Here is a 114,692-nt window from a genome sequence, read left to right as displayed (position 1 = left end):
CGGCTGCCGGCCCGAGGTCTTCCTCGGGATACATCGGCTTCAGCACGGGGTCGTTCGCGACGCCGCGGTAGAACTCCGCGACGAGTCTCTCGAACGTCGGCCGTCCGCCGATGGTCTCGTAGAACGACGGCCCGAGGGCTGCGCCGTGCTCGGTGCCCCGCAACGGCACGTTCGCGGGGCGTGGGGGCCCGGATGCCTCGGTCGGCAGCTGCTCGCTCATGACGCTCCTCCGGTCGGCGGTGATGGTCGCTTCGGTGCCCGAGGTGCGCGTGGCTTCTTCACGGTGGCCCTGGCGACGGCGGCACCGGTGTCGCCGGCCACGACCGCACTGGGCGAGGTCTTCGGCGGCTTCGCGCCTTTGACGCGGGTGGCTCCGTCGAACCCGGTCAGCACGACGCTGTTCAGGCTCGGCAGTTTGACGTCCATCTCGTCGAGCGTGTGCTTCAAGCGCATGCGCAGTTCGCGGGCGATGTCGTCTTTCGCTGAGGAGCGCACCTTCATGACCACGCGGATGACGAGGGCTTCGGCGGTGACCGATTCGAGCCCCCACACCTCGGGCTTCTCGAGCACGCGCGAGCGCCACTTGGTCGACTGCGCCATCTCGGTGGCAGTGCGGAGCAGCGCCGTCTCGACGGCATCGACGTCGACGTCGTACGGCACGGCGAGGTCGATGATCACTCGGGCCCAGCCCTGCGACATGTTGCCGATGCGCAGGATCTCGCCATTGCGAACGAACCAGAGGGTGCCGTTCACGTCACGGATCTTGGTGACTCGGATGCGCACCTCTTCGACGATGCCGGTCGCCGGCCCGAGATCGACGACGTCGCCGACGCCGAGCTGGTCTTCGACGACCATGAACATGCCGTTCAGCGCGTCTTTGACGATGTTCTGCGCGCCGAAGCCGAGGCCCGCGCCGATCGCGGCGGAGAGCAGCGCGAAGGAACCGAGGATGCTCGGGTCGATCACGTTGACGACCATGAGCATGACGACGATGAAGAGCGTGACGTTCACGACGTTGGTGAGCACCGTGCCGAGGGTGCGCGTGCGCTGCACGAGGCGCACGGCCGCGAGCGGCGACGCCTGCAGCGCCTGGGTATCGGTGACGTCCTGCTTCTTCTTGACCCCGGTGACGATCTGCTTCACGACCCGCTCGATGACGAAGTGCAGCACCCAGCGAATGAGGAACGCGACGGCGACGATGATGACGACCGAGACGAGTTTGCCGAGGATGACGCCCCAGTTCGCGGCCCAGAACTGCGCGATCTGCGCCCAGAAGTCGGCCGTGACCGGGTTGCCCGGGGGCTCTGTACCGTCGAATCCGAACATGGTGTGAAAGTCTACTGAGCCGCGCCCGTGAGCTCGCTGGCATCGCGTGCCCGGGCGGCGAGTGCCCGTTCGAGCTCGTGCAGTTGCTCGGAGACCAGTCGGTGGAGCGGTGCAGGGGCGGGATTCGCGTCGAGCCAGGCGCGGGCCATCGTGGCGAGCTCGGGGGAGATGAGCGGGGCCGGGAACAAGCGGCGAACGATGAGCGAGGCCATCGTGAAGCCGCGACTGCTCCAGACCGATTGCAGCGAGGCGAAGTACTCGGCCGCCGTATCGGCGAGCAGTTCGGGTTGCGTCGTGCGCTGCCACCCGTCGGCGATCGCGCGCGCGAGGTCGTTGGACAGCGTGGCATCCGTCGCGACGCGTCGCCACGCGGCATCCTTCACCGACTGCTCGGGGAGAGCGGCGCGTGCGGTCTCTGCCAGCAGGCGCCCCTTCGCCGTGTCGTCGAGGGCGAGGGCATCGGCGACCTCATCGTCGGAACCGGCGCCGAGCGTCGACCGTGCGATCACGAGCTCCCAGCGCAGATCGAGATCGATGTCGAGTCCGTCGAGCTTGATCGATCCGTCGAGCAGGCTGCCGAGCACGTCGGCGTGCGCCGCGGTGGCGGCGATGCGGGTGAAGCCCTTGACGAACTGCAGCTGGGTGTCGGAACCCGGCTCCGCGAGCTCGGCGAGCGCCCAGACGGCGTCGCCGGCCTCGGCCGCGAGCTGCGGCCGGTGCTCGTCGGCGAGGTACCGCCCGATCGCGAGTTCGAGCCGCGCCAATGCGAGCGAACGCGCCGCCGATTGCGTCTCGTGTCCGATGCTGCCGATGACGAGCCGCACGAAGTCGATCGCCGGCACCTCCGCGTCGCGCACGGCATCCCAGGCGGAACCGAGAACGACCGCGCGCGCGACCGGGTCGATGAGCTCGGGGAGGTGTTCGATCGCCGTCCGGAACGAGTCGGGGTCGAGCCGCACCTTCGCGTAGCTGAGGTCGTCGTCGTTGACGAGCAGCAGATCGGGCCGATCCAGCCCGACGAGTTCGGGCACCTCGGTCACCGCGCCGTCGACGTCGAGCTCGATGCGGTGGGTGCGTTCGAGCCCGCGCTCACCGCGTGAATAGCAGCCGAGTGCGAGGCGGTGCGGTCGGAGCGTCGGATGCCCCGCCGCTGCGCTCTGCTCGACCCGGGCGGCGGTGATCGTGCCCGAGCCGGTTGCGGTCGCCTCGGTCGTCTCGAGCTCGACCCGAATGGTGTTGACGCCCGCCGTCTCGAGCCAGAGCGCCGACCACCGGGTGAGGTCGCGACCGCTGGCCCGCTCGAGCTCGTCGAGCAGGTCGCGAAGCGTGGCGTTGCCGCCCGCGTGCGTCGTGAGGTAGGCGCCGACACCTCGCTGGAACGCTTCGAGCCCGACCCATGCGACGAGCTGCTTCAGGACCGATGCGCCCTTGTCGTACGTGATCGCATCGAAGTTCACCTCGACGTCACCGAGATTCTCGATCGGCGCGACGATCGGATGCGTCGAGGGCAGCTGGTCCTGCTCGGCGGCGTGCGTCTTCTCGTCGCTCGCGAACGTCGCCCAGACGCCCGTGAACTCGGTGACGGCGGCGGTGGCGAGCGTCGACGCCCAGGTCGCGAAGGATTCGTTCAGCCAGAGGTCGTTCCACCACCGCATCGTCACGGAGTTGCCGAACCACATGTGCGACAACTCGTGCAGCACGACGATCGCGCGTTGCTCGCGGCGGGCATCGGAGACGCGCGCACGGAACAGGTAGGACTCGTTGAACGTGACCGCGCCGACGTTCTCCATGGCGCCCCAGTTGTACTCGGGCACGAAGATCTGGTCGTACTTGCCGAAGGGGTAGGGCACGCCGAACGCGCCCTCGTAGAAGCCGAGTCCGGCCTGCACGAGTTCGAACATGACGTCGGGCTCTGCGTGCTCTGCGAGCGACGCGCGAGTGAAGAGCCCGAGAGGGATGTCGCGACCGTCGATGCTGCGGGCGCTGCCGTGCCAGGCCGCGTACGGGCCGGCGATGATCGCGACGATGTAACTCGAGATGACCGGCCCGGGCTCGAAAGACCACGTCGAGATCGGTTCAGCGCGCGAGCTTGGTTCGGCGAGCAGCGTCGGCGCGGGCGTCGTCGCGTTGCTGAGCACCGTCCACTCGGCCGGCGCCGTGATCGTGAAGGTGAACGACGCCTTCAGGTCGGGCTGGTCGAAGACCGCGAACACCCGGTTGGCCTCGGCGACGGCGAACTCGGTATAGAGATAGCTTGCGCCGTCGACCGGGTCGGTGAAGCGGTGCAGTCCTTCGCCGGTGTTCGTGTAGGCGTACCTGGCGACGACGCGCAGCTCGTTCTGCGCCGCGAGCCCGTCGAGTCGGATCCGGGTGCCGTCGCTGACGACGGCGGAATCGAGGGACCTCCCGTTGAGCGAGATCTCCTGCACGTCGACCGTGCACGCCTCGATGAACGTCGACGCGCCCGGCGTCGAGTCGAACGTCACTCGCGTCTCACTGCGGAAGGTGTCGCCGCTCGCCGTCAGGTCGAGGCGAACGTCGTAGCGCGGGCTGCGCACCAGCCGGGCACGCGCCTCGGCTTCGGTTCGGGTGAGATCGGCAGCGGGCATGTGCAGGGGCCTCCGTGTGGTCGTTGACTGGCCAGCCTACTGACTTCCGGTCGGCCGATCCGTGGCGGTGAGCAGTCCCTGCTCGTAGGCGAAGATGACGAGCTGCACGCGATCGCGCGCGCCGAGCTTCTGCAGCACACGACCGACATGCGTCTTCACGGTCGACTCCGAGAGGAAGAACCGCCCGGCGATCTCGGGGTTGCTCTGCCCCTCGGCGATGGCGATGAGGATCTCGCGCTCGCGAGGGGTGAGCATCGCGAACTCGGGGGAGTCTCGCCTCGTACCGGGTCGCGGCAGATCATCGGCGAACATCTCGATCATGCGTCGGGTCACCCTCGGGGCGAGTGCAGCTTCGCCGGAGTGCACGGTGCGAATGGCGCCGACCAGGTCGGTGGGCCGCGAGTCCTTCAACAGGAATCCGCTCGCTCCCGCCCGGATCGCGGCGAAGGCGTACTCGTCGAGGTCGAAGGTGGTCAGCACGATCACCCGGGTCCTGCGTCCGCTGGCGACGATCGACCCGGTCGCGGCGATGCCGTCGACGCCGGGCATGCGGACGTCCATGAGCATCACGTCGATCTCGAGCGTGTCGACGAGCTCGACCGCTGCGCCGCCGTCGGCAGCCTCGCCGACGACGGTGAGGTCGGACTCTGCTTCGAGCACCATGCGCAGGCCGGCTCGGACGAGCGATTGGTCGTCGGCGATCGCGATTCGGATCGGGTCTTCTGCGACGGTCATGTCGGCTCCTCGGGGATCTGGTCCTGGTTCTGGGCGGGCCGACTGGTCGAAGTGGTGCCCGCGACATCCGTGAGCAGCTCCTGAGCATGCTCGCTCTGCTGCTCGGCGTGCAGTTCCGCGCGCAGACGCCAGCCGCGAACGGCGCCGGGGCCGGCCTCGAGGCTTCCGCCGTAGAGGGCGACGCGCTCGCGCATGCCGACGAGGCCGTGGCCGCCGCCGCCGACTCCCGATGCCGAAGCGACGTCTGCGTCGTCGACCACGGCGACGCGAACGACTCCATCGGCATGTTCGATCGAGACATCCACCCGATGCGCAGTCGCGGCGTACCGCAGCGCGTTCGTGAGCCCTTCCTGCACGATGCGGTACATCGTCAGTTGCAGGTTGGGATCGGCGACCACCGCCCCGCTGGTCGTGAGCTGCACCGGGAGTCCGGCGGCGCGGAAGCTCTCGACGAGCTCGGGGATCGCGTTGCTGCCGGGCTGCGGCGCGAGTGCCTCGGAGGCCGTCGCGGGACCGGCGAGCACCCCGAGCATGCGTCGCATGTCGACGAGGGCGGCGCGGCCCGTCTCCGCCACATGCTGCATCGCTTCCGTCGCCCGCTCGGGGTCGCGAGCAGCGGTCGCAGCCGATCCGTCGGCGAGCGTGACCATGACGGTGAGGCTGTGCGCGACGATGTCGTGCATCTCGCGCGCGATCCGCGACCGTTCGAGGGCGGTCGCGAGCTGCGCCTGCTGGTCGCGTTCGCGGGCGAGGTCGTGCGCACGATCGATGAGCGCGTGCAGGTAGCGCCTCCGATTGCCGACCGTCACGCCGATGAGGGTTGCGATGAGCATGAAGATCGTGAACTGTCCGGCGGAGGTCAGGGGATCCGCGCCGAACGGCACGACGTCGGCCCCGTCTTGAGCCCAGTCCGCGATGTACGACGAGGTGGTGGCGACGACGACCGACCCGGCGAAGCCCAACCAGGCGGCGCGGGTCGAGACGTAGACCGCGAGCGCGTACAGTGCCAGCAGCATCGGGCTGACATCGGTGGCCCCGAACGGGTACACCACGAGGCAGGCGAGCCAGGTGATCGCGATGAGCAGCCAGGGATGCCGCCGCCGGAACAACAGCAGTGCAGCGCCGGCCACGGCGACCGCGACGAGTTGCGACGCGGTGATCCAGGGCGGGGATGCCTCGGCGCCGAAGCCCATGGCGAGTGCGCTGAAGAACGTCGGGATGAAGTAGAGCCCGGCGATGAGCGAATCGGTGAGCCACGGATGCCGCGCCCAGAACTGGCGGATGACGCCGGGGGGTTTCGGCAGACGAAGTTCTCCCCCGACTACCGAAGCCGGGTAGCCGGGGGAGAGTGGTGCTTCCGTCATGGACTGGACTCTACGCGTCCCGCCGCTTGAGAAGCACCGCGGCACCGGCGATGGATGCCCCCACCCAGCCGAGCACGATGAGGAGGTTCAGCCAGAAGCCGAACCCGTCGGCGGTCGCTTCCGCCGTCGTCGAGGTGAACATGTTCATGCCGGCGATCGAGAGGAGGTACGGCAGCAGATCCTGCGCCCACTCCGCGGGAATCATCTGGAACACCGTCGGTACGAGCAGGATGAGGCCGAGCACCGCCGCGATGCCTCCGGCGCTCGAGCGCAGCATCGTGCCGACGCCGAGTGCGAACACGGCCACGAGTGCCAGGTAGAGCGACGCTCCGAGCAGCGGCAGGAACACGGCCGGTTCGGTCAGACTCGCCCCGACGTCGACACCGGCGAAGACGATCGACGAGACGAGGTACGCGCCGAGTGTCGCGACGAGTCCGACCACGTAGGTGGCGACGAAGAGCACGACGGCCTTGGCCGCGAGCGCGGGGAGGCGCTTCGGCACCGCGGCCAGCGTGGACCGGATCATGCCGGTGGTGTACTCGCCGCTGATCACGAGCACGCCGAGCACGCCGGCGACGAGTTGGCCGAAGTACACGCCGAACACCGACGACTGCACGATGAACGAGAGCTGTTGCTCGGCCGGTGCGGCCGCGGCATCAGTACCACCGCTCATTCCGCTCGCCATGCTGAGCGACATGAGGAGGGCCATGCCGAGGGCGATGGCGATCACGATGAGGTACGACCAGGTCGTCGAGCGCAGACTGCGGAGTTTGATCCACTCGGAGCGGAGCACGCCGGCGAAGCTCAGCGAGGTGGAGCGGGCGCGCTGCGAGGGATGCGTCGGCGTTGGGGTGAGCGTGGTCATCGGACGGCCTCCGTACGGTATTCGACGGCGTCGGTGGTGAGGGCCATGTACGCCTCTTCCAGCGACGCGCTGAGGGGGGTGAGCTCGTGGATCGAGAGACCGTGCTGTGCCGCGAGGTCGCCGATGCCGGATGCCGCGACGCCCGTGATCTCGAGCACGCCCGCTTCGGAGCGAACGACCGCGACCTCCGGGGCGGCGAGCAGGTCGGCGAGCTGCGACGAGTGCGGCGAGCGCACGAGCACGCGAGGTCGGGTGCCGCCCGCGATGATGTCTGCGACAGGTGCGTCGGCGATGATCTCGCCACGGCCCAGCACGATGAGGTGGTCGGCGGTGAGGGCCATCTCGCTCATGAGGTGCGAGGAGAGGAAGATCGTGCGACCTTCGGAGGCGAGGTGTCGCACGAACTGACGCACCCAGAGCACGCCCTCGGGGTCGAGTCCGTTGACGGGTTCGTCGAGGATGAGCGTGGCCGGATCTCCGAGCATCGCTGCGGCGATGCCGAGTCGTTGGCCCATGCCGAGCGAGAACCCGCCGACACGCTTGCGAGCGACGGACTCGAGTCCGGTGAGTTCGATGACCTCACGCACCCGGCTCGCGCCGATGCCGTGCGTCGCGGCCATCGCGAGCAGGTGGTTGTACGCGCTGCGCCCGGTGTGCACCGCCTTCGCGTCGAGCAGCGCTCCGACTTCGTGCAGCGGGGCACGGTGCGCCGAGTACGGCTTGCCGTTGACGGAGACGCCACCGGCGCTCGGCCGGTCGAGGCCGACGACCATGCGCATCGTGGTGGACTTGCCGGCGCCGTTCGGGCCGAGGAACCCGGTCACCTGGCCGGGCTTGACGGTGAAACTGATGTCGTTGACGGCGGTCTTCGCGCCGTAGCGCTTGACGAGCCCTTCTGCCGTGATCATGCTTCAACGCTAGAGATCGAGGCAGCCGGGTGCATCCGCCTGAGGAATGGTTCAGGGCGGGTCGTGGTGGTACCGGGGTACCACCACGACCCGTTCAGGCGGTCGAGCAAGCGCTTCAACTCGACCGCCCGTCTCCCGACTACTGCGCGTCGCGGGCCTGTGCGGCGAGGGCGCGGTCGATGCCGGCGAGGCGCTCGACGACGAGTCGACGGAGGGCCGGAACGTCGGGGTGCGAGTCGAGCCAGGCGCGACTCGCATCGGCGAGCGCCTGGTTCGCGAGCGGCGACGGGTAGAGCCCGTCGACGAGCTTCTCGGCGATCGCGTAGCTGCGCGCCTCCCAGATGTCTTCGAGCATCGCGAAGTAGCGATCGACGAAGGCGTCGAGGAGCGCAGGGTCGGAACTCCGGAGGAAGCCCTCCGCCGTCTCTCGAACCACCGTGTTGGTCGCCGTGTCGACGTCGATGAGCGATGCCCAGGCGCGCTCCTTGCCCTCGGGGGTCTGGATCGCAGCGCGGGCGTGTGCGGCGGACTGCTGGCCGGTCGCGGTGTTGTCGCCGGCCAGCCGCGTGTCGATCTCTTCGTCGCCGGCGCGACCTGCGGCGACGAGGGCGATGAGCAGCTCCCAGCCGAGGTCGGTGTCGATCTCGAGACCCTCGAGCGTCAGCGAACCATCGGCGAGCGCGGCGAGCTCGTCGACGTGCGAGCCGGCTTCCGCGATGGCGGCGAAGTTCACGACGAACTGGAACTGCGCGTCGCTGCCGGCCGCGGCCTGCTGCGCGAGGTTCCAGAAGCCGTCGGCGAGCGTGCGGCGCGCCTCGGTACGACGTCCGGGTGCCGTGTAGGCGCTCGCCGCGAGGACGGCGTTCGCGAGCACGATGCGCAGCGTCGTGGACTCCGTCTCGCTCGCGATGTTGCCGAGTACCAGGTCGAGGTAGGCGCTCGCGCTCGTCTCCGCGTCGCGCGTGGCGTCCCACACCGAGCTCCAGACGAGTGCCCGAGCGAGCGGGTCCTCGATCTCGGAGAGGTTCGCGAGGGCGACCTGCTGGGATGCCTCGTCGAGGCGGATCTTCGCGTAGGCGAGGTCGTCGTCGTTGAGCAGCACCAGGTCGGGACGGGCGAGGCCGACGAGCTCGGCGACATCCGTGCGTTCGCCATCGACGTCGAGCTCGACCCTGTGGTCGCGCACGAGCTTGCCGTCGGTGAGGTTGTAGAAGCCGATCGCGAGGCGGTGCGGGCGGATCGTCGGGTAATCGGCCGGCGCGGACTGCAGCACTGTGAACGCCGTGATCGTTCCCGAGTCGTCCGTCTCGATCTCAGGACGCAGGGTGTTGACGCCCGCAGTCTCGAGCCAGAGCTTGGACCAGCCGGAGAGATCACGGCCGCTCGCGGTCTCGAGCTCGGCGAGCAGGTCGGCGAGGGTCGTGTTGCCCCACTGGTGCTTCTTGAAGTACGCAGAGACGCCCTGGAAGAAGGCGTCGACGCCGACCCAGGCCACGAGCTGCTTCAGCACCGAGCCGCCCTTGGCGTACGTGATGCCGTCGAAGTTCACCTGCACGTCTTCGAGGTCGTTGATCGTGGCGACCACGGGGTGCGTCGATGGCAGCTGGTCTTGACGGTACGCCCAGCTCTTCTCCATCGAGTTGAACGTGGTCCAGGCCTCGTGCCACTCGGTGGCCTCGGCCGTCGCGATCGTCGAGGCCCACTCGGCGAACGACTCGTTCAGCCACAGGTCGTTCCACCACTTCATGGTGACGAGGTCGCCGAACCACATGTGCGCCAGTTCGTGCAGCACCGTCACGACGCGACGCTCTCGAACAGCGTCGGTCACCTTGGAACGGAACACGTAGAACTCGGTGAACGTCACCGCGCCGGCGTTCTCCATCGCACCCGCGTTGAACTCGGGTACGAACATCTGGTCGTACTTCTCGAAGGGGTAGGGCACGTCGAACTTCGCCTCGAAGTACTCGAAGCCCTGCTTCGTCTTCTCGAAGATGTAGTCGGCATCGAGGAACTGCTCGAGGCTCTTGCGGCTGAACACGCCGAGCGGGATCGTGCGGCCATCGGCGCTCGTGAGCTCGTCGCGCACCACGTGGTACGGGCCTGCGACGAGGGCGGTGATGTAGCTCGAGATGCGAGGGGTCGGTGAGAAGGCCCAGGTCTTCGCACCTTCGTGGGCGTCGAACGGCTCGGGTGTGGGGGAGTTCGACACGACCTCCCAGTGGGCAGGCGCGGTGAGCGTGAACGTGAAGGCGGCCTTCAGGTCGGGCTGCTCGAACACGGCGAACATGCGGCGCGAGTCGGGCACCTCGAACTGCGTGTAGAGGTAGACCTCTTCGTCGACGGGGTCGACGAAACGGTGCAGGCCCTCGCCGGTGTTCATGTAGCGACCGTCGGCGACGACGTGCAGTTCATTGTCGGCGGCGAGGTTCGGCAGCTGGATGCGGACGCCGTCGCTCACCTCGGCGGGGTCGAGTTCGACGCCGTTCAGGGTGACCGAGTGCACGGCCGCCGTGATGGCGTCGATGAAGGTCGAGGCGCCCGCAGTCGCGGAGAAGCGCACCGTCGTCTCGCTCCGGAACACCTCCGGCCCAGTGGTCACATCGAGCACGACGTCGTAGTCGTGGACCGAGACGAGCGCAGCGCGCTCCTCAGCTTCGATTCGGGTGAGGTTCTCTCCGGGCACGTGCGCTCCTTCGCCAGTCATCGACGCGGCTCGTGGCCGCAGGCAACGTCGACCAGCCTAGCCCTCGACGGTCGCGCGGTCACCGGGTGCGCATCACCAATCGGCGCGCGCGTAGTCCTTCAGGAACACCCCGGTGACGTCTTCGCCGGCCTCGCCGCGGACGATCGGGTCGTAGACCCGCGCGGCACCGTCGACGAGGTCGAGCGGGGCGTGGAAGCCCTCCTCGGCGAGCCGCACCTTCGTGGGGTGCGGGCGCTCGTCCGTGATCCAGCCCGTGTCGACGCTCGTCATGAGGATGCCGTCGGCGAGCATCTCCTTCGCGCTCGTGCGGGTGAGCATGTTCACGGCCGCCTTCGCCATGTTCGTGTGCGGATGTCCGGGACCCTTGTAGCCGCGGCTGAATACGCCCTCCATGGCGGAGACGTTCACGATGTAACTGCGGCGAGCGGACGTCGCGGCCAGCGACGCCCGCAGCCGGCTCACGAGGATGAACGGCGCCGTCGTGTTGCAGAGCTGCACCTCGAGCATCTCGAGCGGGTCGACATCCTGCACGACCGCGCTCCAGCTGTTCTCGTGGTGGAGGTCGGGCACGAGGCCTCCGGCGTCGATCGCCGTGCGGTCGGCGAGTTTCGCGAGCGAGCTCGAACCCGGCGCCAAGGCGAGCGCAGTGAGGTCGTCGGCGGTCATCGTGCCGGCGAAGAGTCCCGACGAGAGCACCGGATGGCTGGACACCGAATCCGCGAGGGCGAGCGGGTGCGCGTCGTTCGTGTGGCCGAAGCTCACGAGCTCGGGCATCGGGCCATCGGGCAGGGGCGACGACTCGGCCTCGACGAGCGGTGAGTACGAGCCGGGGGAGCGGCGCACGGTCTGCGCCGCGTTGTTGATGAGGATGTCGAGCGATCCCTGCGCCGCGACGTCGTCGGCGAGCGCGATGACCTGGGCGGGGTCGCGCAGGTCGATGCCGACGATCTTCAGGCGGTGCAGCCAGTCGCCGGCGTCGGGCATCGCGGCGAACCGCCGTGCGGCGTCGCGCGGGAACCGGGTCGTGATCGTCGTGTGCGCGCCGTCGCGCAGCAGCCGCAGCGCGATGTACATGCCGATCTTCGCGCGACCGCCGGTGAGCAGGGCGCGCTTGCCGGTGAGGTCGGTGCGCGCATCGCGCTTGGCGTGGCTCATCGCCGCGCAGCTCGGGCAGAGCTGGTGGTAGAACGCGTCAACGAGCGTGTAGCGCTGCTTGCAGATGTAGCAGGGGCGTGCCACGCGCAGCTCACCGGCGGTGCGTGCATCGGTACCGCTGACGAGGTCGGCGCCGCGCGTCTCGTCGTCGATGCGGGTGGGCGCGCCGGTCGCCGTGGCGGCGATCACGGCGCGGTCGGCGTCTTGCACGACCTTGCGCTTCTCGAGCCTGCGCGCGACCTTGACCGACTTGAACATCTTCGCCGTCGCCCGGCGCACGGTCTCGAAGTCGGGGTCGTCCTCATCGAGCTCGCTGAGCGTGGCCAGGACCCGCAGCGTGGTCTCGAGATCGCGCGCGTCGATCGTGGGCGCGCTGAACGAGGCGGAGGCGTCGGAGGGCATGCCCGAATTCTACGGGCCGCCGACCCGCGATCACCTGAGTGCGACGCGTGGGCGGGCCGAAGCGGTGCCGGGGTAACGTGACCGCATGAGTACGAGCACCGATTCGTCGGCTTCGACCGCCGACCGGTACCGCTCCTTCGCCGAGGTCGAAGCACGCGGAATGTCCGCCACGTACGAGGCTTGGGCTGCGGGTGCGGCGACGGATGCCGCGACGCTGGAGCTCATCGACGAACTGCCCGTGCAGAAGCGGCAACCGAACCTCGTCTTCTCGGCCGCACGCCTGCTCGGCGCCCCGATCGGCACCTACCAGGAGTTCGCCGAGTGGCTCGCCGCGCACTGGGGCGGGGTGCGCGAGGTCGCACTGACTCACGCGACGCAGACCAACGAGGCCGCTCGCTGCGCCCTGCACCTGCCCGTGCTCGGCAGCATCGAAGGTCCGATCGCGCTGCTCGAGGTCGGGGCCTCGGCCGGTCTTTGCCTGTACCCCGACCAGTACAGCTACCGCTACCCGGGTCATGGGCGACTCGATCCGCTCGCCGGTCCGAGCAGCGTCGTGCTCGAGTGCACCCTCCGCGGCGACACGCCGGCTCCGGTGCCGAACGCCCTTCCCGAGATCGTGTGGCGCGCGGGAATCGACCTGGCTCCGCTCGACGTCCGCTCTCCCGCCGACGTCGACTGGCTCGACGCCCTCGTCTGGCCCGAGCACGACGATCGCCGCGCCCGGCTCCGCGCCGCTGCCGAGATCGCCGCGCGTACGCCGCCCCACCTCGTCAGCGGCGACCTCAACGAGGAACTCGCCGCGCTCGCCGCATCCGCACCGTCCGATGCCACCCTCGTCGTCTTCCACACGGCTGTGCTCATGTACCTCGACGAGGCCGGCCGTGACGCCTTCGTCCGGCAGGTCGGCGCACTGCCGGGCCACTGGCTCTCCGTCGAAGGACGACGCGTGGTCCGCGGCATCCGCGTGCGCGATGACGTGCCGAACGACAGCAGCGACCTCGTGCTCGCCCTCGACGGCGTGCAGCGGGCCTGGGCGCAGCCCCACGGGCGTGCGCTCACATGGGCGCCGAATCCCTAGACTTGGCGCATGCGCATCCATATCGCGACCGACCACGCCGGCCTCGAGTTCAGCCGCACGCTCGTCGATCACCTGACCAACGGCGGTCATGAGGTCATCGATCACGGTCCGACCGACTACGACGCCCTCGACGACTACCCGGCGTTCTGCATCAATGCGGCGCTCGGCGTCGCGCGCGACCAGGCGTCTGGCGCACGCGCCCTCGGCGTGGTCTTCGGAGGCTCGGGCAACGGCGAGCAGATCGCCGCCAACAAAGTGCGCGGCGTCCGCGCCGCCCTCGTCTGGAGCATGGACACGGCGATCCTCGCGCGGGAGCACAACGACGCGAACGTCATCTCCATCGGTGCTCGCCAGCACACCGTCGAAGAGGCGATCCGCTACATCGACGCGTTCATCGCCGAACCGTTCTCGGGCGACGAACGGCACGTACGCCGCATCGCCCAGCTCGCCGAGTACGAGACGACCGGCGACATCGCCGGCAAGGGCGTCGACACTTCGACGGGCTCAGCGGCCCCTGCGGAGTAAGGGTTCCGATGCCCGAGGGACACTCCGTTCACCGCATCACCCGGCAGTTCGAACGCAACTTCGTCGGCCACGTCGTGCACGCCTCGAGCCCGCAAGGGCGGTTCGCGGTGGGAGCGGCGGAGATCGACGGGCGCCGGATGACGGATGCCCGCGCCGTGGGCAAGCAGATGTTCCTCGGGTTCGAGGGCGACGTGTGGCTGCGCGTGCACCTCGGCATGTACGGCGCGTGGGACTTCGCAGGCGACATCCGCCTCGATGCCACGATCGCGTCGGCGAACGGTCGCATGGGCCAGACGAACCAACGGGGCACCTTCCTCGAGGGCCCGAACCCCGATGCGGTCGTCTTCGACACGGCGGGTGAGAACTCCCTGCAGTCCATCGGCGCCCCGCGCAGGACACGGCTGCGCATGTCGGAGTCCGAGAAGGAGGGGAACGAGCTCACCACGTTCCCGCCCGAGCCGGTCGGCCAGGTGCGGGTGCGCCTCCTCACCGATACGATCTGCGCCGACCTGCGTGGCCCGACGGCGTGCGAGGTGCTCGATCCCGCGCAGGTCGAAGCGGTCGTCGGCCGGCTCGGGCCCGATCCGTTGCTCGATTCCGGACCCGAGGCCGAGGAGCGCTTCACGACGACCATCCTGAAGAAGACGACGCCGATCGGCTTGCTGCTCATGGACCAGAACGTCGTCGCCGGCATCGGAAACGTGTATCGCGCCGAGTTGCTCTTCCGCGCGCAGCAGAACCCGCACACCCCGGGCAAGCTCCTGCACGAGGAGCAGGTGCGTCAGCTCTGGCGTGATTGGGCGCAGCTGCTGCGCATCGGCGTCGAGACCGGGCAGATGATGACGATGGACGACCTCGGTCCCGAGGCGTACCGCGCCGCCATGGCAAATCGCGCCGACCGGCACTGGGTCTACAAGCGCGAGGGGCTGCCCTGCCGGGTCTGCGGAACGAACATCGTGCTCGAAGAGATGGGCGCGCGCAAGCTGTACTGGTGCCCCTCCTGCCAGGCCTGACCTCGGCAGGACCGCGGCCGTCGAAACACACCCCGAGGAGACCCGATGCGACAGAACCCCAGCTTCACCCTCGCGAGCGACGCTGCCGTGAAACGCCTGGTTCGCGAACACCCGTGGGCGACGATCGTGAGCACTACGGATGCCTCGGGCCTCGTGGCATCCCACTACCCGGTGCTCCTCGACGAGACGGCGGACGGCATCGCCCTGCTCACGCACGTCGGGCGGCCCGATGAAATCGTCCACGAACTCGGGCAGCACGAGGTGATGGTCATCGTGCAGGGCCCGCACGGGTACATCTCGCCCGGGTGGTATGACGAGAGCCCCGCGGTGCCCACCTGGAACTTCGTCAGCGCGCACCTGCACGGCACACCCGAACTCCTGAGTCCCGAAGAGAATCTGCACGTGCTCGAATCGCTCGTCCAGCACTTCGAGCGTCCGATGCCCGAGCCGCGGCTCATGCGCGGCACCGCCGAGGACTCCGCGTACGCCGACCGCATCGCCGCCGGCACCGTCGGCCTCCGCATCCCCATCACCCGGTTCGTCGCGAAGAACAAGATGAGCCAGAACAAGCCGGCTGCGACCGTCGACCGCATCATCGGCGAACTCGACGGCGACGGTCCGTACGCGAGCGCCGCGCTCGCCGCGGAGATGCGGCGCACCCATGAGGCGTTGCGGGCGGCGCGGGCGTGAACGAACTCGTCCTCCAGAACGCCCGTGTCCCCGGCGACGATCGGGTCATCGACCTGCGCATCGAGGGCGGGGAGATCCGGTCGATCTCGCCGGCCGGTGCTACGGCCCCCGACGCCGGAACGCGAGCCCTCGACCTCGACGGCAGGTGGGTGATCCCCGGGCTGCACGATCGCCATGTGCACTTCTCGCAGTGGGCGATGGTGTCGCGCCGCCTCGAGCTCGCCGGAGCGGACTCGGCTGCGGCCGTCGCACGCGCGGTCGCGGCATCCGTCGCTCGCGGCGATCGCGAGGTGATCGGCTTCGGCTACCGCGACGGCCTCTGGGCCGACGCACCGAGCCTCGAATCGCTCGACGCCGTCTCGGGCGAGGTTCCGGTGGTACTCGTCTCCGCCGACCTGCACGCCTGCTGGGCGAACTCGGCGGCGCTGCGACGGCACGGCCTCGACGTCGGCGCCTTCCCGAACGGCGTGCTGCGCGAAGACGACTGCTTCCGGCTCGTGCGCGAGATCGATGATGTCGCCGACGGGGTGCTCGACGGATGGGTGGGCGATGCCGCACGTGCGGCAGCCGCCCGCGGCGTGGTCGGCATCACCGAGTACGAGATGCGGTGGAATCGCGACGACTGGGCACGACGCGTCGCGTCGGGGCTCGACACGCTGCGCGTGACGTTCGGCGTCTACACCCAGCACCTCGACCGGGCGATCGGCGAAGGACTGCGCACGGGCGATGCCGTGCCCGGCACCGGGGAACTCGTCACGGTCGGCGGCTACAAGGTCATCACCGACGGTTCGCTGAACACACGTACTGCGTGGTGCTTCGATCCGTACCGAGGACTCGCGGCCGACGAGCACCCCCACGGGCTCGCCACGGTGCCGTACGACGAACTCGTTCCGCTCATGCGACGCGCGTCGGAGGCCGGCATCGCACCCGCAGTGCACGCCATCGGCGACCGGGCGAATGCGCGGGTCCTCGACGCATTCGAGGCGGTCGGATGCTCCGGCTCGATCGAGCACGCCCAGTTGCTGCGGCGCGACGACATCGCCCGCTTCGCGCGTCTCGGCGTCGTCGCGAGCGTGCAACCCGAGCACGCGATGGATGACCGAGATGTCGCCGACCGCTACTGGGCCGGCCGCACCGACCGGGCGTTCATGCTCGCAGAGCTCGCCGCCGCAGGAGTCGAGCTCGCCCTCGGCTCAGATGCGCCGGTCGCGCCGCTCGACCCGTGGGTCGCGATCGCCGCCGCGGTCGGACGAGCACGCGATGGCCGCGAACCGTGGCATCCCGAGCAGGCGATCGAGACGCGGGTGGCCCTCGCAGCATCGACCGGCGGACGCGGCGATGAAGTTCGGGCGGGAGGCATCGCTGACCTCACCATCGTCGAACTCGACCCGCTGGCGGCGTCCGTCGACGAGCTCCGTGCCATGCCGATCGCCGCCACATTCGTCGGCGGTCGAGTCACCCACTCGTCGATCGGCGAATGAGGCGGGAACCGGTCGGGGGAAAACCCCCGCCCGGTTCGGGGCGTGCACCGGCTGTGGCCGTCCTCACGCAGCCGGAAGGCTGGAGTCATGCTTCAGACACGACTCCGCAGGCCCCGTGCCGCCATGGGTTCCGCTCTCGCCGCGGTCGCAGCCGGAGGGCTCGTCGCCGTCGCCTTCGCCGGTTGCGGCGTCGCCGGGCCAGGCTCCGTCTCGACCGTGGGCAAGGTCGAGTTCGACACGCCGCTCGCGATCCCGCCGCTCGCTGAGGCGACCGTCGATGCCGGCGGCACTCGCGTCTTCACGCTCGACGCGCGTGCGGGCGAAACCGAATTCGAACCGGGCGAGCCGAGCAGCACCTGGGGATTCAACGGCAGCTACCTCGGGCCCACGCTCGTCGCCAAGCGCGGCGAGCATGTGCGCGTCGACGTCACGAACTCACTCCAGGAACCGACGACCGTGCACTGGCACGGCATGCATCTGCCGGCTGAGATGGATGGAGGACCGCATCAGATGGTCGACCCGGGTCGCGCGTGGTCACCCGAGTGGGACATCGATCAGCAGGCATCAACGCTCTGGTACCACCCGCATCCCCATGGCGAGACGGAGGATCACGTCTCACGCGGCCTCGCAGGCATGTTCATCGTGCAGGACGACGCGGAGGCTGCGCTCGACCTGCCTCGCGAGTACGGCGTCGACGACGTGCCGGTCATCGTGCAGGACACCGGCTTCTCGAGCGAGGGACGGCGGGAACCGAACCCGTATGGATACGCAGGCGGTCTCGGCGACGAGCTCATCGTCAACGGCACCCGCGGGCCGTATCTCGAGGTGAACGACGAGCTCGTGAGGCTCCGACTCCTGAACGCCTCGACCGCTCGCAGCTACGCGTTCACCTGGAGCGACGGGCGGCCGGTCGAACTCATCGCCACCGACGGAGGGCTGCTGGAGGCATCCGTCGAACTCGACCACGTTCGGCTGTCGCCGGGGGAGCGCGCCGAGGTGCTCGTGCGCATGACGCCCGGCGAACGGCTCGTCCTGCAATCGCGCATGACACCCGAGATCGCAGCGCTGCACCCGGGCGTCGCGGCCGTCAACGGCGGAACGGACTCGTACGACGTGCTCGAGCTGCGCGCCGCCGATTCCCTCGACCCGGCGCCGGCGGTTCCCGAGCGGTTGATCGCCATCCCCGGTCTCGATGAGACGGAGGTCGCGATGACCCGCACCTTCGAACTCAACGACAGCTTCGAGATCAACGGCGACTCGATGGAGATGGGTCGCATCGATGAGACGGTCACGGTCGACACGCTCGAACGGTGGATCGTCGAGAACGCGACCCAGGTGCCGCACAGCTTCCACGTGCACGACGTGCAGTTCCGAATCGCCTCGATCGGCGGCGCAGCGCCGCCGCCCGAGCTCGCGGGGTGGAAGGACACGATCTACACCGAACCCGAGACCGAGTACGAGCTGCTCATGCGGTTCGAGGACTACACCGACGCCGACACGCCGTACATGTACCACTGCCACCTGCTGTGGCACGAAGACCAGGGGATGATGGGCCAGTTCGCCGTCGTCGAGCCGGGCCAGCGTGCGACGATGACTGAGGGAACCCACCATGAGCACTGACACCGAGACCAGCATCGACCGCCAGGGCACGCCCGGCGAGGGTGCAGCGGATGGCGCGTCGAAGCGCCGCGGCTACTGGTCGCTGTGGGCGGCGGTACCGAGGGAGTTCGCGTTCCTCATCGTGACGATGCCGATCGCGATCACCGGACTCGTGCTGTTGACGTCGATCTTCTTCACCGGTCTCGGCCTGATCTTCATCGTCTTCGGCATCTTCATCCTCGTCGCCTCGCTCTTCATCGCCCGGGGCTTCGGCACGCTCGAACTCGTACGGCTGCGATGGGCCGGCGGCGGCGCCATCCGTCGCCCGGCCTGGGAACACACCGACCGAGACCAGGGCTTCTGGCGCACGATGTTCGCACCGTTCGTCGACGGGCACTACTGGCTCTACCTGCTCCACGGCATGGTGATCAACCCCATCGTCAGCGTCGTCTCATGGACGCTCACCGTCGTCTGGACCTCGGTCGCGCTCGGCGGCACGACCGGATGGATCTGGCAGCGCTACCTTCCCGACGAAGGGCGCGACTTCTGGCTCAGTGAGGTCGTCGTCGACTTCTTGCTGCCCGGACAGGGCGTCGAACTCGATCCGCGCGTCGCGGAGCCGATCTTCGAGTTCGTCGTCGGGCTCATCTTCCTCGCGACCATGCCGTTCGTGTTCCGCCTGCTCACGCTGCTGCACGATGTCATCGCACGCGGCGTGCTCGGCTCGTGGCGCTCCGAGGCGCTCGAGCGCGAAGTCGCCCAACTCTCCGCCTCGCGCGGGGCGGCAGTGCAGGCCGAGGACGCATCGCTGCGCCGACTCGAACGCGACATCCACGACGGTCCGCAGCAGCGGCTCGTGCGGCTGCAGATGGACCTCGCCGCGATCGAGCGCAAGCTCGAGCGCGATCCCGATTCGGCGCGCGAACTGCTCGGAGAGGCCCGCGCACAGGCCCGTGACACGCTCGACGAGCTGCGCGCCCTCTCCCGCGGCTTCGCGCCGCCCATCCTGCAGGACCGCGGGCTGGCCGTCGCCCTGCAGTCGCTCGCCGCGCGCAGCCCAGTCCCGGTCACCATGGAGATCGCACTGCCGACGGATGCCGCATTGCCGGCGCCGATCGAGCGCAATGCCTACTTCGTGGCCGCCGAATTGCTCACGAACACCGTGAAGCACGCGGAGGCCAGCGGCATCCGGCTCGCCGTCTCGACCAGGGACACCGGCGCGACGGGGCACTGGATCGACCTCTGGGTGACCGACAACGGGCGCGGCGGCGCGACGCTGACGAGCGGACACGGACTCGCCGGCCTCAACGAGCGCGTGCAGGGGCTGCGCGGCGTGCTCATCATCGACAGCCCCGTCGGCGGCCCGACCACGATCGGTGCGCACATCCCGTACACCCCGCTCGCCCGTTCGCCGATCGGGTAGGCACACCAGGGCCGCACCGTCGATCGAGGAGGCCCGCCAGGGCCGTATCGAGATCCCGAACACGCGGCCCGGGCAGTCGGTCGCCCGCCGCTACCCTGAGGTCATGACCGACCTCGCCCGCGGGCCGCTTCGCATCGTCCTCGCCGAAGACTCCGTGCTGTTGCGTGAGGGGCTGGTGCGTCTCTTCGATGAGGCGGGGTTCGTGACCGTCGCGTCGTACGGCGAGGCCGATTCGCTCGTGGCCGCGATCGACGAGACCGACCCCGACCTCGCCGTGCTCGACGTGCGGATGCCGCCGACGTTTCGTGATGAAGGCGTGCGTGCCGCAATCGAACTGCGTCGCCGCAAGCCCAAACTCGGCGTGCTGCTGCTCAGCCAGTACGTCGAGGGCACGTACGCGCACGAGTTGCTCTCGTCGGGCGAGGGCGGCATGGGGTACCTGCTGAAAGACCGTGTCGCCTCACTCGACGAACTCGAGGACGCGGTCGAACGGGTGAGCCAGGGCGGCACGGTACTCGACCCGCAGGTCGTTCGCGAGCTGCTCGCCCGACGCAGCGACCCGCTCGAGACGTTGACGCCCCGCGAGCGCGAGGTGATGACGCTCATGGCCGAGGGGCGAACCAACGCCGGCATCGCCACGCAGCTGTTCATCGGCGTGGGCGCCGTGGAGAAAAACGTCACCTCGATCTTCCAGAAGCTCGGCCTCGAAGACTCGGGCACCGATCATCGCCGGGTGCTCGCGGTGCTCACCTGGCTGCAGCGCTGACGTCTCGTCAGCCGTCACCGCCGCTGCTGCGACGGAGCGGCTCATGCGCCTGCATCACGAAGCGGTAGCTGCGGTAGCCGAACCGCATCCAGAGCGTGAAGGACGCCAGCGCGACGACGGCGCCGAGCGAGATCGACCAGCCGATCGATCCGATGATCGCGAAGCCGACCGCTCCCACCAGCAGCCCGATCAGCGCGGTGTTCACCACCAGCATCACCATCATCGAGCTGCCGAAGACCTGCGACCGGCCTCGCGCGGCGAACGGGAAGTAGGTTCGCACTGCACCTGCCTCGTCGTCGGTGGTGCCGGTGACGAAGTAGCGCTCGAGCCCGGGGTCGAGATCGACATACGCGCCGCGCAGGCGATTCATCGCGAGCACGTAGGCGAGGTCCTCGGTGGCGGTGTTGAAGACGCGCAACTGGGTGATGACGCCGAGGAGCGCGAGCATCGTCAGCACCCCGAGCGCCGCGATGCCGAACCAACCGCGGAACCCGGTCGCATTGCCGAGCACGCCGAGGGTGACGAGGCCGGCCGAGACGAGGGTGAGGAAGATCGCGATGCGGGTGAGTACCTCGCTCTGCGTGGTGCTCCGCGATGCGAGCAGGCTCCAGTGCTCGGTCGCGAGCATTTGCGCGCGCAGCGACTTCTGCGCGTCGGTGAGTCGCGCGACGTCGTCGTCAGACGACACGGGCCCGGATGCATCCGCCGTCATAACGGCATTCTGCACCCGGGCCCGTCAGGCCGCTATCGCGACTACTTCACGGCGACGTGCGAGAAGAGGAACCAGCGGTCCTTGTCGAGGCCGCGGCGGATCTCGATCGCGACGTCTTGGCTGACCGGGTCGAGCGCGTCGAGGCCCTCGATCGCCTCGGCGACCTTCTCGGCGGCGAGGTCGATCTGCGCGACGACGTCGGCGATCGCCTCGTCGTAGGGCTGGAAGCCGAGCTTCGGGTTCGCGGCACCGCTCTTGTCGGCGACCGACTTCAGGCGGCCGTCGACCGGCAGGCCGAGCGCGACGACACGCTCCGCGGCGAGATCGGCCCACTCCTGCGCGTGTGCCACGACGACGTCGAGCAGCTCGTGCACGGCGATGAAGTTCACACCGCGCACGTGCCAGTGCGCCTGCTTGCCGTTGACGGCGAGGGCGACGAGCTCCTGCACGACGGGCGTGAGGAACTGGGCGACGCCCGAGGCGACGTCGGCGTTCGCGCCGGTCTTCGGCGTCTTCGGAGCGGTCTTGGTGTCGGTCATGTGGTCCACCTTCCCTGATACGTATGTCTCCTTCAACGCTACGCGGATGCCGGTGTATTTCAAGGAAGGGAAGGCTCGGCTCATGCAGGTCGAGATCCGGCCGCGCGCCGTGAACGACGGGGGCCCGGTGAAGGGCGTGGCTCGGAGTCGATACGAACCGCAAGAGCCGGTGATGGAGGGGATGACGGGAATCGAACCCGCGTAATCAGTTTGGAAGACTGAGGCTCTACCATTGAGCTACATCCCCGTGCGCCCTCGCGGGCACTGCATCATCGTAGTACACGAAGCAGTGCCGATCGTGACGCTCGGCCCGCAGTCGCGGGCTACCGCAGCTCGGCGATCAACCGGATCGTGCCTCGTGCCAGTCGCAACTGACGTTCATACGTCGCCGCGAGGACCACGAGCAGCACTCCCGCGATGCCGAGCCAGAGCCACCACCACACCGCCTCGTAGAGCGCGGTGATCCACGGCCAGAGTTGCACGATCGCGTGCACGAGCAGCACGGCCCCGCCGAGCAGCAAGGGTGCCTGCAGGCGACGCACCGCGCCACCGACGACGGCGGCGAGCGCGACGACGCCGAGCGCGACGATGCGCCAGAGCTGCGGGTCGGTGAAATCGGCGAGGAGCGCAGGGAGCAACAGCACGGCCAGGCCCGGCCCGAGGGCGGGCCAACTGCCCGACTCGGGGGCTCGGCGCATGCGGATCCATCCCGCGCCGATGAGTGCGAGACCGATCGGTGCGGTGATGAGGTCGAACGGATCGACCGTGCCCGACGCGAGGCCGAAGACGCCGCCGACGACGAGTACGCCGAGCGTCGCCCAGCGGAACTCGGGTCCGGCGAACGGGCGGCTGTGCGTCATCGACGCGCCGATATGCGCCACTGCGAGCACCGTGAAGAGCACCGCGGCTCGCAGCGCGGAAGCCTCGCCCGCCACGATGGCGAGCAGGGTCGGAATCACGGCGATCACGACGGATGCCGCGAGCATCGCCTCGCCGACCCAACCCGGGTGCGACTCGGTCCTGACCCACATCACCGCGAGCGCCAGGCCGGCCGCGAGGGCCACGAGGGGCCAGAACTCGACGAGCAGCACGCTGTCGCCGAGGTCACGAGCGATGGCTGACCCGCGGACCAGGCCTGCGCCGGTGACGGCGGCCCACCCGGAGATCACCCCGAGGAGTCGCACTGGCACGGCGCGTGCCGTCTCGGGGAGGAATACCGCGGCGATCGCCACCACGATGCCGATCGCGGCGAGGAGCAGTGTGCGGAGTTCGGACTCGGCGGCCGATCCGACACTCGGCAGTACGGCGATCGCCGCCGCGGCACCGAACAGCGCCGTGCGGCCGCCGCCGAGGGCGCCACTGTTGAGCCGCCGCCAGGTGATGAGCCCGCCAGTGATCGCGAGTGCAGCGGCGAGGGGGAGCGTGTACGCCTCGACATTGTCGACCCCGTCGCCGGCCAGCCAGCTCCACACCGTCGCGACAGCGAGCCCGAGGCTCAGCCAGGCGAGATGCCTGCCCGGCTGCTGACCGGCGATCGGGTCGCCAGTGAGTGCGGCGAGAACGATGGGTACCGGGGTCAGCACCAGCAGTGCGAGCCAGGTCGTATCCGCCGCCGGCCAACTCGTCATCGTCGTCGTGAGTGCGGCAAGACCCGCGAGGCCGACCGCGCCGGCCCAGACCGGCCGCGCAGCACCGCGTCGAGTCGGTACCAGATGTGCAAGGGCAGCCCCGAGCAGCGTGGCGCCGGCGAGGCCGATCGCCACGAACTCCGACCCGAAGATCAGCTCGACGGCGATCGCCGACGTGGCGGCGAGCGCGAGCGGCGTCGCCGCGGCGAACGGGACGCGAAGCGCTGTGGGGGAGCCGACGCGGACCCACAGGATGCCCGCGACGACGAACACGAGCGCAGGCAACCAGCGGAGCGCTGCACCGGTGTCGAAGGAGAGTGCGAACCCCGAGATGACGGATGCCGCGAACAGCGGCACGATCGAAGCGAGCCGATCGCTCGTGGAACCTCGTCGCATCACGGCGGCTGCGGCCAGCACGGCTGCCGTGGTGGTGGCGAGCCACATCCACGGGGAGGTCCACGATGCCGCGAGACGTACTTCGGAGGCCGTGATCCAGAAGGGAACCGATGCCACGGCGCCGACGACGAGCGTGGAAGCGATCGCGAGATGCGCCGAGCCGATCGCCGCGCCGGCGTCATCGGGCCAGACACGACGCGAGAACACCCTGCCGATCACCGCGAGTACGACGACGAGTGCCGTGACCCACGGCCAGAGCGCCGAGCTCGAGTAGCCCACGCACCAGGCGAGCGCTGCGCCGGCGACGCCGATGACGACGAGCGGCACGAGCAGTGCGGGCAGCGCGAAGCGTCGGAGGACGATCGCCAGCGCCAGAGCGCCGCCCGCGACGGCGAGCAGTCCGAACGAGGTGACGGTGACGTTCGGAGCCACGGACGCCGCGACGAGGGCGCCGGCGAGCGACGCCCCGATGGGAATCGCGGCCAGCGTGCGGGCGCGACGGATCAGCATTGCGACAACCAGTGCGCCGATGGCGACGACGAACGGCACCAGCACGATTGCGAGATCGCTGTCGGGTGCCAGGGTGTCGAGCGGCTCGTCGAGGCCGAGGTTCCAGGGCGGCAGGGTCGTCGTGACTCTGGCGGCGATGGCGCTCAGGCCGAGCACGGCGGCCGGAACTGACGACGCGACGGCGACGACCACGGCGGCGACGCAGGCCCACGTCGAGTCGTGAGACGGCTGTCCGCGCAGGCGAACGCCGGCCGCGATCAGGCAGCTGACGAATCCGGCGGCGGCCGGTGCGAGCCAGAGGGCGACTTCGGAGTCGAGTTCGGTCGCGATCGAGACGGTCGGCGCCAACGCGAGTCCGAGGCCGAACGCCAGTGCTGCGATGCGCCCCCATGCCGGCGAGAAGCCGCCGCGCACGCGCACAGCAACGAGCGCCGCGAGCCACGCCGCAGCGACGGCGAGGTACGTCCACATCTGATGCCACGGTGCGTCGTCGAACGCCCAGAACGCCGTGACCAGGGCGATCGTCCCGCCGGTGAACCCCGCCGACAGCAGGATGATGCGTTCAACGATGCGGGGCAGCATCACGGCTGCCGAGCCGAGCACGGCGACGGCGAGCGACCCGAGCCACCAGCGGGTGCTGAGCTGCCCCTCCGGTGCGGCCTCGCCGGCGAGCAGGAACACTCCGATCGGCGCCAGGGCGGCCGCTGCGAATCCGGCGACGCGGATGCCGCTGACCGTCCGTACTCCCAGCAGCACGGCGGCAACGACGAGCAATGCGCCGCCGGTGTACCCGACCGTGCTCAATGCCTCGGTGCCGAACAGGTCGTTGGCCCGCACGATCCAGACGTCGAGCAGCAGCAGCACGATCGCGACCGACGCCACCCCCTCGGCGGTGCCCGGCAGGCGTCGCGCCCGCAGCAGCCAGGCGACGCCGAGCACGAGCACGCTGGCGGCGGCGATGATGACCGAACGCACCTCGAGGCTCGCCACGAGGTAGGCGACGAAGAGGAAGACGATCGCCGTGATCGAGATCAGCACGACGCCGAGCGTGAGCAGCAGCACCTGCACGCCGGATCGTCCGGAGCGGCCGGATGCAGCAGGCGCGGAAGGCGCCGGCGTCGGCGCGCCGACCGGCGCGGCGGCCTGGGTCGAGGCTTGCTGCGCCGGCTCGACCACCGTGGTCGGGGCCGGTTGCTGCGGAGCCGGGATCGCCGGTGCCGCCGCGCCGGCCGATGCTGCCGCCTGGGCGGTGATCGACGCGGAGAGGGCGGCCGCGGCATCCGACGCACTCGATACCTGCGCCGCGCGCATGCCCGTGATCACCGATTGCCGACTCGCCTCGGCCTGGTGGACGCGCTGCCCTGCCGCGAGCAGCTCGGCGCCGGCCGGAACCGCGAGATCGAGGCCGCACGTCGAACACATCGCCGAGCTCAGCGCGCTGAAGCAGGCGGGGCACAGGGTCGTGTCGATCAGTTGCGCCGCACTGGCGGGCCAGCGCCGGAGATCGTTCCGGGTACCGGGGGAGAGGTCGGTCATGCGCACACTCTGCCATGCGCGCCGCACCCGTCAACGGTTCATCCACAGCGCGAGTCGGCAGGCGGCTCGAGGCGCGCATCACGACGAGCTCACCCTGTGCAGTAGACTTTCCCGGGTTCATCCGTCTGACGCATGCATTCGCATGCCCGCGTGGATGGGCCGACGAGTTGAGTTGCGACTCGGGGCGTAGCTCAGCTTGGTAGAGCGCCCGCTTTGGGAGCGGGAGGTCGCAGGTTCGAATCCTGTCGCCCCGACGAGTTCCACGACTCGACACGAACTTCCACACAACAGGAGATCTTCCACATGCCGACCACTTCGGTTGAGAAGCTGAGCCCGACTCGCGCCAAGCTCACCATCTCGGTGACGCCCGAGGAGCTGAAGCCCAGCATCACCCACGCTTACAGCCACATCGCCGAGCAGATCAACGTGCCCGGTTTCCGCAAGGGCAAGGTGCCGCCGCCCATCGTCGACCAGCGCGTCGGCAAGGGCGCCGTGCTCGAGCACGCCGTCAACGAGGGCCTCGACGGGTTCTACCGCGCCGCCGTGGCCGAGCACGAGCTGCGCCCCCTGGGCCGGCCCGAGGCCGACATCGTCGAGTGGCCCAGCGACAAGGACTTCTCCGGCGACCTGCTGCTCGCCATCGAGGTCGACGTGCGCCCCGAGATCGAGCTGCCCGCCTACGACGGCATCGAACTCACGGTCGACTCGGTCGAGGTCGCCGACGACGAGGTCTCCGAAGAGCTCGAACGCCTGCGGAGCCGCTTCGGCACGCTCATCACGGTCGACCGCCCCGCCAAGACCGGTGACTTCGTCACACTCGACCTCGTCGCGATGATCGAAGAGACCGAGGTCGACACGGCGAGCGGCATCTCCTACGAGCTCGGCTCGGGCGAGCTGCTCGAAGGCATCGACGAGGCGCTCGACACGCTGTCGGCCGGCGAGACCACGACCTTCGCGTCGAAGCTCCTGGGCGGCGACCACGAGGGCGAGACCGCCGAGATCACCGTCACCGTCACCGCCGTGAAGGAGCGCGAGCTTCCCGAGGCCGACGACGACTTCGCGCAGATCGCGAGCGAGTTCGACACCCTCGCAGAGCTGACCGACAGCCTCAAGGAGCAGGTCGCACGCAACAAGTCCTTCGGCCAGGGCAGCCAGGCCCGCGACCTCCTCGTCGACAAGCTCCTTGAGCTCGTCGAGGTGCCGGTCGCCCAGGCCGTCATCGACGACGAGGTGCACCGTCACCTCGAGAACGAGAACCGCCTCGAAGACGACGAGCACCGCGCAGAGGTCGCCGAGTCGAGCGAGAAGGCGTTCAAGACGCAGATCCTGCTCGACTCGATCGCCGAAGCCGAAGGCGTGCAGGTCAGCCAGGACGAGCTCACCCAGTACCTCGTGCAGGGTGCAGCCCAGTACGGCATGGACCCGAACGAGTTCGTGCAGGCGCTGAGCCAGAACGGCCAGATCCCCGCCATGGTCGGCGAGGTCGCGCGCAACAAGGCGCTCGCGATCGCGCTCGGCAAGGCGAAGGTCACGGATGCCGCCGGCAAGTCGGTCGACCTCTCCGAGTTCACGGCCGTCGGTGACGCCGCCGAGGGCGAGGCGGATGACGCTGCCGAGACTCCGGCCGATGAGGCCGCTGAGAAGCCCGCGCCGAAGAAGCGCGCGACGAAGAAGGCCGACGCCGCCGATGAGGCCGCTGAGAAGCCCGCGCCGAAGAAGCGCGCAACGAAGAAGGCCGACGCCGAATAGTCGGAGATCGAACCCTCGAACGGGGCCGGGCACATCGCCCGGCCCCGTTCGTCGTCTGAGGAGATGCACATGTCGGATTGGCAGCACCGAGTCGACGCCGTGTGGGCGAACGCGGGGGAGCTCGACGACGACGAGGTGATCCGTCGCATCGATGCGCTCGCCTCCGAACGGCCCGACGGCGACTCCCTCGCGATGTTCGAACGAGCGGGCGCACGCGATTCGGCGGGTCGCGAAGCCGAAGCCGAACCGCTCTACCGTGCAGCGCTTGCGAACGGCCTCGCCGGCTCCGCGCGAGTGCAGGCGCACATCCAACTGGCCTCGACGCTGCGCAACCTCGGTCGGCCGCTCGAGTCGATCGAGCTGCTCGACGCGATCGAGCCCGACGCGGGCGAACTGCTCGATGCCGTCGTCGCCTTCCGCGCCCTCGCGCTGGTCGATGCCGGCGACGCCCGCCGCGCGGCATCCGACGCCCTCGCGGCCCTCGCGCCGCACCTCCAGCGCTACCGCGTGTCGCTTGCCGCATACGCCGCAGAGCTCGCCGCATCCGCCTAGGGCGAACAGTCCCGTTCGCGTGCGTTGCACCGGATAGATTCGAGTGAACGCGACAACGGAAACGGAGCGACACATGGCCGAACCGACACCAGGCACCGGTGTATTCGATCGACTGCTGAAAGACCGCATCATCTGGCTTGGTTCCGAGGTGCGCGACGAGAACGCCAACGAGATCGCTGCGAAGCTCCTGCTCCTCGCCGCAGAAGATGCCAAGAGAGACATCTTTCTCTACGTCAACTCGCCCGGCGGCTCGATCACCGCGGGCATGGCGATCTACGACACGATGCAGTTCGTGCCGAACGACATCGTGACGGTCGGCATCGGCATGGCCGCCTCGATGGGGCAGCTGCTGCTCACGGCCGGCACCAAGGGCAAGCGGTACATCACCCCCAACGCCCGAGTGCTGCTGCACCAGCCGCACGGCGGCTTCGGCGGTACCGCGAGCGACATCCAGACGCAGGCGCAGCTCATCCTCGACATGAAGAAGCGCCTCGCTGAGATCACGGCGGCGCAGACGGGCAAGACCGTCGAGCAGATCAACGCCGATGGCGACCGCGACCGGTGGTTCAACGCACAGCAGGCCCTCGAGTACGGCTTCGTCGACCACATCCGCGAATCGGCGCTCGACGTCGCCGGCGGCGGCGGAACCCAGGCGTAGGCACTCGAGAGAAGAGAGAACGAGCGAATGAACATCCCTGCTTTCGGTGGCACCGCCTTCAACGGCGTCCAGGCACCGGGCTCGCGCTACATCCTGCCGAGCTTCGAGGAGCGCACGGCCTACGGCTACAAGCGCCAAGACCCCTACGCGAAGCTCTTCGAGGACCGCATCATCTTCCTCGGCGTGCAGGTCGACGATGCATCCGCCGACGACATCATGGCGCAGTTGCTCGTGCTCGAGTCGATGGACCCCGACCGCGACATCATCCTCTACATCAACTCTCCCGGTGGCTCGTTCACCGCGATGACGGCGATCTACGACACGATGCAGTACATCCGCCCGCACATCCAGACGGTGGTGCTCGGCCAGGCCGCGTCGGCGGCGGCGGTCATCGCCGCTGCAGGCACGCCCGGCAAGCGCCTCGCGCTGCCCAACGCACGCATCCTGATCCACCAGCCCGCGATGGGTGAGGCCGGTCATGGCCAGGCCTCAGACATCGAGATCCAGGCGGCCGAGATCCTGCGCATGCGCGGCTGGCTCGAAGAGACGCTCTCGCGTCACTCGAACCGCACGCAGGAGCAGGTCAACACCGACATCGACCGCGACAAGATCCTGTCCGCGGCCGAAGCGCTGGAGTACGGACTCATCGACCAGGTGCTCACCTCGCGCAAGAGCCTTCCGGCGATCACGCGGTAACGCGAACCGTGAACGCGGCGGATGACTGGCTGAACGACAGCCGCGCCATCCGCCGCGTTTCGCTGGATCCGGATGCCGCGATCGACCGTGTCGCCTGGCCGGCGAGCATTCCCGCGATCGATCAGTTGATCGGCGACGGCGGCATCGACTTCCCGCCGGGCTTGACGTTCCTCGTGGGCGAGAACGGCAGCGGCAAATCGACGCTGCTCGAGGGCATCGCGACGGCCTACGGGTTGCCGCCCGAGGGCGGCAGCAACAACGGCGGCATGTCGACTCGCCCGAGCGAGTCGCCGCTCTCTGAATGGTTGCGCATCGAACGCAGCCCGTCGGCGCCCAAGTGGGGGTTCTTCCTCCGCGCCGAGACCATGCACGGCTATTACAGCTACCTCGAGGGGCTGCCCGGCAGTCCCGACCAGCACCTGCATTCGATGAGTCATGGCGAGTCATTCAACGACCTGCTCGACAACAAGCTCAACCATCCGCAGTACCTCGCCGGTCTCGTCTGCCTCGACGAGCCAGAGGCGGCGTTGTCGTTCTCCTCGATCCTGGGATGGATCGCCGGGCTCGATCGCATGGTCGCGCGCGGCACGCAGGTGATCTGCGCGACGCATTCGCCGGTGCTCGCATCGGTTCCCGGTGCGACGATCCTCGAATTGGGGGAGTGGGGCATCCGCGAAACCACGTGGGAGGAGCTCGAGCTCGTATCGCACTGGCGCCTGTACCTCGATGACCCGCGGCGCTATCTGCGCCACCTGCTCGACTGACGGCACGGTTCGCGGCCGGCGAACCGCAGGGCGTGTCGAATCCGGCAGGCTACGCTCGATCGGCCCGATCTCGGGCTAGGCTCGGAACAGACTCGTCGACAGGGAGGGTTTCGATGGCACGCATCGGAGAGAGCGCCGACCTGCTCAAGTGTTCCTTCTGCGGAAAGAGCCAGAAGCAGGTGCAGCAGCTCATCGCCGGACCCGGCGTCTACATCTGCGACGAGTGCGTGGAGCTCTGCAACGAGATCATCGAAGAGCGCCTTGCCGAGGCCGGCGAGACCGAGGCGGGCGAGTTCGAGCTGCCCAAGCCGAAAGAGATCTTCGGATTCCTCGAAGAGTACGTGATCGGCCAAGAGGCTGCGAAGAAGGCCCTCGCCGTTGCGGTGTACAACCACTACAAGCGTGTTCGCGCGCGCACGACGCTGACCTCGGCCGACGCCCGCGACGACGTCGAGCTCGCCAAGTCCAACATCCTGCTGATCGGCCCGACCGGGTGCGGCAAGACCTACCTCGCTCAGACGCTCGCGAAGCAGCTGAACGTGCCGTTCGCCGTCGCCGACGCCACGGCGCTCACCGAGGCGGGCTATGTCGGTGAAGACGTCGAGAACATCCTGCTGAAGCTCATCCAGGCCGCTGACTTCGACGTCAAGCGCGCCGAGACCGGCATCATCTACATCGACGAGGTCGACAAGATCGCGCGCAAGGCCGAGAACCCGTCGATCACGCGGGATGTCTCGGGCGAGGGCGTGCAGCAGGCGCTCCTGAAGATCCTCGAGGGCACGGTCGCATCGGTGCCGCCGCAGGGCGGGCGCAAGCACCCGCATCAGGAGTTCATCCAGATCGACACGACGAACGTGCTCTTCATCGTCGCCGGCGCATTCGCGGGCCTCGAAGACATCATCTCCTCCCGTGCGGGCAAGCGCGGCATCGGATTCGGCGCACCGCTGCACAACAAGGAAGACGAGGCCGACATCTTCAGCGAGGTGCTGCCCGAAGACCTCCACAAGTTCGGGCTCATCCCTGAGTTCATCGGCCGTCTGCCCGTCGTCGCGACCGTGACGCCGCTCGATCGCGAGGCGCTCATGGAGATCCTCACGGTGCCGAAGAACGCGCTCGTGCGGCAGTACCAGCGCATGTTCGAGCTCGATGGCGTCGAGCTCGACTTCGAGGAAGAGGCGCTGCAGGCCATCGCCGACCTCGCGGTGCTTCGCCAGACCGGGGCTCGCGGACTCCGCGCCATCATGGAAGAGGTGCTCGGACCGATCATGTTCGAGGTGCCCTCTTCGGCGGGTGTTGCGCGGGTCGTCGTGACGAAGGCCGCGGTGCTCGACAACGCCGCTCCCACGATCGTGCAGCACAAGCCGCGTCGCGCCGAGAAGTCGGCGTAGTCGCCGGCGAGAGCGAGCACGGCTCATTTTCCACACCGTCGTCGCGGGAGTCATCGCGGCCATCACCGGCTTCGCGAGCTCGTTCGCACTGGTGATCGCCGGCCTGCTCGCGGTCGGTGCGAACGAGACGCAGGCGGCATCCGGCCTGTTCGCGCTCTGTATCGCGACCGGGCTCACGTGCATCGCGCTGCCGCTCGTCACCCGTATGCCGGTCTCCTTCGCATGGTCGACACCGGGCGCGGCGCTCCTCGTCGCAGCTGCCGCCACGACGCAGCAGTTCGCAGCCGCGATCGGCGCCTTCATCGTCTGCGGAGTGCTGATCGTACTCGCGGGCCTGTGGCCGGCACTCGGCCGCGCGATCACGAGCATTCCGAAGCCGATCGCGAGTGCAATGCTCGCCGGCATCCTCTTCCCGATCTGCGTCGCGCCCGTGTTCGCGGCCGTCGAACAGCCCGCGATCGCGATACCGATGGTGCTCGTGTGGCTTCTATTCGCGCGCCTCGCCCCGCGATGGGCGGTGCCGGCTGCGATGCTCGTCGCCGTGGTGGGTATCGGGCTGATCGCCGGACCAGCCGTGCTCGAGAGCGAGGCAGTGCGGCCGCAACTCGAGTTCGTCGCCCCGATCTTCGACCCGTTCGTGATCGTGAGCCTCGGTCTGCCGCTCTTCATCGTGACGATGGCCGGCCAGAACGTGCCCGGGTTCGCGGTGATGTCGACCTTCGGCTACCGCCTTCCTCCTCGTCCGGTACTCGTCACCTCAGGCGCGGCGTCGGTTGCTGCGGCATTCGCCGGTGGGCACGCCATCAACCTCGCCGCCATCACCGCCGCGATCATGGCGAGCCCCGATTCGAACCCCGATCCCAAGCGGCGCTGGGTGGCGACCCTCACTTCCGGCATCGTCTACCTGCTGCTCGGTGCGGGTGCCGGTCTCGCTGCGGCGGTCGTGCAGGCCTCACCGCCGATCATCATCACGGCTGTCGCCGGGCTCGCGCTCCTCGGCGCCCTGGTCGCCTCCGTGACGAGCGCGCTCGAAGACTCAGCCCAACGCATCACTGCGATCGGCACGTTCCTCGTGACGGCATCTGGAGTGGTCGTCGCCGGCATCGGGTCGGCGTTCTGGGGGTTGATCGTCGGCGGGGTGCTCATGCTGTGGCTTCGACGGCCGAAGACTCGCTCGACGACGGCCGGTCTCGCCGGCCATGCGCCCGAACCCGAACCCGAACGCGTCGACGACACCCGGCGCGCCGATTCCGACCAGGAATAGTCAGTCGAACACCCGCACCAGTTGCCAGCGGTCGTCGTGGCGCTGCACATCGAAGACATGGCTCTCGCCGTCGTCGGCAGTGGCCTGGAATCGCCAACCCGCGATCTGCAGCGGCGCACGGCCAGGCGAGACATCGTGGTGTGCGATCGGCGCCCACCAGTCGCACTGGCCGACGAGCGTCGTCGGCGTATCGGTCACACGGTAGCGGCGGTCGCGCCAGACGAGTCGCTGCGGAAGCCCGACGTCGTTCGTCCACAACTCCACGAACTCACGGACGAGCGACATGGGCACCTCATCGATTCGAAGATACGTTCGATAATAGCATCGTGCTGCGGCACGCGAAACGCCGCCGTGCGATGAGCACGACGGCGTTCGCCCACGGCCACCGAGTGGCTGCGGACCCGTGTCTGCGTGGCGGTGTCAGGCCAGGTCGTCGTCGGTGCGCGCGCCGAAGACGATTTCGTCCCAGCTGGGCATCGAAGCGCGACCCTTCTTGGCGCCGTTGCGCGCCCCTGGAGGACTCGCGGAGGCCTTGCCGCCCCAGATGCTCCGGGCGGCCGTACCCGGCTTCTCCTCGACCGGCTGTTCCGGTGCCGGGGACTCCTGCACGGGAGCGGGCGCAAGCGGAGCGGGCGGCTGCTCCGCTTCGCTGCTCGCAGCCTCACGCTCGCCGCGACGACGGCGAAGGGCTTCGAGGAGGTCGGCCGTTTCGCCGAGCGTCTGTCTGGGCTCATCCGCTCGCTTGATCGCGGCGCGTGCTGCTGCCGGGCTCGATGCCTGGCTTCGTGCGTACGGGAGTGGTTCGAGATGCGGCGCCGTGTCGAAGTCGCCGTGTTCGGGCTCTTCGAAGGTGAAGGCTCCACTGTCGAAGCGCGACTCTTCGGACTCTGGGCTGACCGCGCGCAGGCGGGGGATGAGGCCGCCCTTCATCTCACCCTGCTGCGAGAGGGTGATCGCCTCGGAGTTCAGCGGCTGCAGCGACTGCTTTCGCGGCTCGAAGCTCCAGCGCGCGTCGTGGTCGATGGTTTCGGCCGTGAACTCGAGCTTGATGATCCAGCCGCGCTCCTCGTCTTTCCAGCTCGCCCAGCGCTCGCCATGTGCGCCCAGTTGCGAGAGGCGCTCACGGATGACGCCGCCGAACGTCGGCTGCTCGTCGGCCGGGTCGACCTCGGCGGTGACGTGGACCGGAACCGCGAGGGCCGAGGTGACCATGTGTTCGCGCTCGGCGAGCACCGGGCCCTCGAAACGGCGGATGTAATCGATGGCCGCACCGGTGACCTGGGCCACCTCATCGGCGGACATGCCGGCCCTGATGTGCGCCTGCACCTCTCGCGGCGAGGGTTTCGGCCCGGCGTGCTGCTCGGGCTGTGCCTGCCGGATGCGAGATTGCAGTACTTCATCGATCTCGATCCGGAAGCGCGCGCCATCGTCGGATGCGGCGAGCAACGCGCCGTTCTCGACTCCGATTACCTTGAGTTCCTGCATCGCGACAAGCCCTTCCGTGCCTTCGTCTCCGCCCAAGGATGCCATGTTCCGATGCGTGGTCGCGGGAATAGGGCGGGCGCGGCGGAAGTTGAGCACGAAGCAGCTGAGAGAACGCCGCAGAAGTGGTTTGCTTACGCAACCGTTTTGATGCAGACTATGGCCGCCGAATCTTCGGCGATGAGGAAATGGATGGGAATGGCAACGGATTACGACGCACCGAGGAAGACCGAAGACGACTCTGAGTCGATCGAGGCCCTCAAGGAGCGCGTCCCCGACAAGATGTCGGGCGTAGTGGATGTCGATGACGCCGACAACCCCGGTGGCTTCGACCTCGCTGGTGCCGATCTCTCCGACGTCGAACTCGACGTCGTGGTGCTTCCGCCGCAGGCTGACGAGTTCACCTGCGTGAACTGCTTCCTCGTGAAGCACCGTTCGCAGATCGACCACGAGACGAAGCTCGGACCGATCTGCTTGGAGTGCGCGTCCTAGACGCCCGGCTCATTAAGCTCAGGCCGTCGTGATCCATTGATCGCGGCGGCCAGTTCTTTCGGATGACGCGTCGAGACCAGCCAGTACGGCGTCGGATCCGCGGCGTCGGTGATGGGCACCCGCACGACGGGCTGCACCCAGCCGCGGATCACGAGGAACGCGCGCGCATCGAGGCCGGTACCGCGTTCGACGCGCGCCGCGTCATCCGTCGCCCCCACGGCGGTGCCGGTGTCATCGAGCGAGATCGACGCGCGCCCCGCGCGCAACCGCCGCTCCGACACCTCCACCACGGGGGCCGTGACGCTGAGCGAAGCGACCAGCGCGCCGTACAGCACGACACCGGTGATGATCCCGGCAGGCAGGGAGACCGGTGCCAGCACGAGGATGCTGGCGGGGATCAGGAGCAGGCTCGCGACGTAGATCCAGGGCGTCGGCCAGAGTTTCTCGCGGTAGTCGGGCATGGCTCTATTCGACCAGACTTCTGCACTACCCTCGAACAGTGACCGATTCCGTCGATGTGCTGATCACGGCCGACCGCCTGCCGGACTACGCCCATCCGGGCGACGCCGGCGCCGACCTCCATGCCGCCGAGTCCCTCGTGCTCGCACCCGGTGAGCGCGCCACGGTGGGAACCGGTGTCGCCATCGCCCTGCCCGACGGCTACGTCGCGTTCGTCGTACCGCGCTCGGGTCTCGCCTTCAAGCACGGCATCACGATCGTCAACGCACCGGGCACCGTCGATGCCGGCTACCGCGGGGAGATCAAGGTCTCGCTGTTGAACACCGATGCGAGAGAGTCGTACACGATCGAGGCCGGCGACCGCATCGCCCAGATCGTCGTGATGCCCGTCAGTCGAGCGCGGTTCGTCGAGGTCGACCGGCTGCCCGGCAGTCTGCGCGGCGATGGCGGGTTCGGTTCCACCGGTCTCGGCGAGCACAAGTCAGGAGTGAACGCGTGAGCGACATCGAGAACAACGGCGAGATTCCCGCCGAACAGCCCAAGTCCGCACCCGATGACCGGGCGATCGCCGGTCCCTTCGATGAGTCCGAGGCGAACCCCGTGCGTCCGTACGTCGATCTCGGTGGGGTCAAGGTGCTCCCGCGTGAGGGCCTGCACCTCCGACTCGAGGTCGAAGAGGGTACCAAGCGGGTCGTGGCCATCGGCCTCGACTACGCGAACTCGACCCTGCAGGTGCAGCCGTTCGCGGCACCGCGATCGAGCGGCCTCTGGCACGAGATCCGCGCGCAGATCGCAGATCAGATCGCACGCCAGGGTGGAACCACGACCGTCCGCGAAGGCACCTTCGGTCCCGAGCTGCTCGCCCAGATCCCCGTCGCAGCGGGCGAGGGCGGCCAGCAGGGTCAGATGCGGCTCGCTCGCTTCGTCGGCGTCGACGGCCCGCGCTGGTTCCTGCGCGGCGTGATCGCCGGTGAGGCGGCGGTCGACCCCGAAGCCGCGGCCAAGATCGAAGACCTCTTCCGCTCCGTCGTCGTCGTCCGCGGCAGCACGCCGATGCCGCCGCGAGACCTCATCCCGCTTCGCATGCCCGCGTCCTCCGCGGGCGCTCCGACCGTGTGACCGCGATGACGGATGCCCCTGGGCCCTCGCGACCCGACGATGGCGAGCGAGTGGATCCCGCCGCGGAACGCCAGCGGCCCGTCGCAGACGCCGGCGAATTCGGCCGGCAGTTCGCCGCGGCCGCCGAGAAGAGCGGGCTCGGTGCCCTCGCGCGCGACGAGAAGCTGAGCGCACGAGACCTGCTCACCGCGGTCGGCGGGGTGCGCGGCATCCTTGAAGCACTCTTGCCCGGGCTCGTGTTCCTCGTGGTCTACAGCGGGTTGACGAGCTTCGCCGGCCAAGAGGCCCAGGCGGCGCTCGTGCCCGCCCTCGCGGCATCCGTCGGTCTCGCCGTCGTCTTCACGGTGGCGCGGCTCATCACGAAGGGGCAGCCGACGCAGGCCATCGCCGGCCTCATCGGCGTGCTCGCCTCCGCCGCACTCGCGCTCTGGTCGGGCAACGCGCGCGACAACTACGTGCTCGGATTCTTCACGAACGCCGCGTACGCCGTCGCGCTCGTCGTGTCCCTCCTCGTGCGTTGGCCTGCCATCGGCCTCATCGTCGGTTTCCTGATGGGTGACGGCGTCGCGTGGAAGCAGGACAAGCGCAAGTACCGCGCCGCCCAGTTCCTCACGCTCGTCTGGGTGGGTCTGTTCGTCGCGCGCCTCGCGGTGCAACTGCCGTTCTACCTCGTCGACAACATCGAGGCGCTCGGCGCGACCAGGCTGCTCATGGGCGTCCCTCTGTATGCGCTCGTGCTGGTGTTCTCCTGGCTCGTCGTGCGGGCCGTCTACCCGTCATCGGCGCGCGCTGCCGAGTGATAGAGTTATCTCGACGTCGAGATAAATTCGCACACCGTGCGAGGTCTGTCCGCCGGTGAGGCGCTTAGGTTACCCTTGCTGGAACAGCCCCATGTCCGACGGAGAAGATGGAGTGCCGCCCGCCTGTCCGGCGGCATCCGCGAAGGAGAGGACATCGTGTCTGCAGTGAACAGTTTCGGGGCGAAGGACACGCTCCACGTCGGTGACAAGTCCTATGAGATCTTCCGGCTCGACACCGTGCCGGGTCATGAGAAGCTGCCGTTCAGCCTCAAGGTGCTGCTCGAGAACCTCTTGCGCACCGAAGACGGCAAGAACGTCACCAAGGAGCAGATCGAAGCTCTCGGGTCGTGGGTGCCGACGGCCGAGCCCGACACCGAGATCCAGTTCACGCCCGCACGTGTCGTCATGCAGGACTTCACCGGCGTTCCCTGCATCGTCGACCTCGCCACCATGCGCGAGGCGGTCGTCGCCCTTGGCGGAGACCCCAACAAGATCAACCCGCTCGCGCCCGCCGAGATGGTCATCGACCACTCCGTGATCGCCGACCTCTTCGGCACCGAGAACGCACTCGAGCGGAACGTCGAGATCGAGTACGAGCGCAACGGTGAGCGCTACCAGTTCCTTCGCTGGGGCCAGACCGCGTTCGACGACTTCAAGGTCGTGCCGCCGGGCACCGGCATCGTGCACCAGGTCAATATCGAGCACCTCGCGAAGGTCACCTTCACCCGCACCGTCGACGGGGCGCTGCGTGCGTACCCCGACACCTGCGTCGGCACCGACTCGCACACCACGATGGTCAACGGCCTCGGCGTGCTCGGCTGGGGCGTCGGCGGCATCGAGGCCGAGGCGGCAATGCTCGGCCAGCCCGTCTCCATGCTCATCCCGAAGGTCGTCGGCTTCAAGCTCTCCGGTGCGATCCCCACTGGCGTCACGGCGACCGACGTCGTGCTCACGATCACCGACATGCTCCGCAAGCAGGGCGTCGTCGGCAAGTTCGTCGAGTTCTACGGTTCGGGCGTGGCATCCGTGCCGCTCGCCAACCGCGCCACCATCGGCAACATGAGCCCCGAGTTCGGTTCGACCGCCGCGATGTTCCCGATCGACGACGTCACCCTCGACTACCTTCGGCTCACCGGCCGCAGCGACGAGCAGATCGCGCTCGTCGAGGCGTACTCCAAGGTGCAGAAGCTCTGGCACGATGCCGACACCGAGCCCGTGTTCAGCGAGTACATGGAGCTCGACCTCGGCACCGTGGTGCCCTCGATCGCCGGCCCGAAGCGGCCCCAGGACCGCATCGAGCTCTCGGCTTCGAAGAGCGCGTTCGAGAAGGACCTGCTGAACTACGCGACCGTCGACCACGACCTCGTCGACCTCGAGGGCGCTGAGTCGTTCCCGGCATCCGACCCGCCCGGCAACACGCCCGAAGACGAGCACAGCCAGCACGAGCACCACCACCGCAGCCACGCGCCGGCGACCGCGTCGAACCCGACATCGGTCCGCCTCGAAGACGGTCGGCAGTTCACGCTCGACCACGGTGCCGTCGCGATCGCGGCGATCACCTCGTGCACGAACACCTCCAACCCCTCGGTCATGCTCGCGGCGGGGCTTCTCGCCCGCAACGCGGCGAAGAAGGGCCTGAAGGCCAAGCCATGGGTGAAGACGACCCTCGCGCCGGGCTCCAAGGTCGTCACCGACTACTACGAGAAGGCCGGTCTGACCAGCTACCTCGAAGAGCTCGGCTTCTACACCGTCGGCTATGGCTGCACCACCTGCATCGGCAACTCGGGGCCGTTGATCGATGAGATCTCGACCGCGGTCAACGAGAGCGACCTGGCCGTCACCGCCGTGCTCTCGGGCAACCGCAACTTCGAGGGCCGTATCAACCCCGACGTGAAGATGAACTACCTCGCGAGTCCTCCGCTCGTCATCGCCTACGCCCTCGCCGGTTCGATGAACTTCGACTTCGAGATCGACGCGCTCGGCACCGACACCGATGGCAACGACGTCTTTCTGAAGGACATCTGGCCCGACGCCGCAGAGGTGCAGCACACGATCGACACCTCGATCAACACCGACATGTTCACGCACCAGTACGCGAGCGTGTTCGAGGGCGACGAGCGCTGGCGCAGCCTCGAGACACCCACGGGCGCGACCTTCGAATGGGACGCCGAGTCGACATACGTGCGCAAGCCCCCGTACTTCGACGGCATGACGATGGAGACGACGCCGGTCACCGACATCGTCGGAGCGCGCGTGCTCGCGAAGCTCGGCGACTCGGTCACGACCGACCACATCAGCCCCGCCGGTTCGATCAAGGCCGACAGCCCCGCTGGTCACTACCTGACCGAGCACGGCGTCGACCGGAAGGACTTCAACTCCTACGGCTCGCGTCGCGGCAACCACGAGATCATGATCCGTGGCACCTTCGCGAACATCCGCCTGAAGAACCAGCTCCTCGACGGCGTCGAGGGCGGCTACACGCGCGACTTCACGCAAGCCGAGGCACCCCAGTCGTTCATCTACGACGCGAGCCAGAACTACCAGGCGCAGGGCACCCCGCTCGTCATCTTCGGCGGCAAGGAATACGGATCGGGCTCCTCGCGCGACTGGGCGGCCAAGGGCACGAGCCTCCTCGGTGTCAAGGCGGTCATCACCGAGAGCTTCGAGCGCATCCACCGGTCGAACCTGATCGGCATGGGCGTCGTGCCGCTGCAGTTCCCGGCGGGCGAGAGCTGGTCATCGCTCGGGCTCGACGGGACCGAGGTCGTCTCGATCAGCGGCCTCGAACAGCTGAACGAGGGCGTCACACCGAAGACCGTGCACGTCGTCGCGACGCCGAGTGAGCACTCGGCGCCGGGCAAGGCGACGGTCGAGTTCGACGCGGTCGTCCGCATCGACACGCCTGGTGAGGCCGACTACTACCGCAATGGCGGCATCCTGCAGTACGTACTGCGTTCGCTCGTCTGAGCGATCACGCGGGAATCGGGGCGGTCGGCGTTTTCGCCGATCGCCCCGATCTCTGCCCGGGTTCCCAGAGAGCCCGGCGTAGACTCGTTCCGTTCGGCGGCAGCGCCCGCGATTCTCCGGAGGCAAGACGAATGACCCTGCTCGAGACGATTTCGGGACCACGTGATCTCGATGCGCTGAGTCCCGAACAGCTCGACCAGCTCGCGCTCGAGATCCGGGAGTATCTCGTCGAGTCGGTCTCCAAGACCGGCGGGCACCTCGGGCCCAATCTCGGCGTCGTCGAGATGACCATCGCCATCCATCGGGTCTTCGAGTCGCCGCGCGACTCGATCGTGTTCGACACCGGGCACCAGTCGTACGTGCACAAGCTCCTGACCGGCAGACGCGATCTCTCGAGTATCCGCCAGACGGGTGGTCTGGCGGGCTACCCGCAGCGCGCCGAGTCCGAGCACGACATCGTCGAGAGCTCCCATGCCTCGAGTTCGCTGTCGTGGGCCGACGGCATCTCCAAGGCATTCGAGATGACCGGACAGCACGACCGTCACGTCGTCGCGGTCGTCGGCGACGGCGCGCTCACGGGCGGCATGACCTGGGAGGCGCTCAACAACATCTCCGACGACAACACGAGAAAGCTCATCGTCGTCGTCAATGACAATGGCCGCTCCTATGCCCCCACGATCGGAGGCATGGCACGCTTCCTCAACACGGTGCGGACCAAGCAGACGTACCGTTCGCTGCACCTCTCGAGTCGTCAGGCCTTCGACCGGCTCGGCGCGCCCGCTCGTGCGTTCTACCGCGGTGTGCGTGGTGGTCTGCACGGGTTCCTCAGCAGGTTCACGGGCAACGAGGCGTTGTACTCGAACCTCGACATCAAGTACATCGGCCCGATCGACGGGCACGACGAGCATGCCATGGAAGAAGCGCTCCGGCAGGCGAAGGACTACGGCGCGCCCGTCATCGTGCACGCCATCACCGACAAGGGTCGAGGCTACGAACCTGCTCGTCGCGATGCCGCTGACCAGTTCCACGCCGTCGGCCAGATCGACCCAGAGACGGGGGAGTCGCTCGAGACCGCATCGGCGCCATCGTGGACGAGCGTCTTCGCCGATGAGCTGATGCACCTCGCCGAGCGCAACGACCTACTCGTCGGCATCACCGCGGCGATGCTGCGCCCGACCGGGCTGCATCGCATGGCCGAGCGCTTCCCGAGTCGAGTGTTCGACGTCGGCATCGCCGAACAGCACGCGGCGACCTCCGCGGCCGGGCTCGCATTCGGCGGGTTGCACCCGGTCGTGGCCGTCTACGCCACCTTCATCAATCGGGCCTTCGATCAGGTGCTGATGGATGTCGCCCTGCACAAGGCCGGCGTCACCTTCGTGCTCGACCGAGCCGGTGTCACCGGACCCGACGGGCCCAGCCATCACGGGGTGTGGGACCTCTCCATTCTGCAGGTGGTGCCCGGCATCCGCATCGCGGCACCGCGCGACTCGGTGCGCTTGGTCGAGGAACTCGGCGAGGCCGTACTCGTCGACGACGGTCCCACGGTCATCCGATTCCCGAAGGGCACCGTCGGCACCGACTTCGATGCGCTGCGGCGCACCGACGACGGGGTCGATGTGCTCGCCGAGTCCGATCGCAAGGACGTGCTCATCATCACGGTCGGGCCGATGGCCGATACCGGGTTGCAGGTCGCCGAGCGGCTCGAGGCGCAGGGGATCGGTGCCACGGTCGTCGACCCGCGCTGGGTCGTGCCGGTTCCGCGCAGCCTCGTCGATCTCGCCGCAGAGCACCGCATCGTCGTCAGCATCGAAGACGGTATCCGCGTCGGCGGCATCGGTACGCGCATCCGGCAGGACTTGCGCGAAGCGGGTGTCGACACGGCAGTGACCGAGCTCGGTCTGCCCGACGAATTCCTCGAGCACGGATCTCGCGCCGACATTCTCGAACGGGTCGGCTTGACCCCCCAGCACATCGCCCGCGACGTCACGGCGATGGTGCTCGGTTCGAAGCTGCCGCATGCACGCGCGGTCTCCGCGGATACCGGTTCGAACTCGATCGTCTCGTCGGATCGCTGAGTGACCTCTCTCCGCGTCGCCCCGCTCGCGTCGCGATCCGCTTCCGCGGTCAGTGGGCGTGCGTGCGGTCGAGCAGGAGGTCTGCTGCCCGGATGAGAACCTCGGCGCGCGATCGCCCGTCGTGATCGGCGGCGAGGAACTGCTCGCCGATGGCCAGGCAGAACGCGAGCAGGCTCCGTGCCTCGATTTCGTCGGGGTCGGTGCAGAATGTGCCGATCATCTCCCGGAGCAGGTCCATGCGTCGGTTGTCCACCCGTCGTAGACGCTTCGCTACATCCGCATCGCGGCGGCCCCAGTCGCGGATCGCGAGGTCGATGGGCAGCAGGCGGTCGTTCGAGAACGTGAGTTCGCCTGCCCGCTGAATCCTGCTCTTCGGGTCGCCGCCCTCGCGCTCGACCCGGTCGATCACCTCATCGGTGCTCTCCCGCTCCCAGGAGTCGAGCATCGCCTCGAGCAACGCATCACGGTCGGCGAAGTATCCGTAGAAACCACCTTTGGTGACCCCGAGGTTCTTGGCCAGCGCCTCCACGCGCACGGCATCCGCGCCGCCGGCCGCCAACACGCGCAACCCTTCCTCGACCCAGTCCTCACGCGGTGTGCGAAGTGCGCCCACGATCGTCCACCTCGCTTCCCACTCTCGGATATACGCCATCGTACAATGGTGTTACCCTCTCGTTGTACGCATGCGTATAACGAGAGAGAAGGTGACACGGTCATGAGGCTGCCTGCTTCCGCCCACACCCTGCGGCCATGGCGGATCCACGAGTTCGCCGGCGACTTCCGAGTGGCGGACGTGTGGGCCTTCCGCACGCCCGGTGCCGGTTCAGGTGACTTCGACAGGATGCTCGCAGCGATCGAGGCATCCGACGGACCCGCAGGGTCTTCCGTGCCGGTCCGATTCCTCTTCGCGTTGCGATGGAAGCTCGGCGCGATCTTCGGACTGGACACGCCGGCGGCCGGCCTCGGCTCCCGCGTGCAGTCTCTGCGAGATCGCTTGCCCGACGAACTCCGCGCGGCGGCAGGGGTGCCGACGATCGACCTCAGGCCGTTCGCCACGGTGTACGAACTCGAGCACGAGTGCGCACAGGAGATGGCGAACACGACGGCGCATACGATCATGCACCTCGGCTGGGTGCCGGGCCCGGGCGGCGAATACGAGCTGCGCATGGCAGCGCTCGTGAAGCCGAACGGACTCCTCGGGCGGCTCTACCTGGCGGCGATCGCACCGTTCCGTCACCTCATCGTCTACCCGGCGCTCACCCGGCAGTGGGAACGTGCGTGGCAGCGTTCCCGATCGACCGAGCGGAGAAGCGGTCCGGCCGTAGTTCGGGGTCGTGTCGGCATGCCCGAGGTTCCCGAGCCCGATCGCGCTGCGAGCTCACTGCCCGACGCCGACTACGCGGACGCGTTCACCATGGCCACCGACGTGGTCGCGACTCCCGAACAGTGGGCCAGGGCGATGTTCGGCGATATCCCGACGCTCACTGAGCGCCTGATCTGGCGCGGCCTGCTCGGCATTCGACTGAGCCGGGGACGATCGCCGCACACCGTCGCCGGATGGCGGATCGCCGAGCACGGTGAGGACTGGGTGCGGCTGGAGGGCGGCTCGTGGTTCTTGCGTGCCGATCTCGTCGTACGGGCAACCGAGGGCCGGATCTCGCTCGCCACGTTCGTGCAGTATGAGCGGGCGCTCGGGCGGGTCATCTGGCCGCCGCTCTCCGCCGTTCATCGCCGACTGGCACCCGGGCTCCTCGGTGAGGCCGCCGAGATCCGGGAGCCACGCCGGGTGTACTCACCGTAGGGGCGAGTCGCCGAGGGGCGAGTCGCCGAGGGGGCGCCGTCCGCGCTGCGGACGGCGCCCCCTCGGGTTGCGTTGCTTCGAGAGGCTGCGCCTACGCGCCCACGCCCTTCACGGTCGGGTGGTGGAACGTGTCGCCGAAAACCCGCTCCGATGCGCCGACTCGGTCGAGGTACGGAGTCAAGCCGCCCATCTGGAATGGGAAGCCGGCGCCGAGCAACATGCACAGGTCGATGTCTTCAGCGGCCGCGACGACGCCGTCCTCGAGCATGAGATGCACCTCCTGGGCGAGGCCGTCCTGCAACGCCGTGAGGATCTCGTCGGTCGACCGGGCGGTCTTGCCGCCGGCGACGATCTTCAGTGCGCCCTTGTCGAAGCCCTTGACCCTGCCCTTGTCGTCTTTCTCGAGCAGGGTGCCGTACTCGGCGAGCTTGTGCAGGTTCTCGCTGCGGTAGAACCGCTCGGGGAACGCGGCGTGGTGCGTGTCGAGCACATGCGCCCCGACCTTGAGACCCACGAGATCGAGCAGCGCCGAGGGTGCCATCGGTAGACCGAGCGGCGCGATCGCCTCGTCGACGGTCTGGAAGGAGGTTCCCTCGTCGACAGCGCGCATCGCCTCGCCGAGCAGCACCGCGAGCAGGCGGTTGACCACGAACCCCGGGGTATCGGCGGTGATGACCGCGTTCTTGCGGAGGTTCTTGGCGGCGACCATCGCCGTCGAGAGCGTCGCCTCGTCGGTGTGCGGCGTCTTCACGACCTCGATCAGCGGCATGACCGCGACAGGGGTGAAGAAGTGGAACCCGACGAGCCGTTCGGGGTGTGCGAGTTTCGCGCCGATCTGCTCGACTGAGAGCGATGACGTGTTCGTGGCGAGCACCGCTTCGGGGGAGATGAACTGCTCCACTTCGACGAAGACGTTCTGCTTGATCTCGAGCTCTTCGAAGACGGCCTCGATGACCCAGTCGCAGTCGGCGAAGTCCGACTTGTCGGTGGTGCCGGTCACGAGTGCCTTCAGGCGGTTCGATTCGTCGCGGGAGATGCGGCCCTTCTCGAGCAGCTTGTCGATCTCCTCGGCGATGTAGGCCACGCCCTTGTCGACACGAGCCTGATCGATGTCGGTGATCACGACGGGCACGCGCAGACGACGCACGAAGAGCAGGGCGAGCTGGCTCGCCATGTATCCGGCGCCGAGCACGCCGACCTTCGTGACCTTCTTCGCGAGGGCCTTGTCAGGTGAGCCCGCGGGGCGCTTCGCACGCTTCTGCACGAGATTGAAGGCGTAGATGGATGCCTGGAGCTGGTCGCCGACGATGAGCTCGGAGAGCACCTCGTCTTCGCGTTCGAACCCCTCGGCCTTCGTGCCGCTCTTCGCTGCCTTGAGCAGGTCGAGCGCGGCGTACGGCGACCGCGGTACGGAGCCGATGCGACTCTTCAGCATCTTGGTGGCGATGGCGATCGCGGCGTCCCATTTGACGAGGCGTTCGACCTTGCCGGGTTCGTGGGGGCGCTTCACCTTGATGCGACCGGAGACGACCCCGTCGGCCCATGCGATGGAGTCCTCGAGGAAGCTGACCGAGGCGAACTTGGCATCGGCGATGCCGAGCTCCATCACGTCGTCGGCCTTCATCGTGCGGTTCTGCTTCAGCGGGTTCTCGATGACGACCTTGAGGGCGTTCTCGATGCCGATGAGGTTCGGCAGCAGGTAGGCACCGCCCCATCCCGGGATGAGGCCGAGGAAGACCTCGGGCAGCGCGACGGCCGGCACGGAGGCATCCACTGTGCGGTAGTCGGCGTTCAATGCGATCTCGAGACCGCCACCGAGCGCGAGCCCGTTGATGAACACGAACGACGGCACGCCCAGTTCGGATGCCTTGCCGAGCGCGTAGTGGCCGAGCTGGCCCATCTTGCGGGCGGTCTCACGGTCAGGGATCTCGGCGACCTTCGACAGGTCGGCGCCGGCCGCGAGGATGAACGGCTTGCCGGTGATGCCCACGGCGTGGATCTCGCCGGCGGCGGCGCGGGCCTTCAGGGCATCGAGCGTCGTCGCGTACTCGAGCAGCGACACCGGGCCGAGGGTGCTGGGGCGAGTATGGTCGCGACCGTTGTCGAGGGTGAGGAGTGCGAGCGTCTTGCCGCCGGACAGCGGCACGTCGCGCACGAAGGAGTGCGTGACGACCTCATCGTCCGACAGCGCTGCGAGGGATTCGAAATCGATCTTCGTGTAGTCGGTCATCAGGCCTTCTTCGCCTTCTTGTTGAAGTTCGGGTTCTCCCAGATCATCGTCCCGCCCTGGCCGAGGCCGACGCACATGCTCGTGATGCCGTAGCGCACGTCGGGCCGCTCGGTGAACTGGCTCGCGAGCTGGTTCATGAGGCGTACGCCCGAGGAGGCGAGCGGGTGACCGACGGCGATGGCGCCGCCCCAGGGGTTGACGCGGGGGTCATCGTCGGCGATGCCGTAGTGGTCCATGAACGAGAGCACCTGCACCGCGAATGCCTCGTTCATCTCGAACAGGTCGATGTCGGCGATCGTGAGGCCCGCCTTGCGCAGCGCCTTCTCGGTCGCGGGGATCGGGCCGATGCCCATGATCTCGGGGTCGACACCGGCGAAGGCGAAGCTCACGAGCTTCATCTTCGGAGCGAGGCCGAGTTCCTTCGCTGCGGCGCCGGAGGCGAGGATCGCCGCGGTCGCACCGTCATTCAGGCCCGAGGCATTGCCCGCGGTGATGCGGCCGTGCGGCCGGAACGGCGTCTTCAGGCCCGCGAGTCCCTCGAGCGTCGTCTCGGGACGCATGACCTCGTCGCGCGTCGCGAGGCCCCAGCCCTGCTCGGTGCGGATCGCGACGGGCACGAGATCTTGCTGGATCTTGCCCGCGGCGTAGGCGGCCGCCGTCTTCTGCTGGCTCGCCAGGGCGTAGCGGTCGCTGCGCTCCTTGGTGAGCTGCGGGAACCGGTCGTGGATGCGCTCGGCGGTGGCGCCCATGACGAGTGCATCTTCGCCCACGAGCTTCTCGCTGAGGAATCGCGGGTTCGGGTCGACGCCGGAGCCCATCGGGTGGTGGCCCATGTGCTCGACGCCACCGGCGATTGCGAGGTCGTACATGCCGAAGCCGATCGAGCCCGACATCATGGCGGCCGCCGTCATCGCTCCCGCGCACATGCGGTCGATCGAGAAGCCCGGGACGGTCTTGGGAAGACCCGCGAGAATGGCCGCTGTGCGGCCGAGCGTCAGCCCCTGGTCGCCGGTCTGGGTCGTCGCTGCGATCGCGACATCGTCGATGCGGTCTTTCGGAATGTTCGGGTTGCGTTCGAGGAGTCCGACGATCGCCTTCACGACGAGGTCGTCGGCTCGGGTGTTCCAGTACATGCCCTTGTCGCCGGCCTTGCCGAACGGGGTGCGGACCCCGTCGACGAACACGACTTCAGCTTGATCAGCCACGCTGCAGCTCACTTTCGATCAGGATGCTTCGATCCTACGAATGCCGCTGCGGAGGTGCTGTATCGCTTGACGGAACCTACGAAGCGTCGGAGGTGGCGTCCTCGAGGGATTGTGCCGCCTCCACAAATGCTTCCGCGATTAACTGTGAGGTTGCCGCAACCTGCCAGTGACGAGCGCCGAGGGCGAGCAGTGCCTCACCGATCGATGCCGGCGTCGTCTCTTTGGGTGGCGTCCAGGCCACCCGACGAAGGTGGTCGGGAGTCAGCAGGTTCTCGACGGGCATGTCGAGCGCTTCGGCGGCCTCTGCGACCGCGACTTTCGCGAGGCGCAGACGGGCATCCGCATCGGGATGTCTCGCCGCCCATGCGCGCGGCGGCGGCGGCGCGTCGCTCGGCACCCGAACGGCCGGCAGCTCGGTCGTCGTCAGCCCGCGCTCGACGGCGCTCCACCAGCGATCGAGCTCGGTGCGACTCGCGCGGCCGTTGAACTCGCGCAGGTCGGCGAGGGCTCGACGGGTCGACGGCAACGATCGGGCGACGGCGAGCAGCGAGGCATCCGGTACCAGGCGCCCGGGCGCCACGTCGAGCTCCGTCGCGAGCGCGTCGCGTGAGAGCCAGAGCTCGCGGGCGACGGCGAGGTTGCGCGGGCTCCGCATGGCGTGAATGCCGGAGAGGCGACGCCACGGCTCTGCAGCCGGCGGCTTGGCGGCTCGATGCAGTACGGCGTCGAACTCCTCCTCGGCGAGCTCGGCCTTGCCGGTCTCGACGAGCTTGACGCCGAGCTTCTCTCGCACGTCGACGAGGAGCTCGACGTCGAGCGCAGCGTACTTCAGCCACGACTGCGGCAATGGCCGCGTCGACCAATCGGATGCGGAGTGCTCTTTGGCGAGCTTGATGTCGAGCAGCTCCTCGACGACGGACGCCAGGCCGACACGTGGCAGGCCGAGCAGTCGAGCCGCGAGCTCGGTGTCGAAGATGCGGTCGGGATCCAGCCCGACCTCGCGGAGGCAGGCGAGGTCTTGGCTGGCGGCGTGGAGCACCCACTCCTCGGCGTGGATGCCGGCCTGGAGTTCGGAGAAGTCGGGAATCTGCGGCGGGTCGAAGAGAAAGGTCCCGGAGCCACGCCGGTACATCTGGATCAGGTATGCCCGCTGCGAGTAGCGGAATCCGCTCGCTCGTTCCGCGTCGACGGCGATCGGGCCCGTTCCATCGAGTAGCCGCCGCACCGCCTCGTCGAAGGCGGCGGGGGTTTCGATCACCTGGAATTCATCCACGGTTCGACCTCCGACGTGGCAGGGCGGTCACCCTTTCCGACCGAGGCGGAAGCCCTGCGAGCATGCACAACAATTCTCCCCAGCCTTCCACATGCGGGCCGATCGCCGCGTCGAGCGGGGTCCAGGAGGCGCGCAGCTCGATCTGGGCGCCGTCGCCCTGACGGGCGAGCTCCCCGAATCCGGTGGAGAGGATCTTCGTCGCGGTGCCGGACGCGGCGATGTAACGCGCGCCTCGGGCGTCGAGCGCGTCGACGAGCCACGACCATGCGACGTCTGCGAGGAACGGGTCGAGGCCGATGTCGGTCTCGAGCGGTGCCTGGGCGAAGCAGACGACCCGGAAGCTGCCGCCCCATGCCTCGGGTTCGCTGGCATCGTGCAGCAGCACGAATCGACCGGTGCCGAGCTCGGAATCGTCGTGGCGGCTCGGAGTGACATCCGCCGAGAGGGCGACGGCGTTCGGTGCGAGCGATCCCGGTGCCGGAATCTCGGAGATGCGCAGTTCCGCTCTGGGAACGGCTGCACGCAACGAGTCGAGGGCAGCCGCGAACTCTGCGGGGAGCGGAGGCGCTGAGTCGGGCACGAGTGCAGACTAGAGTCTCGACTACGGGGGACGTCGGCGGCACGCCGCAGCACTCCGAACGGTGACTCTTCGGGAGGAACGAATGGGGCGAACGCGCGCGGCCGGTGCGGCCATCGGGATCGCGGCTGCTGCCGTGGGACTCGTGGCGCTGACGATCGGCGCGGTGACGGGCGCCGCAGCGGTGTACTTCGCGCGGAAGGTGGTCACGCCACCCGAGAAGCGCGAGGAGGACGTGCGCATCATCCGCGTCGACCTGGCCGGCGGCGAGATCACGCTCGCGGGCTCCGACGAGACCCGTATGCAGGGCAGGTACGGGATCTGGTTCGACCACGACGCCGGCCATGCACGACTCGGCGGCGTCATCGAAGACACCGGGCGCGAGGTTCGTCGATCGATCGATTCCGTCGACTTCGGGCGGCTCGATCGAGCAACCCGTGGTCGCATGGACGGCTACTACCATCTCGGCCCGTGGGAACTCGATGCACCCTACGAGAACGTGGTGGTCGAGACCGAGCTCGGTCCGGCTCCTGCTTGGCTCATCAGATCGGCGGATGCCTCGGCGCGATGGCTGATCCAGGTGCACGGTCGGGGCGCCAAGCGCCCTGAAGCGCTTCGCGCGGTGCAGCCGGCTCGCGCCGCCGGCTGGAACTCGCTGCTGATCTCCTATCGCAACGACGGCGAAGCGCCGGAGAGCGAGGACCGAAGGTACGGGCTCGGCGGCACCGAGTGGGCCGATGTGGTCGCGGCGACGCGGTTCGCCGTCGAGCACGGCGCCGAGCAGGTCGTGCTCATGGGCTGGTCGATGGGCGGGGCGATCGCGCTGCAGGCCGTGCTGCGCTCCGCTGAGGTGCGAGAGCGTCTCGTCGGGGTCATGCTCGACTCCCCGGCGATCGACTGGGCCGACATCCTCCGCTTCCAAGGGCGACTGAACCGGATGCCGTCGGAGCTCGGCGACCTCGTCGTGCAGGTGCTCGGCGGGCCGTTCGGCGCCGGTCTCACCGGGATCGCCGCTCCGATCGACGTCGAGCAGCTCGACCCCGTCGCCCGCGCTGATGAGTTCGACGTGCCGATGCTGCTGATGCACAGCGTCGACGACGGCTTCGTGCCGATCGACGGATCGCGCCGGTTCGCGGCGGCACGGCCCGACCTGATCGAGTTCGAGGAGTTCGAAGGGGCTCGGCACACGAAGCTCTGGAATCACGATCCCGAACGATGGGTCGGGCTCGTGCGCGACTGGCTGGCGCGCCACGCCGACGGGGTCGCCCGCCGCGACGATGAGGCGCAGATCGCCGGTTGAGTCGGGCCGGACCGGGCGCCGATCGACGGCTCAGGCGGCGAGTCGCTCGCGCAGCTGTCGTTTGATGCGGGCGAGCATGCCGGTCATGCCGCGGACGCGGAGCGGTGAGACCGCCTCGGCGAGTCCGAGCGACTGAGGATAGTCGGCCGGCACGTCGAGCACCTCCTGCGGGCTGAGCCCGTCGAGCCCCTGCGCGAGGATCGAGGCGAAGCCGCGCGTCGTCGGTGATTCGGCTGGAGCGGTGGCGTAGAGGTGCACGCGACCGTCGTCGACCTCGACGAAGATGAACACGGGCGACTGGCATTCCTCGACCCGCTCGAAGAGATCGGGATGGTCTGCATACCGCTCGGGCAACTCGGGCAGTTCGTTCGAGAACTCGAGCAGCAACTGCAGGCGGTCGCGCACACCGAGCGCCAGGAAGTCATCGCGGGTCTCGGTGAGTCGTGCGGGCAGGGTCGTCGCGTCCATCGGCTTCATTCTCCCATGACCAGCGCGGCCCACCCGTCGTTCCGCTCAGTGGCGGGGGAGTTCTCCGCGTTCGACGCCGGTCACGATCGGCACTCGCACGGCGCTGCCCCATTCGGTCCACGATCCGTCGTAGTTGCGAACCTTCTCGAAACCGAGCAGATGGTTCAGCACGAACCAGGTGTGGCTCGACCGCTCTCCGATGCGGCAGTAGGCGACGATGTCGTCGCCGTCTTGGAGTCCGACTTCCCCGCGGTAGATGGCGTCGAGCTCTTCGCGGGTCTTGAACGTGCCGTCGGCAGCCGCGGCGCGCGCCCACGGCACGGACGCAGCAGTGGGGATGTGACCGGCGCGCAGGGCACCCTCTTCGGGGTAGGCCGGCGCCGTCGTGCGTTCGCCGCTGTACTCCTCGGGCGATCGCACGTCGATGAGCGGATTGCCGAGATGCGCGAGCACGTCGTCCTTGTACGCGCGCACCGCTCGGTCGTCGCGCTCGATGACGGGATAGTCGACCGGCGTCACCTCGGGGGCATCCGTCGTGAACTCACGACCTTCGGCGATCCAGAGGTCGCGGCCGCCGTCGAGGAGACGCACGTCGCGGTGACCGAACAGGGTGAACACCCAGAGGGCGTATGCGGCCCACCAGTTGTTCTTGTCGCCGTAGATCACGACGGTGGTGTCTCGGGCGATACCCTTCGAACCGAGCAGCGCGGCGAACTGCTCGCCGCCGATGTAGTCGCGCACCACTGGATCGTTGAGGTCGGTGTGCCAGTCGATCTTCACGGCGCCGGGAATGTGCCCGGTCTCGTACAGCAGCACATCTTCATCGGACTCGACGACGACGAGCCCGGGTTCACCCAGGTGTTCGGCGAGCCATCCGGTCGTGACGAGACGCTCGGGATGCGCGTACTCGGCGAGCTTCGTTGCTGAGTCGAACTCGGCGGACATGAGTACCTCCAGGGATCGCCCGGTCGGGCGGGGTGATTCGAGGGATCGGACTAGGCTGATCACCTGTCCACCCACGAATCTACGCGGCGCGACGGGCGAAGTCTGTACGCCGGTCATCCGATGCAATACGGGAGCTCCTCCAGCATGACCACGGCATCGAGCCACGCCCTCGTTCGTCTCGTCGAACGGAACCCGTCGATCTCGGGTGCCGAGATCGCATCGGAGCTCTCGCCGCCGCCGCAGTTCGAGCACGCGTCGTTCGAGTCGTATCGGCCCGATCCCGACTTCCCGTCGCAGCAGGCGGCGCTCGAACGGCTGAAGGAGTTCGCAGGTGCCTGGCGTGCCGCGCAACGCCCCGGCGGGTTCTTCTCCCGCAAGCGCCCTGCGCGCATCGAGCTGCCGGGTGTCTACCTCGACGGCGGCTTCGGCGTGGGCAAGACGCACCTGTTGGCCGCTCTCTGGCACGTGGCGCACGGTCCGAAGTACTTCGGCACCTTCATCGAGTACACGGCGCTCGTCGGCGCGCTCGGCTACCAGCCGGCCGTCGAGCTGCTGCGGGGCGCGAAGCTCGTCTGCATCGATGAGTTCGAACTCGACGATCCGGGTGACACGATGCTCATGACGCGCTTCCTCGGCGAGCTCATGGCGGGGGGCACCCGCGTCGCCGCGACCTCGAACACGCCGCCGAACGCGCTCGGCGAGGGCCGGTTCGCGGCGAGCGACTTCCTCCGTGAGATCCACGCCCTCTCGTCGAACTTCGAGACGCTGCGCATCGATGGGCTCGACTACCGCCGCCGCGACACCGAGGGTCACGCCGAGTCGCTCGCGGGCGACGCCGACGTCTCCCGCACCGCAGCCGCACTTGCCGCTCGCGGCCATCGGGTCTCGCTCGACGGCTTCGACGAGCTCATCGATCATCTCGCGACGGTGCATCCCTCGAAGTACGTGAAGCTCGTCGCCGGCCTCGAGTTCATCGCCCTCGAGCGGGTGCACGAGCTCACCGATCAGAACGCGGCGCTGCGTCTCGTCGCCTTCATCGACCGTGTCTACGACGCCGAGGTGCCGATCATCGCGAGCGGCCTGCCGCTCGACGAGGTCTTCGCCGACGACATGATGTCGGGCGGTTACCGCAAGAAGTACCTGCGTGCGATGTCGCGCATGATCGCACTGACCACGGGCGAGCTGCCGCCGCACGATTGAGGCGGCGATGCGTGGCGATTCCCACGCGTTGCCCCGTTGTACGAAACGTGCTGTTTACCTGGCGGCCGACGACGTAACCAACTCGAAACAACAGACGATCCCTTCGGAAACGTCGCCTCGTGAAACTGGGGCGCACAGGCTTCCCCCTGAAATCCGAGAGAGGTTCGAGATGGATCAAGGCAACACGGCGTTCCTGCTGATCATGGCTGCACTGGTGCTGCTCATGACGCCGGGACTCGCATTCTTCTACGGTGGTCTCGTCAAGGCCAAGAGCGTCATCAGCATGATGATGATGAGTTTCGGCGCCATCGGCCTCATCGGAGTGCTCTGGGTGCTCTACGGCTACGCGATCGCCTTCCCGTCGGCTGATGGCCTCTCGGCACCGTTCGCCATCGATTGGTCGGCGCTCGGACTCACGAGCCTCCTCGAGACTCCCGAAGGCGCCGCGTACCCGCCGCTCGCCTTCGTGGCGTTCCAGGCGACGTTCGCGATCATCACGGTCGCTCTGATCTCGGGTGCGATCGCCGACCGGGCGAAGTTCGGCGCCTGGATGGTGTTCGCCGCCATCTGGGCGACGATCGTCTACTTCCCGGTCGCCAGCTGGGTGTTCAACTTCGGCCTCGCAGATGACGGCAGCTTCGCGTACGGCGGCTGGATCACGTACGGCATGCAGGAGTTCTTCGGGGTCGGCGCACTCGACTTCGCCGGCGGTACGGCGGTGCACATCAACGCCGGTGCGGCTGCACTCGCCCTGGCGCTCGTGCTCGGCAAGCGCGTCGGGTTCTCGAAGGGCGCCCACGTGCCCCACAACCCGCCCTTCGTGCTCCTCGGCGCGGGCCTGCTGTGGTTCGGCTGGTTCGGGTTCAACGCCGGCTCGGAGCTCGCGGCGGACGGCACCGCAGCGCTCGCCTGGATCAACACGCTCGCTGCACCGGCGGCTGCCCTGCTCGCCTGGCTCCTCGTCGAGAAGATCAAGGACGGCAAGCCCACCTCGGTCGGCGCAGCCTCGGGTGCGGTCGCTGGTCTGGTCGCAATCACGCCGGCCTGCGCCTTCCTCACTCCGGGTTGGGCGATCGTGCTCGGCCTCGTCGCCGGTGCCGTCTGCGCGCTGGCGATCGACCTCAAGTTCAAGTTCGGATTCGACGACTCTCTCGACGTGGTGGGCATCCACCTCGTCGGCGGACTCATCGGAACGCTCTTCCTCGGCATCTTCGCGAACGGGACCGGTCTCATCTACAGCGGCGACCCGACGCAGCTCCTCGTTCAGGCGATCGCAGCATTCTCCGTGCTCGTGTTCTCGTTCGTGGTGACGTACGTCATCGGCACCATCATCCAGAAGACGATGGGCTTCCGCGTGACCAACGAAGACGAGATCGCCGGCATCGACACCGTCGTGCACGGTGAGGACGCGTACAAGCTCGAGACCGTCTGATCGATCTGTTCGATCGGGCCTGACGGACCGATCGGGCCGCGAGGGCGGTGGGGTAGTGTGCCGGTGTGTCAGACACCAGCCGCTTCCTCACCGCCCTCAGCCGTGTCGTCGGCGCACTCTTCGGCAGCGGGTCGACCAAGCGGGCGGATGCGCCGGTGCGTCCGCTCGTCTCGACCGAGACGCTCTCACCGGGGCAGGCCGGGCCGTCGGCGACGATCGAGGTGGATCCACGGAAGCTGCGCGGCGTTCGGCTCGGCTATGCGCCCTCGCGCGATGGGGAACCCGACCCCGGCGAGGTCGTGTGGACGTGGGTGCCGTACGAGGAGAACGACGGCCGCGGCAAGGACCGCCCGGTCGTGATCGTCGCAGCATCGGGCGCGGGCGACTACCTCGCCGTTCAGCTGACGAGCAAGGCGCACGACGTCGACCGCGACTTCGTCGCGCTGGGCGATGGAGCGTGGGACGCGGAGGGGCGCGCGAGCTGGGCGCGCATCGACCGGGTCTTCCGGGTGCGTGCGGGCGGCATGCGGCGCGAGGCCGCATCGCTCGACGCGCAACGGTACCGTCTCGTCGCCGCGGCGCTCGACGCGCGCTACGGCTGGCGCTGACCTCGAGACTCGCTGCAGCAGGTCAGGCCCGCGGCGGCCGGTGGAGACCGAATGGCGAGCCCTGATCATCACGGCACAGCCTGAACTCGCCGAAGATCGCGACAGCCGCCGCATCGTCGGCTCCATCGACGGACTCGACGGTGCCGCCGAGCCGCTCGACGGTCGCCACGGCGGCGTCGAGGTCGTCGACCCTGAAGAAGACGTACGGGGCCGCCCCGGGGTCGCCGCCGTGCACGCCGGCCGGCACGCCGGCACCGTCGACGGCGTAGCCGTCGCCGCCCGGCCCCGACTCGAACGACCAGCCGAAGAGCTTTCCGTAGAAGCTGCGTGCGGTCATGGCATCCGCTGCACCGAACTCGATGAACGAAACCTCGCCAGACATGGTTCCCCCTCGCATCGTCGCGTGTTCACAGCACACGGTAGTCGGGGCTCGGAGGCGCCACAACGGGCGAACCGCCGGCGCTCGGAAGGTGCATCCGGAAATGAAGAAAGCCCCCTGTGGAGAGGGGGCTTTCGTGGGCGATGCCGGGCTCGAACCGACGACCTCTTCCGTGTGAAGGAAGCGCGCTACCAGCTGCGCCAATCGCCCATGTGGGTTGGCGGTCGCAATCGGTGACCGCGGACTCGATACTAGCCGACCCGGTGGGGCGAATGCACATCGAGCCGAGGGGTGCCGGTTCGCGTGCCCGAACGAGGGCTCCGCGGCACGTCGACACGCCCGGGAAGTACCCCCCGATTCCGGCCGTGACCGGCGCGAATCCACCCCGCGACCCCGTCAGTTTGTGAATCGTTCAGAGAATCGGTTAGAGTCTCTCTGCACGCAAAAACGCGGGCAATGCGGATGTGGCGCAGTGGTAGCGCATCACCTTGCCAAGGTGAGGGTCGCGAGTTCGAATCTCGTCATCCGCTCTGATCAGGATCGGGCGAAAGCCCGATTCCTGTTCTTTTGGTGGTGAACCCAGACACGGTGGATTGGCCGAGAGGCGAGGCAGCGGCCTGCAAAGCCGTATACACGGGTTCGAATCCCGTATCCACCTCCAAGCTGAGAACTTCCATTCTCGACTTGGGCGATTGGCGCAGCGGTAGCGCGCTTCCCTGACACGGAAGAGGTCACTGGTTCGATCCCAGTATCGCCCACCACATGAAAGCCCCGGCCCCGCCGGGGCTTTCATCGTTTCTCGGCGACCTCGTCGCGGTGGAGCTGCGGCGTGCGCGCGTCATCCCACCTGCTCGAACACGAGCGGGGGATAGGAGATGCGCGTCGAGTACCAGGACCACGCCTCGCCCGCTGTCTGCTCGATGGCGACCCAGCCGCCGTAAGCCGGCAGGTTCTTCAGCGTGATGCTCACGGTCTGCTTGCCGTTCACGCTCCGGGGCCCGCCGCCCACCACGGTTCCGGATGCCGCGTAACCGCTCGCGTTCAGGGTCGCGCGGCCGAATGCCTCGATGGAGAAGGTGCACACGTAGGTGCCGATCCCGGTGACGCCGTACGCGGCCGGCTCGAAGTGGATCGACACCGCGGGGTTGCGCGTGGGCGACTCGCGTCGGTCGAAGCCCGCATAGGGTGTGGCGGCATCGGTCTGCAGGATGGTGGGCCGGATCAGCGTGAGGTTCGTTCGGCCCGTGCCGATGGTGCGCGTGGGGGACAGGAGCTCGATCGGGGCCCAGAAGATCGGACCGACGGCGAGTTCCCCGAGCCGGTACTTCTCGGCCCAGTCCTCGAGGCGGACGTCGGGCTCGAAGTCGGCGAGTTCGATGATGCGCTCATCGAACTCGCTCCGCGAGCCCAGGTCATTCGATGTCTCGTTCATGAGGAAAACTCTAGAACGGTGGTGCGATGAACGCCTCCGGGGCAGCACCGAACTGCCCGGCGGGCTCTCGTGCGGCGACTACAGTTGAAGAGTTCTTCCGACCGAATGCAAGGAGTGGATCAGGTGGCCGACGGCTTCGAGCTCTTCACCGACCGATCCGTTGTCGCGATGCGCGTCAACGGCGAGCTCAAGGACCTCGCTACGACGGTCACCGACGCCGACGTGGTCGAACCGGTCATGATCGACTCGCCCGACGGCTTGAACATCCTGCGTCACTCCGCGGCGCACGTGCTCGCCCAAGCGGTGCAGTCCGTGAATCCCGAGGCCCGGCTCGGCATCGGCCCACCCGTCACCGACGGCTTCTACTACGACTTCGACGTCGCCGAGCCGTTCACGCCCGACGACCTCAAAGCGCTCGATAAAGAGATGTCGCGTATCGTGCGCGCCGGTCAGCGTTTCATGCGCCGAGTCGTCACCGACGACGAGGCGCGCGCCGAGCTTGCGAACGAGCCGTACAAGCTGGAACTCATCGGGTTGAAGGGCTCTGCCGGACATGGCGAGTCGAGCGGCGACGACCACGAGTCGGTCGAGGTCGGCGCTGGCGAGCTCACGATCTACGACAATGTCGACCCGAAGACCGGCGAGACCATCTGGAAAGACCTCTGCCGCGGACCCCACCTGCCGAACACCCGCATGATCGGCAACGGCTGGGCCCTCACTCGAATCGCTGCGGCGTACTGGCGCGGTTCCGAGAAGAATCCGCAGCTGCAGCGCATCTACGGCACCGCGTGGCCGAGCAAAGACGAACTGCGCGCCTACCAGCTCCGGCTCGAAGAGGCCGCGAAGCGCGACCACCGCAAGCTCGGGCGCGAGCTCGACCTCTTCAGCTTTCCTGACGAGATCGGCTCCGGTCTCTCGGTCTGGCATCCCCGCGGCGGCACCGTGCGCATGGAGATGGAGCAGCACGCGCGTCGTCGTCATATCGAGGGCGGCTACACCTACGTCTACACGCCGCACATCTCGAAAGAGGATCTCTTCCTCCAGTCGAATCACCTCGTCACCTACAAGGAGGGCATGTTCCCGCCCATCCGCATGGACGAGGAGCGCGACGCCGACGGCAACATCACGAAGCAGGGCCAGGACTACTACCTGAAGCCCATGAACTGCCCGATGCACATCCTCATCTACAAGGAACGCGGTCGCAGCTACCGCGATCTCCCGATCCGGATGGCCGAGAACGGCACCGTGTATCGCAACGAGCTCTCGGGCGCACTCCACGGACTCACCCGGGTGCGAGGGTTCACGCAAGACGACTCGCACCTCTTCGTCACCCCTGAACAGCTCGAAGAAGAAGTCGCCAAGGTGCTCGACTTCGTCATCTCGATGCTGCGCGACTTCGGCCTCGACGACTTCGAGCTCGAGCTGTCGATGCGCGACGACGAGAAGTCGAAGTGGATCGGCTCCGACGAGTTCTGGGAGTACTCGACGAATGCACTGCGCAACGTCGCGCGCTCGAGCGGACTCAAGCTCACCGAGATGCCCGGCGAGGCGGCCTTCTACGGGCCGAAGATCGACCTGAAGACCCGTGACGCGATCGGGCGCACCTGGCAGCTCTCGACGGTGCAGGTCGACCCGAACCTTCCCGAGCGGTTCGGACTCGAGTTCACCGATCGCGACGGTCAGAAGAAGCGCCCGATCATGATCCACCGGGCACTGTTCGGCTCGATCGAGCGGTTCTTCGCCATTCTGCTCGAGCACTATGCCGGGGCGTTCCCGGTGTGGCTCGCGCCGGTGCAGGTCGTCGGCATTCCCGTCGCGGATGAGTTCGCACCCTACCTCGGCGCGATCATCGAACAGCTGAAGGGCTTCGGCGTGCGCGCCGAGCTCGACGTGAGCGACGACCGCATGCAGAAGAAGATCCGCACCCACACCCAGCAGAAGGTGCCGCTCCAGTTGATCGCCGGTGAGAACGACCGCAGCGGCGAAACCGTGAGCTTCCGCTTCCGCGACGGCAGCCAAGAGAACGGTGTGCGGATCGCCGAGGCGGTCGAACGCATCCGGCAGGTGATCGACGAGCGTCGTCAGGTGGTCACGCGCGACGACGTGTTCTCATGAGCGCCTACCAGCGCGACGAGTTCGACGGCGTTCCGACGGATGCCGCGGCTGACCTGGCGGGCGTGCCCGACGCGTTCCAACGGCTCTGGACGCCGCACAGGCTCGTCTACATCCAGCACGGGCAGCAGCCTGACGAGCACGCCTGCCCGTTCTGCCGGGCGCCCGAGATGAGCGACGAGCAGTCACTCATCGTGGCGCGCGGCGACCATGCCTACGTGCTCTTGAACCTCTATCCGTACAACAGTGGCCACCTTCTGGTCTGCCCGTACCGTCATGTGGCGACGTACGACGAGGCGACGCCTGAAGAGGTCGCCGAGATCGGCGAACTCACGCAGATCGCAATGCGCGTCGTGAAGCGGGTGTCGAAGTGCGACGGGTTCAACATCGGCATGAACCAGGGCCGCATCGCCGGCGCCGGCATCGCCGAGCACCTGCACCAGCACATCGTGCCCCGCTGGGCGCTCGATTCGAATTTCTTCCCGATCATCGCCGGCACGAAAGCGTTGCCGCGCCTGCTCGGCGAGGTGCGGCAGGAGATCGCCGAGGCGTGGCCGACGTCGGTCGAGTAGGTGACGAGCGCGGTCTCGATACGCTCCTTCGTCGCTACTCGACCAACGGTCAGCGAACCTGACGCACGGCGAACTGCAGGCTCGGGTTCGCGTAGGACTCCTGCGCCTCGATGAGCTGCAGTTCGCGTTCACCCGATTCATGGGTGAGTGCGAGCAGGTCGAACACGCTCGACGTCGTTCGCGCAAGCGCGTCGGCCGAGTCGCCCGTGCGGCGGTAGTGCGCGGTGAACAGCGCGGCCGTGACATCCCCCGAGCCGTTCGCCTTGATCGGCAGGCGCGGCGTCTGCACGATCCACGCACCGGTGTCATCGACGGCGAGCATCTCGATCGTGCCCTCCTCGCGATCGGGGCGCTCGACGCTCGTCACGAGCACGATGCGCGGGCCCGTCGCCCTGATGAGATCGACCGATGCCAGGGTCGATTCCAGAGTGTCGGGCGTCGTGCCGGTCAGGAAGCCCAGCTCGAACTGGTTCGGCGTGATGAGGTCGGCGGCGGGCACGACCCGGTCGCGAAGCAGCACCGGGATCGCCGGAGCCACGAAGCATCCGGACTTCGCATTGCCCATGACGGGGTCGCACGCGTAGATCGCCGACGGGTTCGCGGCCTTCACCCTCGCGACGGCGTCGAGAATCACGTCGGCGATGCCCTCGCCGCCCTGGTACCCCGAGAGCACCGCGTCGATCTGCGGGAACGCGCCGCGCTCTTCGATGCCGGTGATGACCTCGCGCACGTCATCGGGGCTGATCATCGGGCCGCGCCAGGCGCCGTAGCCGGTGTGGTTCGAGAAGTTGACGGTGTAGACCGGGAGCACCTCGACGCCGATGCGCTGAAGCGGGAAGACGGCGGCGGAGTTGCCGACGTGTCCGTAGGCCACCGCGGACTGGATCGAGAGAATCTTCACCGATCGATCATCGCATCTCGGGAGCGCGCGTCGAGTCCGTGAGTCCGGCCTGCTCGCGCACCGCGCGAACCGCGGCGCCGACATCGGCTGCCAGCTTCCGCAGATCGGCGTCGACGAGGTCGTGGATGGTCAGGCGCAGGTATTCGGACGGTCCGGTGTCGCCGAGTGCGAACTCGTCGCCGGGCCGTGCGAGCCAACCGCGCCGCATGAGCTGCTCGGACACGGCGCGGGCGGGCACGCCGAGCGGAACCCAGACGTTGAGCCCGTCGCCGGGCTTCGTCGGGACGCCCTGCGCCGTGAGCAGCTCCGCGAATGCGGTGTTGCGCGCCGCATAGTGCTCGCCGTGTGCACGGATGCGTGCGGAGACATCGCGGTCAGTCGCGAGCGCGTGCACGAGCCGTTGCAGGAGGTGACTCACCCAGGTGGTACCCGGGGTCAGGCGCACGGCGAGCCGATCGGCGGTCTCAGGATCCGAGGCCGTCACGGCGAGGCACATGTCGGGTCCGAGGAATTTCGACACCGAGCGCACGAGCGCCCAGCGCCGGTGCTCGGCGCCGATGAGCGAGTGGTACGGCTGCCGCGAGAGCACCGAGTAGTGGTCGTCCTCGATGACGAGCACGTACGGGTGGTCACTCAGCACGGCCCGGAGCTCGGTCGCCCGGCGCTCGGAGAGGCTCGCGCCAGTGGGGTTCTGCGCGCGCGGAGTGCAGATGACGGTGCGGACTCCCTGTTCGAGCGCGGCCCGGAGACCGTCGACGGTCATGCCCTCGTCGTCGACCGGCACCGGCACCGGCCGGTAGCCCGCGACGCGCACCGTGTGGATGCTCGTGAGGAAGCAGGGGTCCTCGAGTGCCACCGCGTCGTCTCGCGTCAGGGCCTGGGCGAGCAGGCGTTCGACGGCGTCGGCAGCGCCGCTCGTCACCGTCAGGCGCATCGCCGTGCCGGCCGGCAGGTCGCCGCTCATCCACTCGTGCGCCCAGCGCTCCAGATCCGGATCGATGACGGGCTCGCCGTACAGCACGGGGCGGCCGGCGACGCTCGCCAGGGCCTGCGACGGGTCGGGGATCCGCGAGGCATCCGGATTGCCGGTGCCGATGTCACGCAACGCCGTATCGGCGGCGAACCCCTCTTGGGCCACCGCGGAGGTGCCTGCCACTCGGGTGCCACCGCGGCCAAGCGTGATGACGACTCCGGCGCGCATCAGCTGACGGTAGGCCGAGACCGCGGTGTTGCGGTTGACGCCGAGGTGCTCCGCGAGCGCGCGCACCGGGGGGAGTGCGTCCCCAGGGCGGAGTGCTCCGCGCTCCACGAGCGTGCGCAGGCTCTCGGCGATCTCGGACGCGGAGCGCCCCTCGATGTCGATGACCACGGACCCGCCCTTCATCAAGTCTTCGACCATGTTATCTTTTGGCCTAGGACAATAGTTCTGTTCGTCTGTTCTGATGCGCGACGTTCGTGCGCGCTCGTCCGAGAGGATTCCTTGTGACCGTACCCGAGACCGGTTCGAGCCGCGTGAAGCGCGGACTCGCCGAGATGCTGAAGGGCGGCGTCATCATGGACGTCGTCACCGCTGAGCAGGCGCGAATCGCTGAAGACGCCGGTGCTGTCGCCGTCATGGCACTCGAGCGCGTGCCCGCCGACATCCGTGCGCAGGGCGGTGTCGCCCGCATGAGCGACCCCGACCTCATCGAGGCGATCATCGCCGAGGTCTCGATCCCCGTCATGGCGAAGGCCCGCATCGGCCACTTCGTCGAGGCGCAGGTGCTGCAGGCGCTCGACGTCGACTACATCGACGAGTCCGAGGTGCTCTCGCCCGCCGACTACGTGAACCACATCGACAAGTGGTCGTTCAACACGCCGTTCGTCTGCGGCGCCACGAACCTCGGTGAGGCGCTCCGCCGCATCAACGAGGGCGCGGCGATGATCCGCTCGAAGGGCGAGGCGGGTACCGGCGACGTGTCGGAGGCGACGAAGCACATCCGCAAGATCACCTCCGAGATCAACCAGCTGAAGTCGATGACGCGCGACGAGATCTACGTCGCCGCCAAGGAGCTGCAGGCCCCGTACGACCTCGTGCTCGAGGTCGCCGAGACCGGCAAGCTTCCGGTCGTGCTCTTCACGGCCGGCGGCGTGGCGACGCCGGCCGACGCCGCGATGATGATGCAGCTCGGCGCCGACGGCGTGTTCGTGGGCTCCGGCATCTTCAAGTCGGGCAACCCGGAGGCCCGTGCTGCCGCGGTCGTCAAGGCGACCACCTTCTACGACGACCCCTCGGTCATCGCCGCTGCCTCGCGCGGCCTCGGAGAAGCAATGGTCGGCATCAACGTGAGCGACCTGGCAGCCCCGCACCGCCTCGCAGAGCGCGGCTGGTGACGACGAACCTCCGGAGCGAATCGCTCGACGCGGGGCACACGGCAGACGCCGGGCCCCGCGTCGGCGTGCTCGCCCTCCAGGGCGACTTCCGCGAGCACGCGCACGTGCTCTCCAAGCTCGGCGCCGAGGTGTCGCTCGTGCGTCGTCCCGAGGAACTCGATGCGATCGACGGCCTCGTGATCCCCGGCGGCGAATCGAGCGTGATGGACAAGCTCGCCCGAATCTTCGGCTTGCAGGAGCCCCTGAAGCGGGCGATCGCGGCAGGCCTGCCGGTCTACGGCACCTGCGCGGGCCTCATCATGCTCGCCGACACCGTGCTCGACGCGATCTCGGGCCAGGAGTCGCTCGGCGGGCTCGACGTGGTCGTTCGCCGGAACGCGTTCGGTTCGCAGAACCAGTCGTTCGAGACCGATCTCGAGGTCCCGGCACTCGGCGACGCGCCGGTGCACGCGGTCTTCATCCGCGGTCCCGTCGTCGACTCGGTCGGCGACGCCGCGACGCCGCTCGCGTCGCTCGCCGACGGCCGCGTCGTCGCCGTCGAGCAAGGCAACCTGCTCGGCACGAGTTTCCACCCCGAGATCACGGGGGAGTACCGCTTCCACGAGTACTTCCTCGGCAAGGTGCTGGCCCGCCGCGACGGCTGAGCCGATCTGTCGGCCCGAGCTCGCCCGTCGATACACTCGCCGCATGACCAAGTGGATCGCCCTCCTTCGCGGAGTCAACGTCGGCGGTATCACGATCCGATCGGTCGAGCTGCGCGAGGTGTTCGAGGGGCTCGGGTTCAACCACGTGCGCACCGTGCTCGCGAGCGGCAACGTCGCATTCGAGGCGACGGATGCCGCGGCATCCGCTGACCTGAAGAGGCAGATCGAGCGGGCCCTCCACGATCGGTTCGGCTACGACGCCTGGATCGTGCTCCTCACTCGCGCGCAGCTCGAACGGGTCGTCGCGGCGTTCCCCTTCGATTCGGCGCGCGAGGGCTGGCACCCGTACGTGCTGTTCGGCTCCGACGACGCGCACCTCGCCGAGCTCGCTGCCGCCACCGGCGACCTCGATGGCGTCGACGACGTGATCGAACGCGGCGACGGCGTCATCTACTGGCACAATCGCCGCCAGAGCGGCGTCGGCAGCGCTTTCGCGAAGCTCACCGCGAAGACGCGGTTCAAGCCGACGACCACGAATCGCAACCTGCGCACGCTCGTGAAGCTGCTCGACTGAACGGCCGCTCGACGGTCGCTGTCTTAGACTGGCTGGGCGCGACTCGCAGTCGCGCGAGGATTCGATTCAGGAGACGCATGTCCGGGCATTCCAAGTGGGCGACGACCAAGCACAAGAAGGCGATCATCGACTCGCGCCGTGCGAAGTCGTTCGCGAAGCTCATCAAGAACATCGAGGTCGCCGCGAAGATGGGCGGCGCAGACCTCTCGGGCAATCCGACGCTCGTCGACGCCGTGCAGAAGGCGAAGAAGACCTCTGTTCCGAACGACAACATCGATCGCGCGATCAAGCGCGGCGCCGGACTCAGCGGTGAGTCGGTCGACTACACGACGATCATGTACGAGGGCTACGGCCCGAACGGCGTCGCGCTCCTCATCGAGTGCCTCACCGACAACAAGAACCGCGCCGCCGCCGAGGTCCGCACGCTCATGAGCCGCAACGGCGGCACGATGGCCGACCCGGGGTCCGTTGCCTACAACTTCGCGCGCAAGGGCGTCATCGTCGTCGCGAAGGCCGACGGCCTCAGCGAAGACGATGTGCTCGGCGCGGTGCTCGACGCCGGCGCCGAAGAGGTCACCGACGAGGGTGAGACCTTCGAGGTCATCACCGAGGCGTCCGACATGGTCGGGGCGCGTACGGCGCTGCAGGCCGCCGGCATCGACTACGACTCGGCGGATGCCGCGTTCGTGCCGTCGCTCAAGGTCGAGATCGACGCCGACACCGCTCGCAAGGTGTTCCGCCTGATCGACGCGCTCGAAGACAGCGACGACGTGCAGAACATCTACAGCAACTTCGACCTGACCCCAGAGGTGCAGGCCGAGCTCGAGGCGGAGTAGCCCATCGCCGTGCGCGTGCTCGGCATCGACCCCGGCCTGACGCGCTGCGGCGTCGGCATCGTCGATGTCGAGCCGAATCGCACGGCTCGCCTCGTCGACGTCGTCGTGCTGCGATCGCCGTCCGAGCTCGACACGCCGCGCCGGCTCGTGCGCATCGCCGAGGGACTCGAGGCGATCATCGAGGAGCACCGACCGCAGGCCGTCGCCCTCGAACGCGTCTTCGCGCGAAGCGACGTGTCGACGATCATGGGCACCGCCCAGATCTCCGGCGTCGCGATGCTGATCGCCGCGCGCCGGTCGCTGCCGGTCGCACTGCACACCCCCAGTGAGGTCAAGGCCGCCATCACGGGCTACGGTCGCGCAGACAAGAAGCAGGTGGGCGCGATGGTGGCGCGCATCCTCGGCCTCGACGAGGTGCCGAAACCCGCGGATGCCGCCGATGCGCTCGCTCTCGCGATCTGCCACGCCTGGCGTACCGGGGGAGTCGCGGGCGCCGCCGTGCGCGACGGCGCCGATGCCGATGCCGCCTCCCCGGAGGATTCGGCGCTCACGCCGGCGCAACGGGCGTGGCTCGCCGCCGAACGCTCCGCCGCCGTGTCGGGGGCGGCCCGTAGGCTGAAGCGGTGATCTCCTCTCTTCGTGGCCGTGTGCTCGTCGCAGCCGGCGGCTCGGTCGTGATCGATGTCGGCGGGGTCGGGTTCCACGTCAACACGACCCCGGCATTCGCCCTCTCAGCACGTGAGGGGCACGAGACCTCGGTGCACACCACGCTCGTCGTGCGCGAAGACTCGCTGACGCTCTTCGGGTTCGCCACGCGTGATGAGCTCGACGTCTTCGACCTGCTCATCGGCGTCACCGGCGTCGGCCCGAAGTCGGCACTCGGCGTGCTTTCGGCGCTGTCGCCCGGCCAGATCGCCGAGGCGGTGCAGCTCGACGACGACGCCGTATTCCGCAAGGTGAGCGGCATCGGTCCGAAGACCGCGAAGCTCATCACGGTCTCGCTCGCCGGCAAGCTCATCGCACCGGCGACGTCGAACCAGCCGACGGCCCCGATCGTCGTGGGTGGCGCTGCCGAGAGTGTGCTCGCCGCGATCACCGGCCTCGGTTGGTCGGAGCGGGTGGCGGCCGAGGCCGTCGACGAGACGATCGCCGCGGCATCCGACATCGAAGCGGCCTCGGTGCCGACGCTGCTCAGGCTCACGCTCGCCCGGCTCGGTCCGGCGCAGCAGACGGGCCGGGCACGATGAGCGGGCCCGAACTGAACGGGGGCGACCTTGATCTGACCGACCCCGTGCTCGCGTCAGAGGCCGAACTCGCATTCGAGGGCGCGTTGCGGCCGAAGAGCCTCGGCGAGTTCGTCGGACAGACCCGGGTGCGCGGGCAGTTGCAACTGCTGCTCACGGCCGCGACGCTGCAGCAACGCACTCCCGACCACATCCTGCTCGCCGGTCCACCCGGGCTGGGCAAGACCACGCTCGCGATGATCGTCGCCTTCGAGGGCGGCCGGCCGCTGCGCATGTCGAGCGGGCCGGCGATCCAGCACGCCGGCGACCTGGCGGCGATCCTGAGTTCGCTCGTTCCGGGCGAGGTGCTCTTCATCGACGAGATCCACCGCATGGCGCGCTCTGCCGAAGAGATGCTCTACCTCGCCATGGAGGACTTCCGCATCGACATCATGGTCGGCAAGGGCGCGGGGGCGACGTCGGTGCCGCTCGACCTGTCGCCGTTCACCCTCGTCGGGGCGACGACGCGGGCCGGCCTCCTGCCGAACCCGCTGCGCGATCGCTTCGGGTTCACCGCGCACCTCGAGTTCTACGACGAGGCAGAACTCGAGCAGGTACTCGCGCGGGCCGCCACCATGCTCGGCCTCGACGTCGACCGCGAGGCACTCGCCGAGATCGCCGGGCGTTGCCGCGGCACGCCGCGCATCGCCAATCGCCTGCTGCGCCGGGTGCGCGACTACGCGCTCGTGCACGGGCAGCGGGCAGATCTCGCATCGGTTCGTGCCGCGCTCGAGCTCTACGACGTCGATCCGCTCGGCCTCGACCGCCTCGACCGCGCGGTCATGGAGATGATCCTCACGCGCTTCGGCGGTGGCCCGGTCGGCCTGAACACGCTCGCCGTCTCGGTCGGTGAAGAGGCCGAGACGATCGAGGCGGTGGTGGAGCCGTTCCTCGTGCGCATCGGGCTCATCACGCGCACACCGCGAGGCCGAGTCGCGACCCCGGCGGCGTGGCGGCACTTCGGTCTGGCCGCAGGCGCACCCGACGCGGCTACGGCGCTTCCGATCGATGACCTATAATCCTTTGAGGCTGACCCCTCAGCACCGATGACTTCGTGCGCGAGCCGCACTCCGGAAGGTACCTCCCTCTTATGACGTTCGATCCGTTCACCATCATCATGCTCGCCGTCCTGGCGGTGCTCATCTTCTTCATGTTCCGCAACTCGCGCAAGCGTCAGGCCGACGCGCGCGAACTGCAGTCGAAGGTGCAGGCGGGTGCCAAGGTGATGACCAACTTCGGCGTCTTCGGCACGATCCTCTCGATCGACGAAGAAGACAACCAGGTTCTGCTCGAGACCTCGCCGGGCACCGTGCTCACGGTGCACCGCCAGACGATCGCCCGGGTCGTGGAGCCGAAGGCCGAAGACCTCGATGAGGCGGCTGCCGTCGACGGTGAGCCCGAGTTCGGCGAGCGGGTCATCGACCCCGCCGACGACGCCATCACCGGTGACTCCGGCGACCAGGCGCCTGGCACCAAGAAGTCCGACGACTAAGACTCACCCCCAAGCTGGGCCCGTGCGCTGACGCGCGGGCTCCTGCAGAGAAAGCGGAACACGTGGCTGCACCATCCAAGCGGTCATCCCGGCCGACCCCTGTGCGCAAGGCATGGAGATCCCTCACCTGGCTGGGTGTCATCATCGCGTTGCTCTTCGGCATCAACGCTGCCGGTGTGATCTGGGGCGGCGGGTCGTGGACCCCGAAGCTGGCGCTCGACCTCGAGGGCGGCACGCAGATCATCCTCGCGCCGAAGGTCGAGACCGGAGCCGACGTCTCCCAGGAGCAGCTCGACCAGGCGGTCGCCATCATCCGTCAGCGCGTCGATGCCTCGGGCGTCGCCGAAGCCGAGATCAACACCGAGGGCGACAACGTCGTCGTCCGCATCCCGGGTGAGCTCGACGACCAGACCCGTGCACGCATCGAGCAGTCGGCCAAGCTCGAGCTTCGGGCAGTGCTCCTGGCCGACGCGGCGACCACCGCCTCGGCTGATCCCAGTGCGAGCGCAGCGCCGCCTGAGGAGCTCGAATCGACCCCGACCGCGGAGCCGACCGACGGCAGCGATCCCTCGTGGATCACGCCGGCACTGCAGCAGCAGTTCGACGACTTCGACTGTTCGCAGATCGATGAGAACTCGGCGAACGTCGCACCGGCCGACGAGCCCCTCGTCACCTGCGATGTGACCCGTACCGCGAAGTACCTCCTGGGCCCGGTCGAGGCGAGCGGCGAGAACATCGTCGACGCCACCAATGGCATGGTGCAGACCCAGTCCGGCGCATCGACCGGCCAGTGGGCCGTCAACATCGTCTTCGACGCGGAAGGCACCGAAGACTTCGCCGCGGTCAGCACCCGTCTGTTCGGCCTGCAGGGCCAGACGCCTCGCGATCAGTTCGCGTTCGTGCTCGATGGTCAGGTGCTCACCGCACCCTCGATGAACGGCGCGATCACCGACGGCAAGCCGCAGATCACCGGCAGCTTCGACCAGGCCTCGTCGAAGGCGCTCGCCGACCAGCTGAAGTTCGGCGCCCTGCCGATCAGCTTCACGGTGCAGTCCTCCGACACGATCTCACCGACGCTCGGCACCTCGCAGCTTCAGTCCGGCCTGATCGCCGGCCTCATCGGCCTGATCCTCGTCGTGATCTACACGATTTTCCAGTACCGTGCACTCGCGTCGGTCACCATCGCCTCGCTCGTGATCGTGGGCATCATCACGTACGTGATGATCACGATCCTGTCGTGGCGCGAAGGCTACCGCCTGTCGCTGGCCGGCATCGCGGGCCTCATCGTCGCGATCGGCTTCACCGCGGACTCGTTCATCATCTATTTCGAACGCGTTCGAGACGAGCTCCGAGACGGCAGGCCGCTCGTCGGTGCGGTCGAGGCCGGCTGGAAGCGTGCATTCCGAACGGTGCTCGCGTCGAAGGCCACCAACCTGCTCGCGGCGGTCGTGCTGTTCGTGCTCGCTGTCGGCAGCGTCAAGGGCTTCGCGTACACGCTCGGTCTCACCACGATCATCGATGTCGTCGTGGTGATCCTCTTCACGCACCCGATGCTGCAGCTGCTCGCGCAGACGCGATTCTTCTCGAGCGGCAACCCGTGGTCGGGTCTCGACCCGAACGCGCTCGGAGCGGTGTACCGTGGCCGCGCCGAGTTCCGCAAGCCGACCGATCTCCCGGTGAAGAAGTCCGCCGCCAGCGCGAAAGAGGCGCAGCGTCGCCAGACGATCGCCGAGCGCAAGGCCGCGGCCGCGGTCGGCGCCTCCGATACGTCGAACGATGGGAAGGACTCCTGATGGCCAACCGTCTCACGACCTTCGGAAATGACCTCTACACGGGCAAGCGCTCGTTCAACTTCGTCGGCGGACGCAAGAAGTGGTACGCGATCGCAGGCGCGCTCGTGCTGCTCTCGGTCATCGTTCCGTTGTTCACCGGCGTCAACTTCAGCATCGAGTTCCGCGGCGGATCGCAGTTCCAGATCGCCGAGGTCGAGAACGCCGAGGCCGAGCCGGCGATCGAGGCCGTGCACTCGGTCGTGCCCGACGCCGAGGTCAAGATCGCGATCGTCGGCGGTAGCGGCGTGCGGGTGCAGACCGATCAGCTCTCGCAAGACGATTCTCGTGCGGTGTCCGACGCACTCGCCGGGGCCTTCGACGTTCCCGAGTCCGAAGTCACCTCCTCGTTCGTCGGCCCGAGCTGGGGGGCGGATGTCACGAGGCAGGCGCTCGTCGGCCTCGTTGCGTTCCTCCTGCTCGCCGGCATCATCATGGCGCTCTACTTCCGCACCTGGAAGATGTCGGCGGCGGCGATCCTCGCGCTGATCGCCGACCTGGTCGTCACGACCGGAATGTACGCCGCGGTCGGCTTCGAGATCAGTCCTGCTGCGACCATCGGCATCCTGACGATCCTCAGCTACTCGCTCTACGACACCGTCGTGGTCTTCGACAAGATCCGTGAGAACACCGCTGAAGACGGCCAGGAATCCCGACGCACCTTCGCCGAGTCCGTGAATCTCGCCGTGAACCAGACGCTCGTGCGCTCGATCAACACGAGTGTCGTGGCAGCGCTCCCCGTCGCGGCGATCCTCTTCATCGGTGCGGGCGTGCTCGGCGCTGACACCCTGCGCGACATCTCGCTCGCCCTCCTGATCGGTATCCTCGTCGGCACATGGTCGACGGTGTTCCTCGCGGCGCCGTTGTACTCGCAGCTGCGTGAGGGAGAGCCGGCGATCCGTCGCCACGACCAGAAGGTGCTGAAGGAGCGTGAGCGCGCGGCATCCGTCTCGACGACTGCGGATGCGCTGCCCACTGCGTGATGTTCGCGGGCGGCGTGTGCCGCATGGCGCGTTCACGCCTCCGGAGCGGCGATAATTGAAGTCCGGAGGTGAGCGATGACGGAAACGGGTGTCAACTCGACGGCATCGCTGCGCCGTCTGGTGCCGCGCATCTTCTCGAAGGCGCAGCCCTCGGGTGCCGTCGATACGCTCATGCGTACCGTGCGCATGCACCACCCGAAGGCCGATCTCTCGCTCATCGAGCGGGCATACACCGTCGCCGAGCGCGCGCACGAGGGCCAGAAGCGCAAGAGCGGTGAGCCGTACATCACGCACCCGATCGCGGTGGCGCAGATTCTCGCCGACCTCGGCATCGGCTCGAAGACGGTCGCAGCGGCACTGCTGCACGACACCGTCGAAGACACGGCGTACACGCTCGATCAGGTGAGGGCCGATTTCGGCGACGAGATCGCGATGCTCGTCGATGGAGTCACCAAGCTCGACAAGGTCAAGTACGGCGACTCGACGCAGGCCGAGACCGTGCGCAAGATGATCGTCGCGATGTCGAAAGACATCCGCGTGCTGATCATCAAGCTCGCCGACCGACTGCACAATGCGCGCACCTGGGGCTTCGTTCCTGCCGCGTCGGCCGCGCGCAAGGCGACCGAGACTCTCGAGATCTACGCGCCGCTCGCGCATCGCCTCGGTATCCAGGCGATCAAGTGGGAGCTCGAAGACCTCTCGTTCGCTGTGCTCTATCCGAAGCTCTACGCCGAGATCGAGAGCCTCGTGAAGCAGCGCACTCCGCAGCGCGAAGAGTTCGTGCAGAACGTGATCGACCTCGTCACCGACGATTTGAAGACTGCGAAGATCCGCGGCAAAGTCGCCGGCCGCCCGAAGCAGTACTACTCGATCTACCAGAAGATGATCGTGCGGGGCCGAGACTTCGACGAGATCTACGACCTGGTCGGCATTCGGGTGCTCGTCAATTCCGTTCGCGACTGCTACGCGGTGCTCGGGGCGATACATGCGCGATGGACCCCGCTTCCAGGCCGGTTCAAGGACTACATCGCCACCCCGAAGTTCAACCTGTACCAGTCGCTGCACACGACGGTCATCGGCCCGAAGGGTCGTGCCGTCGAGATCCAGATCCGCACGCACGACATGCACCAGAGGGCGGAGTACGGCGTCGCCGCGCACTGGAAGTACAAGGAGCGCATGGCCGGTACTCGCGCGGGCGAGAATCCGGCCCAGAACGAGACCGACATGGCGTGGCTCGCACACATCTCCGACTGGCAGGCCGAGACTGCTGATCCCGGTGAATTCCTCGACTCGCTGCGCTTCGAGATCGGCGCGAAAGAGGTCTACGTCTTCACCCCGAAGGGTCGCGTGATCGGGCTGCCTGCGGGCGCGACCCCCGTCGACTTCGCCTATGCCGTGCACACCGAAGTCGGGCACCGCACGATGGGCTCGAAGGTCAACGGCCGGCTCGTTCCCCTCGAGAGCGAACTGTCGAGCGGTGACGTCGTCGAGGTCTTCACGTCGAAGAATCCCGACTCCGGTCCGAGTCAGGACTGGCTCGGTTTCGTCAAGAGCCCTCGTGCACGCAACAAGATCCGCCAGTGGTTCACCAAGGAACGGCGCGACGAGGCCATCGAGCAGGGCAGAGACGCGATTGCGCGGGCGATGCGCAAGCAGAATCTACCGTTGCAGAAGCTCATGAACCAGGAGTCCTTCGCCGAGGTCGCCGCGCAACTGAGGTATGACGACGTCTCGTCGCTGTACGCGGCGGTCGGTGAGGGACACGTGTCGACCCAGTCGGTGCTCGAGAAGGTCGTCGCGCTCGTGCGCGACGTCGAAGAGGGCGACGAACCCGATCTGCCGATGCCGGTGCGGTCGCGGCCGCTCCCGCGGCACTCGGACTCCGGTGTGCTCGTGCGCGGCGCGCCCGACATCCTCGTCAAGCTCGCACGCTGCTGTACGCCCGTGCCCGGCGACGAGATCGTCGGCTTCGTGACTCGAGGCGCCGGCGTCTCCGTGCATCAGGCGAGCTGTCACAACGTGCAGTCCCTGATGCAGGAGCCCGAGCGCATGATCGACGTCGAGTGGGCGCCGAGTTCGAAGAGCCTGTTCCTCGTGCAGATCCAGATCGAAGCGCTCGACCGCGCGGGTCTGCTCTCCGACGTGACGAGGGTGCTCTCGGAGCATCACGTGAACATTCTCTCCGCCAACGTCTCGACGTCGACCGACCGACTGGCGCTCAGCCGCTTCGTCTTCGAGATGGGCGATACGACGCATCTCGATCGCGTGCTCAACGCCGTGCGACGCATCGATGCGGTTTACGACGTCTATCGCGTCAGCGACGGCTGAGCCGGAACTGGAGCGGCACCCGTCGGGTGACCTCGGCCGGATGCCGACTCGAGACGGTGAAGGCGCTCGAGCGCGAGTGCGCGGTGGGGCATTCGGCTCGCGTCGACGAGTCGCGCGCGCAGCTCGTGGATGAGCGTCGGGTGCCCGGCGCACAATTCGGCCACGACGCGTTCGGGCCGAGGGTCGGCGTGGCCGGGCTCCCTGAGCAGGTCGAACCCCGTGCGGGCGACTGAGGTGCATCGTGCGCGCGCGAACTCGACGATGTCGGTCTCGTCGATCGACACTTCGCGAACGACGAGTCGCGGCGCGGAGATCACGGCGACGCGAGACGTGCGCGGCACGCAGAATTGCGCGAGGTGCGGGGGAGTGGGTACGGCACCGTGCACCCAGGCCGCCGAGTAGCGCTCGATCACCAGCACGCGCGGGGCGCGCAGACTGAGCGCCGACGCCCGGAGCGAGGGGAGATCGGGTTCGTCGACGGGAGCCCACGCCTCATCGATGACGATCAGCTCGCCATCGAGGCGAGCGGCACAGAGTTCGGCGAGTGGAAGATCGTCGGTGCTGAGTACCGACGGCAGTTTGGCCATGAGGCCATGCTGCAACATCTGATCCGTCGAGTGGCGGCCCGTCGCGGATCTGTGGAGAACGGCGTCTTCGCCGAGGTGGTCACGGGAACGCCCGCGACCACCTCGCTCGGCTCAGCCGCCCACGGCCTTCAGCCAGGCACGACGAGCGTCGAGCGCTTCACGTGCAGCCGCAGCGGCCTGTGCATCGCCGGATGCCTCGGCCGCCGCGAGCTCGGCCTCGAGCTTGTCGATGGCATCGTTCAGTTGTCCGAGCATTCCCTCGGAGCGTGCCTTCTTCTCGGGGTCCTCGCGCTGCCAGCGCTCCTCCTCGAGCGACTTGACGTGGTTCTCGACCTTGCGCAGGCGGTCTTCGACGACGCGCACCTGGTCGCGGGGCACCTTGCCGATCTCGTCCCAGCGACGCTGCAGGCGGTTCAGCGTCGACCGGGCCTGCTTCGGATCCTTCTCGGAGAGCAGCGTCTCGGCCTCGGTGAGCAGGACGAGCTTCTCGTCGAGGTTCGCGCGGTAGCTCTCGTCTTCCTGCGCGTCGATCTCGGCCTTGGCGCTGAACAGCACGTCGCCCGCAGCCTTGAACTTCGCCCAGAGGGAGTCGTCGAGCTTCTTTCCGGCGCGACCTGCGAGCTTCCACTCGTCGAGCAGGTTGCGATAGTCGCCCACCGCGTCGGCGCCGCGCGGGGCGAGCGCCTCGGCGCGTTCGATGAGCGCCTGCTTGCGCGTGCGCACGTCGCGATGCGCGGCGTCGAGCTCGGCGAAGAACGCCTTGCGGTGCGTCTCGATCGTGGAGCGGGCCGCACGGAATCGCTTCCAGAGCTCGTTGGCCTCGGTCTTCGGCAGACGGGGTCCGTCTTGCTGGTGGCGCTGCCAGCGCGTGAACAGTTCGTCGAGCTCGGCGGTCGCCTGCTTCCACTGCGTCTTCGCAGGGTCGCCGGCGGCGAGGGCCTCTGCGGCCTCGACGATCGCGGTGCGTTCGACGATCGCCTCTGCGACGGCGGCTTTCGTCTCGGCCTGCTGCTGTTCCGTCAACTCTTTGGTCGTGCCCGAGAGCGCTTCGAGGCGGCGCGCGAGCGATTCGAGATCGCCGACCGCGTTGGCGGTGGAGACCGAGGCGCGGAGCGTGGTGACGGCTTTCGCGACATCCGCCGCGGGCGCACCGCGTCGAACGCGCTGCTCCAGCAGGCCCACCTGTCCCGCGAGATCGGCGTACTTGCGCTCGAAGTAGGCGAGTGCCTCCTCAGCCGAGCCGTCGGGATACTGCCCGACGGCACGTTCGCCGTCGCTCGTGCGCACGAAGACGGTGCCCGTCTCGTCGACGCGGCCCCACGGTTGCTGCTCTGAATCGGTCACGGCCTCACCCTGTCGTAGGTCGAATGCCGCCCGAGGGCGGCGATGACGGCATTAAGCCTATTGCACCGCCGGATGGCGGGACCGGCCGTCACTGGATGGTGAACGAGGTGATGGTCGTCGGCACCGCGGGGGCGCCGTCCCCTGCACCGTCGGCGGTACCGGCGTCGATGATTCCGGCCCGGAGCTCGTCGAGACCGCTGGTGACGCGCCCGATGACGGTGTAGCCGCCGGTATCGCCAGGCAGCGTCGTGTCGTCGTACACGATGAAGAACTGGCTGCCCTGGCTGTACTGATCGGCAGCGCGCGCCATCGCGATCGTGCCCGCCGGGTAGAGCGCATCGGCCGGCACGTTCTCGACAGGCCCGTAGCTGTAGCCCGGCCCGCCGCTGCCGTCGCCCGCGGGGTCTCCGCACTGCAGCACCCAGATGCCCTCGGTGGTGAGGCGGTGGCAGCCCGTGCCGGTGTAGAACCCCGATTGGATCAGGCTGATCTCGCTCGACACGGCCTGCGGCGCAGCCGCGCCGTCGAGCTCGATGCCGACGGGGATCTCGTTCAGCGTCAACGTGCCGGTCCACGTGCGGTCTTCGGCGATGTCGGCCGAGGGAACGTCGCCCTGGTTCTCGCCGGCCGGTGGCGTGGCGCTCGGCGTCGGCGTTTCGGACGCCGCCGGCTCGGGGGTGCCGGGTCCGCCGTTGAAGAAGAAGAGCTGGGCGCCCGTCGCGAGGGCCAGCACGACCACGAGCGAGAGCACCGCGATCACGTTGTCTCGGCTTCGGCGGCGCTGCTTGCGGGTGTGGACCTCTTGGCGTGCCTGGTAGGTGCGCAGACGCGCTCGTTCTTCACGTGTCTGTCGGTCGATCGATGCCACGCATGCTCCTTCTCGGGACTCCTGCGAGCCGACTCTACGCAAGGCAGGGTGCGCTGACCAATCGCCGCTCCGTTCGAGGTCGCGATCCCGGTCGCCGAGCGGCGGCCGGGACGCGCCTGCGGCCTGTTCGAGGCACGAGATCCGGTGTCGGATGCCGCGACTACGCTGGATCCCATGGTGGACTCCGGCCCTGGGCTGCGCTCGGGCGCGACCCCGCTCGCGGTGCGCATGCGACCGACGAGCCTCGACGAGGTCGCGGGTCAGAAGCACCTCTTGACCCCCGGGTCCCCGCTCGTGGCGCTCGCGGGCGACCGCACCGGCGAGACGGGTTCGGTCTCGGTGATCTTGTGGGGGCCCCCCGGCACCGGCAAGACCACCCTTGCGCAGGCCATCGCTCGCTCGTCCGGCCGCAAGTTCGTCGAGCTCTCCGCGGTGAGCGCCGGGGTGCGCGACGTGCGCCAGGTGATGGAGGAGGCACGTGCCAGCCGTGACCTCTACGGTCTGTCGACGGTGCTCTTCCTCGACGAGATCCACCGCTTCACGAAGGCGCAGCAAGACGCCCTGCTGCCCGGGGTCGAGAACGGCTGGGTCATCCTCGTCGCCGCGACGACCGAGAACCCGTCGTTCTCGGTCATCTCCCCGTTGCTCTCACGGTCGCTCCTGCTGACCCTCGAGCTGCTCACCGATGACGATCTCGGGGTGCTCGTCGACCGCGCGGTCTCCGATCCGCGAGGGCTCGGTGGCCGGGTGGTGCTCGACGCCGACGCGCGGGCAGCGATCATCCGTCTCGCCTCGGGCGATGCGCGACGGGCCCTGACCGCACTCGAGGCGGCAGCGGTCGCCGCGACCCAGTCGAATCCATCGGCCGAGACCGCGCCTTCCGAGCTTGCAGACGCGGGCGAAGACGACGACGGTGAAGCGGATGCCGCGGCATCCGTCGCGCCGGTGATCACCACCGACATCGTCGCCCGTGCGGTCGACCGCGCATTGCTGCGGTACGACCGCAACGGCGATGAGCACTACGACGTGATCAGCGCCTTCATCAAGTCGGTGCGGGGCAGCGACGTCGACGCATCGCTGCACTACCTCGCGCGCATGATCGAGGCCGGTGAAGACCCCCGGTTCATCGCCCGGCGCATCATCGTGCTCGCCTCCGAGGACATCGGGCTGGCCGACCCGAGCGCGCTCGGTGTCGCCGTTGCCGCGGCGGATGCCGTGCAGTTCATCGGCATGCCCGAAGGGCGCATCCCGCTCGCTCAGGCGGTGGTACATCTCGCAACCGCGCCCAAGTCGAACGCCGCCTACCTCGGAATCGACCAGGCGATCGCCGATGTGCGCGAGGGCAAGGCCGGCCGAGTGCCGAAGCACTTGCGCGACGCGCACTACCCGGGTGCCAAGCGGCTCGGGCACGGCAAGGGCTATCGGTACCCCCACAACGACGAGATCGGGGTGGTCGAGCAGCAGTACCTGCCCGACTCGCTGCGCGGCGCCGTCTACTACGAGCCGACCGAGCATGGCAACGAGCGGGAGGTCTCGGCACGACTCGCCAAGCTGCGCCGCATCGTGCGGGGCGAGCGATGACGCGCGTGCGCATCCGGGCTGCAGTGGCCGGTCCTCCGGCGCCGTGATATCATTTCCGTTGGCCTGAAGCCTGATTCTCGAGCGCGGCTGCGAGAGAGTCACCGGCGAATGGGTGCGGTCTGTAGCCGATCCACCCTTGGCGAATCCCTCTGACACAGATTTTCGGCGCATGATCGCGCCGTGAAATTCACTTGAGATTCTTCCGAAAGGACATTCGTGTCGAACCAGTCACGTAGCAAGACCCGCCTCTCCCGTGCGCTCGGCGTCGCCCTCACCCCGAAGGCCGCCCGCTACATGGAGAAGCGTCCGTACGCTCCCGGTGAGCACGGCCGCACCAAGCGCAAGCAGGACAGCGACTACGCCGTGCGTCTGCGCGAGAAGCAGCGTCTGCGCGCCCAGTACGGCATCCGCGAGAAGCAGCTGCGCATCGCCTTCAACGAGGCCCGTCGCACCGACGGCCTGACCGGTGAGAACCTGGTCGAGCTGCTCGAGATGCGTCTCGACGCCATCGTGCTGCGCGCCGGCTTCGCCCGCACCATCTCGCAGGCCCGCCAGTTCGTCGTGCACCGCCACATCCTCGTCGACGGCCAGCTCGTCGACCGCCCCTCGTTCCGCGTGAAGCCGGGCCAGCTCGTGCACGTCAAGGCACGCAGCGAGGGCACCGAGCCCTTCCAGGTCGCGGCCGCCGGCGGTCACGTCGACGTGCTGCCCAAGCTCCCGGGCTACCTCGAGGTCGAGCTCGACAAGCTCCAGGTGAAGCTGCTCCGTCGTCCGAAGCGCGTCGAGGTCCCCGTGACCTGCGACGTGCAGCTGGTCGTCGAGTACTACGCCGCTCGCTGACGCAGAGCACGAGCTGACAGGGGTCGCGGGGTTTCCCGCGGCCCCTGTCGCGTACCCGGCGGCGGCTTCGACCCGGCCACTAGACTGATGCGAGGCGTGCCGAGCGCACTGCGTCGGCGACACATCGAACAGGGAGCAGGAGCACCTCGTGAAGAGCATTCTGTGGTTCACCGTCGGCGTCGCGGCCGGATTCGCAGCCGCGCACCAGGTCAACCAGACCAAGCAGGGGCGGGACTTCTTCTCCGCGGTGGACGCGAAGGCCAGGGCCTTCGGGCACGCGATCGCCGAGGGCTACCACGCCCGCGATGCAGAGCTGCGCGCCGAACAGGGCGAGACGACTCCGGCTCTCTGAGCCGGCACGCGAATGCGATGGCCCGGATGCCCCGGGCACGACCGAGAACGGAATCATGCAGACTGCCGAAATTCGCCAGCGTTGGCTGGACTTCTTCGCCGAGCGCGGACACACCGTCGTCCCCTCGGCATCGCTCGTGTCCGACGACCCGACGCTGCTCTTCACCGTCGCCGGCATGGTGCCGTTCGTGCCGTACCTCACCGGGCTCGTTCCCGCGCCGTACACTCGGGCCACGAGCGTGCAGAAGTGCATTCGCACCAACGACATCGAAGAGGTCGGCAAGACGCCGCGGCACGGCACGTTCTTCCAGATGAACGGCAACTTCTCGTTCGGCGACTACTTCAAAGAGGGCGCCATCCGCATGGCGTGGGAACTGCTCACCACGCCGGAAGACGGCGGCGGCTACGGCTTCGCACCGAGCGAGCTGTGGGTGACCGTCTACGAAGACGACGACGAGGCGATCGAGCTCTGGAAGTCGATCGCGGGCCTTCCCGACGAGCGCATCCAGCGGCTCGGCAAAGACACGAACTACTGGCACACCGGCCAGCCCGGCCCTGCCGGTCCGTGCTCCGAGATCTTCTTCGATCGCGGCCCGGCATACGGCATCGACGGCGGACCGGCGACCGATGACGACCGCTACGTCGAGATCTGGAACCTCGTGTTCATGCAGTACCTCATCGACGACGTGAAATCGAAGACCGACTTCCGAATCGTGAAGGAACTGCCGAAGAAGAACATCGACACCGGCATGGGCCTCGAACGCGTCGCGTTCCTCAAGCAGGGCGTCGAGAACATGTACGAGATCGACCAGGTGCGACCGGTGCTCGACCGGGCGGCCGAGCTGTCCGGTCGACGCTACGGCGCCGACCACGACGACGACGTGCGCATGCGCGTCATCGCCGACCACGTGCGATCGGCGCTCATGCTCATGAGCGACGGCGTGAGCCCGTCGAACGAGGGGCGCGGTTACATCCTGCGGCGGCTCCTGCGTCGCAGCATCCGGGCAATGCGGCTCCTCGGCGTCGAAGGTCCGACGTTCCGCGAGCTCTTCGCGGCCTCCCGCGACGCGATGAAAGCGGCCTACCCCGAGGTCGCGACCGACTACGCGCACATCGAGCAGCTCGCACTCGGCGAGGAGGAGACCTTCCTCCGCACCCTGACGGCGGGAACCTCGATCCTCGACCTGGCCGTGTCGAAGACGAAGGACTCCGGTCGTCATGAGCTCGCCGGCGACACCGCGTTCCTCCTGCACGACACCTATGGCTTCCCGATCGAGCTCACGCTCGAGATGGCCGACGAGGCCGGGCTCGCCGTCGACCGTGTCGCGTTCGACACGCTCATGACCGAGCAGCGCTCCCGCGCCAAGGCCGATGCGAAGTCGAAGAAGAAGGTGCTCGCCGATCTTTCGGTGTACGCCGACTTCCGCGCCAAGGGCGAGACGATCTTCACCGGCTACACCGAGCTGACCACGGCGTCGACCGTGCTCGGCCTGCTCGTCGACGGGCGTCCTGTGCCGTTCGCGACCGCCGGTCAGACCGCCGAGGTGGTGCTCGCCGAGACCTCGCTCTACGCCGAGTCGGGCGGACAGGCGCCCGACCAGGGTCGCATCGTCGGCGACGGATTCGAGCTCGAGGTGCTCGACGTGCAGAAGCCCATCAAGGGGCTCATCAGCCACACCGTCAGAGTGGTCTCGGGTGAGGTCGGGGTCGGCGTCCCGGCGACCACCCTCGTCGACGAGCAGTACCGCAGGGGTGCCACGCAGGCGCACTCGGGCACGCACCTCGTACACGCTGCGCTGCGCCAGGTGCTCGGCCCCAACGCCCACCAGTCGGGTTCGTTCAACAAGGCGGGCTATCTGCGCCTCGACTACGGCTGGAATTCGGCGCTCTCGGCCGAGACCCGTTCCGAGATCGAGGAGATCTCCAACGCCGCGATCCGCGACAACCTCCAGGTCGTCACGCGCGAAATGCCGCTCGACGAGGCGAAGTCGCTCGGCGCGATGGCGCTGTTCGGCGAGAAGTACGGCGATGTCGTGCGCGTCGTGGACATCGGCGGTCCATGGTCGCGCGAGCTCTGCGCCGGCACGCACGTGTCGACGAGTTCCGAGGTCGGCATGATCAACATCGTGGGGGAGTCGTCGGTGGGCGCCTCGAACCGTCGCGTCGAGTCGCTCGTCGGACTCGATGCCTTTCGCAGGTTCGCGTCGGAGCGGGCGCTCGTCTCCGAGCTCACGTCGACCCTCAAGACCCGGCCCGATCAGCTCATCGACCGGGTGGGTGAGCTCGTCACGAACCTCAAGGCCGCCGAGAAGCGCATCCAGGCCTTCGAAGCCCGTGCGCTCAACGATCGGGTGCCGGCGCTCGCGTCCAAGGCGGTGCGCCACGGCGAAGTGCTCCTGGTCGCCGAGAACATCGGCTCGCTCGGATCCGGTGACGAGCTGCGCGCCCTCGCGCTCTCGGTTCGGTCTCAGCTGGGCGATGCGGCGTCCGTCGTGGCCCTGACCGCCGATGTCGGCGGAAAGCCGGTGGCGATCGTCGCGACCTCGCAGGCGGCGCGTGACGCCGGGGCGAACGCCGGCGCGCTCGCGAAGGCGATGGCCGGAGTGCTCGGCGGTGGCGGTGGCGGCAAGCCCGACCTCGCCCAGGGCGGCGGAAGCGACCTCGCAGCGATTCCCGCGGCGCTCGACGCGGTGCGCTCGGCGCTGCGCGGGTAGCGAGACCGTGCGACCCGGAACGAGACTCGGCGTCGACGTCGGGCGCGCCCGCATCGGCGTGGCGCGATGCGACGCCGGAGCTCTGCTCGCGACTCCGGTCGAGACCGTGCCGCGTGCCGCCGATGGTGACGCCGATGTCGCGCGCATCATCGAGCTCGCTCGCGAATACGACGTGATCGAGGTCGTCGTCGGCAATCCGCTGTCGCTTTCGGGCGCCTCGACTCCGTCGACCGACGATGCCGTGGACTTCGCCCGGCGGCTCGCCGCCGCGGGGGCCGCGGTGCGACTCGTCGACGAACGTCTCTCGACCGTCAGCGCCCAGCAGGCGCTTCGAGCGACGGGAAAGTCGACGCGCAAGCAGCGTCCCATCGTCGATCAGGTTGCAGCCGTTATCATTTTGCAACACGCGATCGACGCCGAGCGGGCCTCCGCCCGCCCGCCCGGGCGCACGATCGACACCGACGAAGGGCCATTCCCCCTGTGACCCAGCTCCCCCCAGAGCACGATGACTCCGACCGAGCCGCGACGGACTGGCACGCACTGCTCGCGGGCGCACCGCCGAAGCCGGCTCGGCCTGACTCCGCAGCAACCGGTGATGGCCCGCCGAAGCCGCCGGCCTCGCCGACGTCGGGTACCGACGGTCGGCCCATGACCCGCCGTGAGGCGAGGGAAGCGGAGCAGCGACAAGCGGCCGAAGCCGGCGCCGTTGCCGCGGCCGCCGAGGAACCTCCGACGGCACCGCCCGGCGGCGAGGGGGCGCCATCGCGCTTCGACGCCGTGCTCGCCGACCCGATGGCGGTCGACCCGCTGGTCGCTGGGGATGCCTCCGACCATCGTCGCTCGTCCCGTGCCGAGCGACGAGCCGTGACCTCCGACCCGTTCGAACCCGAGAAGCCGAAGCGACGCGGGGCGTGGGGGTGCCTCATCGGGCTCCTGATCGTCGTCGCACTCGGTGCCGTGGCGTTCTTCTTCCTGCAAGGGCCGATCAATGCGGTCATCGAGCGGTTCACGCCTGCCGCCGACTACTCCGGCTCCGGTACCGGCGAGGTCGTGTTCATGATCCGTGACGGCGACACGGGTGCAGATATCGCCGAGAACCTCGTCGACGAGGGCGTGACAGCGTCGTACAACGCGTTCTACGACCTGCTCCTCGAGCAGAGCCCGGAGCCCGAGTTCCACCCCGGGGCCTATCAGCTCGCCGAGGAGATGAGTGCGCAGGCGGCGCTCGACGCACTCGTCGACCCGGCGAACAAGCTCGAGAACACGTTCGTCATTCCCGAGGGCATGTGGGCGAAGGACGCGCTCGCGGAGGCGGCGGCAGCGACCGGTATCCCGATCGAGGAGTTCCAGGCCGCCGTCGCGAGTCCGCAGGCGCTCGGCCTGCCCCCCGAGGCGACGAGCGTCGAGGGGTTCCTGTTCCCCGCGACGTACACGTTCGCGCCGGGGGCCACCGCGCCCGACATCGTGAAGATGCTCGTGGATCGCTCCATCGAGGCGCTCGACGCCGCGGGGGTTCCGCCCGAGAGCCGCTGGACCACGGTCGTCAAGGCATCGTTGATCCAGCGCGAAGCAGGCCTCCGCGACGACTACTACAAGGTCTCCCGGGTCATCGAGAATCGACTGGACCCGGCACTCTTCGAGAGCGGGCTGTTGCAGTTCGATTCCGCCGTGCACTACGGCCTGGGCGACGATTCGGTGGTCACGACGACGGACGCGGAGCGCGAGGACCCTGCGAATCCCTACAACACCTACGTGCATCCCGGCCTGCCGCCGGGACCGATCGGCAATCCCGGCGACCTCGCAATCGATGCGGCACTGCACCCGGCCGAGGGTCCGTGGCTGTATTTCGTGACCGTGAACCTGGACACCGGCGAAACGGTCTTCTCCGCGACGATCGAGGAGCATGACGCGGCCGTCGAACGCTTCCTCGCGTGGCTCGAAGAACACCCCGAGTACGGTGGCTGACACCGCGCGCCGGCTGGCCGTGCTCGGTTCTCCCATCGCCCACTCGAAGAGCCCGGCACTGCACCGGGCGGCATACGCCGTGCTCGGGATCGAGTGGCAGTACACCGCCATCGAGATGACCGGCGCGCAGCTCGGCCAGTTCATCGATGAACGGGATGCCTCGTGGCGCGGTCTGTCCCTCACGATGCCGTTGAAGCAGGACGTTCTCCCGCTCCTCGACGAACTCGACGACGTCGCCGTCCTCGCCGGCGCGGCGAACACGGTGCTGTTCGACGGTGGCGTCCGACGCGGCTTCAACACCGATGTCGGCGGGATCGTGCGCACGCTGCAGGAGGCAGGCCTCCGTTCCGCATCGCAGGCGCTGCTGCTCGGCGGCGGTGCGACGGCCGCGTCGGCACTCGTGGCGATGTCGGAACTCGGCGTCGTCCGCGCGACTCTGCTCGTGCGACGTCAGGGTGCAGCAGCGCCGCTCGTGGATCTCGGCTCGCGGCTCGGAATCGAGATCGAAACGGGGGCGATCGCCGATCTCGCCGCGATCGACGACGTGGAACTCGTCGTGAGCACCGTTCCCGGCGGCGCCGACCTCGGTGTCCGACCATCGGCTGCGCTCGTCTCGAACGCCGTGCTGCTGGACGTCGCCTACGATCCCTGGCCGACGCCGCTCGCTTCGCACTGGCTCGACGCCGGTGGCACGGTCGTGCACGGACTCGGGATGCTGCTGCATCAGGCGCTGCTCCAAGTGCGCGTCTTCGTCAACGGCGACCCGAACGCCCCGCTCGACGACGACGACGCCGTGCTCGAGGCGATGCGCGCCGCGCTGCGCTGACAGCCCCACTCACAAGACCGGGTCGCGTCATGCGCGATCCGGTCCACCGCCCCTGTGGAAGGATAGGAACATGCTCCGTTGGCTCACTGCCGGAGAGTCGCACGGCCCCGAGCTGGTCGCGATCCTCGAGGGTCTTCCCGCCGGTATCCCCGTCCTGCTCGACGACATCCGCGCCGACCTCGCGCGCCGCAAGCTCGGCTACGGGCGCGGCGCCCGGATGAAGTTCGAGCAAGACGAACTCGCGATCTCCGGTGGCGTCCGCCACGGTCGCTCCCTCGGCAGCCCGATCGCCCTGCGCATCGGCAACACCGAGTGGCCGAAGTGGCACGACGTGATGAACCCCGAACCCGTCGACGCGGCGAAGATCGGCCGAGGCCGTGGCGCACCGCTCACACGGCCGCGGCCGGGTCACGCCGACCTCGTGGGCATGCAGAAGTACGGCTTCGACGAAGCGCGGCCCGTGCTCGAGCGAGCCAGCGCCCGTGAAACGGCCGCGCGCGTCGCGCTCGGCGCCGTGGCCCGCTCGTTCCTCGGCGAGCTCGGCATCACCCTCGTCGCGCACACACTCGCCATCGGCCCGGTGCGAGTGCCCGAGGGGCGCCCACTGCCGACGCCCGATGATGTCGAACTCCTCGATGCCGACCCGCTGCGCTGCTTCGATGCCGAGACGTCGACTGCAATGGTCGCCGAAGTCGATCTCGCTCACAAAGAGGGCGACACGCTCGGTGGCGTCGTCGAGGTACTCGCGTACGGAGTGCCTCCGGGCCTCGGCTCGCACGTGCACTGGGATCGCCGACTCGATGCACAGCTCGCCGCCGCGCTCATGGGCATCCAGGCGATCAAGGGCGTCGAGGTCGGCGACGGCTTCCTCACGACCACGCGTCGTGGCTCGGCGGCGCACGACGAGCTGCACGTGGCCGATGGCCTGATCTCGCGCGCGAGCGACCGGGCCGGTGGCACCGAAGGCGGCATGTCGACCGGCACGGTGCTGCGCGTGCGCGCGGGCATGAAGCCGATCGCGACCGTGCCCCACGCGTTACCGACCGTCGATGTCGCTACAGGTGAGGCGGCGGCAGCTCACCACCAGCGATCCGATGTCGTCGCGGTCCCCGCCGCGGGTGTCGTCGCCGAGGCCATGGTCGCCCTGACGCTCGCGAACGCCGTGCTCGAGAAGTTCGGCGGCGACTCGATCGACGAGACCCGCCGCAACCTCGAGTCGTATCTCGCGGCCATTCCCGAGACGCTCCGCACCGCCGGCGCCTCGGTGCCGGCTGATGCCGATCGTGTCTGAGAGCCGTCGTCTCACCCTGCCGATCGTGCTCGTCGGCCCGATGGGTGCCGGCAAGTCACGGGTCGGACAGCGGCTCGCAGCGACGGCGGGCGCGCCGTTCATCGACACCGATCTGCGCATCGTCGAGCGATACGGACCCATCGACGAGATCTTCGAGCGCGAGGGCGAGGAGTACTTCCGAGTGGTCGAACGCGAGGTCGTCGCCGAGGCGCTCCGCGAGGAGGCGGTGGTCTCGCTGGGCGGCGGTGCGGTGCTGCATCCCGACACGCGTGACGATCTCTCGGCACTTCCCGTCGTGTGGCTGCAGGTCTCGGCCTCGGCGGTCGCGCCGCGGCTCGCCGGCGGTACCCGGCCGCTGCTCGTCGAGGGCGGCCTCGAGCGATGGATCGCGATCCTCGAGGAACGCCGGCCGATCTACGACGACGTCGCCGACCTCGGCATCGACACCTCGCGACGCTCGGTCGCGAAGATCGTCGACGACATCACCGAGCACTTCGGAGGAGCACGATGACGACAGGTGGGGCACGCACGAGCATTCGAGTCGGCGGAGAGACCGGATACGACGTGATCATCGGCCGAGGGGTGCTCGCCGAACTGGGTGACGCGATCGGCGGCGCCGCGACCAAGGTGCTGATCGTGCACCCCGCGACACTGGGCGCGCGTGCGGCCGCACTGCGTGAGGCGCTCTCCGACCGATTCGAGGTGCTGCTCGCCGAGGTGCCCGACGCCGAGGCCGGCAAGCGCGTGGAGGTCGCAGCGTTCTGCTGGCAGGTACTCGGACAGGCCGACTTCACCCGCACCGACGTGGTCGTCGGCTTCGGCGGGGGAGCGATCACCGACCTCGCGGGATTCGTCGCCGCCACATGGCTTCGCGGCGTTCGCGTGGTGCAGGTGCCCACGACCGTGCTCGCCATGGTCGACGCAGCCGTCGGGGGTAAGACCGGAATCAATACCAATGAAGGCAAGAACCTCGTCGGGGCATTCCACGCGCCCGCCGCGGTGATCTGCGATCTCGACGTTCTCGGCAGCCTGCCGAAGAACGAGATCCTCGCTGGATTCGCCGAGATCGTGAAGGCGGGCTTCATCCGCTATCCCGAGATCCTCGACATCATCGAGGCGGATCCCGATGTCGCCACCGACCCGGCGTCTGCCGAATTCCGGCGTGCGATCGAGCTCGCGATCCAGATGAAGGCCGACGTCGTCTCCGAGGATTTCACCGAGCAGGGTCTGCGCGAGATCCTGAACTACGGGCACACGCTCGGCCACGCGGTCGAGCATGCCGAGCGCTACCAGTGGCGTCACGGCGCTGCCGTCGCGGTCGGCATGGCATTCGCGGCCGAGCTCGGCAGGCTCTCCGGCCGCCTCTCCGACGAGGTCGCCGACCGTCACAAGCGAGTGCTCGACCTGCTGAGCCTGCCGACCTCGTACCCGGCGGGCCGTTGGAACACCTTGCTCGCCACGATGCAGCGCGACAAGAAGGCTCGAGCGGGTCAGTTGCGATTCATCGTGCTCGACGACGTGGCGAAGCCCACCGTCATGCTCGCCCCCGACCAGTCGCTGCTCTTCGCGGCGTACCAGGAAATCGCCTCCTGACCGCGGCACGAGGGCGGATCACCGGTCTCCGCGCCGATCCGCCCTCGTTCCGAGCGTCGCGCTCAGTCGATCGCTGCCACTGCGATGTCGGGGTTGTCGCTGAACAGGCCGTCGATTCCCGCGTCGACGAACACCCGGATCTCGCCCGCGAGGTCGCCGATGCCGGCAGGGTCGGTGCTCGAGCGGTACTCGGCGGCGAGGAACGCGTTCTCGCGGCGGAACGTCCAGGCGTGCACGTCGAGACCGAGGGCGTGCGCGTCGGCGATCACCGGGGCGGGCTCGCCGAGGGTGCCGTCGGCGAGCCGGGGGATCGCCACGTTCTTCTCGACCCCGATGCCGTCGGCGTAGCTCGCGATCTCGGCGAGCCCGGCCGGAGTGACGAGATCTGCGTAGGTGCGCGCGTCACCGGCGACGGTGAAGTCGTAGGGGCGACCGCTCCCGTTGACGAGCTGTGCGATCGCGACGTCGGTCACGCGGTCGAGTTCACGCAGGTTGGCGACCTCGAAGCTCTGCACGATGACCGGGGCGTCGGCGTGGTCGAGACCGTTCGCGGCGAGCTCGGCGACCAGCGGTTCCTCGAGTGAGAGCCCGATCGAGTCGAAGTACGTCGGGTGCTTCGTCTCGGGGTAGACCCCGACCGGTCGTCCCTGGCAGCTGACCGAGTGCCGAGCGAGGTCCATGACCTCATCGAGCGTGGGCACCTGGTACAGCCCGTTGAACGCCGTGTTCTGCGGGCGCAGCTGCGGGAGCCGCTCGATCGCGCGAAGCGTCTTCAGTTCGGCCAGAGTGAAGTCCTCCGTGAACCAGCCGGACACCGAGCTGCCGTCGATCGTCTTCGTCACCTTGCGGTCGCTGAACTCGGGGCGGGCTGCGACATCCGTGGTGCCGCTGATCTCGTTCTCGTGGCGCGCCACGAGAACGCCGTCCTTCGTCGCGACCACGTCGGGCTCGATGAAGTCCGCGCACTGCGTGATGGCCGCCTGGTATGCCGCGAGCGTGTGCTCGGGCCGGTACCCGCTCGCGCCACGGTGGCTGACCACCGTGATGTCCGACGACGGGAGGCGCTGCTTCGTGAGGTCGATCAGGTCGAACTCGGTGTCATCGGGCGTTCCCGTGATGCGGGAATCGTTGCCCGGGTAGTTGTTGTCGTTGCCGATCAGCAGCCGCCCATCGCGCAACCGCACGACCGTTTCGAACGACTGAACCGGCAGGGAGAACACCTCGCCCGTGCCGTAGCCGTCGCCGGCTGCGAGTAGGTCGGGGTTCGCGATGTTCAGGGCATCGAGTACGAGCGTCTTCTCGACGTACCCCTCGGCATCGGTGCGCGAGAGGTCGATCTCGTAGACGCGTTTCGTGACTGCTTGGTCGCCTTCGAAGTCGTCGCGTTCGACCAGGAGCAGCACATCGCTGCGCACCGTGAATGCGTCACCGACGACGTTCGCGTCCTGATCGGTCTGGTAGCTCCAGGTGCGGTCGGTGTAGGCGCCGCGCTTCGTGTCGAACTCGAGGATCTCGCGTCGGCGCAGCTCGGTCTCGTCGGCGTATGCGCCCTCGAGTACCGGGTAGAGGTAGCGGCCGTTGTTCGAACCCGCGAGCGCCTCGAATCCGCGGCTCGCTCGAACGAGCGGTGTCTCGCCGGCGCCGAGATACGGGCTCTGCGGGGACTTCGCGCCGCCCGGCATCGGGAACGGCCGCTCGAGGAGGGTGCCGTCGGCGGAGAAGTGCAGCAGGAACGGCCCGAACTCCTCGCCGACCCAGAACGTGCCGTCTTTCGCGCGCACGATCGATTCGATGTCGAAGTCCGCGCCGGTGAGCAGGCGGTCCTCGGTGGTCTCGTTCACGATCGGGAAGTCGAGCACCCGGTTCGCGTCGTTGTACGAGACGAAACGCTCGATCTCGATCTCGCCAGGGCCGCCGTCAGCGGTCTCCCAGTCGGGCCGCACGAGGTAGTTGCGCAGCAGGAAGTCGGCCGAGTTCGCCTTCGATCCGAAGCCGTTGTCGGGCTGCGCCCAGAAGGTGCCGTCGCCGTTGTCGATCATCGCGGAGAAACCGGGAACGACCTGACCCGCAAAGGGACCGGTGCGACCGTTCGCGGCCGACGCGAGGGCGCCCGAGGCCGGACCCGATTCGAGGTGATCGGCCGAGAGCGTCGCCCGGGCGACCAGCGTGGGCTCGACCGTCTTCACGGTCGGCGACTGCGGCTCCCCGTTCCCGGCAGCATGCGCCGGGGTGGCGACGAGGAGGACGGCCGCGGTGGCGGCCGCTGCGGCCAGGGCCAGGATGCGCGTCGGCGCGTGTGCGATCTGATGTGCCATGCCGCAACCCAATCGTCCGCGGCGCACTCGGGAATGGCCGTCGGCGGTCGAGATGCCGACCACTCGGTGAACGCGGAGTGACCGCGCGCGGCGCTTCGGCGGCACGCCCTCTGGCGAGCTGGAGCGACGATGACTCAGGGTCGGCTCGGTAGGCTGGCCGCGTGACCTCCACGATCCTCGTCCTCAACGGACCGAACCTGAGCCGGCTCGGCACGCGCGAACCCGAGGTGTACGGCGACGAGACCCTTGCCGACATCGGCGATTCCCTCGCGACATCCGTGCCCGACGATGTCTCGCTCGACCTGCGCCAGACCGACGACGAGGCCGAGCTCATCGGATGGATCAATGAGGCGGTCGACCGACGGCTGCCGGTCATCTTGAACCCGGCAGCGTTCACGCACTACAGCTACGCGCTTCGCGACGCCGCCGCGCAGCTCAAGCAGGCGGGCGTTCCGCTCGTCGAGGTGCACCTGTCGAACCCGCACACGCGCGAGACCTTCCGGCACACGAGCGTGATCTCCGGCGTCGCCACCGGGGTGATCGCCGGCTTCGGCAGTGACTCGTACCGCCTGGCGATCGACTGGGTGCTGCGCAACGCCTGAAACGAACCGGTGGTCGGATGTCGCATCCGCTCGCCTCCCGCTCGCATTGGCGCGGTCGCAGGTGAGCGACTAAACTCGACCGACTGTACTTCTCCGGCCACTCGGCCGAGCCTCTTCGCAACTGAATGGAACACACACGCATGGCAAGCACCGCTGACATCAAGAACGGCGTCGTCCTCTCCATCGACGGCCAGCTCTGGAGCGTCATCGAGTTCCAGCACGTCAAGCCGGGCAAGGGCGGTGCGTTCGTTCGCACGAAGCTGAAGAACGTCGTCACGGGCAAGGTCGTCGATCGCACGTACAACGCGGGCGCGAAGATCGAGGTCGAGAACGTCGACCGCCGCGACTTCACGTACCTGTACGCCGACGGCGACGGCTTCGTGTTCATGGACGCGAGCGACTACGACCAGATCACCGTTCCGGGCACCGTCGTCGGCGACGCAGCGAACTTCATGCTCGAGAACCAGTCGGTGACGGTGGCGCTCAACAACGGCAACCCGCTCTACGTCGAGCTGCCTGCTTCGGTCGTGCTCGAGATCACGTACACCGAGCCGGGTCTGCAGGGCGACCGCTCGACCGGCGGCACGAAGTCCGCCACCGTCGAGACGGGCTACGAGATCCAGGTTCCGCTGTTCCTCGAAACCGGCACGAAGGTCAAGGTCGACACCCGCACGGGCGACTACCTCGGCCGTGTGAACGACTAGTGAGCGCTCGTACCAAGGCGCGCAAGCGCGCGCTCGACATGCTGTACTCGGCCGATATGCGCCAGGTGCCGGTCGAGCAGATGCTCGTCGTCGAGGCCGAGAAAGCGGTCGGTGAACCCGAGCGAGCCGCTTCCTGGCTGTACGCCCGCGAGATCGTCGACGGCATCGTCGACCATCGCGCTGAGATCGACGAGCTCATCGAGACGCATTCGCATGGCTGGACGCTCGAGCGCATGCCCGCCGTCGATCGCGCGATCCTGCGCATCGGGGTCTGGGAGATCATCCACAACGACGCCGTGCCCGACCCGGTTGCGATCTCCGAGGCCGTCGAGGCGGCCACGGTGCTCTCGACCGACGATTCAGCGGGCTTCGTCAACGGGCTGCTCGCGGCGATCTCGCACGCGAAGGCCTGACGCGTTCGCCGCGAGGTGCGGCCGAACGGGATAGACTTGCTCGAGTTGACAACCTTTAAGGCCGTCCTGTGAGGCGGAGAAGGGAGTCGTTTGATGGCACGCGCCGTGTTGAATCAGGCTGACCTCTCGCGGGCATTGACCCGTATCTCGCACGAGATCCTCGAATCCAATCGCGGAAGTTCGAACCTCGTCATCCTCGGCATTCCGACGCGTGGCGTCTTCCTCGCCCGCCGCATCGCCGAGACGATCGCACGCATCGAGCCCGATGCCGCTGCACCGCCGACGGGCGCTCTCGACGTCACGATGTACCGCGACGACCTCACCCGAACGCGCACGCGCACGCCGCATCCGACGGAGCTGCCTCCGGGCGGCATCGACGGCAAGACCGTCGTGCTCGTCGACGATGTGCTGTACTCGGGCCGCACGATCCGCGCGGCCTTCGACGCACTGAGCGATCTCGGCCGCGCCCGCGCGGTGCGGCTCGCCGTGCTCGTCGACCGAGGTCATCGCGAGTTCCCCATCCGTGCTGATTTCGTGGGGAAGAACCTGCCGAGTTCGGCCCGCGAGCGCGTCAACGTGCGCCTGAGCGAGATCGACGGCGACGACGCCGTGACGATCGATGAGGGCGGAGCATGATGCGGCACCTGCTGAGCACCCGGGAACTCTCCCGCGAGCACGCGGTCGAACTGCTCGACATCGCGGAGGACATGGCCGCCGTACAGGAGCGAGAGGTCAAGAAGCTTCCGACGCTGCGCGGCAAGACCGTGGTGAACCTCTTCTTCGAGGACTCCACGCGCACCCGCATCTCGTTCGAGGCCGCCGCGAAACGGCTCTCGGCCGACGTCATCAACTTCAGTGCCAAGGGATCGAGCGTCTCGAAGGGCGAGAGCCTGAAAGACACGGCACAGACCCTGCAGGCGATGGGCGCCGACGGCGTCGTCATCCGCCACCACGCGTCGGGCGCTCCGCACACGCTCGCGACCAGCGGCTGGATCGACGCCGGCGTCGTCAATGCCGGCGACGGCACCCACGAGCACCCGACGCAGGCGCTGCTCGATGCCTTCACGATGCGTCGGCGCCTGCACGGCACGGCGTCGCGCGGCCGTGCCCTCGACGGCGTGCGCGTCGTGATCGTCGGCGACGTGCTGCACTCGCGTGTGGCACGGTCGAACGTCTGGTTGCTTGCCACGCTCGGGGCGGAGGTCGAGCTCGTCGCCCCGCCGACCCTCGTGCCCGTCGACACCTCCTCCTGGCCCGCCGCCGTCGGCTACGACCTCGACGCGGCGCTCCGGCGCACGCCGGATGTCGTCATGATGCTGCGCATCCAGGCGGAACGCATGCACGCGGCGTTCTTCCCGAACAGTCGCGAGTACGCACGCACGTGGGGTCTGGACGACGCCCGGTTCGATGCGTTGCCCCCCGGTACGATGGTGATGCACCCCGGCCCGATGAACCGTGGGCTTGAGATCGCCGCCCGCGCAGCCGATTCACAGCAGTCGACGGTGCGCGAGCAGGTCGCGAACGGAGTTTCAGTGAGAATGGCCGCCCTGTACCTGTTGCTGTCCGGCGATCGGGGGGATGCCTGATGAACGAGCGTTTCCTGATCACCGGAGCCGGCCTTCCCGACGGTGGACGCGCTGACATCCTCCTCGAGGGTGGCATCATCGCCGAAGTCGGCAGCATCGCGGATGCCGCGGGCGCCACAATCATCGATGCCGATGGGCTCATCGCGCTGCCCGGCCTCGTCGACCTGCACACCCACCTCCGGGAGCCGGGATACGAGCAGAGCGAGACCGTGCTCACGGGTACCCAGGCGGCTGCCGCGGGCGGATTCACCGCCGTCTTCGCGATGGCGAACACGTTCCCGGTCGCCGACACCGCCGGGGTCGTCGAGCAGGAGGCGAGCCTCGGGCGCGCCGCAGGCTATGCCACCGTGCAGCCGATCGGGGCGGTGACGGTCGGGCTCAAGGGCGAACAGCTCGCCGAGCTCGGCGCGATGGCCCGCTCACGTGCGAACGTGCGCGTCTTCTCCGACGACGGCTTCTGCGTCTCCGACCCGCTGCTCATGCGCCGCGCCCTCGAGTACGTCAAAGCCTTCGACGGCGTCATCGCCCAGCACGCGCAGGAGCCGCGGCTGACGGAGGGCGCGCAGATGAACGAGGGGGCGCTCTCGGGCGAGCTCGGCCTCACCGGATGGCCCGCCGTCGCCGAAGAGTCCATCATCGCGCGCGACGTGCTGCTCGCCGAGCACGTGCGCTCGAGACTGCACGTCTGCCACGTGTCGACCGCCGGCTCGGTCGAGGTGATCCGCTGGGCCAAGGCCCGCGGCATCGACGTGACCGCCGAGGTGACGCCGCACCACTTGCTGCTCACCGAAGACCTGATCGCCGGCTACGACCCCAGGTTCAAGGTGAACCCGCCGCTCCGCCGCAGCGAAGACGTCGACGCGCTGCGTGCGGCATTGGCCGACGGCACGATCGACATCGTCGCGACCGACCACGCCCCGCACCCGCTCGAGGCGAAAGAGAGCGAGTGGCAGGCGGCCGCCAACGGCATGGTCGGCCTCGAGTCGGCGCTCGCGGTCGTGCACGCCGCGATGGTCGAGACGGGCCTCATCACCTGGGGGGATGTCGCTCGCGTGATGTCGTCCGCTCCGGCCCGCATCGGCCGGCTGCACGGCCACGGCGAGTCCATCGCCGCGGGGGCGGCACCCGAGCTCACGCTCTACGACCCGGCGGCCGCGGCGGAATTCGATCTCGACCGACTCGCCGGGCGCAGCACGAACTCGCCGTACCTCGGCCGCCGTCTGCCGGGGCGTGTCGTGGCGACGTTCCACCGCGGCTACCCGACGTTCCTCGACGGCACCGTGCGCCCGCATGACGAGGTCGCCGGCAACGCGGCATCCGTTTCGGGGGCCGAGCATGGATAAGGTGATCGGCGTCGTCGTCGCGGTCGTGATCGTCGCCCTCGCCGGCTGGCTCATGTATCGCTCGTGGAGGCGTCGCACCTCGCGCGACGAGACGCTCGGCTCGTATCCCGTTCCCGAAGCGCACGGCGCGCCCCTGCTCGAGACCGAGGTGCTCTACGTCGCGACCACGCCCGTCGGCGAGCCGCTCGAGCGTCTGGCCGTGCGCGGGCTCGCGTTCCGCGGCTCCGCTCGCATCGAGGTGCTTCCCGACGGCGTGATCCTACGCATCGCAGGAGAGTCGACGACCTTCATCCCGGCCGACCGGCTCGCCGGCGCGCAGCTTGCGAGCTACGCGATCGACCGCGGCGTCGAACCCGAGGGCCTCATCGCCCTCACGTGGCTCGCACACGAACGCGAAGCAGCCGAGCACGCCGAACCCCGCGTCGACAGCTACGTTCGCGCCCGATATCCGGGCGACTCGACCAAGATCATCCAGGCCGTCAACGACATCGCCGCGGCGCCAGCCGCGCGTCGACAAGAAGACATCGCCGCGGCGCCGGTCGCGCGTCGACAAGAAGACATCGCCGCAGCGCCAGCCGCGCTCCGGCCAGAGCAGGAGAGTGAGGCCTCGCATGACTGAGACCCCCACAACGACCGGCGAGCGCGCCGTGCTCGTTCTCGAAGACGGTCGGCGGTACGACGGCCGCGCCTACGGTGCACGCGGCCGCACCCTCGGAGAGGCGGTCTTCGCCACCGGTATGACCGGCTACCAGGAGACCCTGACCGATCCGTCCTACGCGGGCCAGATCGTCATGATGACCGCGCCGCACATCGGCAACACGGGCATGAACGACGAAGACATGGAATCCTCCCGCATCTGGGTCGCGGGGTTCATCGTGCGCGACCCCTCACGGGTCGTGTCGAACTTCCGCTCGCAGCGGAGTCTCGACGACGACCTGGCTGCGGCCGAGGTGGTCGGGATCAGTGGCATCGACACCCGAGCGCTCACGCGCCACCTCCGCTCGGCCGGTGCGATGCGCGCCGGAATCTTCTCGGGCGACGATGCGCTGCTGACACCCGGGGAACAGCTCGATCTCGTGCAGGGCGGCGCTGCGATGGCCGGCGCGAACCTCTCGGGCGCGGTCTCGACGACCGAGTCCTACTCGTTGCCGGCAGTGGGCGAGCGGGTCGGCTCGGTCGCGGTGCTCGACCTCGGCGTGAAGACGTCGACGCTGAAGTACCTCGCTGAGCGAGGCTTCGACGTGCAGGTCGTTCCGCAGTCGATCACGGCAGAGGAAGTGCTCGAACTCGCTCCCGACGCACTGTTCTTCTCGAACGGGCCGGGCGACCCCGCGGCATCCGATCAGCATGTCGAGCTGCTGCGCACCACGCTCCGTGCCGGGTTGCCCTACTTCGGCATCTGCTTCGGCAACCAGCTGCTCGGCCGCGCACTCGGCTTCGGCACCTACAAGCTGCCGTTCGGCCACCGAGGCATCAACCAGCCGGTGCTCGACAAGGCGACCGGCCGGGTCGAGATCACGGCGCACAACCACGGGTTCGCGGTCGATGCGCCCATCGACCGGGTCAGCGAGTCGAGCGAGGGCTTCGGCCGCGTCGAGGTGAGCCACTTCGACCTGAACGACAACGTCGTCGAGGGACTGAACTGCCTCGACATCCCGGCATTCAGCGTGCAATACCACCCGGAGTCGGCGGCCGGACCGCACGACGCGAACTACCTTTTCGATCGATTCCGCGACATGGTCATCGCGAACACCTCGACGAGCTCAGCGACCGAAGGAAGCAACGAGTAATGCCCAAACGCGACGACATCAACAGCGTCCTCGTCATCGGATCGGGTCCGATCGTCATCGGCCAGGCCGCGGAGTTCGACTATTCGGGCACCCAGGCCTGCCGTGTGCTGCGCGCCGAGGGCGTGCGAGTCATCCTCGTGAACCCGAATCCGGCCACGATCATGACGGACCCCGACTTCGCCGACGCGACGTACATCGAACCGATCACTCCCGAGATCATCGAGTCGATCATCATCAAAGAGAAGCCCGATGCGGTGCTGCCGACGCTTGGCGGGCAGACCGCCCTGAACGCGGCGATCGCCCTGCACGACGCCGGGATCCTCGACAAGCACGGCGTCGAACTCATCGGCGCGAAGGTCGACGCGATCCGCAAGGGCGAAGACCGTCAACTCTTCAAGGATCTCGTGATCGAGTGCGGCGCCGACGTGGCCCGCTCGCACGTCGCGAAGACGCTCGAGCAGGCGAAGGAATTCGCGCTCGACCTCGGGTACCCGCTCGTGGTGCGCCCCTCGTTCACGATGGGCGGCCTCGGCTCGGGCTTCGCCTACACCGAGGAAGACCTCGTGCGCATCGTCACCCAGGGACTGCACGATTCCCCCACGACCGAGGTGCTCCTCGAGGAGTCGATCCTCGGCTGGAAGGAATACGAGCTCGAACTCATGCGCGACACGGCCGACAACACGGTCGTCGTCTGCTCGATCGAGAACGTCGACCCCGTCGGCGTGCACACGGGTGACTCGATCACTGTCGCGCCGGCTCTGACGCTGACCGACCGCGAGTACCAGAAGCTCCGCGACATCGGCATCGACATCATCCGCGCCGTCGGCGTCGACACCGGCGGCTGCAACATCCAGTTCGCGATCGACCCCGCCGACGGACGCATCATCGTGATCGAGATGAACCCGCGCGTGTCACGTTCGAGTGCACTGGCATCGAAGGCGACCGGCTTCCCGATCGCCAAGATCGCCGCGAAGCTCGCCATCGGCTACCGGCTCGACGAGATCCCCAACGACATCACGCGGGTCACGCCGGCGAGCTTCGAGCCGACGCTCGACTACGTCGTCGTGAAAGTGCCCCGGTTCGCGTTCGAGAAGTTCCCGGCCGCCGACCCGACGCTCACGACGACCATGAAGTCCGTCGGCGAGGCGATGGCGATCGGCCGCAACTACGCCACGGCGTTGCAGAAGGCGCTCCGCTCGCTCGAGAAGCGCGGTTCATCCTTCCACTGGGGCGACGAAGCGCGAACGGCCGAGGAGCTGCTCGAGGCATCCAGCACCCCGACCGACGGCCGCATCGTGCTGGTGCAGCAGGCGCTCCGCAAGGGTGCCACGCTCGAGCAGTTGTTCGAGGCGACGAAGATCGACCCGTGGTTCCTCGACCAGATCGTGCTCATCAACGAGGTCGCCGAGACGATCGCGGCCGCCGAGAACCTCGACACCGAACTCCTGCTGCTCGCGAAGAACCACGGGTTCTCCGATGCGCAGATCGGCCAGCTGCGCGGCTTCGGCGAGGCCGACGCGCGCGAGGTGCGCCACATCCTCGGGATTCGCCCGGTCTACAAGACCGTCGACACGTGTGCGGGGGAGTTCCCGGCGCTCACGCCGTACCACTACTCGAGTTACGACCAGGAGACCGAGGTCGAACCGAGCGATCGCAAGAAGGTCGTCATCCTCGGCTCAGGTCCGAACCGCATCGGCCAGGGCGTCGAGTTCGACTACTCGTGCGTGCACGCGTCGTTCGCCCTCTCGGCAGCGGGCTTCGAGACGATCATGATCAACTGCAATCCCGAGACGGTCTCGACCGACTACGACACGAGCGACCGGCTCTACTTCGAGCCGCTCACGCTCGAAGACGTGCTCGAGGTCATCCACGCCGAGTCGCAGTCGGGTGAACTCGTCGGCGTCGTCGTGCAGCTCGGCGGCCAGACGGCGCTCGGGCTCGCTCGCGGTCTCGAGGCCGCAGGCATCCCGATCCTCGGCACGAGTCCCGACGCGATCGACCTCGCCGAAGAGCGAGGCCTGTTCTCGGGCATCCTCGACGCTGCGGGCCTGCTCGCCCCGAAGAACGGCACGGCGATCGACCTCGCCGGCGCGGTGCACGTCGCCGAAGGCATCGGCTACCCGGTGCTCGTGCGTCCGAGCTACGTGCTCGGCGGCCGCGGCATGGAGATCGTCTACGACTCGCCGTCGCTGGCCGACTACTTCGCCCGCATCGAGGGACAGGGCATCGTCGGGCCGAATCACCCGCTCCTCGTCGACCGATTCCTCGACGACGCGATCGAGATCGACGTCGACGCGCTCTACGACGGCACCGATCTCTACATCGGCGGCGTCATGGAGCACATCGAAGAGGCCGGCATCCACTCCGGCGACTCGAGCTGCACCCTGCCCCCCGTCACGCTCGGCCGGTCAGAGGTCGATCGGGTGCGTGTGGCCACGCGGGCGATCGCCGAGGGCATCGGAGTGCGCGGCCTACTGAACGTGCAGTTCGCGATCGGTGCCGGCGTGCTCTACGTGCTCGAGGCGAACCCTCGGGCCAGCCGCACCGTGCCCTTCGTCTCGAAGGCGCTCGGCATTCCGTTGGCGAAGGCGGCCTCGCGCATCATGGTCGGCGCCACCGTCGCCGAACTCATCGCCGAGGGGATGCTGCCGGCGAACGACGGCTCCCGGGTGCCCTTCGATGCACCGGTCGCCGTGAAGGAAGCCGTGCTGCCGTTCAACCGCTTCCGCACTCGCGAGGGCATCATGGTCGACTCCGTGCTCGGCCCCGAGATGCGCTCGACCGGCGAGGTCATGGGCATCGACAAGGACTTCCCGACCGCGTTCGCGAAGAGCCAGCTCGCCGCGTACGGCGGTATGCCGACGTCGGGCACGGTGTTCGTCTCGGTCTCCGATCGTGACAAGCGTTCGATCATCCTCCCGGTGCTCCGACTGCAGCAGCTCGGCTACGACATCGCCGCGACCGAGGGCACCGCCGAGGTGCTGCGGCGCAACGGCATCCGTGCGCAGGAAGTGTTGAAGTTCAGCGAGAAGACGAGCGAAGATGCTGCGTCGGTCGTGGAGCTGATCCACCGCGGCGAGGTCGATGTCGTGGTGAACACCCCGAGCGGGCGCTCGTCGCGGGCCGACGGATACGAGATCCGTGCCGCGGCCGTCGCCGCCGACATCCCGCTGTTCACGACCATCGCCGAACTGTCTGCGGCCGTCGCCTCGCTCGACGTGCAGCGCGACGGCTTCGAAGTCACGAGCCTGCAGGAGTACCAGCTCCGCCGGGAGGCGAACGCATGACCGAGGTGACGCCGTTCGGCGAGCGGCTCGAGGCGGTGTTCGCCGCCTACGGCAAGCTCTGCGTCGGCATCGACCCGCATGCCGCGCTCCTCGAGCAGTGGGGTCTGCCCGACTCGGCCGAGGGCGTGCGCGAGTTCGGTCTGCGCGTCGTTGACGCCGCGGCCGGCCGCACCGGCATCGTGAAGCCGCAAGTGGCGTTCTTCGAACGGCACGGTGCGGTCGGCTACGCGGTGCTCGAACGCATCATGGCCGAGGCACGCGACGCCGGCCTGCTCGTGATCGCCGACGTGAAGCGTGGCGACATCGGCACGAGCGTCGAGGCGTACGGCCAGGCGTGGCTGCGTCCGGGCTCGAGCCTCGAGGCCGACGCGATGACGATCAGCGCGTATCAGGGGCTCGGTTCGATCGAGGGTGTGCTGGCCGCTGCGGAGTCGGCGGGCAAGGGACTGTTCGTCCTCGCCGCGACCTCCAACCCCGAAGCCGCCGCGATCCAGCGTGCCGTACTCCAGCAGTCGAGTCGGGCCGGCAGCACGGTCGCCCAGGCGATCACGAGTGGTGTGATCGGCTGGAACCAGGGGCGAGCGGATGCCGCGAACCACTCGCTCGGCTCGGTCGGCGTCGTGCTCGGCGCGACGATCGACCTCCGCACCTCCGGCATCGACCTCGACACCGACCCGCCCAAGCCAGGCCTGCCGGTGCTGGCCCCCGGCTTCGGACATCAGGGCGGGGAGCTCTCCGACCTTCGCGCGATCTACGGATCACTCGCTGGTGGCGTGATCGTGAGCGAATCGCGGTCGCTGCTCGGCGTCGGGCCCGACGCCCTCGCCGAAGCCGTGACCCGCCGCGTCGACGAGGTGGGGTCTGCGAGTGTCTGAGCACGAAACCGCCTCCGCTTCCGTCTCCGCCGCACGGCAGTCGCCTCCCGATGTCGACCGGGTCGCGGCATCCCGTGCCGCTGTCGCCGCGCGGCGCGCGCGGGCGAGCGTCAAGTCCGCCATCGCCGCCGGAACGCGAAGCCCCCTCGATGTGCTGCGCGAGGCGTCCGACTCGCCCGATGGCGTGGAAGGACGCCTGCGGGTCACCGAATTCCTGACCTCCATTCCCGCGATCGGGCAGACGAAGACGACGCGCATCATGCAGGAGCTCGAAATCTCACCGTCGAAGCGACTCGGCGGTCTCGGGCGACTCCAGCGTCGACGCCTTCGCGAGTTCCTTGCGGATTGGGTCGCTGCCCATGGCGGCACAGGCGATCGACTCGTCGTATTGGCCGGGCCCACCGCGGTCGGCAAGGGGACCGTGGCCGACTACATTCGTCGCCACCACCCCGACGTACGACTCTCGGTGTCGGCGACGACGCGGCCGCCGCGGCCGGGCGAGGTCGAGGGCGAGAGCTACTTCTTCGTCGATGACGCCGAGTTCGACCGCCTCGTCGAGAAGGGCGAGCTGCTCGAGTGGGCGACCGTGCACAACGCCTCCCGCTACGGCACGCCCCGCAAGGCGGTCGAAGAGGCGATCGCCGCCGGCAACAGCGTCCTGCTCGAGATCGACATCCAGGGCGCGCGCTCGGTTCGCCGCGCAGCGCCCGAGGCGACACTGGTCTTCCTGCTGCCGCCGAGCTGGGACGAACTCGTGCGCCGGCTCGTCGGTCGAGGCACCGAAAGCCCCGCCGAGCAGCAACGGCGGCTCGAGACCGCGAAGGTCGAATTGGCGGCCGTCGACGAGTTCGATCACCAGGTCGTCAACCACGACGTCGCCGAAGCCGCGCGAGAGGTCGTAGACTTGATGAGATCTCGCAAGGGTCGGCGTTGAGCTGCCCTCCTCACGACTTTCCGCGCACTGCGGGTGCGCACACCACGATCAAGGAGTCATTCCATGGCTGAGAAGCTGTCCGGCATCATCGATCCGCCCATCGACGACCTGCTCTCGAAGGTCGACTCGAAGTACCAGCTCGTGATCTTCGCGTCGAAGCGCGCGCGCCAGATCAACGACTACTACGCCGACCTGCACGAGGGCAGCCTCTTCGACAACGTCGGTCCGCTGGTCGACTCGTCGATCGACGACAAGCCGCTCTCGGTCGCACTGCACGAGATCAACGAAGACAAGCTCCGGCTCCGCCCGATCGCCGAGTGATCCGGAGGGCCGGATGACTCGGCTCAACATCGTCGTCGGCATCACCGGCGGCATCGCCGCGTACAAGGCCGTCGGCGTCGTTCGCGCCCTCGTGCTCGCTGGGCATGATGTGCACGTCGTGCCGACCCAGGCTGCGCTGCGCTTCGTCGGAAGGCCGACACTCGAGGCGATCTCGCGCAACCCGGTGCACACCGAGCTGTACGAGGGCGTCGCCGAGGTGCGCCATGTCGCCATCGGCCAGGCCGCCGACCTCATCGTCATCGCCCCGGCGACGGCGAACTCCATCGCGAAGCTCGCCGCAGGCCTCGCCGACGACCTGCTCGGCAACACGGTGCTCGCGAGCGTCGCTCCCGTCGTCATCGCCCCGGCGATGCACACCGAGATGTGGCGGCACCCGGCCACGCAGGCGAACATCGCGACGCTGCGCGAGCGCGGGGTCACGATCGTCGGTCCGGCGGTAGGTCAGCTCACGGGCGCCGACAGCGGCCCCGGTCGCATGGAGGAGCCCGACGAGATCGTGCGCGCTGCACTCGAACGCGCGGCGAACCCTCAAGCGCGACCGGATTCCACCACCGCGCCCGGCGACCTCGCCGGTCGTCACGTGGTCGTGACCGCCGGCGGCACGCGTGAGCCGCTCGATCCCGTTCGGTTCCTCGGCAACCGATCGAGCGGAAAACAGGGCATCGCCATCGCCGAGGCCGCCCGGGCGCGCGGTGCGCGGGTCACCCTCGTCGCGGCCAACCTCGAGGTCGCAGAACCCGTCGGCTGCGACATCCGCAGGGTCTCGACGGCGCTCGAGCTGCAGCGGGCCGTGACCGATGCCGCCCGTGGCGCCGACGTCGTCGTGATGGCGGCCGCCGTCGCCGACTACCGCCCCGCGAACGTCAGCGAGGCGAAGATCAAGAAAGACCAGAGCGACGACGGGCTGACGCTCGAGCTCGTCCGCAATCCCGACATCCTCGCGGGCCTCGGCCATGGCGAGCATGACGGCACGGTACTCGTCGGGTTCGCGGCGGAAACCGAGGCCGACGACGACCGCCTGCTCGAGCTCGGCCGGGCCAAGCGCGAGGCGAAGGGCGCCGACCTGCTCGTCGTCAACCGCGTCGGCTGGAACGAGGGCTTCGCCGGTGACGAGAATCGCATCATCGTGATCGGCCCCGACGGCGGTGTCGTCACACGAGCACACGGAACGAAGCTGTCGGTGGCGCATGACATCCTCGACGTGGTTGTCTCGGTTACGACGACCGCGGCGCCTGCCGCGAACACCACGAAGGAATCCGATCCCGCATGACCGCACTTCGCCTCTTCACCTCCGAGTCCGTGACCGAGGGGCATCCCGACAAGCTCTGCGATCAGATCTCCGACTCGATTCTCGACGCGTTGCTGCGTGAAGACCCGAACAGCCGGGTCGCGGTCGAGACGCTCGTGACCACGGGCCTCGTGCACGTCGCGGGCGAGGTCACGACGAGTGGGTACGTCGAGATTCCGGCGATCGTGCGCGAGCGGGTCACCTCGATCGGGTACGACTCCTCCGACGCGTGGTTCGACGGGCGTTCGTGCGGCGTCTCGGTGTCGATCGGCGGGCAGTCGCCCGACATCGCTCAGGGCGTCGACCATGCCTTCGAGTCGCGCGAGCGCGCGAGCATCGACGCGCTCGACCAGCAGGGCGCCGGCGACCAGGGCATCATGTTCGGCTACGCCACGCGCGAGACGCCCGAGCTCATGCCGGTGCCGATCTGGCTCGCGCATCGTCTCGCCGAGCGGCTCGCGGCCGTACGAAAGAACGGCGAGCTCGATTACCTGCGACCCGACGGCAAGACCCAGGTCACGGTCGGCTACGAGGGCCAGGTGCCGCAGACGGTCGAGACGGTGGTGCTCTCCACCCAGCACACGCTCGCGGTCTCGACCGAGCAGCTGCGCGCCGAGGTCGAAGAGCTCGTGATCCGGCCCGTGCTCGACACGGTCGAACTCGCTCGCCCCGAGCTCGATGTGCTCATCAACCCCACCGGCAGGTTCGAGGTCGGCGGCCCGCAGGGCGACGCCGGCCTCACCGGTCGCAAGATCATCATCGACACCTACGGCGGCGCGAGCCGGCACGGTGGCGGCGCCTTCAGCGGAAAGGACCCCTCGAAGGTGGACCGTTCGGCGGCCTACGCCATGCGCTGGGTTGCGAAGAACGCGGTCGCCGCGGGGCTCGCCGACCGACTCGAACTGCAGGTGGCGTACGCGATCGGCAAGGCGGCACCCGTCGGCCTCTACGTCGAGACCTTCGGCACCGGCGTTCTCGCCGACGAGCAGATCATCGCCGCCATCCGCGAGGTCTTCGATCTGCGACCGGCCGCGATCATCCGCGATCTCGACCTGCTCCGACCGATCTACGCGCAGACCGCGAGCTATGGTCACTTCGGCCGGGAGCTGCCCGACTTCACGTGGGAGCGCCTCGACCGGGTCGACGACCTGCGCACCGCTGCCGGGCTCTGACGTGGCCGGCGGCTCCGTCGCCCGCGTGCTCGTCGACTCGCCGTTGCCCCAGCTCGACCAGCTCTTCGACTACGCCGTGCCCCAGCGGTTCCACGAGACGGCGCGCGCCGGCGTGCGAGTGCGCGTGCCGCTGCGGTCGGGTGGGCGCATCGCGAACGGCTGGCTCGTCGAGCTCGCCGAATCGAGCGCGTTCGACGGGCGACTGAGCGAACTCGAAGACGTCGTCTCCGAAGTGCCCTTGCTGATGCCTGAGGTGTGGGCGCTGGCGCGCGCGGCGGCCGATCGCGCGGCCGGCAATGCCGGCGACATCCTGAGGGTGGCGATTCCCAGCCGGTACGTGCGCGCCGAGCGTGCCTGGCGTGCCGCGGAGCCCGATTCCGGCGACCTGCCCGCGCCGGCGGCGCCGATTCCCGGCTACGAGGTCGGGCGGATCGAAACCGGCATCGAGGCGGGCGAGCGGATGTCCCTGGCCGCGGATCCACGACCGGTGCGGCTCGACTCGGGCGAGTGGGTCGGGGCCTGGGCGGCGACCCTCGCCGCGGCCGCTGCGCACACGCTCGCGCGCGACCGCTCGAGCCTCATCATCGTGCCCGACTACCGCGATCAGGAACAGCTCCAGGCGGCGCTCGCCGATCGCCTCGACGCGCGTCGCGTGCTGCGCACCGACGCACGCCAGACGGGCGGTGAGCGGTTCCGTTCGTTCCTCGACGCCACCGGGCCCGACGCCCGGGTCATCATCGGCAACCGTTCGACGGTCTATGCGCCGGCGAGCCGGTTGGGTCTGATCGCCATCTGGGACGACGGCGACTCGTTGCAGAACGAGCAACTCGCGCCCGGCGTGCACCCGCGCGATGCCGCCCTCATCCGGCAGGAGCAATCCGGGGCCGCCCTGCTCTTCCTCGGCCACACCCGCAGCGTCGAGGTCGAGCGTCTCGTCGAGATCGGCTGGGTTCACGACGTGCCGGCGATCAAGCACGTGCGGCCGCGCATCATTCCGACCGAGCAGCAGTCCGCGCCCGAGCCGGGCTCAGCGCGCATCCCGTCGAGTGCCTGGCGCGCGGCGCAGCAGGCGATCCTCGAGGGGCCCGTGCTCGTGCAGGTCGCGCGCCCGGGTCACGCGCCGCTGCTCGCCTGCGATCGGTGTCGCGAGCCGGCCCGGTGCGTCGCGTGCGGCGGGGCACTCGTCGTGCCGCGCAGTGGCGGCGATCCTCGGTGCGTGCTCTGCGGCACGAGCGCGAGCACCTGGCGCTGCCCGGTCTGCGAGTCCCCGAAACTGCGCGCGGCAACGGTGGGGGCGAGCCGAACGGCCGAAGAGCTCGGGCGGGCATTCCCGACCTCGCGGGTGATCCTCTCCGACGGCGAACGGCCGGTGCTGCGCGTCGGCGCGGAGCCGGCACTCGTGGTGGCGACGCGGGGGGCCGAGCCGATCGCCGACGGCGGCTATCGTGCGGTGCTGCTCCTCGATGGCGAGCGCATGCTGTTGCGCGAATCACTTCGGGTCGCCGAGGACTGCCTGCGTTGGTGGTCGAATGCCGCGGCGCTCGCGACGCCCGGATCACCGGTCTACCTCGTCGGCGTCGCCGGTGCGCTCGCGAGCGCCTTCGCCGGCTGGCGACAGGCGGAATGGGCGCGGGGCGAGCTGGCGAGCCGGCGCGCCCTGCGCTTCCCGCCCGCGGTGCGCGTCGCCAGCGTGACGGCGTCGCCGGCGCTCGTGGCCCGGGCGCTCACCGCCGCGCGCGAGGCCGCAGACGGCGTCGATGCGCTCGGCCCGGTCTCGGCCGACGAGGGGCTCGAGCGAGCGATCGTGCGGTTCGAGTACTCGGCGGGAGCGGCCGTGGCGAAGACGCTCAGGGCTGAGATGATCCGCGTCGCGACCGAGCGGCGGCGGCCGGTCACGGGTCGGCCGCCGAAGCGTCCTTCGGTGCTGCGGGTGCGCTTCGACGACCCCGAGGTGCCGTAGCCGCGGCCCTGTCGGCGACAATGGAGTGTGCAGAAGCTCCGCATCGTCTTCGCCGGCACTCCTGCCGTCGCCGTTCCGTCGCTCGAACGCCTCGCGGCGAGCGGCCATGATCTCGTCGGCGTCGTCACGCGGCGGCCCGCGCCGCTCGGGCGCAAGCGGCTCCTGACCCCGTCTCCGGTCGCGCAAGCGGCAGGCCAGCTGGGAGTGCCGCTCATCGAGGTGAATCGCCTCGATGCCGACGCTGCAGCCCGGGTCGCTGACCTCGCGCCCGATCTGGGCGTCATCGTCGCCTACGGCGGGCTGGTTCGCGAACCCCTCCTCTCGACGCCGGTGCACGGGTGGATCAACCTGCACTTCTCCCTGCTCCCCGTCTGGCGCGGCGCCGCCCCCGTGCAGCACACCCTCATCGCCGGCGATGAGGTCGCCGGCGCAGCGGTCTTCCAGCTCGTTCCCGAGCTCGATGCCGGTGCGGTCTTCGCGACCCTGCGGCATCCGCTCGGTGGTGATGAGACGGCCGGGGAACTGCTCGACGAGCTCGCCGTCTCGGGTGCGGAACTGCTCGCGGACGTCGTCGACGACATCGCGGCGGGCACCGCGCGTGCGAGTGCGCAGACGGGCGATCCGAGCTTCGCGCCGAAGCTCGCCATCGACGACGCGCGCCTCGACTGGTCGCTCCCCGCTGCCGCGGTGCATGCACGGTTCCGCGGCGTGACGCCCGAGCCCGGCGCATGGACGATGCTCGACGAGCAGCGCGTGAAGGTCGCCGAGCTCGCCCGCATCGTCGATGCCGTCGATGTGCCGGGCCTGGCGCCCGGTGAGCTGCGCCTCGACGCGCGGCGGCTGCTGATCGGCACCGCCACGACGCCGCTCCAGCTGCGACGAGTGCAGCCGGCCGGCAAGCCGGTGATGGACGCCGCCGACTGGTGGCGCGGCACCGGGCGAATCACGGCGGTGGCCCGATGAGCGGCGACGACGCTGCAGGCCGCGGTGCTCGCGAGGGTCGTGGCGCGCCAGGGAAGCGCGGCGCACGTGCCGGGCAGCCGCGCCGCGCCGAGGGCGCCCGAGCGTCGAAGCCGCTCATCGCGCCGGCCAGGATCGTCGCGGCCGAGGTGCTCGAGGCGGTGCGGGCAGACGAGGCGTATGCGAACCTGTTGCTGCCGGTGCGCATCCGCCGGGCCGGTCTCGACCGGGCCGATGCGGCGTTCGCAACCGAGTTGACCTATGGCACGCTGCGCATGCAGGGCTTCTACGATCGCGTCATCGAGCTCGCCGCGAATCGCCCGGCCGGCGCGATCGATCCGGCGGTGCTCGACGTGCTGCGGCTCGGTGCGCACCAGCTGCTCGCCACGAGGGTCGCCACCCACGCCGCGGTCAATGAACAGGTCGAGCTCGCTCGGCGGGTGGCGCCGAAGGCGGCGGGATTCGCGAATGCCGTGCTCCGCACGATCTCGCGCACGACGCCGGAAGAATGGCGCGAGCGCGTCGTCGAGGACTCGGTCGGCGTCGATGCCCGGTTTGCGGGGGCGACGAGCCATCCCGAATGGATCGTGCGTGCGCTTCGCACTGCCCTCGATCGCGAGGGCCGTGCCGATGAGCTCGAAGCGCTGCTCGACGCCGACAACGCCGCGCCGCGGGTGAACCTCGCCGTGCTGCCCGGACTCGACGTCGACACCGACGAAATCGACGGTTTCGAACCGGACCGGTTCTCGCCGATCGGCGGTGTCACGGCCGATCCGATCGCCGCCGCCGAGGGCTCTCGCGGGCGTATCCGCGTGCAGGACGAAGGATCCCAGCTCGCCGCGCTCGCGCTCAGTCGCGCCGTGCCCGTGCGGCCGGGGGAGCGCTGGCTCGACCTCTGCGCCGGGCCGGGCGGCAAGACCGCGGTGCTCGCCGCCGAGGCGCTGAGCGGTGGTGGCGTCGCGCTCACGGCGAACGAGGCCGTGCCGGCGCGCGCCGAACTCGTGCGCAACGCGATCTCGGGCGTCCCGCTCGACGTCGAGGTGCACGTCGGCGACGGCCGCGACCTCGATCTCGGTGCGCTCGGTGCGCCCGGCGGCTTCGACCGGATTCTGCTCGACGCGCCCTGCACGGGCCTCGGTGCGCTGCGCCGGCGCCCCGAGGCACGGTGGCGCAAGACGCCGGCGGATGTCGCGGAGCTGACGAAGCTCCAGGGTGAGCTGTTCGACAGCGCATTCGCAGCGCTCGCACCCGGCGGGATCCTCGCGTACGTGACCTGCTCCCCGCACACCGCGGAGACGCATGGCACGCTCGGCGCGGCACTTCGGAGGGCCGGCGATGCAGCGGTGCAGCTCGACACGCGCGCCGTCGTCGAAGGGGTGTCGCGGCATCCGCTCGACCTGGCCGGCGATGCAGAGACCGTGCAGCTGTGGCCGCACCGGCACGGCACCGATGCGATGTTCATCGCGCTCGTGCAGAAGCGACGCGACATCGGCGACGAGGCAGCCGGCGTGCTCGGCGCGGATCGATAGGGTGGCTGCATGACGACGCGGATCAACCCGAGCATCCTCGCTGCCGACTTCGCGAACCTCGAGCACGAGCTCGGGCGCATCGCGAGCGCCGATCTCGTGCACGTCGACGTCATGGACAACCATTTCGTGCCGAATCTCACCTTCGGCCTGCAGATGGTCGCGCGTCTGCAGCAGGTCAGCCCGATTCCGCTCGACGTGCACCTCATGATCGACGACCCCGACCGCTGGGCGCCGGCATACGCCGAGACGGGGGCGTTCTCGGTGACCTTCCATGCCGAGGCGGCCGCCGATCCGGTGGCGCTCGCGCGACGACTCCGCAGCCTCGGTGCACGAGCCGGCATCGCACTGAAGCCGGGTACCGACGTCGAGCCGTACCTCGAATTGCTGACCGAGTTCGACCAGGTGCTCGTGATGACGGTCGAGCCCGGGTTCGGCGGCCAGTCGTTCATGGCCGAGACCATGCCGAAGCTCACCCGGCTCGCGAGCACCGTGCGGGAGAGCGGCCTCGACGTCTGGCTCCAGGTCGACGGTGGCATTTCGCTCGACACGATCGGCATCGCGGCCGAGGCGGGCGCGAACACCTTCGTCGCCGGTTCTGCGGTCTTCGGTGCCGAGGTGCCCGCCGACCGCATCGTCGAGCTTCGTGACGCCGCGTCCTCGCACACCCACACGCACCGGTAGCCTAGAAGGGTGAAGACCTTCGACGACCTCTTCGTCGAGCTCGAATCCAAAGCCCGAACCCGCCCTGAAGGTTCTGGCACGGTGCGCGAGCTCGACGCCGGCGTGCACGCCATCGGCAAGAAGATCGTCGAAGAGGCGGCCGAGGTGTGGATGGCCGCCGAGTATCAGAGCGACGACGAGACGGCAGAAGAGATCTCGCAGTTGCTCTACCACCTGCAGGTGCTGATGCTCGCGAAGGGGCTCGCGCCCGCCGACGTGTACCGACATCTCTGATCACGCTCATGGCCGATCAGAACCGTCGACACGAAAGCCAGAACATGCTCCGAATCGCCGTGCCCAACAAGGGCTCGCTCGCTGAAACCGCCGCCCAGATGCTCTGGGAGGCGGGCTACACCGGTCGCCGCGATCCGCGCGACCTGCACACCGCCGACCCCCGCAACGGGGTCGAGTTCTTCTATCTTCGTCCGCGCGACATCGCGACGTACGTCGGCTCCGGCGCTCTCGATGTCGGCATCACGGGCCGCGATCTCCTCCTCGATTCGGGTTCGGATGCCTCCGAGATCGCGCCACTCGGATTCGGCGACTCGACGTTCCGCTTCGCGGGTCCGGCGGGCGCGTTCTCCGAACTGGCCGACCTCGACGGCGTTCGCGTCGCGACGAGCTATCCCGGACTGGTCGGATCGTTCCTGGCCGGTCGCGGCGTCTCCCCGGCGAAGCTCGTGAAGCTCGACGGCGCCGTAGAGTCCGCGGTGCGGCTCGGCGTCGCCGATGCGGTCGCCGACGTCGTCTCAACGGGCTCGACGTTGCGCCAGGCCGGTCTCGAGATCTTCGGCCCGGTGATCCTCGACTCCGAGGCGGTGCTCATCGGCTCCGGTGTCGACAAGCCCGGTGCTTCGACGTTGCTCCGCCGGCTGCAGGGCGTGCTCGTCGCGCGCCAGTACGTGCTGCTCGACTACGACGTGCCGCTCGAGCACCTCGAGCGGGCGACGGCGGCAGCGCCCGGGTTCGAATCCCCGACGGTCTCGCCGCTGCACGACCCCGAGTGGGTCGCCGTGCGGGTGATGATCCCGCGGGTCGACATGAACCACGTCATGGACGAGCTGTACGAGCTCGGGGCGCGGGCGATCCTCGTCGGCGCCATTCACGCGGCGCGGTTGTGAGAGCGCAGTGTCCCTCGCCGTCCGTGTGATCCCGTGCCTCGACGTGGCCGCAGGCCGCGTCGTGAAGGGCGTCAATTTCCAGAACCTGCGCGATGCCGGTGATCCCGTCGAGCTCGCTGCGCGCTACGCCGAGCAGGGGGCAGACGAGCTCACGTTCCTCGACGTCACCGCGACGGTCGACGATCGCTCGACCACCTACGACATGGTGCAGCGTGTCGCAGAGCAGGTCTTCATCCCGCTCACGGTTGGCGGCGGCATCCGCTCGGTCGACGACGTCGCTCGACTGCAAGGCCACGGTGCCGACAAGATCGGCGTGAACAGTGCCGCGATCGCGCGCCCGTCGCTGATCGCCGAGATCGCCGACCGCTTCGGCGCCCAGGTGCTCGTGCTCTCGCTCGACGTCAAGCGTTCGCCGAGCACCTCCTCCGGCTTCGTCGTGACGACCCACGGCGGGCGCACCGAGACCGAACTCGACGCGCTCGACTGGGCGCGGCGGGCGATCGAGCTCGGCGCCGGTGAACTCCTCGTCAACTCGATCGATGCCGACGGCACGAAGCAGGGCTTCGATCTCGAGCTCACGGCGCTGATGCACGAGCTTTCGAGCGTGCCGGTGATCGCCTCCGGCGGCGCGGGCAGTGTCGCGCATTTCGCGCCCGCGATCGCGGCGGGCGCCGATGCCGTGCTCGCGGCATCCGTGTTCCACAACGGCGAGCTGTCGATCGGTGAGGTGAAGGCCGCGCTGGCGGCCGACGGGAGGATCGTGCGATGAGCACCGAATCGACGGTCGGCGAGGCGCTCGACCGCGCCGTGTTCAACTCCGACGGCCTGCTGCCAGCCGTGATCCAGCAATGGGACTCCGGCGAGATGCTCATGCTCGGCTGGATGGATCGCGAGGCGCTGCGACGTACCCTCACCGAGGGTCGTGTCACGTTCTGGTCGCGCTCGCGCCAGGAGTACTGGCGCAAGGGCGACACCTCGGGGCATGCCCAGTACGTGCGGTCGGCGGCGCTCGATTGCGACGCCGACACCCTGCTCGTTCGGGTCGAGCAGGTCGGGGTGGCATGCCACACCGGCACTCGCACCTGTTTCGACGGCGACCCGATCGCCGTGACCGCCGGATTCCCGCCCGCCGACTGACGACGAGGAGCACACGTTGGCCGACGCCACGACCACCTTCGAGGAGTTCACCGCCCTGCTCGCCGGGCGCCGGGTCGTGCCCGTCGTGCGTGAACTCTTCGCCGACGGCGAGACTCCGGTCGGCATCTACCGCAAGCTCGCCGGAGGCCCGGGCACGTTCCTGCTCGAATCCGCCGAGCAGGGCGGCATCTGGTCGCGGTACTCCTTCGTCGGCGTCTCCTCGTACGGAGTTCTCACCGAGCGCGACGGCGGCGTCGTGTGGCAGGACTACGGCCTGAGCGCGGAGCGGGCGCTCGGCGATGCCGTGGGGCTCGCGCCGCTGGCGGCCCTCGAAGCCCTGTTCGAGCGGTGGCGCACCGAAGACGTGCCAGGGGCACCGCCGCTGACCGGCGGTCTCGTGGGCTTCATCGGGTGGGAGGCGATCCGTCAGATCGAGCACCTGCCGAACCGTCCACCGTCGGAGTTCCCGATGCCCGGCCAGGCGTTCGCCTTCGTCTCCGAGCTCATCGTCATCGACCACCGCACCGGCACCGTGCAGCTCATCGCGTCGGTGCTGAACGACGGCGGTGACGCGGCCGAAGCACTGTGGAGCGAGGCGCAGACACGCCTCGATCGACTGCAGCGCGGTCTCGCGCAGCCGGCCGAGACGTGGCTCGCCGAGATCGACCTGACCCGTGCTGCCGACCCGGTGCACCGCACCGAGAAGGCCGACTTCCTGGCGGCCGTCGACCGCTCGAAGGAGTACATCCGCGACGGCGACATCTTCCAGGTCGTCATCTCGCAGCGCTTCGAACAGGAGGCGACTGCGCACCCGATCGACGTGTACCGCGTGCTTCGCAGCCTCAACCCGAGCCCGTACATGTACCTCCTGCACTTGGAGGACACGTCGGGGGAGCCGTACTGGATCGTCGGCTCGTCGCCCGAAGCGCTCGTCAAGGTGCAGCAGGGCCGCGTGTTCACCCACCCCATCGCCGGTTCGAAGCCACGCGGCGCCACGCCAGAGGGTGACGCCGACCTCGAGTCCGAGCTGCTCGCCGATCCCAAGGAGCAGGCCGAGCACCTCATGCTCGTCGACCTCGCGCGCAACGACCTCGCGAAGGTCTGCGAGGCGGGCACCGTCGAGGTGACCGAGTTCATGCGCGTCGAGCGGTTCAGCCACATCATGCACCTCGTCTCCTCGGTCGAGGGCGACCTCGTGCCGGGCGCCAACGCGATCGATGTCTTCCGCGCGACGTTCCCCGCGGGCACGCTCTCGGGAGCGCCGAAGCCGCGCGCACTCGAGATCATCGACGAGCTGGAGCCGGCGCAGCGAGGTGTGTACGGCGGTGTCGTCGGCTACTTCGGGTTCGGCGGCGACGCCGATCTCGCGATCGCGATCCGCACCGCGACCATCTCGGGTGGCGTGGCCAGGGTGCAGGCGGGGGGCGGTCTCGTCGCGGACTCCGATCCCGAGTCCGAGTACCAGGAGTCGCGCAACAAGGCTGCAGCACCGTTGCGCGCCGTCGCGGTCGCGAACGCCATGCGGCGGGTGGAGTCATGACGCCCGCTCGCATGAAGCTGCCGTCGATCCTCGCCGCGATCGTCGGCGCCGGGCTCGTGCTGCTCTCGTGGAGCCAGACCTGGTTCGAGCTCGTGGTGGAGGCGAGCACCCCCGTCGGTGCCGGCGAGCCGATCGCCGTGGCGGGTGGCGTCGCGTCACCCGCGCTCGCGGCGCTCGGCCTCGCGGGGCTCGCCGTGGCTCCCGCGCTCGGCATCGCCGGCCCCGGCATCCGATTCGTGCTCGGCCTCCTCGGCGTCCTCGTCGGCGGGTGCGTGCTGCTCGCCGCCGGCCTGTCGCTCGCCGATCCGATCGGCTCCGTGTCACCCGCCGTCACCGACGCCACGGGAGTCGCCGGCGCCGTGCCGACCGCCGAGCTCGTGGCATCCGTCACCGCGACGCCATGGCCATGGGTCGCCGTCCTCGGCGGCGTCGTGCTCGTGCTCGCGTCGCTGGCCGTGCTCGTGACCGGCCGCCACTGGCCCGTCTCGTCGCGCCGCTACAGCGGTTCACGTCTCGCCGACGAAGGTGCCGCCGCCGAGGTCGAGCGACCGGCATCCGACCGTGCCATCGACGACTGGGACGGCCTCAGCCGCGGCGACGATCCCACCGAGCCAGGCCTCGACGGAACCGCCGACTCCGACCACGGCTCCTCGACGGGCGAGGTCGACGACCCGACCGGCGACGAGAGCCCCAGCGGTGCAAGCCGCTAGACTGACCGACGAAAACCCCGCACGAAGGAGCATCATGAGCATTGAGACCGCAGATCCCGGCCACGGACACTCGCCCGCGGCATGGACCGCCGTCACGATCATGCTCGTCGCGGTCACGATCGGCACCGTCGCCTTCTTCTTCGACCTGCAGTGGCTCGTCTGGGCGTCGGCGGGGCTCCTCGTCATCGGCCTCCTCGTCGGCTGGGCGCTCGGACGCGCCGGCTACGGCGTCGGCGGCTCGAAGGTCACCGAAAAGGCGCACTAGTGCTCGCCGAGTTGACGGCGAATGCAGTCGCCGATGCTCAGGCGCGCCGCGAGAGCGCACCGTTCGCCGACGTCGAGGCGGCAGCGCTCGCGCGACCCGCGGCACTCGACGCGCTCGTTGCGCTTCGGCCGGCCTCGCACGTCAAGGTCATCGCCGAGATCAAGCGGTCGAGCCCGTCGCGGGGCGCGCTCGCGTCGATCACTGATCCCGCCGCCCTCGCCCGCCGATACGAACTGGGCGGAGCGAGCGCGATCAGCGTGCTCACCGAGGGGCGAAAGTTCGGCGGTTCGCTCGCCGACCTCGAGGCCGTGCGACAGGCCGTGGCACTGCCGGTGCTCCGCAAGGACTTCATCGCGACTGCGTACCAGGTCTTCGAAGCGCGCGCGGCAGGTGCCGACCTCGTGCTGCTGATCGTCGCGGCGCTCGACGACGCCACGCTCCGCGAGCTCTACGACCTCATCGTGCAGCTGGGTATGACGCCGCTCATCGAGACCCACTCGGCTGAGGAGCTCGAGCGGGCGGCGGCGCTCGGCGCACGACTCATCGGCGTGAACGCCCGCGACCTCTCGACCTTCGAACTCGACCGCGACCTGTTCGGCCGCTTGGCGCCCCGATTCCCCGATGGCGCGATCCGCGTCGCGGAGTCGGCGGTGCTGTCGGCGGCGGACGTCGCGCACTACCGCTCATCGGGCGCCGACGTCGTGCTCGTCGGCGAGGCGCTCGTCACGGGCGGCGACCCGATAGCCAACCTCTCAGCTTTCCTGGCGGTGTGACATGGCGCTCAGAGCGCAGACCGGTCCGTACTTCGGCGACTTCGGCGGGCGTTTCGTGCCCGAGTCCCTCGTCGCCGCCCTCGATGAACTCGGCGAGGCCTACGACCTCGCGAAGCTCGACCCGGCGTTCGGCGCCGAGCTCGCCGAGCTCGGCCGCAGC

106 protein-coding genes and 6 tRNA genes (2 of these 112 running past the window's edge) are annotated in these 114,692 nt (G+C 68.6%); 80 read left to right on the top strand and 32 right to left on the bottom strand.

What is annotated here, in order from left to right:
* The 9 genes from AC6CH0_RS14380 to AC6CH0_RS14340 form a co-directional block, all read right to left on the bottom strand.
* Positions 1 to 220, bottom strand: partial view of a globin gene (locus tag AC6CH0_RS14380; protein WP_498102002.1) — the 5' portion only. 245 nt of this gene lie to the left of the window's left edge; only the first 220 of its 465 coding nucleotides appear in the window; the start codon lies at positions 218 to 220; the stop codon falls past the left edge of the window.
* Entirely contained in the window at positions 217 to 1,326 is a 1,110-nt protein-coding gene (locus AC6CH0_RS14375; RefSeq protein ID WP_498102000.1) for a mechanosensitive ion channel family protein, read from the bottom strand. Before AC6CH0_RS14375 ends, AC6CH0_RS14380 begins: the two co-directional genes overlap by 4 nt.
* Before the next feature lie 11 nt (positions 1,327 to 1,337).
* Positions 1,338 to 3,935, bottom strand: coding sequence for an aminopeptidase N (pepN, locus tag AC6CH0_RS14370; RefSeq protein ID WP_498101998.1), 2,598 nt, complete (start codon positions 3,933 to 3,935; stop codon positions 1,338 to 1,340).
* Between the two features lie 36 nt (positions 3,936 to 3,971).
* Positions 3,972 to 4,670, bottom strand: coding sequence for a response regulator (locus tag AC6CH0_RS14365; protein WP_498101996.1), 699 nt, complete (start codon positions 4,668 to 4,670; stop codon positions 3,972 to 3,974).
* Positions 4,667 to 6,034, bottom strand: a complete 1,368-nt coding sequence (locus tag AC6CH0_RS14360; protein WP_498101994.1) for a sensor histidine kinase — start codon at positions 6,032 to 6,034, stop codon at positions 4,667 to 4,669. Before AC6CH0_RS14360 ends, AC6CH0_RS14365 begins: the two co-directional genes overlap by 4 nt.
* A gap of 10 nt (positions 6,035 to 6,044) precedes the next feature.
* Entirely contained in the window at positions 6,045 to 6,899 is an 855-nt protein-coding gene (locus tag AC6CH0_RS14355) for an ABC transporter permease subunit (RefSeq protein ID WP_498101992.1), read from the bottom strand.
* A complete protein-coding gene (locus AC6CH0_RS14350) occupies positions 6,896 to 7,807 on the bottom strand; it encodes an ABC transporter ATP-binding protein (protein WP_498101990.1) in 912 nt (303 codons plus the stop codon). The genes AC6CH0_RS14355 and AC6CH0_RS14350 overlap by 4 nt, the downstream gene beginning before the upstream one ends.
* Before the next feature lie 139 nt (positions 7,808 to 7,946).
* On the bottom strand, positions 7,947 to 10,490 hold the full coding sequence (pepN, locus tag AC6CH0_RS14345) for an aminopeptidase N (protein ID WP_498101988.1): 2,544 nt from the start codon (positions 10,488 to 10,490) through the stop codon (positions 7,947 to 7,949).
* Positions 10,491 to 10,583: 93 nt separating this feature from the next.
* Entirely contained in the window at positions 10,584 to 12,068 is a 1,485-nt protein-coding gene (locus tag AC6CH0_RS14340) for an SDR family NAD(P)-dependent oxidoreductase (RefSeq protein ID WP_498101986.1), read from the bottom strand.
* Between the two features lie 85 nt (positions 12,069 to 12,153).
* Between AC6CH0_RS14340 and AC6CH0_RS14335 the strand changes: the two genes are divergently transcribed.
* The 8 genes from AC6CH0_RS14335 (at position 12,154) to AC6CH0_RS14300 (ending at position 20,643) form a co-directional block, all read left to right on the top strand.
* Positions 12,154 to 13,146 (top strand): DUF2332 family protein, encoded by a 993-nt coding sequence (locus AC6CH0_RS14335; RefSeq protein WP_498101984.1) that lies wholly within the window; start codon positions 12,154 to 12,156, stop codon positions 13,144 to 13,146.
* 9 nt (positions 13,147 to 13,155) lie between these two features.
* Positions 13,156 to 13,671 (top strand): ribose-5-phosphate isomerase, encoded by a 516-nt coding sequence (locus tag AC6CH0_RS14330; protein ID WP_498101982.1) that lies wholly within the window; start codon positions 13,156 to 13,158, stop codon positions 13,669 to 13,671.
* 8 nt (positions 13,672 to 13,679) lie between these two features.
* Entirely contained in the window at positions 13,680 to 14,684 is a 1,005-nt protein-coding gene (locus AC6CH0_RS14325; RefSeq protein WP_498101980.1) for an Fpg/Nei family DNA glycosylase, read from the top strand.
* A 45-nt stretch (positions 14,685 to 14,729) separates the two neighbouring features.
* Entirely contained in the window at positions 14,730 to 15,374 is a 645-nt protein-coding gene (locus AC6CH0_RS14320) for an FMN-binding negative transcriptional regulator (protein ID WP_498101978.1), read from the top strand.
* Positions 15,371 to 16,855: an amidohydrolase gene (locus AC6CH0_RS14315; protein WP_498101976.1), complete on the top strand. Its 1,485-nt coding sequence runs from the start codon at positions 15,371 to 15,373 to the stop codon at positions 16,853 to 16,855. Before AC6CH0_RS14320 ends, AC6CH0_RS14315 begins: the two co-directional genes overlap by 4 nt.
* An 87-nt stretch (positions 16,856 to 16,942) precedes the next feature.
* Entirely contained in the window at positions 16,943 to 18,475 is a 1,533-nt protein-coding gene (locus tag AC6CH0_RS14310) for a multicopper oxidase family protein (RefSeq protein WP_498101974.1), read from the top strand.
* On the top strand, positions 18,465 to 19,877 hold the full coding sequence (locus AC6CH0_RS14305; RefSeq protein ID WP_498101972.1) for a sensor histidine kinase: 1,413 nt from the start codon (positions 18,465 to 18,467) through the stop codon (positions 19,875 to 19,877). The genes AC6CH0_RS14310 and AC6CH0_RS14305 overlap by 11 nt, the downstream gene beginning before the upstream one ends.
* A gap of 103 nt (positions 19,878 to 19,980) precedes the next feature.
* Positions 19,981 to 20,643, top strand: a complete 663-nt coding sequence (locus AC6CH0_RS14300) for a response regulator transcription factor (RefSeq protein WP_498101970.1) — start codon at positions 19,981 to 19,983, stop codon at positions 20,641 to 20,643.
* Positions 20,644 to 20,650: 7 nt separating this feature from the next.
* On the opposite strand, the gene AC6CH0_RS14295 is transcribed toward AC6CH0_RS14300, so the two are convergent.
* The 4 genes from AC6CH0_RS14295 to AC6CH0_RS14280 form a co-directional block, all read right to left on the bottom strand.
* On the bottom strand, positions 20,651 to 21,355 hold the full coding sequence (locus AC6CH0_RS14295; RefSeq protein WP_498101968.1) for a hypothetical protein: 705 nt from the start codon (positions 21,353 to 21,355) through the stop codon (positions 20,651 to 20,653).
* A 41-nt stretch (positions 21,356 to 21,396) separates the two neighbouring features.
* Positions 21,397 to 21,894 carry a Dps family protein gene (locus AC6CH0_RS14290; RefSeq protein ID WP_498101966.1) on the bottom strand — a complete coding sequence of 166 codons (498 nt, stop codon included), beginning with the start codon at positions 21,892 to 21,894 and terminating at the stop codon, positions 21,397 to 21,399.
* A gap of 173 nt (positions 21,895 to 22,067) precedes the next feature.
* Positions 22,068 to 22,141: transfer RNA gene (locus tag AC6CH0_RS14285), tRNA-Gly, on the bottom strand.
* Positions 22,142 to 22,217: 76 nt separating this feature from the next.
* A complete protein-coding gene (locus AC6CH0_RS14280) occupies positions 22,218 to 25,964 on the bottom strand; it encodes an SCO7613 C-terminal domain-containing membrane protein (protein ID WP_498101964.1) in 3,747 nt (1,248 codons plus the stop codon).
* A 180-nt stretch (positions 25,965 to 26,144) separates the two neighbouring features.
* Here AC6CH0_RS14280 and AC6CH0_RS14275 point away from each other — a divergent pair.
* From AC6CH0_RS14275 to AC6CH0_RS14240, 8 genes are all read left to right on the top strand, one after another.
* Positions 26,145 to 26,218, top strand: a tRNA-Pro gene (locus AC6CH0_RS14275).
* A 49-nt stretch (positions 26,219 to 26,267) separates the two neighbouring features.
* Complete coding sequence (gene tig / locus AC6CH0_RS14270; protein ID WP_498101962.1) at positions 26,268 to 27,713, top strand: trigger factor; 1,446 nt, start codon at positions 26,268 to 26,270, stop codon at positions 27,711 to 27,713.
* A gap of 69 nt (positions 27,714 to 27,782) precedes the next feature.
* On the top strand, positions 27,783 to 28,265 hold the full coding sequence (locus AC6CH0_RS14265; protein WP_498101960.1) for a tetratricopeptide repeat protein: 483 nt from the start codon (positions 27,783 to 27,785) through the stop codon (positions 28,263 to 28,265).
* A 73-nt stretch (positions 28,266 to 28,338) separates the two neighbouring features.
* Positions 28,339 to 28,923 (top strand): ATP-dependent Clp protease proteolytic subunit, encoded by a 585-nt coding sequence (locus AC6CH0_RS14260; protein ID WP_498101958.1) that lies wholly within the window; start codon positions 28,339 to 28,341, stop codon positions 28,921 to 28,923.
* Positions 28,924 to 28,950: 27 nt separating this feature from the next.
* Complete coding sequence (locus AC6CH0_RS14255) at positions 28,951 to 29,619, top strand: ATP-dependent Clp protease proteolytic subunit (RefSeq protein ID WP_495353759.1); 669 nt, start codon at positions 28,951 to 28,953, stop codon at positions 29,617 to 29,619.
* 8 nt (positions 29,620 to 29,627) lie between these two features.
* On the top strand, positions 29,628 to 30,383 hold the full coding sequence (locus AC6CH0_RS14250; RefSeq protein ID WP_498101956.1) for an AAA family ATPase: 756 nt from the start codon (positions 29,628 to 29,630) through the stop codon (positions 30,381 to 30,383).
* Positions 30,384 to 30,496: 113 nt separating this feature from the next.
* A complete protein-coding gene (clpX, locus tag AC6CH0_RS14245; RefSeq protein WP_498101954.1) occupies positions 30,497 to 31,771 on the top strand; it encodes an ATP-dependent Clp protease ATP-binding subunit ClpX in 1,275 nt (424 codons plus the stop codon).
* 25 nt (positions 31,772 to 31,796) lie between these two features.
* Entirely contained in the window at positions 31,797 to 33,035 is a 1,239-nt protein-coding gene (locus AC6CH0_RS14240; RefSeq protein WP_498102288.1) for a benzoate/H(+) symporter BenE family transporter, read from the top strand.
* Here AC6CH0_RS14240 and AC6CH0_RS14235 read toward each other — a convergent pair whose 3' ends face one another.
* Together AC6CH0_RS14235 and sepH are read right to left on the bottom strand one after the other, a co-directional pair.
* Positions 33,036 to 33,320 carry a DUF6504 family protein gene (locus AC6CH0_RS14235; protein ID WP_498101952.1) on the bottom strand — a complete coding sequence of 95 codons (285 nt, stop codon included), beginning with the start codon at positions 33,318 to 33,320 and terminating at the stop codon, positions 33,036 to 33,038.
* A 135-nt stretch (positions 33,321 to 33,455) separates the two neighbouring features.
* Complete coding sequence (sepH, locus tag AC6CH0_RS14230; RefSeq protein WP_498101950.1) at positions 33,456 to 34,520, bottom strand: septation protein SepH; 1,065 nt, start codon at positions 34,518 to 34,520, stop codon at positions 33,456 to 33,458.
* A gap of 195 nt (positions 34,521 to 34,715) precedes the next feature.
* Between sepH and AC6CH0_RS14225 the strand changes: the two genes are divergently transcribed.
* Positions 34,716 to 35,009: a DUF4193 domain-containing protein gene (locus AC6CH0_RS14225; protein WP_129521115.1), complete on the top strand. Its 294-nt coding sequence runs from the start codon at positions 34,716 to 34,718 to the stop codon at positions 35,007 to 35,009.
* Here AC6CH0_RS14225 and AC6CH0_RS14220 read toward each other — a convergent pair.
* Entirely contained in the window at positions 35,006 to 35,470 is a 465-nt protein-coding gene (locus AC6CH0_RS14220) for a DUF3093 domain-containing protein (protein WP_498101948.1), read from the bottom strand. The two genes, AC6CH0_RS14225 and AC6CH0_RS14220, sit on opposite strands and share 4 nt — an antisense overlap.
* Positions 35,471 to 35,508: 38 nt before the next feature.
* On the opposite strand from AC6CH0_RS14220, the gene dut reads away from it, so the two are divergent.
* From dut to dxs, 5 genes are all read left to right on the top strand, one after another.
* Entirely contained in the window at positions 35,509 to 35,967 is a 459-nt protein-coding gene (gene dut, locus AC6CH0_RS14215; RefSeq protein ID WP_498101946.1) for a dUTP diphosphatase, read from the top strand.
* Between the two features lie 5 nt (positions 35,968 to 35,972).
* The gene (locus tag AC6CH0_RS14210; RefSeq protein ID WP_498102286.1) at positions 35,973 to 36,587 is read left to right on the top strand and encodes a DUF3710 domain-containing protein; all 615 of its coding nucleotides are present in this window, start codon (positions 35,973 to 35,975) and stop codon (positions 36,585 to 36,587) included.
* A 5-nt stretch (positions 36,588 to 36,592) separates the two neighbouring features.
* Positions 36,593 to 37,387, top strand: a complete 795-nt coding sequence (locus AC6CH0_RS14205; RefSeq protein ID WP_498101945.1) for a DUF3159 domain-containing protein — start codon at positions 36,593 to 36,595, stop codon at positions 37,385 to 37,387.
* A 156-nt stretch (positions 37,388 to 37,543) separates the two neighbouring features.
* Positions 37,544 to 40,354, top strand: a complete 2,811-nt coding sequence (gene acnA / locus AC6CH0_RS14200; protein ID WP_498101944.1) for an aconitate hydratase AcnA — start codon at positions 37,544 to 37,546, stop codon at positions 40,352 to 40,354.
* Between the two features lie 131 nt (positions 40,355 to 40,485).
* The gene (gene dxs / locus AC6CH0_RS14195) at positions 40,486 to 42,429 is read left to right on the top strand and encodes a 1-deoxy-D-xylulose-5-phosphate synthase (RefSeq protein WP_498101943.1); all 1,944 of its coding nucleotides are present in this window, start codon (positions 40,486 to 40,488) and stop codon (positions 42,427 to 42,429) included.
* Positions 42,430 to 42,478: 49 nt separating this feature from the next.
* On the opposite strand, the gene AC6CH0_RS14190 is transcribed toward dxs, so the two are convergent.
* The gene (locus AC6CH0_RS14190) at positions 42,479 to 43,081 is read right to left on the bottom strand and encodes a TetR/AcrR family transcriptional regulator (protein WP_498101942.1); all 603 of its coding nucleotides are present in this window, start codon (positions 43,079 to 43,081) and stop codon (positions 42,479 to 42,481) included.
* 63 nt (positions 43,082 to 43,144) lie between these two features.
* Between AC6CH0_RS14190 and AC6CH0_RS14185 the strand changes: the two genes are divergently transcribed.
* A complete protein-coding gene (locus tag AC6CH0_RS14185) occupies positions 43,145 to 44,230 on the top strand; it encodes a DUF2867 domain-containing protein (protein WP_498101941.1) in 1,086 nt (361 codons plus the stop codon).
* 91 nt (positions 44,231 to 44,321) lie between these two features.
* On the opposite strand, the gene AC6CH0_RS14180 is transcribed toward AC6CH0_RS14185, so the two are convergent.
* The 4 genes from AC6CH0_RS14180 to AC6CH0_RS14165 form a co-directional block, all read right to left on the bottom strand.
* Entirely contained in the window at positions 44,322 to 46,460 is a 2,139-nt protein-coding gene (locus AC6CH0_RS14180) for a 3-hydroxyacyl-CoA dehydrogenase NAD-binding domain-containing protein (RefSeq protein ID WP_498101939.1), read from the bottom strand.
* Positions 46,460 to 47,665: a thiolase family protein gene (locus AC6CH0_RS14175; protein ID WP_498101937.1), complete on the bottom strand. Its 1,206-nt coding sequence runs from the start codon at positions 47,663 to 47,665 to the stop codon at positions 46,460 to 46,462. The genes AC6CH0_RS14180 and AC6CH0_RS14175 overlap by 1 nt, the downstream gene beginning before the upstream one ends.
* A gap of 76 nt (positions 47,666 to 47,741) precedes the next feature.
* On the bottom strand, positions 47,742 to 48,938 hold the full coding sequence (locus tag AC6CH0_RS14170) for an HRDC domain-containing protein (RefSeq protein ID WP_498101935.1): 1,197 nt from the start codon (positions 48,936 to 48,938) through the stop codon (positions 47,742 to 47,744).
* Positions 48,931 to 49,518, bottom strand: a complete 588-nt coding sequence (locus tag AC6CH0_RS14165) for a DUF3000 domain-containing protein (RefSeq protein WP_498101933.1) — start codon at positions 49,516 to 49,518, stop codon at positions 48,931 to 48,933. The genes AC6CH0_RS14170 and AC6CH0_RS14165 overlap by 8 nt, the downstream gene beginning before the upstream one ends.
* A gap of 82 nt (positions 49,519 to 49,600) precedes the next feature.
* Here AC6CH0_RS14165 and AC6CH0_RS14160 point away from each other — a divergent pair, with 82 nt between their 5' ends.
* The gene (locus tag AC6CH0_RS14160; protein ID WP_498101931.1) at positions 49,601 to 50,815 is read left to right on the top strand and encodes an alpha/beta hydrolase family protein; all 1,215 of its coding nucleotides are present in this window, start codon (positions 49,601 to 49,603) and stop codon (positions 50,813 to 50,815) included.
* A 30-nt stretch (positions 50,816 to 50,845) separates the two neighbouring features.
* Here the strand turns inward: AC6CH0_RS14160 and AC6CH0_RS14155 are convergent, their stop codons facing one another.
* Together AC6CH0_RS14155 and AC6CH0_RS14150 are read right to left on the bottom strand one after the other, a co-directional pair.
* The gene (locus AC6CH0_RS14155; RefSeq protein WP_498101929.1) at positions 50,846 to 51,283 is read right to left on the bottom strand and encodes a SufE family protein; all 438 of its coding nucleotides are present in this window, start codon (positions 51,281 to 51,283) and stop codon (positions 50,846 to 50,848) included.
* A gap of 45 nt (positions 51,284 to 51,328) precedes the next feature.
* Complete coding sequence (locus AC6CH0_RS14150; protein ID WP_498101927.1) at positions 51,329 to 52,228, bottom strand: sulfurtransferase; 900 nt, start codon at positions 52,226 to 52,228, stop codon at positions 51,329 to 51,331.
* Between the two features lie 144 nt (positions 52,229 to 52,372).
* Between AC6CH0_RS14150 and zapE the strand changes: the two genes are divergently transcribed.
* The 3 genes from zapE to AC6CH0_RS14135 all read left to right on the top strand — a co-directional run bounded on the left by zapE (position 52,373) and on the right by AC6CH0_RS14135 (position 55,468).
* Positions 52,373 to 53,428 (top strand): cell division protein ZapE, encoded by a 1,056-nt coding sequence (zapE, locus tag AC6CH0_RS14145; RefSeq protein WP_498101925.1) that lies wholly within the window; start codon positions 52,373 to 52,375, stop codon positions 53,426 to 53,428.
* 169 nt (positions 53,429 to 53,597) lie between these two features.
* Positions 53,598 to 54,860, top strand: coding sequence for an ammonium transporter (locus AC6CH0_RS14140; RefSeq protein WP_498101923.1), 1,263 nt, complete (start codon positions 53,598 to 53,600; stop codon positions 54,858 to 54,860).
* A gap of 65 nt (positions 54,861 to 54,925) precedes the next feature.
* Positions 54,926 to 55,468: a type II toxin-antitoxin system PemK/MazF family toxin gene (locus tag AC6CH0_RS14135; protein ID WP_498101921.1), complete on the top strand. Its 543-nt coding sequence runs from the start codon at positions 54,926 to 54,928 to the stop codon at positions 55,466 to 55,468.
* 22 nt (positions 55,469 to 55,490) lie between these two features.
* On the opposite strand, the gene AC6CH0_RS14130 is transcribed toward AC6CH0_RS14135, so the two are convergent.
* The gene (locus tag AC6CH0_RS14130) at positions 55,491 to 55,850 is read right to left on the bottom strand and encodes a VOC family protein (RefSeq protein ID WP_498101919.1); all 360 of its coding nucleotides are present in this window, start codon (positions 55,848 to 55,850) and stop codon (positions 55,491 to 55,493) included.
* A 134-nt stretch (positions 55,851 to 55,984) separates the two neighbouring features.
* Positions 55,985 to 56,057, bottom strand: a tRNA-Val gene (locus tag AC6CH0_RS14125).
* A 248-nt stretch (positions 56,058 to 56,305) separates the two neighbouring features.
* Between AC6CH0_RS14125 and AC6CH0_RS14120 the strand changes: the two genes are divergently transcribed.
* The 3 genes from AC6CH0_RS14120 to AC6CH0_RS14110 all read left to right on the top strand — a co-directional run bounded on the left by AC6CH0_RS14120 (position 56,306) and on the right by AC6CH0_RS14110 (position 56,608).
* Positions 56,306 to 56,377 (top strand) — tRNA-Gly (locus AC6CH0_RS14120).
* Between the two features lie 57 nt (positions 56,378 to 56,434).
* Positions 56,435 to 56,508: transfer RNA gene (locus AC6CH0_RS14115), tRNA-Cys, on the top strand.
* A gap of 25 nt (positions 56,509 to 56,533) precedes the next feature.
* Positions 56,534 to 56,608: transfer RNA gene (locus AC6CH0_RS14110), tRNA-Val, on the top strand.
* Between the two features lie 77 nt (positions 56,609 to 56,685).
* Here AC6CH0_RS14110 and AC6CH0_RS14105 read toward each other — a convergent pair.
* Entirely contained in the window at positions 56,686 to 57,279 is a 594-nt protein-coding gene (locus AC6CH0_RS14105) for a hypothetical protein (protein WP_498101917.1), read from the bottom strand.
* 105 nt (positions 57,280 to 57,384) lie between these two features.
* Here AC6CH0_RS14105 and thrS point away from each other — a divergent pair, with 105 nt between their 5' ends.
* Both thrS and AC6CH0_RS14095 read left to right on the top strand, forming a co-directional pair.
* Positions 57,385 to 59,394: a threonine--tRNA ligase gene (thrS, locus tag AC6CH0_RS14100; protein WP_498101915.1), complete on the top strand. Its 2,010-nt coding sequence runs from the start codon at positions 57,385 to 57,387 to the stop codon at positions 59,392 to 59,394.
* Positions 59,391 to 59,963: an HIT family protein gene (locus AC6CH0_RS14095; RefSeq protein WP_498101913.1), complete on the top strand. Its 573-nt coding sequence runs from the start codon at positions 59,391 to 59,393 to the stop codon at positions 59,961 to 59,963. Before thrS ends, AC6CH0_RS14095 begins: the two co-directional genes overlap by 4 nt.
* A 49-nt stretch (positions 59,964 to 60,012) precedes the next feature.
* Here AC6CH0_RS14095 and pdxY read toward each other — a convergent pair whose 3' ends face one another.
* Both pdxY and AC6CH0_RS14085 read right to left on the bottom strand, forming a co-directional pair.
* Positions 60,013 to 60,864 carry a pyridoxal kinase PdxY gene (gene pdxY, locus AC6CH0_RS14090; protein ID WP_498101911.1) on the bottom strand — a complete coding sequence of 284 codons (852 nt, stop codon included), beginning with the start codon at positions 60,862 to 60,864 and terminating at the stop codon, positions 60,013 to 60,015.
* Between the two features lie 7 nt (positions 60,865 to 60,871).
* The gene (locus tag AC6CH0_RS14085; protein WP_498101909.1) at positions 60,872 to 62,263 is read right to left on the bottom strand and encodes an aminotransferase class I/II-fold pyridoxal phosphate-dependent enzyme; all 1,392 of its coding nucleotides are present in this window, start codon (positions 62,261 to 62,263) and stop codon (positions 60,872 to 60,874) included.
* Positions 62,264 to 62,346: 83 nt separating this feature from the next.
* On the opposite strand from AC6CH0_RS14085, the gene pdxS reads away from it, so the two are divergent.
* The 11 genes from pdxS (at position 62,347) to AC6CH0_RS14030 (ending at position 73,206) form a co-directional block, all read left to right on the top strand.
* A complete protein-coding gene (pdxS, locus tag AC6CH0_RS14080; protein WP_498101907.1) occupies positions 62,347 to 63,237 on the top strand; it encodes a pyridoxal 5'-phosphate synthase lyase subunit PdxS in 891 nt (296 codons plus the stop codon).
* Positions 63,234 to 63,881 carry a pyridoxal 5'-phosphate synthase glutaminase subunit PdxT gene (gene pdxT / locus AC6CH0_RS14075; RefSeq protein ID WP_498101905.1) on the top strand — a complete coding sequence of 216 codons (648 nt, stop codon included), beginning with the start codon at positions 63,234 to 63,236 and terminating at the stop codon, positions 63,879 to 63,881. The genes pdxS and pdxT overlap by 4 nt, the downstream gene beginning before the upstream one ends.
* 43 nt (positions 63,882 to 63,924) lie before the next feature.
* Entirely contained in the window at positions 63,925 to 64,455 is a 531-nt protein-coding gene (locus AC6CH0_RS14070) for a DUF1697 domain-containing protein (RefSeq protein WP_498101903.1), read from the top strand.
* A 77-nt stretch (positions 64,456 to 64,532) separates the two neighbouring features.
* Positions 64,533 to 65,291, top strand: coding sequence for a YebC/PmpR family DNA-binding transcriptional regulator (locus AC6CH0_RS14065; RefSeq protein ID WP_498101901.1), 759 nt, complete (start codon positions 64,533 to 64,535; stop codon positions 65,289 to 65,291).
* A gap of 9 nt (positions 65,292 to 65,300) precedes the next feature.
* A complete protein-coding gene (gene ruvC, locus AC6CH0_RS14060; RefSeq protein ID WP_498101899.1) occupies positions 65,301 to 65,918 on the top strand; it encodes a crossover junction endodeoxyribonuclease RuvC in 618 nt (205 codons plus the stop codon).
* On the top strand, positions 65,915 to 66,538 hold the full coding sequence (gene ruvA / locus AC6CH0_RS14055) for a Holliday junction branch migration protein RuvA (protein ID WP_498101897.1): 624 nt from the start codon (positions 65,915 to 65,917) through the stop codon (positions 66,536 to 66,538). Before ruvC ends, ruvA begins: the two co-directional genes overlap by 4 nt.
* A complete protein-coding gene (gene ruvB, locus AC6CH0_RS14050; RefSeq protein WP_498101895.1) occupies positions 66,535 to 67,593 on the top strand; it encodes a Holliday junction branch migration DNA helicase RuvB in 1,059 nt (352 codons plus the stop codon). The genes ruvA and ruvB overlap by 4 nt, the downstream gene beginning before the upstream one ends.
* Before the next feature lie 71 nt (positions 67,594 to 67,664).
* The gene (gene yajC / locus AC6CH0_RS14045; protein WP_498101893.1) at positions 67,665 to 68,066 is read left to right on the top strand and encodes a preprotein translocase subunit YajC; all 402 of its coding nucleotides are present in this window, start codon (positions 67,665 to 67,667) and stop codon (positions 68,064 to 68,066) included.
* Between the two features lie 62 nt (positions 68,067 to 68,128).
* Positions 68,129 to 69,859, top strand: coding sequence for a protein translocase subunit SecD (secD, locus tag AC6CH0_RS14040; RefSeq protein ID WP_498101892.1), 1,731 nt, complete (start codon positions 68,129 to 68,131; stop codon positions 69,857 to 69,859).
* Entirely contained in the window at positions 69,859 to 70,878 is a 1,020-nt protein-coding gene (gene secF, locus AC6CH0_RS14035) for a protein translocase subunit SecF (protein ID WP_498101890.1), read from the top strand. Before secD ends, secF begins: the two co-directional genes overlap by 1 nt.
* A gap of 75 nt (positions 70,879 to 70,953) precedes the next feature.
* The gene (locus AC6CH0_RS14030) at positions 70,954 to 73,206 is read left to right on the top strand and encodes a RelA/SpoT family protein (RefSeq protein WP_498101888.1); all 2,253 of its coding nucleotides are present in this window, start codon (positions 70,954 to 70,956) and stop codon (positions 73,204 to 73,206) included.
* Here the strand turns inward: AC6CH0_RS14030 and AC6CH0_RS14025 are convergent.
* The 3 genes from AC6CH0_RS14025 to AC6CH0_RS14015 form a co-directional block, all read right to left on the bottom strand.
* On the bottom strand, positions 73,185 to 73,793 hold the full coding sequence (locus AC6CH0_RS14025; RefSeq protein WP_498101886.1) for a type IV toxin-antitoxin system AbiEi family antitoxin: 609 nt from the start codon (positions 73,791 to 73,793) through the stop codon (positions 73,185 to 73,187). The two genes, AC6CH0_RS14030 and AC6CH0_RS14025, sit on opposite strands and share 22 nt — an antisense overlap.
* Before the next feature lie 111 nt (positions 73,794 to 73,904).
* Positions 73,905 to 75,137: a DUF349 domain-containing protein gene (locus tag AC6CH0_RS14020; RefSeq protein ID WP_498101884.1), complete on the bottom strand. Its 1,233-nt coding sequence runs from the start codon at positions 75,135 to 75,137 to the stop codon at positions 73,905 to 73,907.
* An 88-nt stretch (positions 75,138 to 75,225) separates the two neighbouring features.
* Entirely contained in the window at positions 75,226 to 76,005 is a 780-nt protein-coding gene (locus tag AC6CH0_RS14015) for a peptidylprolyl isomerase (RefSeq protein WP_498101882.1), read from the bottom strand.
* A gap of 174 nt (positions 76,006 to 76,179) precedes the next feature.
* Between AC6CH0_RS14015 and AC6CH0_RS14010 the strand changes: the two genes are divergently transcribed.
* From AC6CH0_RS14010 to aroB, 10 genes are all read left to right on the top strand, one after another.
* Positions 76,180 to 77,586, top strand: a complete 1,407-nt coding sequence (locus AC6CH0_RS14010) for a replication-associated recombination protein A (RefSeq protein ID WP_498101880.1) — start codon at positions 76,180 to 76,182, stop codon at positions 77,584 to 77,586.
* A 216-nt stretch (positions 77,587 to 77,802) separates the two neighbouring features.
* Positions 77,803 to 78,426 carry a 30S ribosomal protein S4 gene (gene rpsD / locus AC6CH0_RS14005; RefSeq protein WP_495353801.1) on the top strand — a complete coding sequence of 208 codons (624 nt, stop codon included), beginning with the start codon at positions 77,803 to 77,805 and terminating at the stop codon, positions 78,424 to 78,426.
* A 148-nt stretch (positions 78,427 to 78,574) separates the two neighbouring features.
* Positions 78,575 to 78,778, top strand: coding sequence for a hypothetical protein (locus AC6CH0_RS14000; RefSeq protein WP_498101878.1), 204 nt, complete (start codon positions 78,575 to 78,577; stop codon positions 78,776 to 78,778).
* Positions 78,779 to 78,833: 55 nt separating this feature from the next.
* Positions 78,834 to 81,491, top strand: coding sequence for an alanine--tRNA ligase (gene alaS, locus AC6CH0_RS13995; protein WP_498101876.1), 2,658 nt, complete (start codon positions 78,834 to 78,836; stop codon positions 81,489 to 81,491).
* 7 nt (positions 81,492 to 81,498) lie between these two features.
* Positions 81,499 to 81,975, top strand: a complete 477-nt coding sequence (ruvX, locus tag AC6CH0_RS13990; protein ID WP_498101874.1) for a Holliday junction resolvase RuvX — start codon at positions 81,499 to 81,501, stop codon at positions 81,973 to 81,975.
* A 164-nt stretch (positions 81,976 to 82,139) separates the two neighbouring features.
* Complete coding sequence (gene mltG, locus AC6CH0_RS13985; RefSeq protein WP_498101872.1) at positions 82,140 to 83,456, top strand: endolytic transglycosylase MltG; 1,317 nt, start codon at positions 82,140 to 82,142, stop codon at positions 83,454 to 83,456.
* Positions 83,449 to 84,282, top strand: coding sequence for a shikimate dehydrogenase (locus AC6CH0_RS13980; protein WP_498101870.1), 834 nt, complete (start codon positions 83,449 to 83,451; stop codon positions 84,280 to 84,282). The genes mltG and AC6CH0_RS13980 overlap by 8 nt, the downstream gene beginning before the upstream one ends.
* A 70-nt stretch (positions 84,283 to 84,352) precedes the next feature.
* Entirely contained in the window at positions 84,353 to 85,573 is a 1,221-nt protein-coding gene (gene aroC / locus AC6CH0_RS13975) for a chorismate synthase (protein WP_498101868.1), read from the top strand.
* On the top strand, positions 85,566 to 86,084 hold the full coding sequence (locus AC6CH0_RS13970) for a shikimate kinase (RefSeq protein WP_498101866.1): 519 nt from the start codon (positions 85,566 to 85,568) through the stop codon (positions 86,082 to 86,084). The genes aroC and AC6CH0_RS13970 overlap by 8 nt, the downstream gene beginning before the upstream one ends.
* The gene (aroB, locus tag AC6CH0_RS13965) at positions 86,081 to 87,166 is read left to right on the top strand and encodes a 3-dehydroquinate synthase (RefSeq protein ID WP_498101864.1); all 1,086 of its coding nucleotides are present in this window, start codon (positions 86,081 to 86,083) and stop codon (positions 87,164 to 87,166) included. The genes AC6CH0_RS13970 and aroB overlap by 4 nt, the downstream gene beginning before the upstream one ends.
* Positions 87,167 to 87,228: 62 nt before the next feature.
* Here the strand turns inward: aroB and AC6CH0_RS13960 are convergent, their stop codons facing one another.
* Entirely contained in the window at positions 87,229 to 89,481 is a 2,253-nt protein-coding gene (locus tag AC6CH0_RS13960) for an esterase-like activity of phytase family protein (RefSeq protein WP_498101862.1), read from the bottom strand.
* Between the two features lie 161 nt (positions 89,482 to 89,642).
* Between AC6CH0_RS13960 and AC6CH0_RS13955 the strand changes: the two genes are divergently transcribed.
* The 27 genes from AC6CH0_RS13955 to trpB all read left to right on the top strand — a co-directional run.
* Entirely contained in the window at positions 89,643 to 90,083 is a 441-nt protein-coding gene (locus AC6CH0_RS13955) for a type II 3-dehydroquinate dehydratase (RefSeq protein ID WP_498101860.1), read from the top strand.
* A gap of 140 nt (positions 90,084 to 90,223) precedes the next feature.
* A complete protein-coding gene (efp, locus tag AC6CH0_RS13950; RefSeq protein ID WP_498101858.1) occupies positions 90,224 to 90,787 on the top strand; it encodes an elongation factor P in 564 nt (187 codons plus the stop codon).
* Positions 90,787 to 91,200: a transcription antitermination factor NusB gene (gene nusB / locus AC6CH0_RS13945; protein ID WP_498101856.1), complete on the top strand. Its 414-nt coding sequence runs from the start codon at positions 90,787 to 90,789 to the stop codon at positions 91,198 to 91,200. The genes efp and nusB overlap by 1 nt, the downstream gene beginning before the upstream one ends.
* Before the next feature lie 90 nt (positions 91,201 to 91,290).
* Complete coding sequence (pyrR, locus tag AC6CH0_RS13940; RefSeq protein ID WP_498101854.1) at positions 91,291 to 91,836, top strand: bifunctional pyr operon transcriptional regulator/uracil phosphoribosyltransferase PyrR; 546 nt, start codon at positions 91,291 to 91,293, stop codon at positions 91,834 to 91,836.
* Entirely contained in the window at positions 91,836 to 92,786 is a 951-nt protein-coding gene (locus AC6CH0_RS13935) for an aspartate carbamoyltransferase catalytic subunit (protein WP_498102284.1), read from the top strand. Before pyrR ends, AC6CH0_RS13935 begins: the two co-directional genes overlap by 1 nt.
* On the top strand, positions 92,786 to 94,129 hold the full coding sequence (locus AC6CH0_RS13930; protein ID WP_498101852.1) for a dihydroorotase: 1,344 nt from the start codon (positions 92,786 to 92,788) through the stop codon (positions 94,127 to 94,129). Before AC6CH0_RS13935 ends, AC6CH0_RS13930 begins: the two co-directional genes overlap by 1 nt.
* Entirely contained in the window at positions 94,122 to 94,748 is a 627-nt protein-coding gene (locus tag AC6CH0_RS13925) for a PH-like domain-containing protein (RefSeq protein WP_498101850.1), read from the top strand. Before AC6CH0_RS13930 ends, AC6CH0_RS13925 begins: the two co-directional genes overlap by 8 nt.
* A complete protein-coding gene (gene carA / locus AC6CH0_RS13920) occupies positions 94,741 to 95,919 on the top strand; it encodes a glutamine-hydrolyzing carbamoyl-phosphate synthase small subunit (protein ID WP_498101848.1) in 1,179 nt (392 codons plus the stop codon). Before AC6CH0_RS13925 ends, carA begins: the two co-directional genes overlap by 8 nt.
* Positions 95,919 to 99,206: a carbamoyl-phosphate synthase large subunit gene (gene carB, locus AC6CH0_RS13915; RefSeq protein ID WP_498101846.1), complete on the top strand. Its 3,288-nt coding sequence runs from the start codon at positions 95,919 to 95,921 to the stop codon at positions 99,204 to 99,206. The genes carA and carB overlap by 1 nt, the downstream gene beginning before the upstream one ends.
* Positions 99,203 to 100,081 (top strand): orotidine-5'-phosphate decarboxylase, encoded by an 879-nt coding sequence (gene pyrF, locus AC6CH0_RS13910; RefSeq protein WP_498101844.1) that lies wholly within the window; start codon positions 99,203 to 99,205, stop codon positions 100,079 to 100,081. The genes carB and pyrF overlap by 4 nt, the downstream gene beginning before the upstream one ends.
* Positions 100,074 to 101,015 carry a guanylate kinase gene (gene gmk, locus AC6CH0_RS13905; RefSeq protein ID WP_498101842.1) on the top strand — a complete coding sequence of 314 codons (942 nt, stop codon included), beginning with the start codon at positions 100,074 to 100,076 and terminating at the stop codon, positions 101,013 to 101,015. Before pyrF ends, gmk begins: the two co-directional genes overlap by 8 nt.
* Positions 101,016 to 101,078: 63 nt before the next feature.
* Positions 101,079 to 101,336, top strand: a complete 258-nt coding sequence (rpoZ, locus tag AC6CH0_RS13900) for a DNA-directed RNA polymerase subunit omega (RefSeq protein ID WP_022891987.1) — start codon at positions 101,079 to 101,081, stop codon at positions 101,334 to 101,336.
* A 13-nt stretch (positions 101,337 to 101,349) separates the two neighbouring features.
* Positions 101,350 to 102,627 carry a bifunctional phosphopantothenoylcysteine decarboxylase/phosphopantothenate--cysteine ligase CoaBC gene (gene coaBC, locus AC6CH0_RS13895; protein WP_498101840.1) on the top strand — a complete coding sequence of 426 codons (1,278 nt, stop codon included), beginning with the start codon at positions 101,350 to 101,352 and terminating at the stop codon, positions 102,625 to 102,627.
* Positions 102,624 to 103,817 (top strand): methionine adenosyltransferase, encoded by a 1,194-nt coding sequence (gene metK, locus AC6CH0_RS13890; RefSeq protein WP_498101838.1) that lies wholly within the window; start codon positions 102,624 to 102,626, stop codon positions 103,815 to 103,817. The genes coaBC and metK overlap by 4 nt, the downstream gene beginning before the upstream one ends.
* Before the next feature lies 1 nt (position 103,818).
* Positions 103,819 to 105,777 (top strand): primosomal protein N' family DNA-binding protein, encoded by a 1,959-nt coding sequence (locus AC6CH0_RS13885; protein WP_498101836.1) that lies wholly within the window; start codon positions 103,819 to 103,821, stop codon positions 105,775 to 105,777.
* A gap of 27 nt (positions 105,778 to 105,804) precedes the next feature.
* Positions 105,805 to 106,740: a methionyl-tRNA formyltransferase gene (fmt, locus tag AC6CH0_RS13880; protein WP_498101834.1), complete on the top strand. Its 936-nt coding sequence runs from the start codon at positions 105,805 to 105,807 to the stop codon at positions 106,738 to 106,740.
* Positions 106,737 to 108,266: an RsmB/NOP family class I SAM-dependent RNA methyltransferase gene (locus AC6CH0_RS13875; RefSeq protein ID WP_498101832.1), complete on the top strand. Its 1,530-nt coding sequence runs from the start codon at positions 106,737 to 106,739 to the stop codon at positions 108,264 to 108,266. Before fmt ends, AC6CH0_RS13875 begins: the two co-directional genes overlap by 4 nt.
* Positions 108,267 to 108,275: 9 nt before the next feature.
* Complete coding sequence (gene rpe / locus AC6CH0_RS13870) at positions 108,276 to 108,947, top strand: ribulose-phosphate 3-epimerase (RefSeq protein WP_498101830.1); 672 nt, start codon at positions 108,276 to 108,278, stop codon at positions 108,945 to 108,947.
* Positions 108,948 to 108,956: 9 nt separating this feature from the next.
* Positions 108,957 to 109,220 (top strand): phosphoribosyl-ATP diphosphatase, encoded by a 264-nt coding sequence (locus AC6CH0_RS13865; protein WP_498101828.1) that lies wholly within the window; start codon positions 108,957 to 108,959, stop codon positions 109,218 to 109,220.
* 44 nt (positions 109,221 to 109,264) lie between these two features.
* Positions 109,265 to 110,107, top strand: coding sequence for an ATP phosphoribosyltransferase (hisG, locus tag AC6CH0_RS13860; protein WP_498102282.1), 843 nt, complete (start codon positions 109,265 to 109,267; stop codon positions 110,105 to 110,107).
* A 7-nt stretch (positions 110,108 to 110,114) separates the two neighbouring features.
* Entirely contained in the window at positions 110,115 to 110,876 is a 762-nt protein-coding gene (gene hisF, locus AC6CH0_RS13855; protein WP_498101826.1) for an imidazole glycerol phosphate synthase subunit HisF, read from the top strand.
* Positions 110,873 to 111,244 (top strand): phosphoribosyl-AMP cyclohydrolase, encoded by a 372-nt coding sequence (hisI, locus tag AC6CH0_RS13850; RefSeq protein ID WP_498101824.1) that lies wholly within the window; start codon positions 110,873 to 110,875, stop codon positions 111,242 to 111,244. The genes hisF and hisI overlap by 4 nt, the downstream gene beginning before the upstream one ends.
* 16 nt (positions 111,245 to 111,260) lie before the next feature.
* Entirely contained in the window at positions 111,261 to 112,784 is a 1,524-nt protein-coding gene (locus AC6CH0_RS13845; protein ID WP_498101822.1) for an anthranilate synthase component I, read from the top strand.
* Positions 112,781 to 113,494 carry a Trp biosynthesis-associated membrane protein gene (locus tag AC6CH0_RS13840; protein ID WP_498101820.1) on the top strand — a complete coding sequence of 238 codons (714 nt, stop codon included), beginning with the start codon at positions 112,781 to 112,783 and terminating at the stop codon, positions 113,492 to 113,494. Before AC6CH0_RS13845 ends, AC6CH0_RS13840 begins: the two co-directional genes overlap by 4 nt.
* A gap of 34 nt (positions 113,495 to 113,528) precedes the next feature.
* On the top strand, positions 113,529 to 113,759 hold the full coding sequence (locus tag AC6CH0_RS13835; protein WP_498101818.1) for a DUF6704 family protein: 231 nt from the start codon (positions 113,529 to 113,531) through the stop codon (positions 113,757 to 113,759).
* Positions 113,759 to 114,532, top strand: a complete 774-nt coding sequence (gene trpC / locus AC6CH0_RS13830; protein WP_498101816.1) for an indole-3-glycerol phosphate synthase TrpC — start codon at positions 113,759 to 113,761, stop codon at positions 114,530 to 114,532. Before AC6CH0_RS13835 ends, trpC begins: the two co-directional genes overlap by 1 nt.
* 1 nt (position 114,533) lies before the next feature.
* Positions 114,534 to 114,692 carry the beginning of a tryptophan synthase subunit beta gene (gene trpB, locus AC6CH0_RS13825; protein WP_498101814.1) on the top strand. The gene runs 1,050 nt beyond the window's last position, so only the first 159 of its 1,209 coding nucleotides appear in the window; it begins with the start codon at positions 114,534 to 114,536; the stop codon falls past the right edge of the window.

The organism is Agromyces sp. GQ35 (assembly GCF_059758475.1).
This window is presented reverse-complemented; position numbering and strand designations above follow the sequence as displayed.

Excerpts from the sequence above, each read along its gene's own strand:
- AC6CH0_RS14130 (WP_498101919.1), bottom strand. The coding sequence starts at position 55,850 with ATGTCTGGCGAGGTTTCGTTCATCGAGTTCGGTGCAGCGGATGCCATG.
- AC6CH0_RS14335 (WP_498101984.1), top strand. The coding sequence starts at position 12,154 with ATGAGTACGAGCACCGATTCGTCGGCTTCGACCGCCGACCGGTACCGC.
- AC6CH0_RS14300 (WP_498101970.1), top strand. The coding sequence starts at position 19,981 with ATGACCGACCTCGCCCGCGGGCCGCTTCGCATCGTCCTCGCCGAAGAC.
- AC6CH0_RS14320 (WP_498101978.1), top strand. The coding sequence starts at position 14,730 with ATGCGACAGAACCCCAGCTTCACCCTCGCGAGCGACGCTGCCGTGAAA.
- sepH (WP_498101950.1), bottom strand. The coding sequence starts at position 34,520 with ATGCAGGAACTCAAGGTAATCGGAGTCGAGAACGGCGCGTTGCTCGCC.
- thrS (WP_498101915.1), top strand. The coding sequence starts at position 57,385 with ATGCAAGGAGTGGATCAGGTGGCCGACGGCTTCGAGCTCTTCACCGAC.
- hisI (WP_498101824.1), top strand. The coding sequence starts at position 110,873 with ATGAGCACCGAATCGACGGTCGGCGAGGCGCTCGACCGCGCCGTGTTC.
- AC6CH0_RS14185 (WP_498101941.1), top strand. The coding sequence starts at position 43,145 with ATGAGGCTGCCTGCTTCCGCCCACACCCTGCGGCCATGGCGGATCCAC.
- AC6CH0_RS13875 (WP_498101832.1), top strand. The coding sequence starts at position 106,737 with ATGAGCGGCGACGACGCTGCAGGCCGCGGTGCTCGCGAGGGTCGTGGC.
- AC6CH0_RS13930 (WP_498101852.1), top strand. The coding sequence starts at position 92,786 with ATGAACGAGCGTTTCCTGATCACCGGAGCCGGCCTTCCCGACGGTGGA.
- zapE (WP_498101925.1), top strand. The coding sequence starts at position 52,373 with ATGACCACGGCATCGAGCCACGCCCTCGTTCGTCTCGTCGAACGGAAC.
- AC6CH0_RS14205 (WP_498101945.1), top strand. The coding sequence starts at position 36,593 with ATGACGGATGCCCCTGGGCCCTCGCGACCCGACGATGGCGAGCGAGTG.
- clpX (WP_498101954.1), top strand. The coding sequence starts at position 30,497 with ATGGCACGCATCGGAGAGAGCGCCGACCTGCTCAAGTGTTCCTTCTGC.
- dxs (WP_498101943.1), top strand. The coding sequence starts at position 40,486 with ATGACCCTGCTCGAGACGATTTCGGGACCACGTGATCTCGATGCGCTG.
- AC6CH0_RS14180 (WP_498101939.1), bottom strand. The coding sequence starts at position 46,460 with ATGACCGACTACACGAAGATCGATTTCGAATCCCTCGCAGCGCTGTCG.
- AC6CH0_RS14295 (WP_498101968.1), bottom strand. The coding sequence starts at position 21,355 with ATGACGGCGGATGCATCCGGGCCCGTGTCGTCTGACGACGACGTCGCG.
- AC6CH0_RS14160 (WP_498101931.1), top strand. The coding sequence starts at position 49,601 with ATGGGGCGAACGCGCGCGGCCGGTGCGGCCATCGGGATCGCGGCTGCT.
- mltG (WP_498101872.1), top strand. The coding sequence starts at position 82,140 with ATGACCCGCCGTGAGGCGAGGGAAGCGGAGCAGCGACAAGCGGCCGAA.
- AC6CH0_RS14260 (WP_498101958.1), top strand. The coding sequence starts at position 28,339 with ATGGCCGAACCGACACCAGGCACCGGTGTATTCGATCGACTGCTGAAA.
- AC6CH0_RS13960 (WP_498101862.1), bottom strand. The coding sequence starts at position 89,481 with ATGGCACATCAGATCGCACACGCGCCGACGCGCATCCTGGCCCTGGCC.
- AC6CH0_RS14340 (WP_498101986.1), bottom strand. The coding sequence starts at position 12,068 with ATGCCCTCCGACGCCTCCGCCTCGTTCAGCGCGCCCACGATCGACGCG.
- AC6CH0_RS14225 (WP_129521115.1), top strand. The coding sequence starts at position 34,716 with ATGGCAACGGATTACGACGCACCGAGGAAGACCGAAGACGACTCTGAG.
- AC6CH0_RS14095 (WP_498101913.1), top strand. The coding sequence starts at position 59,391 with ATGAGCGCCTACCAGCGCGACGAGTTCGACGGCGTTCCGACGGATGCC.
- AC6CH0_RS14355 (WP_498101992.1), bottom strand. The coding sequence starts at position 6,899 with ATGACCACGCTCACCCCAACGCCGACGCATCCCTCGCAGCGCGCCCGC.
- aroC (WP_498101868.1), top strand. The coding sequence starts at position 84,353 with ATGCTCCGTTGGCTCACTGCCGGAGAGTCGCACGGCCCCGAGCTGGTC.
- efp (WP_498101858.1), top strand. The coding sequence starts at position 90,224 with ATGGCAAGCACCGCTGACATCAAGAACGGCGTCGTCCTCTCCATCGAC.
- AC6CH0_RS14010 (WP_498101880.1), top strand. The coding sequence starts at position 76,180 with ATGGTGGACTCCGGCCCTGGGCTGCGCTCGGGCGCGACCCCGCTCGCG.
- AC6CH0_RS14325 (WP_498101980.1), top strand. The coding sequence starts at position 13,680 with ATGCCCGAGGGACACTCCGTTCACCGCATCACCCGGCAGTTCGAACGC.
- AC6CH0_RS14085 (WP_498101909.1), bottom strand. The coding sequence starts at position 62,263 with ATGGTCGAAGACTTGATGAAGGGCGGGTCCGTGGTCATCGACATCGAG.
- AC6CH0_RS14235 (WP_498101952.1), bottom strand. The coding sequence starts at position 33,320 with ATGTCGCTCGTCCGTGAGTTCGTGGAGTTGTGGACGAACGACGTCGGG.
- AC6CH0_RS14155 (WP_498101929.1), bottom strand. The coding sequence starts at position 51,283 with ATGGACGCGACGACCCTGCCCGCACGACTCACCGAGACCCGCGATGAC.
- carA (WP_498101848.1), top strand. The coding sequence starts at position 94,741 with ATGACTGAGACCCCCACAACGACCGGCGAGCGCGCCGTGCTCGTTCTC.
- hisG (WP_498102282.1), top strand. The coding sequence starts at position 109,265 with ATGCTCCGAATCGCCGTGCCCAACAAGGGCTCGCTCGCTGAAACCGCC.
- AC6CH0_RS14105 (WP_498101917.1), bottom strand. The coding sequence starts at position 57,279 with ATGAACGAGACATCGAATGACCTGGGCTCGCGGAGCGAGTTCGATGAG.
- ruvB (WP_498101895.1), top strand. The coding sequence starts at position 66,535 with ATGAGCGGGCCCGAACTGAACGGGGGCGACCTTGATCTGACCGACCCC.
- rpe (WP_498101830.1), top strand. The coding sequence starts at position 108,276 with ATGACGACGCGGATCAACCCGAGCATCCTCGCTGCCGACTTCGCGAAC.
- coaBC (WP_498101840.1), top strand. The coding sequence starts at position 101,350 with ATGACTCGGCTCAACATCGTCGTCGGCATCACCGGCGGCATCGCCGCG.
- metK (WP_498101838.1), top strand. The coding sequence starts at position 102,624 with ATGACCGCACTTCGCCTCTTCACCTCCGAGTCCGTGACCGAGGGGCAT.
- AC6CH0_RS14140 (WP_498101923.1), top strand. The coding sequence starts at position 53,598 with ATGGATCAAGGCAACACGGCGTTCCTGCTGATCATGGCTGCACTGGTG.
- rpoZ (WP_022891987.1), top strand. The coding sequence starts at position 101,079 with ATGGCTGAGAAGCTGTCCGGCATCATCGATCCGCCCATCGACGACCTG.
- AC6CH0_RS14305 (WP_498101972.1), top strand. The coding sequence starts at position 18,465 with ATGAGCACTGACACCGAGACCAGCATCGACCGCCAGGGCACGCCCGGC.
- aroB (WP_498101864.1), top strand. The coding sequence starts at position 86,081 with ATGACGACAGGTGGGGCACGCACGAGCATTCGAGTCGGCGGAGAGACC.
- tig (WP_498101962.1), top strand. The coding sequence starts at position 26,268 with ATGCCGACCACTTCGGTTGAGAAGCTGAGCCCGACTCGCGCCAAGCTC.
- AC6CH0_RS14065 (WP_498101901.1), top strand. The coding sequence starts at position 64,533 with ATGTCCGGGCATTCCAAGTGGGCGACGACCAAGCACAAGAAGGCGATC.
- pyrF (WP_498101844.1), top strand. The coding sequence starts at position 99,203 with ATGACCGAGGTGACGCCGTTCGGCGAGCGGCTCGAGGCGGTGTTCGCC.
- AC6CH0_RS14265 (WP_498101960.1), top strand. The coding sequence starts at position 27,783 with ATGTCGGATTGGCAGCACCGAGTCGACGCCGTGTGGGCGAACGCGGGG.
- AC6CH0_RS13840 (WP_498101820.1), top strand. The coding sequence starts at position 112,781 with ATGACGCCCGCTCGCATGAAGCTGCCGTCGATCCTCGCCGCGATCGTC.
- secF (WP_498101890.1), top strand. The coding sequence starts at position 69,859 with ATGGCCAACCGTCTCACGACCTTCGGAAATGACCTCTACACGGGCAAG.
- AC6CH0_RS14330 (WP_498101982.1), top strand. The coding sequence starts at position 13,156 with ATGCGCATCCATATCGCGACCGACCACGCCGGCCTCGAGTTCAGCCGC.
- yajC (WP_498101893.1), top strand. The coding sequence starts at position 67,665 with ATGACGTTCGATCCGTTCACCATCATCATGCTCGCCGTCCTGGCGGTG.
- AC6CH0_RS14280 (WP_498101964.1), bottom strand. The coding sequence starts at position 25,964 with ATGACCGACCTCTCCCCCGGTACCCGGAACGATCTCCGGCGCTGGCCC.
- AC6CH0_RS13835 (WP_498101818.1), top strand. The coding sequence starts at position 113,529 with ATGAGCATTGAGACCGCAGATCCCGGCCACGGACACTCGCCCGCGGCA.
- AC6CH0_RS14220 (WP_498101948.1), bottom strand. The coding sequence starts at position 35,470 with ATGCCCGACTACCGCGAGAAACTCTGGCCGACGCCCTGGATCTACGTC.
- AC6CH0_RS14070 (WP_498101903.1), top strand. The coding sequence starts at position 63,925 with ATGACCAAGTGGATCGCCCTCCTTCGCGGAGTCAACGTCGGCGGTATC.
- AC6CH0_RS14290 (WP_498101966.1), bottom strand. The coding sequence starts at position 21,894 with ATGACCGACACCAAGACCGCTCCGAAGACGCCGAAGACCGGCGCGAAC.
- pepN (WP_498101998.1), bottom strand. The coding sequence starts at position 3,935 with ATGCCCGCTGCCGATCTCACCCGAACCGAAGCCGAGGCGCGTGCCCGG.
- AC6CH0_RS14190 (WP_498101942.1), bottom strand. The coding sequence starts at position 43,081 with ATGGCGTATATCCGAGAGTGGGAAGCGAGGTGGACGATCGTGGGCGCA.
- alaS (WP_498101876.1), top strand. The coding sequence starts at position 78,834 with ATGCAGACTGCCGAAATTCGCCAGCGTTGGCTGGACTTCTTCGCCGAG.
- AC6CH0_RS14360 (WP_498101994.1), bottom strand. The coding sequence starts at position 6,034 with ATGACGGAAGCACCACTCTCCCCCGGCTACCCGGCTTCGGTAGTCGGG.
- AC6CH0_RS14030 (WP_498101888.1), top strand. The coding sequence starts at position 70,954 with ATGACGGAAACGGGTGTCAACTCGACGGCATCGCTGCGCCGTCTGGTG.
- AC6CH0_RS14150 (WP_498101927.1), bottom strand. The coding sequence starts at position 52,228 with ATGTCCGCCGAGTTCGACTCAGCAACGAAGCTCGCCGAGTACGCGCAT.
- AC6CH0_RS14255 (WP_495353759.1), top strand. The coding sequence starts at position 28,951 with ATGAACATCCCTGCTTTCGGTGGCACCGCCTTCAACGGCGTCCAGGCA.
- carB (WP_498101846.1), top strand. The coding sequence starts at position 95,919 with ATGCCCAAACGCGACGACATCAACAGCGTCCTCGTCATCGGATCGGGT.
- AC6CH0_RS14310 (WP_498101974.1), top strand. The coding sequence starts at position 16,943 with ATGCTTCAGACACGACTCCGCAGGCCCCGTGCCGCCATGGGTTCCGCT.
- AC6CH0_RS13935 (WP_498102284.1), top strand. The coding sequence starts at position 91,836 with ATGCGGCACCTGCTGAGCACCCGGGAACTCTCCCGCGAGCACGCGGTC.
- AC6CH0_RS14365 (WP_498101996.1), bottom strand. The coding sequence starts at position 4,670 with ATGACCGTCGCAGAAGACCCGATCCGAATCGCGATCGCCGACGACCAA.
- AC6CH0_RS14025 (WP_498101886.1), bottom strand. The coding sequence starts at position 73,793 with ATGGCCAAACTGCCGTCGGTACTCAGCACCGACGATCTTCCACTCGCC.
- AC6CH0_RS14350 (WP_498101990.1), bottom strand. The coding sequence starts at position 7,807 with ATGATCACGGCAGAAGGGCTCGTCAAGCGCTACGGCGCGAAGACCGCC.
- AC6CH0_RS13925 (WP_498101850.1), top strand. The coding sequence starts at position 94,122 with ATGGATAAGGTGATCGGCGTCGTCGTCGCGGTCGTGATCGTCGCCCTC.
- AC6CH0_RS14375 (WP_498102000.1), bottom strand. The coding sequence starts at position 1,326 with ATGTTCGGATTCGACGGTACAGAGCCCCCGGGCAACCCGGTCACGGCC.